Here is a 113,119-nt window from a genome sequence, read left to right as displayed (position 1 = left end):
CCGCGGGCATCGACGTCCGTCCCCTCAAGGAGATCACCGGGGACTCCCTCTTCAACGAGGTGTACTTCGACGACGTCTTCCTGCCCGACGAAGCGGTCGTCGGGGAGATCGACAACGGCTGGCGGGTCGCCCGCGACACCCTCGGCAACGAACGCGTCCACATGGCCGACCAGTTGACCTTCGACACCGGCCTGGAGGCGCTCATCGCGCGCGCCGCCGAACTCGACGGCGCCCACCGCGCCCGCATCGGGGCACTCGCCGCCGAGGCGCACGCCCTCGCCTGCATCGGGCTGCGCACGACCATCCGGCAGGTGGCGGGCGCGGAGCCGGGCGCGGGCGCCTCCGTACGCAAACTCGTCCAGACCCCGCACCAGCAGAAGGTCGCCGAGCTCGCCCTCGAACTCCTCGGCACGGCGGGCGCGGTCCGCGAGGGCCCGGGGGAGCGGGCGCTGCACGGCTTCCTGATGTCGCGCTGCCTGACGATCGCGGGCGGCACCACCCAGGTCCAGCTCAATGTCGTCGCCGAGCGGATCCTCGGCCTGCCCAGGGACTGAAGGAGTACGAGCGTCATGAAGAGCTACATCGTCGGCGTCGGGATGACCAGGTTCGAGAAGCCCGAGACGCGTGACTGGCAGTACTGGGACATGGTGAAGGAGGCGGGCACCAAGGCACTCGACGACGCCGGGATCTCCTACGAGGACGTGGAACAGGTCCCCGTCGGCTACTGCTTCCAGGCCTCGACGGCAGGCCAGCGCGCCGCCTACGAGCTCGGCCTGACGGGCGTCCCCGTCTACAACGTCAACAACAACTGCGCGACCGGGTCGACCGCCCTGATGATGGCGCGCCAGTTCGTTGAGGGCGGCCTGAACGACTGCGTGCTCGCGCTCGGCTTCGAGAAGATGGCGCGCGGGGCGCTGGGCGGCGGCAGCGGCGGCAGCGACGGGGGCGACTTCAAGACGTCACCCGTGGCGCGGCACTACGGGATCATGGCGGCGCGCCACGGCTTCGAGATGACCCCGCCCACCGCGCAGATCTTCGGCAACGCGGCCCGCGAGCACATGGAGAAGCACGGCACGACCGAGGCACAGCTCGCCGCGGTCGGCGCCAAGAACCACCGGCACTCCACGAACAACCCCTACGCGCAGTTCCAGGACGCGTACACCGTCGACGAGATCCTCGCCGCCAAGACGATCCACCGCCCGCTCACCAAGCTCCAGTGCTCCCCGACGTCGGACGGCTCGGCGGCCGCGGTCGTCGTCTCCGAACGCTTCGTGGAGCGGCACGGCCTCCAGGACCGCGCGGTGGAGATCGCCGCCCAGGCCATGACCACCGACACGGGGGAGTCCTTCGCCTCCGGGTCGTGCGTCGACGCCGTCGGACAGCCGATGTCGCGGGAGGCGGCCCGCCGGGTGTACGAGACGTCGGGGCTCGGCATCGAGGACGTGGACGTCGTCGAGCTGCACGACTGCTTCTCCATCAACGAACTCCTGACGTACGAGGCGCTCGGCATGTGCGCGCCCGGCGAGTCGGGAAAGCTGGTCGAGAGCGGCGCGACGACGTACGGCGGCCGGTGGGTGGTGAACCCCTCCGGCGGCCTCATCTCCAAGGGCCACCCGCTCGGCGCGACGGGCATCGCGCAGGTCGCCGAGTTGACCTGGCAGCTGCGCGGCGAGGCGGCGGCCCGGCAGGTCGAGGGGGCGCGGGTGGGTCTCGCGCACAACATCGGGCTCGGCGGGGCGGCGGTGGTGACGGTGCTGCGGAGGTGAGGGGGGCGCGGGGCGGGGAGAGGAGGGGGGGTGGTCCTAGGCCTGTCGGCCGAGGTCTCGTCCAGCGAATTTCCGATGCGTCGCTCGAGTTTCGCTTGAGAGGATGGCTGTCATGGTCCAGACGCCCTCCACCACTTACTCAGCCCCGTCAGCCTCCTCCTCTCCGTCCGCCCCCTCTTCCTCGGCCTCCCCGGGGGCCGCGCCGAAGAGGTCCGTCCCGGTGTGGGCCGTACTGCTCACCGCCTGCGCGGGCCAGTTCCTCGTCGTGCTCGACGTCTCCGTGGTGAACACCGCGCTGCCGTCGATGCGCTCCGACCTCGGCATGAGCGCCGTCGGACTGCAATGGGTCGTCAACGCGTACTCCATAGCCTTCGCCGGGTTCATGCTGCTCGGCGGGCGGGCCGGTGACCTCTTCGGGCGCAAGAGGATGTTCCTCGTCGGGCTCGGCCTCTTCACCGCAGCCTCGCTCGGCGGCGGCCTCGCGCAGGCCGAGTGGCAGCTCCTCGTGGCGCGCGCCGTGCAGGGGCTCGGCGCGGCGGTCCTCGCCCCCTCGACCCTGACGATCCTCACGTCGGCGGTGCCCGAGGGCCCGGCGCGGGCGCGGGCGATCGGCGTCTGGTCGGCGGTCGGCGCGGGCGGCGGCGCGGCGGGCGGGCTGGTCGGCGGGGTCCTGACCGACCTGCTCTCCTGGCGCTGGGTGCTCCTGATCAACGTGCCGGTCGGCGCCCTGGTGATCGTCGCGGGCCTGGCCTGGCTCACCGAGAGCAGGGCCGACCGGACGCGGCGCCTGGACGTGCCGGGCGCGGTGCTCGTGACGGCCGGTCTCGCCACCCTCGCGTACGGCATCGTGCAGACGGAGGAGAAGGGCTGGACGGCGACGGCGACCCTGGCACCCCTCGCGGCGGGCCTCGCCCTGCTCGCGGCGTTCCTCCTGGTGGAGTCGCGCACGAAGGCGCCGCTGATGCCGCTCAAGCTGTTCAAGGTGCGGACGGTGTCGGCCGCGAACGCCGCGATGTTCGTGTGCGGCGGCGGCATGTTCGCCATGTGGATGTTCATGACGCTCTACACCCAGAACGTCCTCGGGTACTCGCCGATGAAGGCGGGCCTCGCCCTCATGCCGTCCTCGCTCACCGTCGTCCTCGGCTCGATGCTCGCGCCGCGCCTGATGCCGGTGCTCGGCCCGAAGAACGTCTCCGTGCTCGGCATCCTCGTGGCGTCCGCGGGCTTCGGGTGGCAGTCGACGATGACGGTCGACGGCGCGTACGCCACCTCGATCCTGCTGCCCGGCATCGTGATGATGTTCGGCGCGGGCCTCGCCACGACCCCGCTCGCCTCGCTCGCCACGTCGGGCGCAAAGGCGGGCGACGCCGGACTCGTCTCCGGCCTGGTCAACACCTCCCGCACGATGGGCGGCGCGCTCGGCCTCGCGGTGCTCTCCACGGTGGCGGCCGCGCAGACGCACGGCTCGACATCGCCGCAGGCGCTCACCGACGGCTACGCGATGGCGTTCCGGACCAGCGGATTCATCCTGCTGGCGGGAGTGGTGGTGCTGCTCCTGTGGATGCCGGGACGGAAGGGGTCGGCCGCGGCCTGAGGCAACGGTTCGTGGCCCTCGACGCGGAAGTGGTCCAGGAGGACTGACGCCCCCGCCTGCTCCGCCCGCTCACAGCCAGCCCTGCTGCCGGGCCTCGCGCACCGCCTCCATCCGGTTCCGCGTGCCCGTCTTGCCGATCGCCGCGGAGAGGTAGTTCCGCACGGTCGACTCGGACAGATGCAGCGCGCCCGCGATGTCGGAGACCGTGGCGCCGTCCACGGAGGCCTTGAGGACGTCCGCCTCGCGGCCGGTCAGCGGGCTGGGCCCGGCGCTCAGCGCGGCCGCGGCGAGCGCCGGGTCGATCACCGTCTCGCCCCGCAGCGCCCGCCGGACCGCCTCGGCGAGCTCCTCGACAGGACCGTCCTTGACCAGGAAGCCGACCGCGCCCGCCTCCATGGCCCGGCGCAGATAGCCGGGCCTGCCGAAGGTCGTCAGGATGAGGACCCGGCAGTCGGGGCACTCCTCGCGGAGATCGGCGGCGGCGTCCAGGCCGCTGCGGCCCGGCAGTTCGATGTCGAGCAGCGCGACGTCGGGGCGGGCGTTCAGCGCCGCGTCGACGATCTCGTCGCCCCGGCCGACCTGGGCGACGACCTCGATGTCCGCCTCCAGACCGAGCAGCAGGGCGAGCGCGCCCCGCATCATGCCCTGGTCCTCGGCGAGGAGGACTCTGACGGATTTCGCTGGGCGGTGGTCTTGGGGCATCTCGTCCATGGGGCTCAGAGTACGGCGAGGACCCCACCGCGTAGCAGCAAAAGGCCCCGGTCAGAGCCCCAGAATCCGGGGAACACCGGCCGGGGCAGCCCAAGGGTCTCAGTCGTCGTCGGCAGGCGGGAAGACGAACCCCCGCGTCGGGCCTTGCCGCCGCTTCTCCGTCGGCTCGGGGCTGGACTCGCGGAACTTCGCCACGACGGATGCCAGCGCGTCAGCGGTCGTGTCCTCGCGGGTCGCCGGATCCGCGCTGTCGTACACGCGCCACGCCCCCGCCGGGTTCTCCGGATCTACCGGCGCGACCACACCAGGGATGCCCAGACGCCTCAACGTGGCGTCCACCTGCCGGGCCTGTTCCGCGTCCATGCCCTCACCTCTCAGCCGTACGTGCGGGCAGGTCGGGGTTGTTGTCGCGCACTGTTGCGACGACACCCCCAAACCCGTCAGGGGTGAGCAAGTCGCGTACATGGTTCATGTGCGTGTCTCCCTGATGTGTGGCCCGTTGCCCGGTTGGGGTTGGGAGGCTCATTCGGTTCGTCGTCCGCGAGCAGGTAGCCGCACGGCGCGTAGGTGAGCAGGGTTGCGCCGATGGGGAACGCCCGCGGCGCCCAACGGCCTACGCGGCTCATGGGGTGCCGTGCCGTCGACAACCGGGCAGGTGGCACGGGGGTTTGGGGTTTCCCTGGGGGATGTGGACCACCCCTGAGCGCACGTCGAGCGCTCCGCCGTACTCATCCCACCAGCCGGGCGGAGAGTCCGCGTACGGGCCCGTGGGGTCGTCTATGAGGCTCACTAGCCTCGGGGGCGGTAGCGGCCGTGAGGGGCGTCTCTGGAGCCTCGCGGGGGCGCTCATCGGGGCCGTACCTGCCGGAAGCAGAAGTTGTGCCAATAGACGACCTCGGAGTCCCCGCCTCCCTGCCGCTCGATCTTGCGGGCCGGATCCAGAGGCTTGACGAGCTTGCCGCACTTCTCGCAATCAGGTCTGTCCTCAGTGAACGTGACGTACCCAGCTTCCCCGTTGATCGGGTCGGTTGCGGGCGCATCGGTCTCCGCTGCCATGGGCGCTGTCCCCTCGCGTGGTCCGTTCTTCACCACGCTAGGAACGCCGGGCCTTCAATTCACAGCAGGTTGCACGGTGTTGCACGCCAATTAGAGCAGGGGGGCCAGGGCTTTGGCGATCAGCGCGCGGGCCTTCGCGCCGTAGACCGCCGTATCGGTCAGTTCCGCGAACGTGTCGGCGTAAGCCTTGACCTCGCTGGGCTGCGTGATCGTGAGGTACCCGCTGACCAACTCGACGTTAACTTGAGCCTTGTCGTAGAGCCAGAATCCTTCGACAGGCATACGCGAGCGGGTCAGCCGCGAAGGGATCACGCCTAGGCTCACGTGTGCCAACTCGCCGTCAGCGAGGGAGCACAGGCGCTCTAGTTGCTCGGCCTGTGTCTCCTCGTCGCCGTAGCCGTTGTGTAACACGGACTCCTCGACCAGGAACGCGAAGCGTCGCCGTCCCTCGTAGAGCACGCGCTGGCGGTCCATGCGGGCGGCCACGGCATCGGCCACGTCGTCGACCGGTACCCGCCTTCGCTGAACAGCGCGCAAGACCGCTTCGGTGTACCCGTACGTCTGGATCAGTCCGGGCACCAGCCAGGACGAGTAAGAGCGGAACCAGCGGGTGCGCTCATACAGCGGCAAACGAGCTTCCTGCGCCCGTCGCAGCCCTGTGCGCTCCATACGGCGCCAGTCCACCCACATGCCCTCGGCGGCCCGCAGCGAGGCGATCAGGTCCTCTGCGTGTTCCTCCGCGCCGGTCGCCCGGCACCAGGCCCGAATGTCGTCAGCGCTGGGGGGCGTACGGCCGTTCATGATCCGTGACGACTTGGACCGGCTCCACTCGCAGCGCTCGGCGAGATCAGAGCCAGTCAGGCCAGCATCCCGGCACAGCCCAGCGAGACGATCCGCCAGAGCCTGCCGGGCTTGCTGCGCGCTGGAATACGGAGAGACAGCCATGGTGCGTCAGGCGGGCCGGTACTCCTCGTGCGGGACGGCACGTTTCCACGCTGCCTCGTACGCGCTGACGTACAGCTCGGCTAGCGCGGCGTCGTGCACGACTTCCATGCGGGGCTCGGTCCACTGACCCTCGCCGCTGAAGTGGTGCAGGATCACGGTCTGTTCGTCCATGACCCAGCCGTCCAGCGCGGGGAGCAGCAGACCGCGCGTCAGTGAGCGAGGCAGCCAACGTACGTCCTCGCCCGCTGCGACGTTCGTGAACGTGCCGTCGTACTCGTACCGGACGTAGTCGCTCAGCGGCTCCGAGACGACGCGCAGACGGCGCATGTGGACCCCTCGGCCGGTTGTCCCGGCCACCACGTCCAGCCACGACCGCCACCACGACTCGCGGTCGGCCGGGTCGTACCGGTGTCCCTCCTGCCAGCGGATGAACTCCGGGTCGTCCCGCATGTAGCTGTCCCGCATCTCAAGGTGCAGGGCTGAACGCTGCGCCTTGGCGAGTGCTTCACGTACCGCTGTTGCCACCGTCGTTGACCTCACTGTCCGGGCGGGGGATGAACTGGAGCATGTTCGCGGGCAGACGGATCACGCTCTCATGGTCCGGTACGTCCGTGGAGTGACCAGGGATCGATCCAACCTCCCGAGCCTGACGGACCGTTGCCTCGTCCGCTGTCCATGACTGAATGATCAGGTCGCCGGTCGAGTCGTCCAGCCAGATCGTGGGCGAACCATCGTCGGGGGTGTTGGGCCAGATGCCGAGGAACCTCAGGGCCATGACGTGCTCCTCCACCGAGTGTGTTGCACGGGTGTGCACGACCATCACGCCTACGGGCGAACGCGTCAAGACCACCTCAGAACCGAACGCTCCCAACTCCCGAGCTGGGCAAGGCGATCATCCGAGTCGACGGGGGGCCGAGGTTTTCTCAGCCTTCGGATCGAAGGCGTCCCAGGAACGCCGTAAACCCCCGCCAGCCACCTCGGCGAGAGGGTGACCGACGGGGGCAGGTCAGCGATCGGCTTTCGGTGAGCCCGGACACATCGGGCGTGACCTGGGTGTTCAGCGCTTCGCGTCGCAGTACCGGGCCTACGGCTCACTAACCGAACAGCGAGAGTCCAACCGCTGACCGGAAGCAGTGACACGCCGTGGCCACCGAGTACGGATGCACCCCGTGCGGCAAGCGGTGGTCCTGCGGCATTTCTTCCACGGGATGAGTATGACCGGGAGTCAGGAGTGAGGGAGCGGAGCCGCGTCGCCCGGGGTGGCGGGGGCCGCGGGATCCGGGGCCGGGTCGCCTTCGGTGGCCGGGAGGACCGCCGTGACGCGGAATCCGGTGCGGGGGGCCGGTCCTGAGGTGAGGGAGCCGCCTGCCGAGGCGAGGCGTTCGGCCAGGCCCTTCAGGCCGCTGCCGGGCGGCCCCGAGCCCTCGCCGCGGCCGTCGTCCGTGATCACCAGGCGGGTCTCGTCGGACGTGCCCGTGACCTCGATCTCGCAGTGGTCGGCGCCGGAGTGGCGTACGACGTTGGTGGCGGACTCACGGACCACCCAGCCGAGGAGTGCCGCCGTCTGCGGGGCGAGGGGAGGGCCGGACTGGCGGACGACCGTGCCGATCCCGGCGGCTTCGAGGAGGTCGCGGGCCCGGTCGAGTTCGGTGGCGAGGCTGCCCTCGCGGTAGCCGGTGACGGCCTCGCGGATCTCGGTGAGCGCCTGTCGGCCGACGGACTCGATGTCGGCGACCTGGCCGAGCGCCGCGTCCAGGTCGCGGGGGGCCAGCCGCCGGGTGGCCTCCGCCTTCACCACGATCACGGAGAGCGTGTGGCCGAGCAGGTCGTGCAGGTCGCGGGAGAAGCGGAGGCGTTCCTTCTCGACGGCGGTGCGGGCCAGCTCCTCGCGGGTTTCGCGCAGTTCGCGGACCGCCTCGGAGAGGGAGAGGATCGCGGCGGTCACCATGGTGGAGAGGAAGGTTCCGTAGGCGACGTTCAACCCGGTCCAGCCCTCCCAGGACCCGCCGATGACACCCGCGAGCACGCTCAGGACCAGGCTGATGGGGCCGAGGCCGCGCCCGCGCACGATGGCCCCGACGGCCAGGCCGAGCAGCGGGAAGAAGAGCAGCCAGCCGCCGCCGTATCCGGCGGCGAGCGCGACGGTCAGCAGGCCGAGGACGACCAGCGCGATCCTGGTGGCGAGCGCCTCGCGGGCGCATTTGTCGAAGGCGCGGAAGGCAAGGAAGACGTAGAGGGAGTTGAAGAGGAGGACCCCGACGGCGCCGATCCAGGGGTTGGGGGTGTCGCCCTGGAGGAGGTGGGAGATCGCGCCGAGGCCCATGAGGAGCCAGGGCAGGAGCGCGAAGCCGTTGGGCGGCGGGCCGAGGTGCTCGATGTTCGTGCCGGACCTGCGCCCCTCCCGCCATTCCTGCTTGACGCGCCGATGCTCGGCCTTCCACTCGTCGCGGGAGCTCTTCCACTCGGCGCGGGCGTCCTGCCACTCACGCATCCGGCAGCTGACCCTGTTCTTCCGGGACATGTCCTCGTTCCTCGCCCTCTGGCTCACGCGGTCCGCGCGGCGCGCCGGTACGAGACCACAGCGTACGAACCGAACGCCAGCAGCCAGCAGAGCAGGACCGCCACCGTGACGAGGCCGGGTGCATCGTGCTCGGTCACCGAGACCCCGAGGTCCGCGAACCGGTGGGTGGGCGTGTAGTCCGCGAGGGTACGCAGCCAGTGGGGGAACAGCGCGATCGGGAACCACAGGCCGCCGAGCACGGAGAGCCCGAGGTTGCAGGCGACGTTGATGACGCCGGTCGACTGGGCGGTGAGGCGGTAGCCGTTGCCGAGTCCGAGCAGCGTGAAGGGGAGCGAGCCGAGCCACAGCAGCAGCGCGGCCGCGGCCCACTGCCATACGTCCAGCCGGACGCCGTTGACCAGCCCGCCCGCGACGAACACCGCGACGATCGAGGGGAGCACGGTGACCGAACCGTTCAGGGCGCGGCCGACGACGACCTCGCGCGGTGTCATCGGCGTGATCCTGAGCTGTCGCAGCCAGCCGATGGTCTTGTCCTCGGCGACACCGGTGCCGGTGCTCATGGCCGCCCCCAGCGCGCCGTACGCGGCCATGCCGATCATCGACTGGGTCCGCCAGGCGCTTTCGTTCTCACCGAGGTTGGTGAAGAGGAGGTACATCAGGACCGGCACCGCGACCGCAGAGATCACATAGCCGGGGTCGCGCAGCGTCCTGCGGATCTCCAGTCGGAGGTAGGCGAACATCAGAACGTCTCCAGAGCGGTCGTGGCGGCGGGGAGGGGAGAGGTGAGGGCGAGGAACGCGTCGTCCAGGGAGGCCGGGGCGACCTCCAGGCCGCGGACCGCACCGAGCGAGGCCAGCGCGAGGACCGTCGCGTCCGAGTCGTCGGTGCGCAGCCGGGCCCGGTCGCCGCGCACCTCCAGGGAGAGCACGCCGGGCAGTTCGGCGAGCCCGTGCGTGCCGCCGCCCGCCAGGTCGAAGGAGACGAGGCTGCCGCCCGCCGCGCGCCGCAGCTGTTCGCCGGTGCCGTCGGCGACGATCCGGCCGTGGTCGATGACGACGATCCGGTCGGCGTGCAGGTCGGCCTCCTCCAGGTAGTGGGTGGAGAAGAGGACGGTGTGGCCGCGCCGGGCGTAGGTGCGCATCGAGGTCCAGAAGGCTTGGCGGGCCTCGACGTCGAGGGCGGCGGTCGGCTCGTCGAGCACGAGCAGCGCGGGGTCACCGGCGAGCGCGACGGCGAACCGCACGCGCTGTGTCTGGCCGCCGGAGAGCCGGTCCACGCGCCGGTCGGCGAGTCCGGTGATGCCCGCGAGGTCGAGGGCGCGGGCGACGGACATCGGCGCGGGGTAGGTCTGGGCGACGAAGGCGACCAGTTCGCGGACGGTGACGCGCGGCACCTGGCGGCCCTCCTGCAGCATCGCGCCGACCTGCCCGGCGGCCACGGCCCGCCCGGGGGTGCGCCCGAAGAGCCGCACGGTGCCGGTGTCGGGGTCGTTCAGGCCGAGCAGCAGGGAGAGGGTGGTGGACTTGCCGGCGCCGTTGCGGCCGAGCAGCGCGACGGTCTCGCCCCGTCGGATCTCCAGGTCGACGCCGTCCACGGCGCGGACGGTGCCGAAGGTCTTCACGGCGCCGTCGAAGGCCACCGCGGGCCCGTCCTCTGATGTCTTCGTCATGGCTATGACGCTACGAATCCGGGGCGGGGCGGCGGCAGAGGCAGCTGTACGGACCCGGCCGGTACAAATGTCACCGCTCCCCGATGCCGCCCATGATCTGACGTTGCGTCAGGAGTCTTCACAAGTGCTGGGGCCTCGGCTATACATGGGATCGCCGGACTGGAACGCGTTCTAGAACGGGGCGGTCCGCGGGCCACCCCTCCGGCCCTGTTGCGACCTCGGTGCGGCCGACGGTGCGGACGGTCGCACCGAGGTCTTCTCCCACCGGCCCAAGGAGCTGCCACCCGATGCCCATCGACGCCGTGAAGGCCGTGGCCGCCGAGCCCCGGTCCGCCGAGATCGCCTGGGACCACAAGGACATCCAGCTCTACCACCTGGGCCTCGGCGCCGGATTGCCCGCCACGGACCCGGCCGAGCTGCGCTACACACTGGAGTCCCGGCTGCACGTCCTGCCCAGCTTCGCCACCGTCGCGGGCGCGGGCATGGGCGTCGTCGGCGGACTCTCCGCGCCCGGCATCGAGGTCGACCTCGCCGCCGTCCTGCACGGCGGCCAGAGCATCACGCTGCACCGCCCGATCCCGGTCAGGGGCAAGGCCGTCACGACGTCCAGGGTCGCCGCGGTGTACGACAAGGGGAAGGCGGCGATCCTCGTGCTGCGCTCCGAAGTCGCCGACGACGAAGGACCGTTGTGGACGAGCGACGCCCAGATCTTCGTGCGCGGCGAGGGCGGCTTCGGCGGTGACCGCGGCCCCTCCACCCGCCTCCCCGACCCCGAGGGCGACCCCGACCTGGAGGTCGAACGCCCCGTCCGCGAGGACCAGGCGCTCCTCTACCGCCTCTCCGGCGACTGGAACCCCCTGCACGCCGACCCCGAGTTCGCCGCCCTCGCCGGGTTCGACAAGCCGATCCTGCACGGCCTGTGCACCTACGGAATGACGCTCAAGGCCGTCGTCGACACCCAGCTCGACGGTGACGTGTCCCGGGTGCGCGGCTACAGCACCCGCTTCACGGGCGTCGTCTTCCCCGGCGAGACGCTGCGGATCCGCATGTGGCGCACCGAGGGCCGCGTGCAGGCCACCGTCACGGCGGTCGAGCGGGACGACGCGCCGGTGCTCGCCGACACCGTCGTCGAACACGCCTGAGTCAGCCCGGGCCCCGACCGGCTCGGGCCCGCCCGGATCTTCGTACGAGAGGAGCCGCGCCATGCGCGCAGCCGTACTGCACGAGATAGGCCAGGAGAAGCTCGAAGTCCTCGACGACATCGAGACGGTGGGCTTTGGCCCCGGCAAGGTGAAGATCCGGGTCCGGGCCACCGGACTGTGCCACTCCGACATCTCGGCGATGAACGGCGTGCTGCCGCAGCCCGCCCCCTTCATCCCCGGCCACGAGGGCGCGGGCGAGATCGTCGACGTCGGCGACGGCGTGAGCGGCCTCTCCCAGGGCGACCGGGTCCTCCTCTGCTGGCTCCCCGCCTGCGGTGCCTGTCCCGCCTGCAAGCGCGGCCAGACCCAGCTCTGTCTCGCCGGGTTCATGAACGCGGGCACCCCCAACTTCCAGCGCCCCGGCGGTGACGTCTTCGGCTTCGCGGGCACCGGCACCTTCACCGAGGAGGTCGTCGTCGACGCCGGATGCGCCGTGCCGATCCCCGACGACGTGCCCTTCGACATCGCGGCGCTGATCGGCTGCGGCGTGACGACGGGGCTCGGCGCCGCCATCAACACGGCGGACGTGGCGGCCGGTTCGTCGGTCGCCGTCATCGGCTGCGGCGGCGTCGGCATCTCGGCCATCCAGGGCGCCCGCCTCAAGGGCGCGGCGGAGATCGTCGCGGTCGACCCGGTCGCCTCGCGCAGGGAGGCGGCGCTCCGGTTCGGCGCCACGGAGGCGGTGTCGCCCGACGAACTGGCCGACGCCAAGCAGCGGATCACCGCGGGTGAGGGCTTCGACTACGTCTTCGAGGTCGTCGGCAAGTCGGTCACGGCCCGCACGGCGTACGAGACGACGCGCCGCGGCGGCACGCTGTGCGTCGTCGGGGCCGGGGCCATGGACGACCATCTGCAGCTCAACATGTTCGAGCTGTTCTTCGACGAGAAGCGCATCCTGCCCTCCATGTACGGCGGGGGCGACGTCCTCACGTCGTACGAGCGGGCCATCGCGCTCTGGCGGGCGGGCCGCATCGACCTCGCGAGCATGATCACGCACCGCGTGCAGCTCACCGAGATCAACGAGGCCCTCGACCAGATGCGCACCGGCACGTCCCTGCGCACCTGCATCGAGATCTGACCGCTCCCGGCACGCCCGTCACGCCCGAACCGTCCAGCTCCGTTCCGAAGGGACTTCGATGTCACTGCCACTTGAGGGCCTGTCCGCGATCGTCACCGGCGCGGGCCGTGGGCTCGGCCGCGCCGAGGCGCTGGAACTGGCCGGGCTCGGCGCGAGCGTCGTCGTCAACGACTTCGGGCAGCCGGGCCGCGACGGGTCGGGCGAGGCGTCGGCGGCACCCGCCGAGGAGGTCGCCGCCGAGATCAGGGCGGCGGGCGGGCAGGCCGTCGCCCACACCGGCGACGTCGCCGACCATGAACAGGCCCGCGAGCTCGTGCGGTTGGCGGTGGACACGTACGGAAAGCTCGACATCCTCGTCAACAACGCGGGCATCCTGCGGGACCGGATGATCTTCTCGATGAGCGAGTCCGAGTGGGACTCGGTCATCCACGTCCACCTCAAGGGCCACTTCAACACCACGCACTTCGCGGCGGCCCACTGGCGCGAGCGGTCCAAGGCGACGGGGGGCCCGGTGTACGGCCGGATCGTCAACACCTCGTCCGAAGCCTTCCTCGCGGGGTCGGCGGGCCAGCCCAACTACGCGGCGGCGAAGGGCGGCATCGTCGGCCTGACGACGTCGACGGCGCTGGCCCTCGCCAAGTACGGCGTGACCGCCAATGCCATCTGCCCCCGGGCCCGTACGCGGATGACCGAGGACGTCTTCGCGGGCTTCGCGGAGCCGTCGGAAGGGCGGCTCGACCCCTTGGCGCCCGAGCACGTCTCGCCGCTCGTGGGCTATTTGGCATCGCCTGCCGCGGCGCGGGTCAACGGGCAGCTGCTCGTGGTCCACGGCGGCATGGTCGCGGTCGTCGAGCGGCCCAGGGTGGCGGCGAAGTTCGACTCGGCGAAGGAGACGTTCACCTTCGACGAGCTGGACGAGGCGCTCTCCCCGTACTACGCGGACCGCCCGCCGAACGAGACGTTCGCGGCGGCGGAGGTGCTGGGGCTCAAGCGCGGGTAGCTGTGCGGGCAGACGCGCGGGCAGTGGTGCGGATGGCCGTGCGGATACGGAAAGGGCTCGCCCCCGCGCTGCTCTTGGCGGCGCGGGGGCGAGACGTTTCTGCAGTGCGGTTTCCGGAGAGTCGGGACTGGGTCGGAACCAGGTCAGGACTGCTGGTCCTGGCGGCGGTGCCGCCCCCGCGGCGCCGCCCCCTCGTCCTGCTCGGACACCGGGCCCCGGTGCTTCCCCGCGCCGACGTGCGCGCCGGTGGGCGCGGTCGTCGGCATCATTGGTGCGGTGTTCTGCTGTGTCTCCGTGACGGTCTCGGTCGTAGTCAAGCCATTCACCCCGTAAAGAAGATCGTTCGTACAGCCGGGCGGAGTCTAACTGCCCGCCGCCCGCCCGCCGAGGGGTGCCTGTTGCAGGGGGACGGGGCGTGTCGCGGCAGGCGCCGGGGGATCCGGCGGAGGGGGCTGCGAGGGGTGCGGGAGGTCGCCCGCGGCATCGCGTGAGGGGTCGCGGGGGCCGTCGTGCGAAGCGTCGCCCGTGACGTCGTGCGGCGCGTCTTCCGGCCGGGCTTCGGCGGCGGGTGCCGTCGGCACCGTCACCCGGGCCACCCCGCACGGCGCCGCGCCCGTCGCGTACGGCAGACAGAGCTCGCCGTCCCGCGTCCACCAGCCCGAACCGGTCAACCACCCGCTCGGCGCCGCCAGTTGCCGCACCTGCCGCGCGGCGGGCCGCCACAGGCCGAGCCAACTGCCGCCCCCGCCGCCCACCGGACCGTCGATCCGCAGCGCCACCCCGCAGGCCTCCGGCGTCAGGACCTGACCCGGCTGGATCGCGAAGGGCGTCACGGTGAGGTCGGGAAGGCGCAGGCTCTCCGGGAAGCGCACCGGCCGCGTACCGCCGAGGACCCCCCAGCCCAGGCGGTCGTCGCCCGGGGCGTCGGAGCGGATCAGCAGCAGGCCGCTGCCCGCGTCGGCGAGCAGCAGCCGGTCGTCGCTGTCCTCGGCGATCTGCAGCAGCGGCGAGACCTCGCCGTCGCGCTCCAGGTCCACCGCGACCGTCTTGGTGCGGCCTTCCAGCTCGCGGTCGAGCGCGAGCAGCCGGTCGGTGCCGTCCAGCCAGACCCCGCCCGAGCAGCGGCCGGGCACCGCGGCGAGATGTTCGGGACCGAAGGCCCCGCCCGCCACCAGCCAGACGTCCGAGGACCTCGCGCCGGGCGCGAGGGCATAGGCGCGGGTGCCGCCCGGCGCGGGCGGCAGCAGGGTCAACTCGCCGCACTCCACGGCCCCCAGCGGCACCTCGCCGGTGCCGGGACCCGTCGGGTACAGCAGGGTGAAGATGTGCCGCTCGCCCACCACGCGGTGGACGAGGACGCGGCCGTCGGCCATCGGGAGCACTTCCGTGGACGGCTCCTCGGGCTGGTTGCCGGGCAGTGGCACCGCGAACGGCTCGGCGGAGCCGAGGGTCCAGCGTTCGGGATACCAGGCGTCCGGTGCCCCGGCCGGGCGGGCGAGACGTGCGGCGTACGACCCGTCCGCCGTGATGGTGCAGCCCGCGGTGCGGGCGGGCGTCCGGACCCTGATGCGGGCCCGGACCGGTGGCGGCGCCGGTGGCGCCGGTTGTACTGGCGGCGCTGTCGGTGCTGGTGGCGCTGGTGGCGCTGTCATGGTGAGTGGTCACCTCCGGCCCCGAAGCTAGTTTTCGTCCGCACTGGCGTGGCAGCGACGGGCGTCCGCTTCACACAGAAGGGTGGCGATGTCCTGATTCGCCTGAGCGGGCAGGGGCGGTTGTGCTGTGACGGGGGCGACTGCTCCGAAAAGGAAAATTCCGCTTATGGTGAGGCGAACCTAAGCTCGGCCCGATCGCGGGCAGCGCACCCCCCTGGAGTCCCGATGCCCGTGTCCATCCGATCCGTACGGTCCGCCCGGTCAGTCCGGTCCGTACGGCGAAATCGCCGCGGCACCGCTGCAGTCGCCCTCGCCGTGACGGCCGCGCTCTCGCTCGCGGCCTGCGGGTCGGGCGACGACGGCTCCGGCAAGTCCGACAACGGCAGCGGCAGCAAGGCCGTCGCCCAGGGCGGCGACGACTTCGCCAAGGCCGCCGAGCAGACCGCGAAGATGGGCACCACGGCCAAGCCCGGCGAGTTCCCGCGCACCCTCACCCACGCCCGCGGCAAGACCGAGCTGACGAAGCGGCCCCAGCGCGTGGTGGTCCTGGACGTCGGCGAGCTCGACAACGTCGTCTCGCTCGGCGTCAAGCCCGTCGGGTACGCCCCCACCGAGGGCGACGACGGCATCCCCGGCTACCTGAAGAAGGACGCGGGCAGCCCGAAGAACGTCGGCACGATCAACTCCCTCAACCTCGAAGCGATCGCGAACCTCAAGCCCGACCTGATCCTCGGCAGCGAGCTGCGCGCCGCCAAGCTCTACCCGCAGCTCTCCAAGATCGCCCCCACGGTCTTCTCGATCCGCCCCGGCTTCACGTGGAAGGAGAACTACCTCCTGAACGCGGCCGCGCTCGACAGGACGGCGAAGGCCAAGGAGGAGCTCTCCGCGTACGAGAAGAAGGCGAAGACCCTCGGCAAGGAGATCGGCGCCGCCCACGACGGCAAGCCGACGATCACGATGCTCCGCTACATGCCGGACCGCATCCGCCTCTACGCCAAGGCGTCCTTCATCGGCACCATCCTCGACGACGCGGGTCTGCCGCGGCCCAAGAACCAGCAGGTCAACGATCTCGCCACGGAGATCAGCCCGGAGAAGATCGACCAGGCCGACGCGGACTGGATCTTCACGGGGGTCTACGGCGACGCGGAGAAGACCGGCCGCTCCGGCGCCGAGAAGAACCCGCTGTGGAAGAAGCTCGACGCGGTGCGGAACGGCCAGGCGAAGGACGTGCCCGACGAGACCTGGTACCTGGGCCTGGGCGTGACCGCCGCGAACTCCGTTCTGGACGACCTGAGGGACACCCTCGCCTCGTAAGGGGCGCCCCGTCAGGGGCGCGGGGAACTGCGCGCTCAGCGCGCGACAAGCCGCAGTCGCGTCTGCGGCGTGCTCGGCAGCCGCGACTGCGGCTTTGTCCGTGGTCGCTCGCGCAGTTCCCCGCGCCCCTGGAGGGGCTATCCGTAGCGGCCCCGTAGCGGTACGTGACGCGCGACATGCCGAGCGCAGCGGGAAGGTAGCCTTTCTCCGTGCCCCGTCTGTCTGAAGTCATCGCCGCGCTCGACGCCCTGTGGCCCGCCGAACTGGCCGAGAGCTGGGACGCGGTCGGCACGGTCTGCGGAGACCCCGAAGCGGAGGTCTCCCGGGTCCTCTTCGCCGTCGACCCCGTCCAGGAGATCGCCGACGAGGCGGTCGCACTGGGAGCCCAGCTCCTGGTCACCCACCACCCCCTCTACCTGCGGGGTACGACGACGGTCGCGGCGTCCACCTTCAAGGGCCGGGTCGTCCACGACCTGATCAAGCACGACGTCGCGCTGCACGTCGCGCACACCAACGCCGACCGCGCCGACCCCGGCGTCTCCGACGCACTCGCGGGCGCCCTCGACCTCCGCGTCGAACGCCCGCTCGTGCCGGACCCCGCCGACCGGCAGGGCCGCCGCGGCCTCGGCAGGATCTGCGCACTCGACCACCCGCTGACCCTCGCCGAGCTGGCCGAGCGCGCCGCGAAGCGGCTGCCCGCCACCGCGCAGGGCATCCGCGTCGCGGGCGACCCCGACGCGCTGATCCGCACCGTCGCCGTCAGCGGCGGCTCGGGCGACAGCCTCTTCGACGACGTACGCGCCGCGGGCGTGGACGCCTTCCTCACCGCGGACCTGCGCCACCACCCGGTGTCGGAGGCCCGCGCGCAGACACCGCTCGCGCTGCTCGACGCCGCGCACTGGGCCACCGAGTGGCCGTGGTGCGAGCTGGCCGCGGCGCAGCTCGACGAGATCTCCGACCGTCACGGATGGGGACTGCGCGTCCACGTCTCGAAGACGGTCACCGACCCCTGGACCGCCCACGCGGCCTCACCTCACGAATCAACTGGAGCCCCCAACTGAACGCCGCGCCCGCCGATCAGATCCGACTGCTCGACGTCCAGGCCCTGGACGTACGCCTGCAGCAGCTCGCGCACAAGAAGAAGTCGCTGCCCGAGCACGCCGAGATCGAGTCGCTGACCAAGGACCTCACGCAGCTGCGCGACCTGCTCGTCGCCGCGACGACCGAGGAGAGCGACTGCGCCCGCGAGCAGACCAAGGCGGAGCAGGACGTGGACCAGGTCCGCCAGCGTGCGGTCCGCGACCAGCAGCGCCTGGACTCCGGTGCCGTCACCTCGCCCAAGGACCTGGAGAACCTCCAGCGGGAGATCGCCTCGCTGGCCAAGCGCCAGGGCGACCTGGAGGACGTCGTCCTCGAGGTCATGGAGCGCCGTGAGTCCGCGCAGGAGCGCGTCACCGAGCTCACCGGCCGGGTCTCCTCCGTCCAGTCGAAGATCGACGACGCGACGGGCCGCCGCGACGCCGCGTGCGAGGAGCTCGACGGCGAGACCGCCACGGTCGGCAAGGAGCGCGAGGTCGTGGCGGGTTCGATCCCGGACGACCTGCTCAAGCTCTACGACCGGCTGCGCGAGAAGCAGGGTGGCATCGGTGCCGCCAGGCTCCACCAGCGGCGTTGCGAGGGCTGCCGCCTCGAGCTCGACATCACCGAGGTCAACGAGGTGAAGGCGGCGTCCCCGGACAAGGTCGTGCGCTGCGAGAACTGCAGTCGCATCCTGGTCCGTACGTCCGAGTCCGGCCTGTAGGGACGTAAGGACCTCAAGGACCTCAAGGACCTCAAGGACGTAAGGACCTCCTGGAGATGCGCGAGTTCATCGTCGAGGCCGACGGCGGCTCCCGGGGCAACCCGGGGCCCGCGGGCTACGGCTCGGTCGTCATCGACGCGGCCACGGGGGAGACCCTGGTGGAGGCCGCGGAGTACATCGGCGTCGCGACGAACAACGTCGCCGAGTACAAGGGCCTGGTGGCCGGTCTCAAGGCCGCCCACCAGCTGGACCCGGCCGCCGTGGTGCACGTGCGCATGGACTCCAAGCTCGTCGTCGAGCAGATGTCGGGCCGCTGGAAGATCAAGCACCCGGACATGAAGCCGCTGGCGGCGGAGGCGGCCCGGGCCCATCCGGCGTCCCAGGTGACGTACGAGTGGATCCCCCGGGAGAAGAACAAGCACGCCGACCGGCTCGCGAACGAGGCGATGGACGCGGGCAAGCGGGGTGAGCAGTGGTCGCCGTCGGCGTCCACGGCGGAGTTCGACGCGCGGGCCGCGCGGTCGGCCGCGGAGGCTCCGGCGGGGCCGCCGGGGGACGCGGTGGCGGGTGCGGCGCGGGCGCGGGCTGCGCTGGCGGCGGGCGGTACGGGGGCTTCGGGGGCTACGGGAGTGGCTTCGGTGTCGCCCCTGGCGGTGCCTGACGCGGTGGCTTCGGCGGTGCCCGAGGCGGCTGCTCCGCCCGTCGGCTGGGCCGCGCCCGCCGACCTCGGCGCCCCTGCCACCTTCGTCCTGCTGCGGCACGGCGAGACCGCGCTGACGCCCGAGAAGCGGTTCTCCGGAAGCGGCGGGTCCGATCCGTCCCTGTCGGACGTCGGCCGTGCGCAGGCCGAGCGCGTCGCGGCCGCACTCGCCGCCCGCGGCACGGTCCAGGCGATCGTCTCCTCGCCGCTCAAGCGTTGCCAGGAGACCGCACACACCGTCGCCGCCCGCCTCGGGCTCGACGTCCACCTCGAAGACGGCCTGCGCGAGACGGACTTCGGGGCCTGGGAAGGGCTGACCTTCGGCGAGGTGCGCGAGCGCCACCCGGAGGAGCTGAACGCGTGGCTCGCCTCGCCGAAGGCCGCGCCGCCCGGCGGCGAGTCGTTCGCGGCGGTCTCCCGCCGTGTCTCGGCCGCCCGCGACCGGCTGACCTCGGCCTACGCGGGCCGCACGGTCCTGCTCGTCACGCACGTCACGCCCATCAAGACGCTGGTGCGGCTCGCGCTCGGCGCCCCGCCGGAGTCCCTGTTCCGCATGGAACTCTCGGCGGCGTCGGTGTCGGCCGTGGCGTACTACGCGGACGGCAACGCGTCCGTGCGCCTCCTCAACGACACGTCGCACCTGCGCTAGCGGGTGCGGGTGCGGGCGCGCCTCAGCGCAGGGACGCTGCCTCGCGGGCCAGCGACTCCACGCGGCCCCAGTCCTTGGCCTCGACGGCGTCGGCGGGCAGCATCCAACTGCCGCCCACGCAGCCGACGTTCTTCAGCGCGAGGTACGACGGGGCGGAGCCGGGCGTGATCCCGCCCGTCGGGCAGAAGCGCGCCTGCGGCAGCGGGGCGCCCAGCGACTTCAGGTAGGCGGTGCCGCCCGCGGCCTCCGCCGGGAAGAACTTCATCTCCCGTACGCCGCGTTCGAGCAGCGCCACGACCTCCGAGGTCGTCGAGACGCCCGGCAGGAACGGCACGCCGGAGCCCTGCATCGCCTCCAGCAGCGTGTCCGTCCAGCCCGGGCTGACCAGGAAACGGGCGCCCGCCTCCACGGAATCGGAGACGTTCCGCGCGGAGATGACGGTGCCCGCGCCGACCACCGCTTCCGGCACCTCGGCGGCGATCGCCGAGATCGCGTCCAGCGCGACGGGCGTCCGCAGCGTCACCTCGATCGCGGGCAGCCCGCCCGCGACGAGGGCGCGCGCCATCGGCACGGCGTCGTCGAGGTCCGAGACGACGACTACGGGGATGACGGGGGCGAGGTCCAGGACGGAGGTGGGCTCGGGGGAGGGGGATGAGGAGGGGGACGGGGACGGGGACGGGGACGGGGACGCGGAGGAGGTCATGGGAGCATCCTGCACCGGTGCATGCAGCATGCGCAAAGCCCGTTGCAAATAATGCAACGGGCTTGCGTGGTGACTGCCTGGTGACTGCCTGGTGGCTCCTCAGTGGATCTCGCGAACCACCACGTCGAGAGCCCACGGCTTGCCCGCCTTGGCCGGGGCCTCCGCCTCCACGACGTGCCCCAGGTCGTGCAGCGCCTCGACCAGCTCGGCCGGGTTCTTCGGGCTGGTCCCCGTCGTCAGCAGGGACCGGACGATCTTGCCCTTCGTCGCTTTGTTGAAGTGCGACACGACGGACCGCTTCTCGGTGCCGGTCTTCTCGTCGACCTGCGCGTGCAGCACCCGGACGGTCGCCGTCCGTCCCGCGACCTCGCCCTTCGGCTTCCACGCGGCGGTGTACGCGGACGACCGGAGGTCCAGGACGAGACCGTCGCCCGCGGCCTCGGGCATGACGGAAGCCATCGGCGTACGCCAGTACGCGCCGAGCGCGCCGAGGCCCGGCAGCTTCACGCCCATCGAGCAGCGGTACGAGGGGATCTTGTCGCCCACGCCGACGGCGCCCCACAGTCCGGAGAAGACGAGCAGCGAGCGGGTGGCGCGGCGCTTGGCGGCGGCGTCGAGCGAGGCGAGGCCGAGGGCGTCGTAGAGCACGCCCGTGTAGACCTCCCCGGCGGGGCGGGCGCCGGCGGTGCGCAGCTCGATGTTCTTCGCGACCTCACCGCGCAGGCCTTCGCTGAGGCCGAGCACGGTGCGGGCCTTCTCCTCGTCCGCGGCACACAACTCGACGAGCTCGTCGAGAACGGCCTGCCGTGCCTGGGTGAGCCCCGGCAGCGACAGACTCTCCGGCTTGAGCGGAGCACCACGGCCGGAGGGAGCCTTGCCTTCGGACGGCGGCAGCAGGACGAGCACGGTGGGACTCCTTCAGGGGTACGTGAGGGGGGTGCGGCCCCTGCGAAAGGGTACGGGGCGCGGTGGTCTGGCGGGGGCGCCTTGGGTGGGGGTCTGTGCTTGGGGTTCGTCGGTGGGTGCGCTTTGGGTGGGCGTCTGCGCCTGCTGTCTGCTTGTGGGTGCGGGGCCGCGGGGGTATGTACGTACTCGCTATCCCTACGCCGCGCCTGATGAGCTTCTGGCTGTCAGGTTCGGCTCGGTGCTCCGTGCGCACATACCCCCGCGTCCCCTCGCGTCTCGTACGCGGCTGCGGCCCGGCGGGGGCGGAGGGCCTCCCCGGCCGCTGGTCTTGCTGGCGGCTGCGGGGTGTCCCACCGACCCCCGCCCTGCCCACGGCGGGGCAGCCCCGGCCCCTACTCCCGCTGGACGTCGCGGGGTAAACGGGTGGGTGGGTGGGGGACATCCGCCGCGGAGCGGCGGGACTGTTTGGGGCTGCACGGGGTATCCGGGAGAGCCCACCCGCCGAGGCCCCCGGTATGGGGGGCCACAGGGCGCCGTCAAAGCCCGGCGTACGCCGCAGCGTGCCGTGGGGCGGTCGGGGCCATACGCTCGACGCATGCCCCGCCGCCACTTCCGCGTGACCGCCGCAGCCGAGGCTCCCCTGCGGGCCGCGCTGCGTGAGCTGCGTACGAGACTCGACGTACCGGAAGAGTTCGACGCCGACGTCCTCGCGGACGCGGACCGGGCCGCCGCGTCGCCCCGGCTTCCGGAGCGCGACGCCACGGACCTGCCCCTCTTCACCGTCGACCCGCCCACCTCCGTCGACCTCGACCAGGCCATGCACCTGGCACGGCGCGACGGCGGCGGGTTCCGGGTGACGTATGCGATCGCCGACGTCGCCGCGTATGTGACGGCTGGCGGGCCGCTCGATGGTGAGGCTCATCGCCGCGTCACCACCCTGTACTTCCCCGATGGGAGAGTTCCGCTGCATCCCACCTCGCTGAGCGAGGGCGCCGCCAGTCTGCTCCCCGGGCAGACCTGCCCGGCCGTGCTGTGGACCATCGACCTGGACGGGGAAGGCCGCACCGAGCGGACCGACGTGCGCCGCGCCCTCGTCAGGAGCCGCGCGAAACTCGACTACGCAGGGGTGCAGGCGGCCATCGACGACGGCACCGCGGAGGAGCCCGTCGCGCTGCTGCGGGACATCGGCCGACTGCGCGAGCAGTTGGAGGTCGAGCGCGGCGGCATCTCCCTCGACGTGCCCGAGCAGGAGATCGTCGAGCGCGACGGAGCGTACGAGCTCGGCTTCCGCGCCCCGCTCCCCGCCGACGGCTGGAACGCCCAGATCTCGCTCCTCACCGGCATGGCCGCCGCCGAGCTCATGATCGCCTCGGGGACGGGCGTGCTGCGGACGCTGCCCACCGCCCCCGACGGCGCCGTGAGCCGTCTGCGCCGCACCGCGGGGGCGCTGCACATCGACTGGCCGCACCACGTGTCGTACGCGCAGCTCGTACGCTCCCTCGACCCCCGCCGGCCGCACCACGCCGCCTTCCTCCAGGAGTGCACGACCCTGCTGCGCGGCGCGGGCTACACGACGTTCCGCGGCGGCGACGTCCCCGAGCTCACCACCCACGCCGCGGTCGCCGCCCCCTACACCCACTGCACCGCCCCCCTGCGCCGCCTCGTCGACCGCTACGCCGCCGAACTCTGCCTCGCGGCCTGCGCCGAAGAACCGCCCCCGGAGTGGGTGCTCGCCGCCCTGGACGAGCTGCCCAAGGAGATGGCGGACGGCACCCGGCGCGGCAACACCGTGGAGCGGGAGTGCGTGGACATCGTCGAGGCCGCACTGCTGGAGGGGCGGGTCGGCGAGATGTTCGACGCGGTGGTGGTGGATGTGAAGGAGAGCGAACCTGCCGTCGGAACCGTGCAGTTGGCGGAGCCCGCCATCGTGGCCCGGATCGAGGGCGGCTCGGCGAAGCTGCCCCTGGGAGAGCGGCTGCGGGTCCGGCTCACCCAGGCCGACCCGGGTACGGCGAAGGTTCAGTTCGCCCCCGCGTGACGGTGGTCCGTGGGAGACGCCGGGCGGGCGGGCAGCTGTTCCTTGAGGGCGGTGAGGAGCCGCGTCGGGTCGTCCGCGTGCAGGCGGATCGTCTTCACCTCGCGCCGTTTCCCCAGGAAGCCGACGGCCGTCACGGGTTCGGTCAGCTCCAGGGTGAGTGACGTCGTCGAGGCGACCGGCAGGTCCAGCACGCCGTCGGCTGCCTCGTGCGTGAAGAGTCGCTCCGCGCGCCCTGCGTTCACGGATCGCGGCCTCCTGTCGGGCGAGGTCCGCGTCCAGTTCGCCTAGAACCTCGGCGAGCTCGCGGCCTGCGTCGTCCGCCAGTACGTCCCGTACCTCGGCGAGGCCCAGGCCGAGCTCGGTCAGCCGCCGGACGCGGGCCAGGACGACGGCGTGCCGCAGCCCGTACTCGCGGTAGCCGTTGGGGCGCCGCTCGGGCTCCGGCAACAGGCCCTGGTGGTGGTAGTGCCTGATGGCGCGCGTGGTGACGCCGACCAGGGCGGCGAGTTCTCCGATCCGCATGAGCTCAGTAGAAACGTTGACGCTGCGGCAAGGTCAAGCGCGCGGTCCGGTGGGTGTGTCAGGGAATCTTGCGGTGACCCCTTGACGGCTAACAGTGTTAGCCGTAGGTTCTGGCTAACGATGTTAACCCGCGAGGTTCCGTACTTCGGAGGAGGACTCCATGAGCGCCCTGACCCCGACTACCGTGACCGCCACCCCGGCCCCGGCCACCACCGTCCCCACGTCCCCCGTGCAGCGCGCCCTCGCCGTGACCCGGCGTACGGCCTGGTTCGCCAACGCGCTCTTCTGGACCGCCTTCGCCGTGCTCGAAGCCGTCAATCACGGCTGGCTCGCGGGACTGCTCGCCGGTGCCTTCTTCATCGCCCCGGACCTGACGTTCCTGGCGGGCCTGCGGGACGCGCCCCACATGGCGAAGGGGCAGCTGCCGCCCCGCGCCGTCCCGTACTACAACACCGCGCACCGCGCGCTGCTCCCCGTCGCGCTCATCGCGCTCTACACCTTCACGCCCGTCGTCTGGGCCCCCGCCTTCGCCGCCCTGTGCGGCTGGCTCGCCCACATCTCGTACGATCGCGCCTTCGGCTATGGACTGCGTACGAAGGACGGCTTCCAGCGTGGCTGACCAGCAAGAGCCTCAAGAGCACGAGCGCCAGCAGCAGGCAGGTGGTCTTCCTGTGTGGGGTCAGCACCTCACACCCCGCGCCAGGGAGATCGTCGCCGCCGCCCGCGCGCTCCTCGAGGAGTCCGGTGCCGAGAAGCTCACGATGCGCTCGCTCGCCGACCGGCTCGGCATCAAGGCCCCCTCCCTCTACAAGCACTTCCCCGACAAGTCCGCGGTGGAGGTGGAGCTGATCGCGCAGATGCTCGACGAGTCCGCGGTCGCCTGCGAGGCGGCCGAGACCGCCGCCCCCGGCTCCCTCGACGCCCTGACCGAGGCCTACCGCGCCTACGCCCTGCGCCATCCCCACCTCTACCGCCTGGCCACCGAACGCCCCCTCCCGCGCCACGCCCTGCCGCAGGGCCTGGAGGAGCGGGCCGCCGCACCCCTGATGCGGGCCTGCGGCGGGGACACCGATCTGGCCCGCGCCGCCTGGGCGTTCGCGCACGGCATGGTCATCCTGGAGATCCACGGACGGTTTCCCGACGGCGCGGACCTCGGGGCGGCGTGGAAGAGGGGCTCGCGGGCGTTGGACCGGTGAGACGGCCGGGCGGTGCATCACTGGGGGAGCGGGCAGCCGATGAACGGTGGGGGTGCGGAGACGGGGTGGGCCCGCGAGCAGGCGGTGTGGGCCCGTGCCCCGCTCGGGCCGTGCGGCAGGTGGCGGCGGGCGTCACCTTCCTCTCCGAGCCGCTGACGGGGGACGTCGTGGCGGCCTTCGCGCTGATCCTCGCCGGATCGTTCCTGGCGACGGCGGCCGCGGGACCGGGCCGGGGGGACCGGCGGGTACCATGGTCGGCACGGCAGACGAGCCGGGCGGGCGGCCGCGTGAAGACCCCTTCGGGGGCCCTTCCCGAGGAACGTCCGGGCTCCACAGGGCAAGGTGGTGGCTAACGGCCACCCGGGGTGACCCGCGGGACAGTGCCACAGAGAACAGACCGCCGGGGACCGCAAGGCCCTCGGTAAGGGTGAAACGGTGGTGTAAGAGACCACCAGCGCCTGAGGTGACTCAGGCGGCTAGGTAAACCCCACCTGGAGCAAGGTCAAGAGGAAGCGCCTCTTCTCAGGAAAAGGCGCTTCTGCGCGGACGATCGAGGGCTGCCCGCCCGAGTCCGCGGGTAGACCGCACGAGGCCGGCAGCAATGCCGGTCCTAGATGGATGGCCGTCACCGCGACGTCCGCGAGGACCCGCGGTACAGAACCCGGCGTACAGCCCGGCTCGTCTGCCCCACCCGCTCCGGCCCGGCCGGAGCGGCGCTCCACTCCGGCCCGCGCCCGCTGGGCCGAAGCCTGCCGGGCCTTCCTCGGTACGCGTACGCTCCCGATGCGGAAGGCTGCTCGCCATGAACCCCCAGGACCGCCCCGGCACCCCGGCCGCCGCAGACTCTCCCGATTCCGGTACTCCTGATTCCGCTGCCTCCGCTTCCGCCTCCGCTTCGGCTTCCGCTTTCGCGGACCTGGGGCTGCCGGGCGCGCTGCTGCGCAAGCTCGACGAACTCGGCGTCACCGAGCCCTTCCCGATCCAGGCCGCCACCCTGCCCAGCGCCCTCGCGGGCCGGGACGTCCTGGGGCGCGGGCGCACCGGCTCGGGCAAGACGCTCGCCTTCGGTCTGCCGCTGCTCGCACGGATCGCCGGGCGGCGCGCCGAGTCCAAGCAGCCCCTCGGGCTGGTCCTGGTGCCCACCCGTGAGCTCGCCCAGCAGGTCACCGAGGCGCTCATGCCGTACGCGGAGGCGCTGCGGCTGCGGCTGGCCACGGTCGTCGGCGGCATCTCGATCGGTCGGCAGGCCGCCGCGCTGCGGGACGGGGCCGAGGTCGTCGTGGCCACCCCCGGACGTCTGCACGACCTCATCGACCGCAAGGGCTGCAGACTGGGCCAGGTCCGGATCACCGTCCTCGACGAGGCCGACCAGATGTGCGACATGGGCTTCCTGCCGCAGGTCACGGAGGCCCTCGACCAGGTGCGCCCGGGCGGGCAGCGGATGCTGTTCTCGGCCACCCTGGACCGCGACGTCGACCAGCTGGTCAGCGGCTACCTCAACGACCCCGTCGTCCACTCCGTCGACCCGTCCGCGGGCGCGGTCACGACGATGGACCACCACGTCCTGGTCGTCCACGGCCCCGACCGGTACGCCGTCGTCACGGAGATCGCCGCCCGGGACGGCCGCGTCCTCCTCTTCCTGGACACCAAGCACGCCGTCGACCGGCTCACCCGGCACCTGCGGGACAGCGGCGTCCACGCGGCGGCCTTGCACAGCGGCAAGTCCCAGCCGCAGCGCTCCCGGACCCTCGCGCAGTTCAAGGGCGGCCAGATCACCGTCCTGGTGGCGACCAACGTCGCGGCCCGCGGCCTGCACGTCGACGACCTCGACCTCGTTGTCAACGTCGACCCGCCGACCGACCCCAAGGACTATCTGCACCGCGCGGGCCGCACCGCCCGGGCCGGTGAGTCCGGCCGCGTCGTCACCCTCGTGCTGTCCGCCCAGCGGCGCGAGATGACCCGCGTGGCCGCCGAGGCAGGCATCGAGCCGACGGTCACCAAGGTGCGCTCGGGCGAGGCGCAGCTGACTCGGATCACCGGGGCGAAGGCGCCCTCGGGCACCCCGCTCGACGGCGGCCCCGGCACGGGCCGCAAGAACACCAACGCCCCCTTCCGCGGCCTCGGCACCACCAAGGACTCCTCCGGCGGCACGGGCGGCAAGCCGTCCCGCAAGTCCGGCGAGGCCCGCAAGCTCGCGGAGGCCCGCAGGGCGGCACGGGTGCGGCGCGGCGGCTGAACTGCACCAACCGGAGCCGCCGCCGCGGTACTTCCCGCTCTCCCCCGACGGGCGGGAAGCTCCCCCCGAGCGGCGGCGGCCCCGGTCGTGCCTCATTGATTTCATCGGTCGGCGCGTTGTCTCACAGCCCCTGTTCGTGCCCGTGGACAAAAAACAGGGCCGTCAGCAGTCCTCCGTGTGGCTGAGGTGGATCAGATGGGCCACCGTGGGCGCGGTGCGCTTGCTGCGGATGCGGCGCAGGTACGTGCTCACGGTGTGCACGCTGATGCCCAGACGCCTGGCGATCTGCTTGTGGGAGAGGCCTGCCGCGATATGGGCCAGCACCTGACGCTCCCTGTGGGACAACGCCGGCGGGTTCGGGGGGCGGCTGCTTACTGGCATCTTCCCTCCGGGAGGGACTGTCAACAGGTACGACGGCTGTGGCCGCAACGTGATCTAACCATGGTCGTGAAGAAACAGAAAGGAAACCCCGCGCACTCAGGGGAGACGTGGCGCTACTGAGCGCGACGGATGGTGTCAAGTCCCCAATTCGAGGGACTGTGTGCGCGCTTCGGGGCGGGTGAGTGTGAAGACGGCCTCGGCTGAGCGCAGCCGTGCACGTTCTCAATGGCAGCCCGGCGCGTGGACCAGGGGGGAAGCTTGCGGCACTTTCGTCTGCTCGTCGTGGGCAACGGCATATCGGCGTACGGCAGTTACCTGAACATGGTCGCCCTCAACGTCTTCATCTATGAGGTGACCGACAGCGCCCTGGCCGCGGGGATCTTCATGGCCGTACGCCTGTTGACCAGTGTCGTCTCCGGCTTTGTGAGCGGACGGCTGGTCTCGGCGTACGACCGGAAGAGGTTGATGGTCGGCGCCGATCTCACGCAGTGCGCCGCCATGATAGCGCTGCTGCTCGCTCCCGACGGGGGACGTGCGGGGCTGTTGTACGTGCTGGCCGTCGTGACCGGCTTCTGCTCGACCCTCTCCGGCGTCGCGCTGCGCAGCAGCATCCCCGAGATCGTCGGCGGCGAGCTGCGCCTTCGGGCCAACTCGCTCCTCGCGACCGGGCGTTCGCTGGCCATGATCGCCGGTTTCGCCTCCGCGGGTGTCGTGGTCGCGCAACTGGGCTACGTCGCCGCCATCTCCCTGGACGCCGCCACCTTCGCGGTCTCCGCTTGCGTGCTGCTCTCCCTTCCGATTCGTACGAGGGCGGAGCGGGAGAAGGAGGCCGGGGCAGGTGGGGAGGTCGTTCAGGAGAAGGCGGTGAAGGGGGCCCTCGGAGGGGGCGGCGGTGCTCTGCTCCTGCTGCGTGCCGCACCCGTTCTCGCCCTCATGATCGCGCTCAGGGCCGCGGACGGCCTCGGCTCCTCGTCCCACAACGTGGCGCTGCCGGTCTACTCCAGCGACCTCGACCCGTCCCATCCGGCCACGTTCGTCAGCCAGTTCTGGGCCACGTGGGCCATCGGCAACATCGTCATGCAGCAGCTGTGCGGGCGGTGGGCGGGGCGTGGCGGGCGGCAGGGGCCGGGGGAGCGGGCGTTCGCGGTCGGGGCCTGTGTGATGTCGGCGGCGTTCATCGTGGTCTTCGCCGGGCTGCCCACGTACGTGGCGGTCGCGGCCGCCCTCGTCGCGGGCATGGCCGACGGGCTCACCGAGATCGCCTACGTCACCCGTCTCCAGGCGGCCCCCGACGAGCAGCGCGGTCGGCTGTTCGGGCTCTCCGCGTCGGTCGAGAACACCGGATTCGGCCTCGGCATGCTGGTCAGCGGCGCGCTCCTGGACCGCTTCTCGCCGTTCCAAGTGGTGGGCCTGCTGCACGGGTTGGCGATCGTGCTGTGCGTCGGGATGTTCGTCGCCCTGGTGCGCCAAGGGCGAAGGACGGAACCACCACCGGCGGCGCAGGATCCGCCGGACCGGACGAGCAGCGACCCCGTGGAGCGCGAGAGCGAGCGCGAGAGTGAGAGCGAGGCCAGATGACCACCGCCACCGCCACTTCCGCCCGTGATGCCGTGGCCGTCGTCGGCATGTCTTTCCGGCTGCCCGGCGCCGACACCCCGGAGGAGTTCTGGCGCACGATCCGCGACGGCGCCGACCGCATCCGCCGCTTCACCGACGCCGAACTCGCGGCCGCTGGGGTGCCCGAGGAGGAGTACCGGGCCGAGGAGTTCGTCGGGGCGAGCGGCGTGCTCGACGGCATCGCGGGGTTCGACGCGGGGTTCTTCGGGATGAGCGCGCACGAGGCGCGGATCACCGACCCGCAGCAACGGCTGTTCCTGGAGTGCGTCCACCATGCGCTGGAGAACGCGGGGTATGCGGGGGACCCGGGGGGTACGAAGGGCTCGGGCGGCGGTCGCCATGACGTCGGGGTGTACGCCAGTACCGGCTACCACCTCTACTCCCTCCAGACCTACCTCCAGAACAACGTCCTCCAGGGCGGCATCGCGGACTGGGTCGCCGGACTGCAGGTCACCATCGGCAACTTCACCGACTTCACCGCCAACCGCGCCGCCTACCGGCTCGGCCTGACGGGCCCCGCCGTCAACATCCAGACGGCGTGCTCCAGTTCGCTCACCGCCGCCTACCTCGCCGCGCAGTCTGTGGTCGCGGGGGAGTGTGACATCGCTGTCGCCGGTGCCACCGCCCTCCATGTGCCGCAGGTGCTCGGCTACCAGTACGTCAAGGGTTCCATCCTCTCCAAGAGCGGCTTCCTGCGGCCCTTCGACGCCGACGCGGACGGGACCGTCGGCGGCACGGGCGTGGTGGCGGTGGTACTCAAGCGCCTCGACCGGGCCGTCGCGGACGGCGACCACATCCACGGCGTCATCCGGGGCTGGGGGGTGAACAACGACGGCGCGGACAAGAGGGCGTTCAGCGCGCCCAGCGCGGACGGCCAGCGGGGAGCGATCCGCCGCGCCCTGCGGCGGGCGGGCGTCGACGCGGCCACCGTCGGCTATCTGGAGACGCACGGCACCGGCACGTTCAAGGGCGACCCCATCGAGTTCGAGGGAGCCACGGCCGCGTTCCGCGCCGACACCGACCGCACGGGGTACTGCGCGCTCGGCTCGGTCAAGGCCAACATCGGTCACCTCGACGTGTGTTCGGGCCTGGCGAGCCTGGTCAAGGCGCTGCTGGTGCTGCGGCACCGCGTCATCCCGCCGATGGCCAACTTCCGCCGCCCCAACCCGGCCCTGGACCTCGCGGCGAGCCCGTTCTACATCCCGGAGTCCGCCCGCCCGTGGCCCGCGGACGACGGGCCGCGCAGGGCCTGCGTCAGCTCGTTCGGGGTCGGCGGCACCAACGTCCACGTAGTCCTGGAAGAGGCCCCCGAGCCCGCGCCCCGCCCGGCCGCCGACGAGCCGGAATTACGGGCACCGGGCGTCCTGGTGGTCGCGGGACACACGGAGAAGGCGCTCACCGACAACGCCGAGGCCCTCCGCGACCACCTGCGCGCGCACCCCGCGACGCACCACGCCGACCTCGTGACCACGCTGGCCGTCGGCCGCTCCCACCGCAGACACCGGCTCGCGCTGCGGGGCGACACGGTGGCCGCGCTGACCGGTGCGCTGGACGACTGGCTCGCGCAGCGGCAGTCGAAGTCGTCCGCAGCGCCGGTCGTGGGGGGTGCCGAGGTCGGGTTCCTCTTCACGGGGCAGGGCAGTCTCCACCGGGGCGCGGCCCGCGACCTCCACGAGCGCTTTCCCGTCGTACGCGAGGTCCTGGACGCCTGCGAGCGGCAGTTCGCCGGGCTCACCGGCGGGGACAGCCTCCTCGGTCCGCTGCTCGGCGCCGCGGGCGAGGGCCCGGGGGAGCCGGTCCTGGCGACCGAAGTGGCGCAGCCCGCCCTCTTCGCGCTGCAGTGCGCCCTGGTCCGGCTGTGGCGGGAGGCCGGGATCGAGCCGGGCGTGGTGGCCGGGCACAGCGTGGGGGAGTACGGCGCGCTGTACGCGGCGGGCGTGCTGAGCATGGCGGACGGGCTGCGGCTGACCGCAAGGCGGGGCAGGCTCATGCGGGAGCGGTGCGCGCCGGGCGCGATGGTCGCGGTCCCGACGGACCTGCGGACGGCGGAGAAGCTGGCCGCGGAGGTGCCCGGCGTGGAGCTCACCGTCACGAACGGCGAGCAGAGCCAGGTGCTCGCGGGCCCGGCGGCCGCCATGGCACGCCTGACGGAACTCCTCGCCGGGCGCGGCATCCACGCACGCGAACTCCCCGTGCGGCAGGCCTTCCACACCGCCCTCATGGACCCGGTCCTCGACGGGCTGCGCGAGCTGGTGGGCGGGGTGCGGCTGAGGCCGGGGCGCGTGCCGTTCGTGAGCGGACTCGACGGGCGCACCCGGCCTGCCGGGTGGGTTCCGGACGCCGACTATTTCGTACGTCAGGCGCGCGAACCGGTCCGATTCCTCGACGTACTGCGGGAGTTGGACGCCTCGTACGACGGCGTGGGCGCGCTGATGGAGATCGGCCCGCACACGACACTCAGCGGCCTGGCCCGTCGGGAGCTCCGGGGGCTACCCGGCCGGACGGCGCATCCTTCGCTGCGGCGCGGCGCGGGGCTCGAACCGCTGTGGGACGCGGCCGCCGGGCTGTACCGGGCCGGGGCGCCGGTCGACTGGCGGACCTTCATGGGCGGGGCGGGACGCAGGATTCCGCTGCCCGGATACCGGTTCCAGCACAAGGACTACTGGACAGGGCCGGAGAACCACCTTCCCCGGCCCGTACAACCCGTACGACCCGAACGAGAACGTGTACGAGCGACAAGGGATGGGGCGGAAGTGGCACAGGACGAGGCAGCCGTCGAGCGGGTGCTCCAGCACATCATCAAGGTCACCGCGAAGCACCTCAGCTACGACACCAGCGAGATAGCCGAGGACGCGTCCTTCTTCGACCTCGGCGCGGACTCGCTGCAGATGATCGGGGTGCTCCGGGAGCTGGAGGAGGAGCACCAGGTCAAGGTGTCGATGCGGGAGCTCTTCGAGGAGGCGGGGACGGCCAGGGGGCTCGCGGTGATCATTGCGGGGAAGTCCGCGGGGGCGGATGGTCCGTCGCTTGCGACGGCTCCCTCGGTTTCGCTGGCTCCTTCGGCTCCTTCGGCTCCTTCGGTTCCTTCGCCCGTGATGCCTGCCCCGGCTCCTGTGGCTCCGGTAGAAACGGTTGTGTCGCCGCCCTCCGCCGAGTACGCCACCCGGCGCGAAGTGGACGACCTCGTCCGGCAGGTCCACCAGTTGGCGCAGATGCAGCTGCAACTGATGGGACAGCTCTCGCAGTTGCTGGCCGCGCAGACGTCGCACGTCGCCGCCGACGGGAAGGCGGGACGGTGACCGGGACCGAGTACGCCGACCGTTCGGCCGCCGCCGCCGCGGTCGACCAGGATCTCGCCGCGATGGCCGAGCTCTCGCAGCGCATCGCCCGGCAGATGGGCGCCCAAGAGGAGCCCGAGCCGGATGCGGGGCCGGATGCGGGGCCGGAGGCGGCGGAGCCCCCGGCGTCCAGACCGGCCCAGCACGGGCCGCGCCCGGAGGTCGCCCGCGGCTCGGGGATGATCCGCACCAACGCCTCCGACAGCCAGCGGGCCCACCTCGACGACCTGGTGCGCCGCTACACCGCGAAGACGCCCACGTCGAAGAGCATCGCCCAGCGCTACCGCCGCGTGCTCGCCGACAGCAGGGCGGCGGTCGGCTTCCGCAGCAGTACGAAGGAGATGCTGTACCCGATCGCGGGGCGGCGGGCGCGGGGGTCGTGGCTGGAGGACATCGACGGCAACCGGTACGTCGACATCACGATGGGGTTCGGCGTCCTGCTCTTCGGCCACGAGCCCGCCTTCGTCACCGATGCGGTCCGCGAGCACCTCTCGCGCGGCATCCAGCTCGGCCCGCGCAACGTGGAGACCGGCGAGGCCGCCGAGCTGCTCGCCGAGCTGACCGGCATGGAGCGCGTCGCCTTCGCCAACTCCGGTACGGAGGCGAACTCCGCGGCCATCAGGCTCGCCCGCGCCGCCACCGGGCGCTCCCGCATCATCACCTTCGAGGGCGCGTACCACGGCCACAACGACAATGTGCTCGGCCGCTCCCCGCGCACCGGTGGCGAAGGCCTCACGACCGTCCCGATGTCCGCGGGCGTCCCGCACAACGCCGTCGCCGACCTGCTCGTCCTGCCGTACGGCAGCGAGGAGAGCCTCGCCGTCATCGAGCAGCAGGCCGCCGACATCGCCGCGGTCGTCGTGGAGCCCGTCCAGAGCCGCCACCCCTCCCTGCGGCCCGCCGACTTCGTGCGTCGGCTTCGCGAACTGACCCGGCGATACGGCATCGTGCTGCTCTTCGACGAGATGCTGACCGGCTTCCGCCCCGCGCCGCGCGGCGCCCAGGAGCTCTACGGGGTCACGCCCGACCTGGCCACGTACGGAAAACTGCTGGGCGGAGGCTTCCCCATCGGGGCCATCGCGGGCCGTGCCGACATCATGGACGGCATCGACGGCGGCCACTGGAGCTACGGGGACGCCAGCTACCCGGCCGCCGACACCACCTTCTTCGGCGGCACCTACATCCAGCACCCGGTGTCGATGGTCGCCACCCGTGCCGTGCTCGCCCACCTCAAGGAGCACAGCCCGCGGCTCCAGGAGCGGCTGAACGCCCGCACGGACGAACTGGCCGCCACCCTCAACGCCTTCTTCGAGGCCGAGGGGTTCGCCCTGAGCATGAGCCACTTCGGCTCGATGTTCCGCTTCGAGCACCGCGCGGACATGGAGCTGCTCTACCACCACCTCATGCTGCGCGGCGTGCACGTGTGGGAGTGGCGCAACTTCTTCCTGTCCACCGAACACTCCGACGGCGACGTCGAGTTCATCGTGGACGCGGTGAAGGACTCGCTGCGGGAGCTGCGCGGTGCGGGGTTCTCCCTCGGCAGCCCGGGTGGCGCCCGCGCGGGGGCCACGCGACGGTCTCCCCAACCTGTCCCCGTACCCGCTCCGGCTCCCGCACCCGCGCCCGCTCCCGTGGCCAAGCCACAGGCCATGGCCTGGAACAGCGCGGCGGCGACCGTGCAGCCGAAGCAGCAGCAGCCCGCCCGCCCTCTCGACTTCGGCGTCTACTTCTTCGGGGACTACCCGCAGGACGAGGCGGGCCCTCGGCACGGCAAGTACGACCACCTCCTGGAGACCGCCCGGTTCGCCGACCGCCACGGCTTCCACTCCCTGTGGATCCCCGAGCGGCACTTCCACTCCTTCGGCGGGCTCTTCCCGAACCCCGTCGTGCTCGCCGCCGCGCTCGCCCGCGAGACCGGGCGCATCCGCATCAACGCGGGGTCCGTCGTGCTGCCGCTGCACGACCCGATCCGCGTCGCCGAGGAGTGGTCGATGGTCGACAACCTCTCCGGCGGCCGGATCGGCATCGGCTGCGCCAGCGGCTGGCACGCCAACGACTTCGTCTTCTTCCCGGAGCGCTTCGGCTCCCACAAGGAGAAGATGTACGAACAGGTCGCGGAGGTACGGCAGTTGTGGCGGGGCGAGCCGGTGCGCCGCACCACCGGGAACGGCGAGAGCGATCTGCGCCTGTTCCCCCGCCCGGTCCAGGACGCCCCGCCGATGTACACGGCGGTCGTCGGCAACCCGGCCTCGTACGAGCTGGCGGCGCGCAACGACGTCGGCATCGTCACCAACCTCATGACGCAGAGCGTCGAGCAACTCCGCGACAACGTCGCGCTCTACCGCCGTACGCGCGCCGAGTGCGGCCTGGACCCGGACGCCGGGCACGTGGCCGTACTGCTGCACACCTACCTCGCCGAGGACCACGCGACGGCCCGCGCCGTGGCGCGCGATCCGCTGTCGCGGTACATGCGCTCGTCCCTCTCCCTGTTCGGCAACGTCGCCAACAGCCTGGACCAGCGGATCGACATGTCGGCGATGACCGAGGACGACCTGGACGTGGTCTTCCGCCGTGCCTACGACCGCTACTGCGACCAGCGCGCCCTCATCGGCAGCCCCGAGAGCGTGCGGCCCGTCGTGGACGCGGTGCGCGCGGCGGGCGCCGACGAGGTCGTCGGCCTCGTGGACTTCGGGGTCGAGCCGGACGCGCTGCGGGACGGCCTGACGCACTTCGACGGACTGCGTCGCGCGTACGTGACGCCTGCGGAGGCCGCACCGGAGCCGGTGCCGGTGCCGGAATCAGTGCCGACTTCAGTGCCGGTTCAGGCGGGTGATCAAGGGGCAGCCCTTTCCCCCGGTCAGCAGCGCGTCTGGTTCCTGGAGCGGATGCTTCCCGGCCGCACCGCGTACAACGAGACCAAGGCCATCGAGCTCGAAGGCCCGCTGGACGTCCCAGCGCTGCGGGCCGCGCTGGGCGAGCTGGCCGCGCGACACGGCCAGCTCCGCACGGTCTTCCGCGAAGTGGCGGGCGAGCCGCGCCAGTTCACGCGTCCGCCGGGCGAGGTGGACTTCGAGGTCGTCGACGGCACGGCGGGCGGCGACCCGGTCGCCGACGTGCTGAAGGCGGAGAGCGGGCGCCGCTTCGATCTGGCGGAAGGGCCGCTGTTCGTCACGCGCCTCGTCCGGCTCGGCGAGCGGCGGCACGTCCTCGTCCTGTCCCTGCACCACATCGTGATGGACGCGGCCTCGGCCGCCGTCCTCGCCCGTGACGTGTCCGCCCTCTACCGCGCGCAGCTCCCGGGCGCCCCGGCCGCGGACCTCCCCGCCCTCACCCGCACCTACGCCGACCACGCCCGCGGCCAGCTCGACGCGCTCGGAGGCCCGAAGGCGGCCGAGGACCTGGCGTACTGGAAGAAGGCGCTCGACGGCGACCTGCCCGTCCTCGCCCTGCCGACCGACCGGCCGAGGCCCACCGTGATGACGTCCAACGGCCGCGCCCTGTTCCGCACGCTGGACCCCGAACTATCGTGCAGAGTAAGGGAGTTCGGGCGTAAGCGCCGCAGTACCCTCTTCATGACCCTGCTCGCGGGCTACGCGGCCGCGCTGCACCGCGTCACCGGCCAGGACGACCTCGTCATCGGCACCCCGATGTCCGACCGCACGCCCGAGTACGAGGACGTGGTCGGCTTCTTCGTCAACACCCTGGCACTCCGCCTCGACCTCTCAGGAGCCCCCGACTTCGGCACGCTCCTCGACCGGGTGCGCGGGGTGGCCCTGGACGCGTACGACCACGCCGACGTGCCCTTCGAGGCGGTCGTACGGGAGCTGGCGCCGCCGCGCGCCCTCGACCGGACGCCCGTGTTCCAGACGCTCGCCGAGTTCGAGACCGGCGACCCCTTCCGCTTCGACCTGCCGGGGGTGCGGGCGACGCCGCTCGACTCGGGTCCTGACAAGGCGCTGACCGACCTCAGCGTCTACTTCACCGACCTGCCCGACGGCATCCGCTGCCACCTGGAGTACCACACCGACCTCTTCGACGAGGCGACGGTCGACGCGCTCTTCACGACGTTCCGGGACGTCCTCGCCGAAGCGGTGGGGATGGGGGGCGGCACGGACGCGGTGCCGAGGGAGTGGCGGCACGGGCCCGTCCGGCAGCGGACGAGCAGCACCGTCGACTCGCTGACGTCGCGGTGGGCCCAGGTGGCCCCCGGCCGCACCGCGGTGATCAGTGGCGAAGACACCCTGACGTACGGGGAGTTGGAGGAGCGTGCCGAGCGGCTCGCGGCGGTGCTGCGGACCGTGGCGGGAGGCGACGCGCCGGTCGCCCTGTGGCTGCCGCGCGGCGCCGATCTGATCGTCGCGATGCTCGCGGCCCTCAAGTCGGGGCGCGGCTATGTGCCGCTTGACCCCGGTCAGGGCCGGGCGCGGGCCGAGGCGATCCTCGCGGAGAGCGGTGCGCGGATCCTGGTGACGCACGGTGGTGCGGACACGGACACGGACACGGACACGGACACGGGCACGGACACGGACGCGGAGGTGCGGCAGCCGGAGGTGCCGGACGGGACGACGGTGATCGACGTCGCCGCGACCGGCACCCTCTCCGCCGCCCCTTCGGTGACGGCACCGCCCACCTCCGAGTCCCTCTGCTTCGCCATCTACACCTCGGGCAGCACCGGCACACCCAAGGGCGTCGCCATCCCGCACCGGGCCGTCGTCGACGTCTGCCAGTGGCACCACGAGCGCTTCGGGTTCACCGCGGACGACCGCAGCGCCGCGGTCTGCAGCCAGGGCTTCGACGCCGCGGCGCTGGAGATCTGGCCCGCGCTGACCGCGGGCGCCACGGTCGTCGTGGCCGACGAGGCGGTCCGCAAGGATCCGGCCGCGCTGGCCCGCTGGTATGCGGACCGGCGCGTCACCTTCTCGATCCTGCCGACGGCCCTCGGCGAGGCGGTCCTCGCGCTCCCCGAGTCCCAACAGCCGCCGCTGCGGCACCTGTTGCTCGGCGGCGACGTGATGCGCACCCGCCCGCGCCCCGGCGCTCCGTACGAGACGGTGAACGTGTACGGGCCGACCGAGGTGACCGTGCTGTGCACGGCCGCGACGGTCGGGCCGCGCCACGCGGAGCCGCGCACCTCGGACGGCCCCGGCCAGCCGATCCCGATCGGTCGGCCCGTGCACAACGTCACGCTCCGGGTGCTCGACGCGGACGGCCGTGAGGTGCCCGCCGGAGAGGTGGGGGAGCTGTACGTCGGCGGTCCCGGCGTGGCCGCCGGGTACCTGGGCCGTCCCGGCCTGACGGCGGAGCGCTTCGTCCTTGATCCGCGGGGCGCCGAGGGGCGGATGTACCGCACCGGCGACCTGGTGTGCTGGCGCGGCGAGGGCGCGCTGGAGTTCCGTGGCCGGACGGACGACCAGGTGAAGATACGCGGCTACCGCGTCGAGCCCGAAGAGGTCTCCCGCGCGCTCAACGCCCTGGCCGGAGTCCGCGAAGCGGTCGTCCTGGCCCGCCGCGACCGGCACGGCGACGCGCGACTCGGGGCCTACGTCATACCGGAAGGCCCCCATGACCACCAAGGCCGTCATGAGCGGGCATCGGCGCAGGAGCTCAGCGACCGGCTGACGGCGGAGCTGGCCGACCTGCTGCCCGACCACCTGGTGCCCCGCGCCTGGGCCGTCCTGCCCGAGCTGCCCCTGTCCGGCAACGGCAAGCTGGACCGGGCCGCGCTGCCCGAGCCCGGCATCGTGACGAATCCGACCGGCCCTGCGAAGCCGACCCCGACCCCGAGCGCGACCCCGGTGCCCGTCGAGGCCAGGCTGAAGCGGCTCTGGGCCCGGGAGTTCGACCTCGACGCGTCGGCGATCGCGCCGGACGCCTCCTTCTTCGAGCTGGGCGGCCACTCCATCACGGCGATCCGGCTGGCCAACGGCGTGCGGGAGGAGTTCGGCGTCGAGTACCCCGTCGCGCGCTTCTACGAGGAGCCCACGCTCCGGGCGATGGCGGCGTACCTGGCGGGAGCCGTCGACGAAACCGGAGACGGCGACGCGGCGGGAGACGCGGTGGGGGACGCGGTGGGGGACGGCGACATCCCGGCCCGCGCCCCCGTCACCGCCCAGCAGGCCGCCTTCATCACCCGCCACAGCACGCACCCCCGCCCGCAGATCTACAACGTGGCGATGCGGCTCACCTTGACGGGAGTGCTGGACGTACCGGCCCTGCGCACCGCCCTCACCGAACTCGTCGCCCGGCACGAGGCGTTGCGGACACGCTTCGTGGAAGACGGCGGCGAATGGTGGCAGGAAGTGCTGCGGCCGCGGCCGGTGGAGTTGCCGGAGGAGGACCTGTTCGCGCGGCACGGCTCGGCGGCCGCCGCGGCCGAGGAGGCGGAGCGCCTGGCGGGGGACACGGCAGCCGTCCCCTTCGACATCAGGGCCGAACTCGGCCCGGTCCTGCGCCTGTTGCGCGTGGACCGCGACCGGTGGGTGCTGCTCTTCGTCCTGCACCACGCGGCCTGCGACGGCTGGTCGGTCAGTCTTCTGCTGCGCGAGCTGGCGGCTCTCTACCGCACGGAGGTCACCGGGGCGCCGCACGGCCTCGCGGATTCCGGCAGCCTCCCGCAGCCGGGTGAGTACGCGCGCTGGCAGCGTGAGCAGAGCCGTACGCAGGACAAGGGCCGGTTGGTCGACTACTGGGCGCGGCAGCTGGAAGGCGCCCCCTTCGGGATGCCGCTGCCGCTGGACCGGCCTCGCCCCGCGGAGCTGAGCGGGGCCGGTGACGTGGTCCTGTTCACGGTGGACCGGGCCGCGCGGGCCGATGTGGAGGCGCTGGCCCGACGGCACCGGACGACCCCCTTCGTGGTGACGGCGGCCGCGATGGCCCGCCTGGTCGCGGAGGTGGGGGAGGGGCCGGACGTCGTGCTCGGCATCTCCTACGCCAACCGTGAGCGGCGGGAGTTCGAGGCGCTCGCGGCCTGCACGGTGTCGTCCTTCACGCTGCGGATACGGGGCGGCGCGGCCGCGTCGTTCGGGGCGCTGGTGGACCAGGTGGCGCGCAGCGCGGTCGGCGCCATCGACCATGCCGCGCCGATCCGTGCGGTGGCGGCGGACGTGAGCGCCGTGCTGGGCACCGAGGTGCCGGACCGGCTGCCGGTCGGCTTCCAGTACCAGAGCTCTCTGGAGACGGAGGTCGAGCTGCCGGGCCTGACGACGGCGGTCGAGGACCTCGCGGTCCCGGGCGCGCGCTCGGAGTTCAACTTCGGACTGATCCCGACGGGCGACGTGCTCTCCGGATACCTGGAGTACTCGACCGACCTGTGGGACCGGGCCACGGTCGAGGCCTGGACCGAGCGGTACGTCGGGCTCCTGGCGAGGGAGGCGGGGGAGGCGCTGCGGGAAGAGGGGTGAGCCGGAGGGGGTGCGCCTGAGGGGGTGCGCCTGAGGGGGGCGCATGGCGGAGTGTGCCGTGCGGCCGAAATTGGTCGTGACATGTCAAGAATCATGAGACTTGGCCTTGTCACTCCTGGCCCCCCGTGCCTCAATGGGCAGCGATCCGGGCTGCTGACTACCCGTCAGGAGTCCCGGCGCTGCGCAGGCGCATCCCCCCACGCTCCCCCACCCCATGAAGGCAGGCCCCCATGCGGAACGGCAGACTCGGCAGACTCGGCGGAGGAATCGGAACGGCACTCGGCGTCGGCGCGCTCGCCGTCGGCGCGCTGGCGATGGCGCCCGCGGCAGGCGCCGTGGAACCGCAGAGCGCCACGCTCTCGTTCGACTGCGGAACGTACGGCTCCGGGACGGCGACGCTCACCGCCGCCCAGGACGGCACCAGCGCGACCATAGAGGTCTCGACCTCGGCGATCACGGCCCCGATCGACATCGGCGCGGGCGCCGTCAACTCGACGCTCACCCTCACGAAGAACGGCTCGGGGACGACCGACTTCACCGGCAACTCCAACCCGGCCATCCCGGCGGGCGGCGCGGTCTCCACCGGACCGCTCACCGGGACCGTCGCCGCGGGCGACAGCCTGGAGGGCAAGTCCCTGAAGATCGTGGTCCTCGGCCTCACCGTGACCTGCAACGCGACGTCGGCGCAGTCACCGGGCCCGTTCGTGTTCTGACCCGCCCCGCACCTGTCCCACACGCGTCCCTGACGCGGGAAGGAAGGCGGCGCCCCGCCGGTGCGGGGCGCCGCCTTTCTCAGGCCCCGGCCAACGGCCGCCAGTACTGCTCCGTCCCCTCGTCGCGTACGACGTAACCGAGCCCCCGCACCGCCTCGACCAGGTCACCGGCGTCCCGCGGGGTCTTCCGTTCCTGCGCGGCCCTGCGTGCCGCGAGGAGCGCGTGGACCTCGGCGGGCAGGTCCGGGGTGCCGGGGATCCAGCGACGGAACAGCGAGGCGTGCGGGTCGGCGTCCCGGAACGGGTAACCGTGCGCGCGGAACGCCTCGGCCAGCGCCGCGGCGCGCGGTGCGTGCACGCCGCGCACGAGCTCGCCGGAGTCCGCGCCGAGCAGTACGAGCTGCCTGCCGTCGAGGAACACCGCCGAGACGTCGGCGCGTTCGAAGGTCCGCGACCGGCCGTCCTGCTCGACGTGCACCCGCTCGTCGGCCAGCTTCAGCCGCATGTCCTCCGAGACCGCCATCAGGACGAGGAGGACACCGGCCACCAGCCCGGCCGCCACGAAGAGCCCGATCTGCCAGGGCGCGTCGAGCCTGCCGAGGAACTCGACGCCGTCCCGCCACGGCAGCACCGGCGACCCGGACGCCCAGCGGGCGAGCCGCGGCACCGCGAGCCCGAGCAGCAGCCCGACGAGCGGCGTGCCGACGAGCAGCAGAAGCAGATCGCTCCGCGGGTGACCGAGCTCCGTGGTCCGGCCCCGCACCTTGCCGTGCTGCTCGTCCCGTACCTCGCTGCGTTCTTTGCCCGGCATCTCGTGGACTCCGTTCCGCCCCGTGACGGCGGCCGGCCCGGCCGCCGTCGATCGTCTTCACCTCAGACGCTAGGAGGGGGAGGGGCGCCGTACAGCCGCCGAAAGTCGATCGACGCCCTACTTCAGTAGGCATCGGCAGTCATTCGAGCGGGACACCGCCCCCGGAAACCCGGTGGCGGCCGTGTTCCGCTCGCCCTACCGTGCCGATCATGCTGCCCGAAGTGAACACGGACGAAGAGTGGGATCGCGTCGTCCCCGACGACGCGATCGTGCGGCCAGGCGCCGAGGACCTGTGCGCACGCCTCGGGTTCGCAGGAGCGCGTCTCACCCGCTACCCGGCAGGCTCCCAGCCGGTCTACGCGGTCGGTGACGCGCACGTGCTGAAGCTGTTCCCCGGCATGGACGCGCGGGACGCCGTCACGGAGGCCCGCGTCCTGAGCCATGTGGCGGGCCGCCTCCCCGTCCCCACGCCCCGCGTGCACGACTCGGGAACGTACGAGAACGGCTGGCGCTACGTCCTGATGTCCCGCCTGCCCGGCGAGGACCTCGCCGTCGCCTGGCCGCGCATCCCGCGCGCCGACCGCGAGCGCATCGTCACCGACGCCGCCGAGGCGCTCGCCGCACTCCACGCGCTCGACCACGCACCGCTCGCCGATGTCCTCGGACCCGGCGACTGGGGCGCGTTCCTCGCCGGGCAGCGGGCCGGAGCGGTCGAGCGACAGCGCGGGTGCGGGCTGCCGGAGAGCTGGCTGCGGCAGATTCCCGGATTCCTGGACTCGGTGCCGCTGCCCGACGCGCGGAGCGTACAACCGGCGCTGCTGCACACCGAGTTCATGCGCCAGCACCTGACCGTCGACCCGGACGACGGCTGGCGGCTCACCGGGCTCCTCGACTTCGAGCCCGCCATGATCGGCGATCCCGCGTACGACTTCGTGGGCGTCGGCCTCTTCGTCACGCGCGCCGAGCCGGGGCTGCTCACCCGCTTCACGAAGGCGTACGGCCGGGCGTTCGATCCGCGCCAACTCCTCGCGTACACACTGCTCCACGTGTACAGCAACCTGCCCTGGTACCTGCGGGAACTGCCCGCCCCGCCCGAGCAGACGCCGGACGCGCTGGCGGAGGCGTGGTTCGGGCAGTAGCGATTGGTCCGGCGCCGTGCCGTCGCGGTCAGCGGACCGGCACCAAGGTCAGATAGGCGATGCCGAGCACCCCGCGGTAGCCGCGCAGCCAGGACGAACGCTGGGCGTCGACGCGGGCGCGGGTCTCCGCGGCCTCGGGGTGGTCCGGGTGCGCGGCCAGCCACTCCTCGACGTCGGAGCGGTAGCCCGACTCGAACTCCTCCCACTCCTCCGGGCTCGCCGTCTCCACCCACAGCGGGCGGAACCCCGCATCGACCGCCGCGTCCACCAGGTCGCCCAGATACAGATGCTCCCCGGCGTCGGCGTCCGGCCACATACCGGCCAGTTCCGCCGCGGTGGGCTCGCGCTGCCAGAAGCCCTCGCCGAGCACGACGCGGCCGCCCGGACCGACCAGGCGGCGCAGCGCGTGCAGCGCCTCGACCATCGCCTGTGCGGGCGCGGCGGAGCTGAGGGCCTGGCTCGCGCCGAGGCACAGCACGACGTCGGCGGGGCCGCGGGAGGTGTCCGTCGCCGTCTCCTCGGCGAACAGGACACGCTCGGCGAGCCCGCGCTCCTTCGCGGCGGCGCGGCCGCGGTCCAGGTCCTCGCCCTTGAGGTCGACGCCGATGCCGGTGGCCTCTGGGGCGGCTTCGAGTACGCGGAGCATCAACTCGCCCCATCCGCAGCCCAGATCGAGCACGGTGCGCGGGCCGGACGCCACGAGGCGTTCGACGAGCCGCCCTGCGCGGGCTTCGGAGAGCGGGCCGTGGAAGGTGAGGCGGGTGAGCCGCGGGGGGTGCTCGGCGTCAGAAGTCCCGGTCGCCTCAGTGCTCTTGGCGTTCTTGGCGTTCTTGGTGTCCTCGGTGGTCATGGACGGGGACGCTAGCCTGCCGTCGGGCGGGCGGAACATTGGTTTTGGCGTCGCCGACCTCCGCGGAACGCTCGTCCACGCGGCGGAGATGGGCGGCCAGGACCGCCCCCGCGTCCGGGGTGAGCGTGCGCAGGGCGACCATCGCGGTGACGATGACGTCGCAGAGTTCGCCCTGCACGTCGTCCCAGCTGTGGGTGGTGCCCTTGCGCGGGTTCTGCCCGGTGGCGCCGATGACCGCCTGCGCGACCTCGCCGACCTCCTCCGACAGCTTCAGCATCCGCAGCAGCAGGGCCTCTTGGGGCGGCTGCCGGTTGTGGGAATCGAGCCATTCGTAGAGGCGGCCGACGGTCTCCCACGGGTCGTCGTGGTCCTCGGGTGCGCCCTGCTGATCGTCGTCCATGGCCCGCAGCCTGCCATGGTGATCACGCGTCGGGGGAGGCGCTCTCGTCGTCGTCCGCGCCCTCCGCCGCCGCGCGGACGTTCTTGTTGCGTGCGCCGAGCGTCGCGAGCACCCCGACCGCCGTGCCCGCGAGCGCGGCGGGCACCATCCAGCCGCGGTTGAGGGAGTGGCCGAGCGCGTGGTCGGCGGAGTAGCGGCCGGGTCCTGTGACGGCGAGGGCCGCGGAGACCATGCCGAGGAACGCCGGGTACTCATAGCCGCCGCCCTGGCTGAAGAAGCCGTTCGGCGCGTGCAGGGCGACGGCGCCCGCCATCGCGCCCGCCGCGGCCGAGCCCGCCGCGGGGGTGCCGAGGCCGAGGGCGAGGAGCGCGCCGCCGCCCGCCTCGCAGAGGCCCGCGACGACGGCGTTCAGCTTGCCCGGCGCGTAGCCGACGGACTCCATGAAGGCGCCGGTGCCCGCGACGCCGCCCCCGCCGAACCAGCCGAAGAGTTTCTGGGCGCCGTGTGCGGCGAGCACCCCTCCGGTGCCCGCGCGGAGCAGCAGCAGCCCGAGGTCACGGCGGTCCAGGCAGGTGCAGGTGGTCATGGGAACTCCCGGTTCGGCCCCTCGGCGGGGTGGCGGATGCGTCCGCCTCCACCGTCCACCGGACCCGGCCGGGCCACCCGGCCCACGGGGCCGTACGGGTGACGCCCGTCCGGCGGGGCAGGGGTGGCGCCGGGCGCGGACCGGTGTGACCGTGGGCCCATGAGCATCCAGGTGAACCGGCTCGCTGACCCGACAGTCAGCGCCTTCGTGGCCGCGGTGAACTCCCATGACAAGGCCGCCTTCGACGCCCTGCTCGCGCCCGGCGCGACCATGGCGGACGACGGCACCGACCGGGATGTCGCGGACTGGACGGACCGCGAGATCTTCTCGTCCAACGGCCACATGGACGTCGAGTCGGAGTCGGACGGCGGCCGCTCGCTGACCGTCTCGTACCGCAACGACACGTGGGGCGAGATGCGCACGAAGTGGCAGTTCACCGTCGACGGCGACCGGATCTCCCGCTTCGAGACGGGTCAGGCCTGACCGGACGGGCCAGGCCTGACCGCTCGGCAAGTCCTCACGGGGTGCCCTTCGCGGGGTGTCTTTCGCAGGGCGACCGTTCCGCGGCGCGGCTCGTTCCCGCGGCCCCAACCGCGGGACCCCGCCGCGGAGCGGTCGCCCTCCCCCTACCCCCTGATGTTGGTCAGTGGCAGCTGGTGGAGCCGGAACCGGTCCGCGCCCACGAGCAGGAGTCGAGCTGCGAGCCGCTCGGCTTGATGAGGCGCGCCTTGTCGCCGGTGTTGTTCCAGACGTAGTTGCTGCGGCCCCAGTAGCGCACGCCCGAGGCGTTGGAGCCCTTGCCGGTGCGGACCTTGACGGTCTTGCCGGCGCCGATCTTGTAGCTGCCGAAGGTGTACGTGTAGCCGGTGTTGTCCTTCAGCTTGTAGCCCTTGAGCTGGACCGCGGAGCGGCTGTTGTTGTGGATGTTCACCCACTCCGCGTTCAGCGAGGAGTTCGAGCGGGTGTCCCGGCCCGGGCTGTCGTACTGGATGGTGCCGAGGTGCAGCCCGCCCTGGTGGCGTGCCGTCGCCGCCGACGCGGGGGACGCGGGGATCGCGGCAAGCACGGACACCGACAGGGCGGTGGCGGCGAGGACGGCGGGGGCCGCGGTACGTATGCGCAAGGAGTGCTCCAAGTGTGAAGTTCTCGTGGAGAGAAGCTGAGCATAAGGGGAGCACTGACCTGGATTGATGCGGTACTTCCTATTCCACTTGTGGAGATCTCAAAGCCGCTTCCGCGTCATCCCCGCCCGACGTAGGGCATGGTGGTCGCGAGGACCGTCGCGAACTGGACATTTGCGTCAAGTGGCAGCTCCGCCATGTGCCGCACCGTGCGCGCCACGTCCGCCACGTCCATCACCGGCTCGGCCGCCAACTGGCCGTTGGCCTGGAGGATTCCGGACTGCATGCGCTCGGTCATGTCGGTCGCCGCGTTGCCGATGTCGATCTGCCCGACCGCGATCCGGTACGGCCTGCCGTCCAGCGAGAGCGACTTCGTCAGGCCCGTCAGGGCGTGCTTCGTCGCCGTGTACGCCACCGAGTTGGGGCGCGGGGCGTGCGCCGAGATGGACCCGTTGTTGATGATCCGCCCGCCCTGCGGGTCCTGCTCCTTCATCTGGCGGAAGGCCGCCTGCGCGCACAGGAACGCGCCGTTCAGGTTGGTGTCGACGACGTGGCGCCACGCGTCGTAGGGGAGCTCCTCGACCGGGACGCCGCCGGGGCCGAAGGTGCCCGCGTTGTTGAAGAGGAGGTCCAGGCGCCCGAAGCGCTCGCCCGCGCGGGAGAAGAGGGCGCTCACGTCCTCGGGGCGGGACACGTCCGTACGGACGCAGACGACGGCCTCGTCCCGCGCGCCCGACTCGGCCGCCGCGAGGGCTGCCGTCTCCTCCAGCGTCTCGGTACGGCGGCCCGCGAGCGCCACCGACCAGCCCGCCGCGAACAGTTCGAGGGCGACGGAGCGGCCGATTCCGGAGCCCGCTCCGGTCACCACGGCGATCTTGGGCGAGGCCCCTGAAGGGGCGGTGTCCGGCACGTTCGATGCGGCAGTTCGCTCAGCGTTCATGGCCCCGCAGCGTACGGGAGGGCAGTCCACGCGGACATCATCCGCCCGCCATACGGGTGTTGTGTACGCGACAGTCGCGCGTCGTCCCCCGCTACTTCCATGCCCATGACACCAATCGTCAGGGGAGGGCCACATGACACCCGCAGGCCAGCAGCACGCACCCGAGATCCGGGCCGCAGCCCGTCACTTGGGCCGCCGTCGTTTCCTCACCGTCACGGGCGCCGCCGCCGCGCTCGCCTTCGCGACCAACCTGCCCACCGCGGGCGTCGCGGGCGCCGCCGAGCTCGACGCCCGCCGCATCGCGGAAGACCCCTTCACCCTCGGCGTCGCGTCGGGAGACCCGCAGCCCACCTCGGTCCTGCTCTGGACCCGCCTCGCCCCCGCCCCCTACGAGCCCGGCGGCGGCCTCCCCCAGGAGCGCGTCACCGTCCAGTGGGAGATCGCCCACGACTCCCGCTTCCGGCGCGTCGCCAGAAGGGGCACGGTCACCGCGCACCCCGAGTTCAGCCACACCGTGCACGTCGAGGTGGACCACCTGCTCGCGGGCCGCACCTACTACTTCCGCTTCAGGACGGGACGCTGGGTGAGCGAGACGGGCCGCACCCGCACCGCGCCCCCCGTAGGCACTCGCCCCGGCGCCCTCACCCTCGCCGCCGTCTCCTGCCAGGCGTACCACGACGGCTACTTCACCGCGTACAAGCACCTGGCGCAGGACGACGTCGACGTCGTCTTCCACCTCGGCGACTACCTCTACGAGTACGCGGTCAACTCGGTCGGCGGCGCCCGCAACTACACCGACCGCACGCTGCCCGCGCACTTCAACAAGGAGACCCAGACCCTGGAGGACTACCGCCTGCGGTACGCCCTCTACAAGCACGACCCCGACCTGCGCGCCGCACACGCCGCGCACCCCTTCGTCGTCACCTGGGACGACCACGAGGCCGAGAACAACTACGCCGACGACATCTCCGAGAACGACGACCCGCCCGCCGAGTTCCTGCTCCGCCGGGCCGCCGCCTACCGCGCCTACTGGGAGAACCAGCCGCTGCGCCGCCCGCAGCTGCCGAGCGGCCCCGACGCACAGCTCTACCGTCGGCTGACCTGGGGGCGGCTCGCCCAGTTCGACATCCTCGACACCCGCCAGTACCGCTCCGACCAGGCCTACGGCGACACCGCCCACGTCCCGGGGGCCGAGTCGGACGACCCGGCGCGCACCATCACGGGGGCCAGCCAGGAGCGCTGGCTCATCGACGGCTGGCGCCGCTCGCGCGCCCTGTGGAACGTCGTCCCGCAGCAGGTCACCTTCTCCGAGCGCAGGCTCGACCTCAACGCGCAGGCGAAGCTCTCCATGGACGCCTGGGACGGCTACCGCGCCTCCCGCAAGCGGGTCCTGGCGGGCGCCAGGGCCACGGGCCTGGACAACCTCATGGTCCTCACCGGTGACGTGCACGTCGGCTACGCCTTCGACATCAAGGCCGACTTCGACGACCCGTCCTCGAAGACCGTCGGCACGGAGATCGTCGCCACGTCCATCGCGAGCGGCAAGGACGGCGCGGACAAGCCTGCCAACTGGGACACGTACATGAAGGCCAACCCGCACCTGAAGTTCTACAACGGCCGCCGCGGCTACGTGACGGTCGCCCTCGGCGAGGAGTCCGCGCGGGCCGACTTCAAGACGGTCCCGATGATCTCGAAGCCGGGCGCCCCCATCAGCACGGCGGCATCCTTCGTCACGGAGGCGGGAAACCCGGGCCTGCGCCCGGCGTAACGGAAACCGGTCCGTACCACCCGCCCGCAGCTGCGACGATAGACGACGGTAAAGGGGATACGCAGCGACTGGGAGGGGCACGATGCCTGAGCTCGGGCAGGCCACCGAAGACCATCCGATAACGAAGGCGGCGGAGCCGACGACCGGCCCCGCCGCCCTCCGTCGTACCGGAGCCCTGGTCACCCTCGTGCTCGGCGGCCTCACCGCCGTCCCCGCGCTCTCCATGGACATGTACCTCCCGGCCCTGCCGGAGGTCACCGACGCCCTGAGCTCCCCGGCGGCGACCGTCCAGCTGACCCTGACCGCCTGCCTCATGGGCATGGCACTCGGCCAGCTCGTCGTCGGCCCGATGAGCGACAAGTGGGGCCGCCGCCGCCCGCTCCTCATCGGCCTGCTCGTCTATGTGGTCGCCACCGCGACCTGCGCCTTCGCCCCCACCGCCGAGCTCCTCATCGGCTTCCGCCTCCTCCAGGGCCTGGCGGGCGCCGCGGGCATCGTCATCGCCCGCGCGATCGTCCGCGACCTGTACGACGGCGTGGCGATGGCCCGTTTCTTCTCCACCCTGATGCTGATCTCCGGCGTCGCCCCCGTCGCCGCGCCCCTCATCGGCGGCCAGGTGCTCCGCTTCACCGACTGGCGCGGCATCTTCGTCGTCCTCACGGTCGTCGGCACCGCCCTGACCCTGCTGGTCTGGCGCCGCCTCCCCGAGACCCTCGCCCCAGAGAAGCGGCACAGCGGCGGCACCATCGAGGCGCTGCGCACCATGAAGTCGCTCCTCGCCGACCGCGTCTTCGCCGGGTACATGATCGCGGGCGGCTTCGCGTTCGCCGCGCTCTTCGCGTACATCTCCGCCTCGCCCTTCGTGATCCAGGAGATCTACGGCGCGTCCCCGCAGACCTTCAGCCTCCTCTTCGGCGTCAACTCTGTCGGGCTGATCGCCGCGGGCCAGATCAACGGCAAGATCCTCGTCGGCAGGACCAGCCTGAACAAGGTCCTCGGCGTCGGCCTCGCCATGATCACCACCGCCGCGACGGCGCTGCTGCTCATGACGACCGGCGTCTTCGGCGACGTCGGCCTGTTCCCCGTCGCGGCCGGGCTCTTCGTCCTCATGTCGTCGATGGGCCTCACCCTGCCCAACACCCAGTCCCTGGCCCTGATCCGCACCCCGCACGCGGCAGGCTCCGCCTCCGCGCTGCTCGGCACCTCCTCCTTCCTCATCGGCGCCGTCGCCTCGCCGCTCGTCGGCATCGCGGGCGAGGACACGGCCGTCCCGATGGCCGTCGTCCAACTGGCCTGCGCCCTGGCAGCCATCGCATGCTTCGTAGGACTGTGCCGCCCCTGGCAGCACGGCGCTACGACGCCCGCGACGGAGGCGGACCACTGAGCACACCCAGACTCCTGCGCCCCGGCACCCCGGACCGCGCGGGCCTCGACCCCGACGAGATCGGTCACCTCGTCGCCGAGGTGGCCGACCTGACGCGCGGGCCGCGGCCGTGGTGCGCGGGCGCCGTCGTCCTCGTGGGCCGCGGCCCCGTGATCGCGGCCGAGGCGGCGGCGGGCTGGGCGGTGCGCTACGCCTCGTACGACCCGGCGACCGACACGGGCGTCGAGCTGCCCCGCGAATGGCGGGTGCCGATGCGCACCACCACCCCCTTCGACCTGGCCTCGCTCACCAAGCTCTTCACGACGGTGGCCGCCGTGCAGCAGCTGGAGCGCGGCACGCTCGGCATCGACGCGCTCGTCGGGGCGTACGTCCCCGAGTTCACGGCCGCCGCCCGGCACCGCATCACCGTCCGCCAGCTGCTCACCCACACCTCGGGGCTGCGGCCCGAGCTGCCGCTGTACGCCTGCCCGGACGCCGACGCACGCCTCGCGGCCCTGCGCGCCGAGGCCCCGGTCACCGAGCCGGGTGACTACGTCTACTCGGACCTGAACATGCTGCTGCTCCAGCAGATCCTGGAGCGCCTCACCGGCCGCCCCCTCGACGTCCTCGTCCGCGAGGGCATCACCCGGCCGCTCGGCATGACCGCCACCGGCTTCGGGCCGCACCCCGACGCCGCCGCGACGGAGGACCAGCGCAGGCCCTGGGCGAAGGCCGACCGGGGGATGCTGCGCGGCACCGTCCACGACGAGAACGCCTGGGCGCTCGGCGGCGTCGCCGGGCACGCCGGGCTCTTCTCCACCGCCCGGGACCTCGCGGTGCTCTGCCGCACGCTGCTGTGCGGCGGCTCTTACGGCAGGGCCCGCATCCTCGGCCCCGACTTCGTCGAGCTGATGCTGGCGGGGTCCGGGCTCGGCTTCGGCATCGACCAGCCGTGGTTCATGGGGGAGCTCGCGGGGCGCGGCGCGGCGGGGCACACGGGCTTCACCGGCACGTCCCTGGTCCTTGATCCGGCCACGGACACGTTCCTGGTGTTGCTGGCCAACACGGTGCATCCGCGGCGCCGGACCGCGGGCAGCGAGCCGCGTGCGGCGGCGGGCACGCGGCTCGCCCGCGCCGCGCGGGGGCGTTAGCGCGGCAGCGTCTGCCCCAGCGGGATTTCGGCGGCTGCGGGCTCGTTTCGGCTGGTCGCGCAGTTCCCCGCGCCCCTTCGGGAGCGCCCCTTCGGGCGCTGCCCTAGGGGCTGCGGCCCTATAGGTCGCGGTGGAAGCAGACCCTGTGCTGGCCCGGGCCGTCGTAGTCGGTGTGCACGGGCAGTCCGTCGACCTCGCGGTCGCCCGGTTCGAGGCCGAAGCCCATGGCCCGGTGGAAGGCGATGGAGCGGGTGTTGCGCGGCGAGGTGATCGACCGTACGTCCTTGCACCCGGCCGCCGCGGCCCGCCGGAAGAACTCCTCGTAGAGCGTGCGGCCCACGCCCTGCCCGCGCAGTGCCGGGGCGACCCCGACGAAGTGGATGTACGCGCCGCGGCCGTCGGCGGAGATCTCGGGGGAGGCCTCGGGCGAGTGCAGCCCGATGAGGAACGCCTCGATGTCCCCGTCCCGCTCCAGGATCAGGCTGGTCCCCGAGAAGAACTGCAGGAACAGCCGCGGCAGCAGCATCGACAGCTCGCGGGACTGCTCGGGGGAGTGCGTGTCGCCCCACCAGGTCTGCACCCGGTCGATGATCGCGGGGTGGTCGGACACCCGGGCCTGTCGTGTCGCTGTGGTCATTGCGCTCCCTCGGTCGGCTCTTGCGTCCCTCCTACCCCCGTAGAATCACGGGGTGAACGTCCCGATCCCCCCGGCCACGGCGGCTTCCCCGGCCGAGACCCTCCGCACCGCCCTCGCGGGCCTCCTGGACGGCCTCCCGCCCAAGCAGGCGACCCAGGCCGTCGACCGGCTGATCGCGAACTACCGGGGCCGCACCCCGACCGACGCCCCGATCCTGCGCGACCGCGCGGACGTCGTCGCGTACGCCGCGTACCGCATGCCCGCGACCTTCGAGGCGGTCCGCGGCGCGCTGGCCGCCCTCGCGGACGCGGCGCCCGATGGCTGGGCGCCCGGCAGCCACGTGGACGTGGGCGGCGGGACCGGCGCGGCGACCTGGGCGGTCGCGGCGACCTGGGCGGGGAAGCGGCCCGTGACGGTCCTCGACTGGGCCGAGCCCGCGCTGGCGCTGGGCCGGGAACTGGCGGGTGCGGCGCCGCAGTTGAGCGCCGCCCAGTGGCAGCGCTCTCGTATCGGAGCATCGCTCGCCATCGAGAGCACTGATCTCGTCACGGTGTCGTACGTCCTCGGGGAGCTGACCGAGGCCGACCGCCGGTCGGTCGTCGACGCCGCGGCCGACGCGGCGGAGCAGGCCGTCGTCATCATCGAGCCCGGCACCCCCGACGGCTACGCGCGCATCATGGAGGCCCGCGACCGGCTGATCGCGGCGGGCTACCGGATCGCCGCGCCCTGCCCGCACAGCTCGGCGTGCCCCATCGAGCCCGGCACGGACTGGTGCCACTTCTCCGCGCGGGTCAGCAGGTCGTCCCTGCACCGCCAGGTCAAGGGCGGCTCCCTGGCGTACGAGGACGAGAAGTTCAGCTACGTCGCCGCGGTCCGCTTCGACCCCGAGCCCGCGCCCTCGCGCGTGGTGCGCCGCCCGCAGATCCGCAAGGGGCAGGTGCTCCTCGACCTGTGCGGGGCCGAGGAGTCCCTGCGCAGGGAGACCGTGACCAAGCGCCACGGCCCCCTCTACCGCGCGGCGCGCGACGCGGACTGGGGCGACGCCTGGCCGCCCCAGTCCGCGGACTGAACTACCTGGGGCCCCAGGTCCCCTGGTTGACCGCGCAGTTCCAGCCGGAACCGCGCAGCGTGAACTTCACACCGAACGAACGGGTGTTGAGCAGGCGCGTCTGCACCTTGAAGCCGAGCTTCGCCTTGCCCTTGAAGGTCTTGTCGTAGACCGAGACGGTCTTCGTCGTGCGGCGGGTGATCTTGCCGCCCGTCGGCGTCGCCTTCTTGAAGCGGACGTTCTTGGTGTTGGTCACCGTGAAGGTGACCTTCTTGATGCTCTTCGTGGTCTTGCTCTTGATGCCGAAGTACAGGCCGCCGTTCGTCACGTTGCCGTTCGCGTCGTAAGAGAAACGCTTCGGGTAGACGATGTCGATCGGGCAGCCGCTGACGGCCCGCGGCGAGGCCTTCGTCGCGGTCGGGCCGGACGCCGCGGAGGCGGACCCGGCAAGGCCGAGCTGAGCGGCGGTGAGTGCCCCGGCGGTGGCCAGGACGGCGACGGACGTGCGCATGCGGTTCACTGCGCTGATACCTCTTCTTCCCCCTGGGCCCCTGTGGACCCAACTGTTTGGTTGTGGTGTTGCGTTCACACAGGACGGTCTGTGCACCTGTGTACCTGTGCGCACGTATTGTTAGCACGTTGTCGGCCAGGTGGCTGAACCGCCCCTCTTCTTAAAAGGTTCTTAGAGGCGGCGACTATCCAGATCCCCATGCCGAACAAGAGCAGTTCTCCCGGCCACGCCCGCAGGCGGTCGGAGACCCGATTCCTCGCCCTGTCCCTCGCCCTGGCGGTCACCGCCGTCGGAGCGACCACCTACGCCTTCACCGCCGGGGCCGAGCAGCCGCACGGCCGTGACGTCGAACTCGCCGTCGACGGCGGCACCGCGGTCGTCGACACCGCCACGCTCGCCGTCCGCGCCCGCACCGGCGCGGGCCACGACCTCACCCTCTCCGGCGCCGCGGCCACCGACCTCGGCAAGCCGGGCCCGGTGACCCGCACCGGCACGGCTCAGGCCCGCTGGAGCTACCCCGAGCGCGGCATCGACGTCACCGCGCGCACCGACCACGGCCGCCTCTCCCTCAGCATGAAGGCGCACCGCGACACCTCCCTCAGCTGGCCCGTCACCGGCACCGACGCCACCGCGAGCGCCCTCCAGCTCCCGCGGGGCGAAGGCCTGGACATCCCCGTCAAGGACGCGTTCTGGACCAAGGGCAAGGGCCAACTCGCGGGCAGCACGGTCGACATGAGCGAAGGCCTGACGCTGCCGCTGTGGGGCTACTCCCTCGGCAGGCGGATCGGCGTCAGTTACCTCACCCCCACCGACATCGGCACGAGCCTCGGCTTCACCGCGGCCGACGGGCGGCTGCGCACCACCGCAGAGCACGCCTTCGACCGCGGCGAGGGCACCAGGGACTACACCGTCACCTTCGCCCTGACCGACGGCAACGCGGTCGAGCCCGCCGCCGACTACCGCTCCTACCTCGCCGAGCGCGGCCGCCTCGGCAGCCTGAAGCGGAAGATCGCGCAGAACCCCGCCACGGAGAAGCTCCTCGGCGCCTTCCACGCCTACACCTGGGGCACGGCCCGCAAGGCGGCGGGCGTCGAACAGCTCCGCAAGCTCGGCGTCGACCGGATGTGGCTCGGCTACGACGCGGGCCCCGGCCCCATGGACAAGGCCGCGGTGAGCGCCGCCAAGAAGGCGGGCTACCTCGTCGGCCCCTACGACTCGTTCGCCAACGGCCAGGACCCGAAGAAGGCCGACAGCCCCACCTCCGCATGGCCGGGCACCGTCTACCCCGACTTCTGCGTGCGCGACGCGAAGGGCAAGCCCGAGACCGGCTTCGGCGGCCGCGGCTGCTACCTCAGCTCCCGCGCCTTCGAGCAGGCGGAGCCGCGCAAGCACTACCTCGCCGAGCGCACCCGCTCCATGGTCGCGAACGGCGCCGACAGCTACTTCCTCGACGTGGACGCCACCGGTGAACTCTTCCGCGACCACGGCAAGGGCCACCGCATGACCAAGGCGGGGGACCGCGCGAACCGGCTGGCGCGGATGAAGCGCATCGAGGAGCACGGGAAGGACGGCCTGGTCCTCGGCTCGGAGTCCGCGGGGGCCTGGGCGAACAAGGCGCTCTCCTTCGACCACGGCGCGGGCACCCCGGTCGCCGACGGCCTGTGGGCGCTCCAGAAGGACCGCGAGAAGTGGGGCGGCTACTACCCGGAGAACGCGCCCGCCATCTTCTTCAAGCCGGTCGACCTGCCCGCCGACCTCGCCAAGGCGATGTACGACCCCCGCTACCGCGTGCCGCTCTACGAGACCGCGCTGCACGGCTCGCTCGTCAACGCCGAGCGCTGGGAGCTCTCGTACGAGAAGCTGCCGCGCCAGAAGAAGGACCGCGCGCTGCTCGCGATGCTCTACAACACGCCCCTCAACTACGTCCTCGACGGCGCGTCGCTGAAGAAGCACGGGAAGGAACTGGCGGCGCTCCAGAAGTACTTCGCGCCGCTGCACAAGGCCGCGGGCACCGAGCCCCTCACCTCCTACCGGCGGCTTACCGCCGACAACGCCGTCCAGCGCACGGTGTTCGGCAGGGGCACGCTGACCGTCACGGCCAACTTCGGCACCAAGGCGTACGACGGGCTGCCCGGCGGCTGCGTCGACGCCCGCCTCAAGGGCGACGACGCACCGCGCAGGCTCTGCCCCGCGGAACTCGGCTAGCTCCGCAGCTCCTGCGTGCAGCACTTCACGCTGCCGCCGCCCTTGAGCAGTTCGCTCAGGTCCATCCCGACGGGTTCGAAGCCGCGTTCGCGCAGCGGCTGGAAGAGCCCCTGTGCGGCCTGTGGCAGCAGCACGTGGAGTCCGTCGGACACGGCGTTGAGCCCGAGCGCCACGGCGTCGGGCTCCTCGGCGATCACCGCGTCGGGGAAGAGCCGCCGCAGGACCGCGCGGCTGCCGGGCGAGAAGGCGGGCGGGTAGTACATGACCTCGTCCGCCGCGTCGTCCAGGACGGCGAGCGCGGTGTCCAGGTGGTAGTAGCGGGGGTCGATCAGGTCGAGCCCGATCACCGGGCGGCCGAAGCACTCCTGTGCCTCGCCGTGGGAGAGCGGGCTGGCGCGGAAGCCGCGTCCCGCCAGGACGTAGGAGGCGGTGACGGCGAAGTCGCCCTCGCCCTCGTTGATGTGGGTGGGTTCGTGGATCTCGGTGAAGCCGTGGGTGCGGAACCACTCCAGGTGGGCCTCGGCCTCCGGTTCGCGCTCCCGGTAGGCGAAGCGGGCGCCGAGCACCCGGCCCCCCACGACGGTCGCGCCGTTCGCCGCGAAGACCATGTCCGGCAGTCCGGGCCGGGGGGTGAGCTCCTCGACGGTGTGGCCGAGCGAGCGGTAGCGGTCGCGCAGGTCCTCCCACTGGGCGATGGCGAGGGGGACGTCGACCGGTTTGGCGGGGTCCATCCATGGGTTGATGGAGTAGGTGACCTTGAAGTGTGCCGGTGAGCACATCAGGTAGCGCCGGGGTGTGGCGCACCGAGGAGAGCGAGGATTACGGGACAAAGAAGGCTCCTCACGTACCGCAGGGTCATGTTCTGCCCATGGTGGGGCAGTTGATGCCCATAGTGCGGTGTGAGGAGCTTTCGCGCTGTGAACCGAACGGGTGGTTACAGAGATGGTCATCCGCTACGAGACGGTGCGTCTTGTCTAGACGGAACGTCTCGGTTCGGTCGCTGCTACATTCGACGGCATGGCCCAGAAGACCGTCCCTGACTCCACGCGCCGCAGCGAACGCTCGCGCCGCGCGATCTACGACGCAGCCCTCGCCCTCGTCAGCGAGCTCGGCTACGGAAAGCTCACGATCGAGGCCATCGCCGCCCGCGCGGGCGTCGGCAAGCAGACCATCTACCGATGGTGGTCGTCCAAGGGCGCCGTGCTGCTCGACGCCTTCCTCGACCTCGGTGAGCAGGCGTCCCGGGCCGCGAGCGAGAACGCGGGCCAGGAGGAGATCCAGACCGAGATCCCGAACTCGGGCGATCTGGAGGCCGACCTCAAGTACGTGATGCGGGCCACCGTCGACGAGTTCAACGACCCCAAGTACGACGCCCCCTACCGCGCGCTCGCCGCCGAGGGGCTGCTCGACCCCGAGCTGGGCGCCGAATTCGTCGAGAAGCTCCTGGAGCCGCAGCTCCAGCTCTTCGTGAAGCGGGTGGAGCAGGCCCGCGACGCGGGCCAGGTCGTGCCCGACGTCGACCCCCGCATCGCCCTCGAACTCTGGTCGAGCCCGCTCGCCCAGCGCTGGATGATGCGCTCGGGCCCGCTCACCCACGCCTACGCCGACACGCTCGTCGAGTACGCCCTGTACGGCATCGCCCCGCGCCCCCGGACGTCCTGACCGGCTTCACCGCCGGAGGGGCCCGCCCGCCTTCACCGTCCGGTACTTCTTGATCGGCGTGCGCGAGAGCAGGCCCGGGGCGTCCGTGATCACGCCGTTGCAGCCCAGCCACAGCACCCGGTCGCGCTGCTTCGAGGTGGTCACCGTGTGTGCCCACACCCGAGGGATGCCCGAGTTCACCGCGCGCAGCAGATCGCCGTCGCGTGCCTTGTAGTCCACGTCCAGGACGTCCACGAACGGCGCCCAGCCCGCCGGACGGTCCGTGAGCATCTGCGCCTTGGAGCGCCACAGCTGGGCCAGCAGCCCCATGTGGTGGGCGCGCCTGGCGACCCCCGGGTTGTTGGTGTTCACGAACACCGAGCGGGTCAGGCCGCGCGAGCGGATCAGCCCGGCGAGCGACTTGAGGCTCTTGGGGTCCTTGGCCTCCAGCATCAGCATGATCTTGCCGCCGAACCGGTCGAGGACCTCCGCGACCGTCGGCGGCCGCTCCGGGCGCCAGTGGTCGGGCAGCGTGGTCCCGGGGCGCAGCCGCACGCCCAGCCAGCCCCACCGGTCCATGTCGCGGACCGGGCCCGACGCGTACGTGGTGCGGTCCAGGGTGTCGTCGTGCATGACCACCAGCGTGCCGTCGCGCAGTATCCGCGTATCGAAGTCGATGACCTGGGCGGTGCCGCGCTCGAAGGCCGCCAGCAGGCCCGACATGCTGTTCTCCGGTACCTCCAGGGCTCCGCCGCGGTGCGCCGTGTAGACGACGCGGGGGAGCGCCTCCACGGTCAGGGGCCCGCCGCCCCACTCGATCGGGGCGAGGAAGCCGTTCGGTGCCGTGAGGGTCAGCGCCGTGAGGCCCGTCAGCACAGTCCTAATGACCATGGCGCCCACGGTAGGCAGGTAAATCCCCACATCGCATGGAATGACGCGCTATGTCACCCACCGGTCGGCATCACCCCCGACCACCCCGGATGTGGGCTCCGGCCCCCCGAGGCGCAGGATGGTGGGACCATGGGTCATGCTTTCGGCACAACGGCGAGGTGAGGGGCTAGATGGGCGCGGAGTTCGGCAGCCGGTCCGGCGGACAGGGCAGGATTTCCCAGTGGCTGCGTCGGCGCCCCAAGGACACATCGGCGGATGACCGGGCCCGCGAGGAGCTGCTCCTCGCCGCCGCGGCGGCCGGGCTGCCGCTCGCGCCCGCCGCGTATCCGTCGGGATACCGATGTTCGTGCGACCGCATCGGCTGTCCCACCCCGGCCCGGCACCCCGTCTCCTTCGCCTGGCAGACGCAGTCCACGACCGACCGCGGCCAGATCGAGCGGTGGGCCCGCCACCAGCCCCAGGCCAACTTCATCACCGCGACCGGCATGGTCCACGACGTCCTCGACGTGCCGCTCGACGCGGGCCTCGAAGCTCTTGAGCGGCTCCTCGCGGCCGGGATCGACGTCGGCCCCGTCGCCGAGTCGGACGGCAGCAACGGACACGGCAGGCTGCTCTTCTTCACCGCGACCCGCGGCACCCCCGAGGACGAGGACGAGTGGTGGCCCTGCGAGCTGGACTGCCACCCCGAGACGATGGACGAGCACCCGGGCCTGCGCTGGCACTGCCGCGGTTCCTACGTCCTGGTGCCGCCCGCCCGGCTCCCCGGTGACCTGGAGGTGCGCTGGCTGCGCGGCCCCGAGCACCCGCTGCCCGACCCGCTGACGCTCCTGGCGACGCTCACCGACGAGTGCGCCCGGGTCGCGGGCGAGCCCCAACAGGACATCGCCGCCTGGCCGATGCGGGGCTGAGCGGCCCCCGGCGGCTACTCGCCCTTCGCGCCCGTCAGGCCCTGGATGCGGCCCAGGAACGCCACCTTGCCGCCGTCCGCCTTCTTCGGGTCGACGACCACCTGGTTGGAGACCCTGTCCAGCATGAGGGACTGCCGCACCTCGCCCTTGAGCAGGGCTTTCGCGTCCGCGTCGACCTTGGGGCTCAGGCCCTTGAACGCGGTCTGCTTCTCGTAGTGGTGCGTGGAGAAGAACACCAGCGCGCCGCCGTCCGCGGTGCGCAGGCCAAGCGGTGCGAAGGCGCCGCCGTTCTGCGGCTCGTCGATGTACTGCACGGCGAGGCCCGCCCGCTGGCCGTTCCGGTCGCGGTAGGCCTTCCAGCGCGTCGTGTGGTCGCCCGGCTCGAATCCGTCACCGCCCGACTTCAGGTACGACGTGTACTCCTCGCCGAGGTCGGAGGGGCGCATCGCGAGGCTCTTCGTGCCCTGTGCCACCGGCACGGCCGAGCCGTCCGCGTCCTTCTTCAGCTCCGGCATCTTCTGCGGCGACACCAGGTTCAGATAGGTGGCCCGCCACAGCTGGTCGGGGCCGCTCTTGGTGAACACCCACAGCCAGCGCAGGTCCGAGCGGCGGTTGGCCTTCGTGTCGGCCATGAACCAGCGGGGCCAGCCGGCCTTCTTCGGGATCGAGTACGTCACGTCCGTGAGCTCGAGCGGCACGTGGCCCGTGTTGCCGTCGGGGTGCTGCACGCGCCGCGACTTCAGGCCGCCCTGGTTGATGGCACCCAGCGGGCCCGTGATGCGGGCGGCGTCCAGGGCGGGGTCGTAGGCCTTGTCCGCCGCGTTGTACGCCTTGAGGAAGTCCTCGAGCGCGCGCTTCGCCTCGGGCTTGGTGGCCGAGGGAACGATTTCCCGCTCGCCGTGCACGGTCACGCATCCGCTCGCCGTGAGCGCGAGTGCCGTCACCGCCGCCGACGCCATGACGGGCCTGCCGAGACGGCGGAACCTGCGAACGTTGCTCATCGGAATTCCTTCACCTACCCCTTCCCGGGCCCGAACCTTATCGGGCCCGGGAGGAGGCGTGTGGTGCGGGTCAGATCTCCTGGAGGAGCATCCCGTCGACCCAGCCGCGCTTGCTGGTGCCCGGCAGGTCGCCGTAGTACCACTGGGTGCCGCGCTTGACCGTGTAGCAGCGGACGTAGACCTGGTCGAACCATTCCAGGTGCTTGCGCTTGCTGTAGCCGTTGCCGGGGCCGGAGCGGGCGGTGGCGCCGACGTTGATGACCATCATCTTGTGGTTCTTGACGTTCTTGGTGCAGGCGCTGCCGCCGACCGCGGAAGCCGTGGGGGCGGTCATGAGCGAGGCGCCGAGTGCCACGGCGGTGGCCGCCGTCAGCGTGGCGATGCTCTTCCCGAAACGGGAGTTACGCATGGGGGGATCCTCATATGTCGAACAACTGGTGAACGGCGATCATAGGCACGGGAGTTCGGGCCGTGACCTGTGGGGTCAGCCCTGTTCCGGAACTGTTGCCTTCGCCGGTGCAGGGGCCTTGTCGCGGGGCGCCCGCCGCCCCGGCGCGAAGAAGAACGCCAGTGTCGGGACCAGATACAGCAGCCACACCACGACCTGCAGCACCGTCGGGTCGGGCTGGAAGTTGAAGACGCCCTTCAGGAGCGTGCCGTACCAGCTGTCCGGCGGGATCGTCGCGCTGATGTCGAACGCCTTGTCCCGCAGACCGCCGACGAACTGCGCCTCCTGAAGGTCGTGCACGCCGTACGCGAGGACGCCCGCGGCCACCACGACCAGCATCGCGCCGGTCCAGGTGAAGAACTTCGCGAGGTTGATGCGGACCGTGCCCTTGTAGAACAGCCAGCCCAGCGCGACCGCGGTGAGCAGCCCGAGGATCACGCCGATCAGCGGCGCGTGCGAGCCGTCGCTGGACGCCCGTACCGACGCCCACACGAACAGCGCCGTCTCCAGGCCCTCCCGGCCCACCGCGAGGAACGCGGTCGCCACCAGCGCGGCCGTGCCCATCTGCAGGGCCGCGTCCAGCTTGCCGTGCAGCTCGGCCTTCAAGTGCCGTGCCGTGCGCCGCATCCAGAAGACCATCCACGTCACCAGGCCCACCGCGACGATCGACAGGGAGCCGCCGAGCGCCTCCTGCGCCTCGAACGTCAGCTCGGAGGAGCCGAAGGTGAGCGCGCAGCCGAAGCCGAGCGCCAGCGCCACCGCGACGCCGATCCCGGCCCAGATGGGGGCCAGCGCGTCGCGCCGCCCGGTCTTCACCAGGTACGCGATGAGGATGCAGACGACCAGGCTGGCCTCAAGCCCTTCGCGCAGCCCGATCAGATAGTTGCCGAAGCTGAACATCTGTTCACGCCTCCCCGGTGAACAGGCCCTTGCCCCACCAGTCGTCCTTGCCGCGGACGCCCGGCGGGACCGCGAAGACCGCGGAGCCCACGTGCTGGATGTACTCGTTGAGCGCGTCGGAACGCGACAGGCTGCGCTGCACCGGGATGAAGCCCTTGCGGACGTCCCGCTGGTACGCGAGGAAGAACAGGCCCGCGTCCAGGCGGCCGAGACCGTCGGTGCCGTCCGTGAAGGAGTAGCCGCGGCGCAGGATCGTGGCCCCGTCGTTGGTGTCCGGGTGGGCGAGCCGGACGTGCGCGTCCGGCTTCATCGCCTTCAGGAACGGCTCGTCGCGCTCCTTGGCCTTGCCGACCGGGGCGCCCCGGCCCTTGTCGCGGCCGAAGACGTCCTCCTGCTCCTGCAGCGAGGTCCGGTCCCACGTCTCGATGTTCATCCGGATCCGGCGGGCCACCAGATAGGAGCCGCCCGCCATCCAGCCGGGCCCGTCCTTCTCGCCGACCCACACGTGCTTGGCGAGCGCGTCGGCGTCGGTGCCGGAGACGTTCCTCGTGCCGTCCTTGAAGCCCATCATGTTGCGCGGCGTCTGGGCCTCGGGCGTCGTCGACGACGTCTTGCCGAAGCCCAGCTGGGACCAGCGCACGGCGACCTTGCCGAAGCCGATGCGGGCGAGGTTGCGGATGGCGTGCACCGCGACCTGCGGGTCGTCCGCGCAGGCCTGCACGCACAGGTCACCGCCGCTGCGGGACTTGTCGAGGTTGTCGCCGGGGAACTTGGGGAGGTCGACCAGGGCCTCGGGCCGCTTGTCGTCCAGCCCGAACTTCCCGAACAGGGAGGGCCCGAAGCCGATCGTGAGCGTCAGCCGGGACGGCCTGAGGCCGAGCGCCTCGCCGGTGTCGTCCGGCGGCGCCTCGGCGAGCCCGCCGTACGCGCCCTCGCCGACCGCGTGCCCCGCGGTCATCCGCGCCGCGGCCTCGGTCCAGTCCTTGAGGAGCTGCACGAACTCCTCGCGGTCGGCCGTCTTCACGTCGAACGCCGCGAAGTGCAGCCGGTCCTGGACGGCGGTCGCGATACCGGCCTGGTGCGCGCCGTGGAAGGCGACAGCCGCCCCCGACTCGGCGGCGGGCGCCACCTCGTCGCCGGAGCGGGTCATCGCCACGGCGCCGCCGGCCGCGACCGCGCCGAGCGCGAGCCCGGCACCGCCCCAGCCGAGCACGGAACGCCGCGACGCCGTACGGGAGGTGCCCTCGTCGAGGGTCGCCTCGGGCGCGGTGTCCGCGTCGCCCGTGGTGGTGGTCTCAGCCATCGTTCCCCCTTGCCGCTACTTCTTGGACCCGGCGACGGCCGCGGCGAGCTTCGACAGCGGCTCGGCCAGTGCGTTGACGCCGTCGTGCAGCTCCTTGCGGTCCGCCTTGCCGACCTTTTCGTACGACGTGAACGCGTACGAGTCGGCGCCGCCCTCGCGGTGCTTCTCCAGGAGCTTGTTCAGGGCCGCGAACTGCTTGTCGAGCTCCTTGGCGAGCTTCGGGTCCTTCTCCGCGGCGACGGGCTTGAGCAGCTCGTACGACTTCTCGGCGCCCTCGACGTTGGCCTTGAAGTCGACCAGGTCGGTGTGCGAGTAGCGCTCCTCCTCGCCGGTGACCTTGCCGGTGGCGACCTCGTCCAGGAGCTCCTTGGCGCCGTTGGCCATCGAGGTCGGCGTGATCACGGCCTTGCCGACGCGCTTCTGCCAGTCCAGGAGGTCCTTGTCGAGCTGCGTGGCGAGCGTCTTCTCACGCGCGCCGATCTTCTTGTCCTTCCACAGCGCGCGCTCCAGACGGTGCCAGCCCGTCCAGTCCTTCGCCAGGTCCTGGCCCTCTTCGAGGCCGTCCTCGCGGACGTCGACCTTCGGGTCGATGTCGCCGAAGGACTCCGCGACCGGCTCGGTGCGCTCCCAGCCGACGCGGGAGGTGGCGTACGCCTTCTTCGCCGCGTCCAGGTCGCCCTTGCGCACGGCGTCGGTGAAGGTCTTCGTCTTCGGCAGCGTCTCGTCGGCCTGCGCCTGCGCGTAGGCGCGGTAGTCGGCGACGGCCTTGTCCAGGCGCGGGTCGCGCTTCGCGGTCTTGCCGCCGCCCGTGACGGTGACCTTCTGCCGGATGCCGTCGCCCTTCATGCCGGGCTTGCAGGCGATCTCGTACGAACCGGCCTTCACCTCGGCGGTGAGCTTCTGCTTGGTGCCGGGGCCGATGTTCTCGCGCTCGCTGACGATGCGGTCGTCGGGGAAGAGGATGTAGACCTCGGTGACCTTGGAGCCCTTGTTCTCGATGGCCAGCTCGACGTGTCCGGCGGTGAGCTCCTTCTTGGAGACCTCGCACTTCTTGTCGGTGGCGGTCACGCTGACGTTGTTCGCCCCGCCGTTCTTGGCGTCGCTCTTCTCCGTGCAGCCGGTGACGGCGGTCAGGGCGGCCACGGCGGCGACGGCGGTGACGACGGGGACACGGGCGGGTCGCACGGGTCGCATAGAGGGCTCCAAGGCGGTTCACGGGCAGGTGCCGTCCCCACCGCAGGCCGGTGAGGCGGACCTAACTTAACTGAGCCTTACCTCGGTGATACCCGCTCGTTCCGTGATTCACCTCTCACGCTTCACCCGCCCTCACAAACCGATCACAGTGGCCTGATGGATGGCCCATGACCAGGCAAAGCAGGGGTCAAGCGGGGCTGTCCGCGCCCCGCAGCGGAGCGACCACGGGGGCGCCGGTGCGCGGGTGCGGGAAGACCTCGACCGGCTGCCGGTACACCTCCGAGAGCAGCTTCTCCTCGAACACGTCGGCGGGCGCACCCTCCGCGGCGACGCTCCCGCCGCGCAGCACCGCGACCCGGTCCGCGTACGCCGCCGCGAGGCCCAGGTCGTGCAGCACCACCACGACCGCGTCGCCCGCGGCCGCCCGGTCCCGGCAGATTCGCAGGACCAGCTCCTGGTGGCGCAGGTCGAGCGCGGCGGTCGGCTCGTCGAGCAGCAGCAGCGGGGCGCGCTGGGCGAGGACGCGGGCGAGCGCGACCCTGGCCCGCTCGCCGCCGCTGAGCGCGACGAAGGGCCGTGCGGCGAACCCGGCCACCTCGGTGGCGGCCATGGACTCGCGCACGATCCGGTCGTCGTCGTCCGCCGGGCGGGTCCCCGCCCAGGGCGCACGGCCCATGCGCACGACGTCCTCGACGGGGAAGGGGAAGGAGAGCGCGGCGGACTGCGGCAGCACGGCGCGGCGCAGCGCCAGGTCACCGGGCGGCCAGTCGGCGGCGGGCCTGCCGCAGATGCGTACGGTCCCTTCGGCGGCCGACAGGTCGGCGGCCAGCGCCGCCAACAGGGTGGACTTCCCCGCCCCGTTGGGGCCGACCAGGGCCAGCACCTCGCCCGCGCGGGCGGCCAGCGAGACCCCGCCGAGCACCTCGCGCCCGCCGAGCCGCACCCGCAGCCCCACGGCCTCGGCGAGCACGTCGCCCGGGGCGGTCGGCGCGGGCAGCGCCCGGTCGCGGCCCGCGAAGAGCCTCCTGCCCAACTGCCCGATCATGCCCAACCACCCTGCTTGCGACGGGTCCTGCGCAGCAGCCAGAAGAAGAACGGGCTGCCGAAGAGCGCGGTCAGCACACCGAGCGGCAGCTCGGCGGGCGCGGCCACCGTGCGCGCGGCCAGATCGGCCGCGACGAGGACCAGCGCTCCGCCGAGCGCGCTCCCGGGCACGAGGAAGCGGTGCCCGGGGCCTGCGGCCATCCTCAGCAGATGGGGGACGAGGAGGCCTACGAAGGTGATGATCCCGGCAACGGCCACGGCGGCCGCGGTCAGCAGGGCCACCACGAGGACGAGCACGAGCCGCAGCCGCTCCACGTCCACGCCCAGGTGCCGGGCGGGCCGTTCGCCGAGTGCGAGCAGGTCCAGCTTCCGTGCGTACAAGGGGGCGACGGCGAGTCCGATGAGCGCGCACGGCAGCACCGCGAGCACCTTGGGCCAGGTCGCCTGGGCGAGGGAGCCGAGCTGCCAGAACGTGATCTGGCTGATCTGCGCGTTGTCCGCGAAGAAGATGCACAGGCCGATGAGCGCGCCCGCGAAGGCGTTCACGGCGATGCCGGTGAGGATCAGCGTGACGACTTCGGTGCGGCCGCCCTCGCGCGCCATGGCGTACACGAGCAGCACGGTCGCGAGCCCGGCGACGAACGCGCAGACGGTGACGGTCCAGTTGCCGAGGAAGCCGAGGCCGAGCGCGATGGAGGCGACCGCGCCGACCGCCGCGCCCGAGGAGATCCCGATGACGCCGGGTTCGGCGAGCGGGTTGCCGAACACGCCCTGCATCAGCGCGCCCGCGCAGCCGAGCGAGGCGCCGACGAGCAGGGCGAGGACGACGCGCGGCAGCCGCACGTTCCACAGCACGCTCTCGCTGACCCGGTCGAGCGCGGCCCCGCCGAGCCCCATGCGGTGCTGCACGGAGGAGACGACGTCGCCGAGCGGGATGTCGTACGCGCCGACACCGGCGGAGAGCAGACAGAGCAGGACGAGGGCGGCGGCGAGGCCCACGGTCAGGGGGAGGGCGGCGCCGCGGCGGGGGGACGCGTCGGGCGGCGCGGGGGCCTCGGCGTCCGCGGCTTTAGTCAGGACGCTCACTCGGCGTCCCCGTAGAGCTGCTGCACCAGGGACTTCAGGACCTGGTCGGTGCGCGGCCCGTAGTTGAGGAGCACTCCGTCGTCGATGGAGACGATGCGCCGGTCCAGGCCCGCGGGGGTCTCGGCGACGCCGGGGACCTTGAGGAGCCCGTCCACGCCGTCCACCGATTCGAGCCCCTTGCGCATCACCAGGATGGCGTCCGGCGCGGCCTTCGCGAGCGCCTCGCTGGTGATCGCCGTGAAGTCCTTCTTCAGCCCGGACTCCTTGCCCGCGTCGACCGCGCCCGCCGCCTCCAGGAGCGAACTCGCCCCGGACTCGCGGCCGCCGAGCAGATAGACGGACGCCGAGCCGCGCAGATAGAGAAAGGCGACCCGCGGCTTCTTCTTCCGGGTTCCCGCGGGGATGTCGTCACGGACCGCCGTGATCCGCCGCTCCGTACGCTTCGTCAGCTCGGCGCCCGACTTCTCGACGCCGAGGGTCTTCGCCACGGCCTCGATGCGCGGGCTCACGTCGTCGAGGCCCTTCGCGGGGTCGAACACGACGAGGGGAATGCCCGCGTCGCGGATCTGGTCGATGGCCTCGGCGGGTCCTGTGGTGGTGTCCGCGAGGACGACGGTCGGTTCGAGCGAGAGGACGCTCTCCGCCGAGACGTCGTGCGCACGCGTCACCACCGGCAGCTTCTCGGCCTGCTCGAAGGTGGCGGTGATGTCGCGGGCGACGACGTTCTTGCCGAGCCCCAGGGTGAAGACGATCTCGCTCAGGCTGCCGGTGAGCGGCACGATGCGGCTGGTGTCCTTCACCGTGACCCGGTGCCCGTCGGCGGAGGTGACGGTGGCGGGGAGTCCGGGCTTCGGGCGGGTCCCGAGCGGTTCGACCCGGTCGGGCGCCGCGGCCGCCGCTTTCGCACCCGCCTCGGGGTGCTGCCCGCCACCGTCGTCCGCCGTCCCGCACCCGGTGAGGCCGAGGGCGAGCACGGCGGCCCATGCGCCTGCGATGCGGAGTGAGCGCGGCATACGCACCGAAGTCCACCGTCCTGTCGCGTAGTTGGTACCCGTCCGGTCCGGGTTCCGGTCGGGGGCTTCCAGACCGAAGTGATCGTAGTTTAGGTTAGCCTTACCTAATTGGCTAGCCCAGTCAGACCTGGAGGAGTCCCCCCATGCCCTCGTCCGGACAGGCGCGCGCCATCGGCCGCGTCTCAGTCGTGGCCGCGCTCACCGCACTGGCCGGAGCCCTGCTCCCGGCGGCCGCCGCGCACGCCGAGGACCGCACGGTCCAGGGCGGCCGCCTCGACTGGGGCATCAAGTCCTCCTTCCAGAGCTACGTCACGGGGCCGATCGCCCAGGGCGGTTCCACGCTGCAAGGGGGCGCCGCCACGGTCGGCGGCAGCCAGTTCCGCTTCCACTCGGCGAAGGGCTCGTACGACCCGGACAGCGGGGCGTTCAGTGCCGGGTTCTCGGGCGGGGTGCGCTTCACCGGGCACAAGAAGGGCGGCTCGTACGCGCTCGACCTGACGATCAGCCGCCCCACCGTGCAGGTCTCCGACGGCTCCGGCACGCTCTACGCCGACATGGTCAGCAAGGAGAAGGGCACCGGCAAGGTCACCTCGACCCCGCGGGTGCCGCTCGCCTCGCTCAACGTCTCCGGCATCGACATGAAGGGCGGCACCGGCCCGATCGCCCTCAACAACCTCCCCGCGACGCTCACTTCGCAGGGCGCCAAGGCCTTCGCCGGGTACTACACGGCGGGCACCGCGCTCGATCCGGTGAGCCTGTCGACGGACCTCGTGGCGAACAAGCCCGCCGAGAAGAAGCCGTCCGACGACAAGGCGAAGGCGAAGGAGAAGGAGAAGGAGAAGGGGAAGGCGAAGGCCAAGGCGGGCCGCATCGAGGACGCCGCCGTCGACTGGGGCGTGCGCCGCACCTTCCGCGAGTACGTCACCGGCTCCATCGCCAAGGGCGAGTGGAAGCTCTCCGCGGGCGCCCAGGACGGAGGAGCGCTCTTCCGCTTCCCCCGGGGCAAGGGCACGTACGACGAGAAGAAGCAGACCCTCGCGGCGGACTTCGCCGGATCGGTCCGCTTCACCGGCGAACACGGCCTCGACCTGACGCTCTCCGAGGTCGCCGTCACCGTACGGGACGGCAAGGGCACGCTCTCGGCGGACGTCGACAGCAAGGGCGACCGCGGCGCCACCCTGAAGCACGCCCCGCTGATCACCTTCCCCGCGGCGGAGAAGGAGTTGACGCCGAAGGACGGCCTGGTCTCCCTCGCCGAGGTGTCGTCGAAGCTCACCGCCGAAGGCGCCAAGGCGTTCGGCGGCATGTACAAGGCGGGCTCCGCGATGGATCCGCTGTCGCTCGCCGTCGCCCTCGACGCCGGGGCGGAGCTGCCCGCGCTGCCCGACCTCGGCTCGTCCGCGCGGCCGGACGCCGCGCCGGAGAAGCCCGCGCGGCCGAAGACCGAGAACGCCGCGCAGTCCGCCGACTCCTCGTCGAACGCCGTGCCCATCAGCATCGGCGCGGGCGTCGCGGTGCTGCTGGCCGCGGCGGTGGCTTTCGGAGTCGTACGCAAGAGGCGCACGGAGGCGGCCACTTCCGACTCGGCCTCAGCCTCCACCGACGCCCCCACCTCCACCTCTACCCCTACCCCTACCTCCACCTCCGACGAATCCTGACCGGCCGCCCTTACCGGTCACCGTCACCCCCCTCACCCCCTCTCTCCCAAGGAGAAGCCTGATCATGGCCGCCACCCGTCGCCCCCTGACCCTCGCGGCAGCCGTCGCGACCGCCGTCGCGCTCGGCGCGAGCGTTCTCACCCTGCCCGCGCTCGCCGCCGAGGGCGCTGGCAACAGCAAGGCCGCCCCGCCGAAACTGGAGCTCAAGGACGGCACGCTGCAGTGGGGCCTGAAGGAGTCCTTCCGCAAGTACGTCACGGGCATGGCCCACGGCAAGATCGAGGCCAAGGGCGGCGCCTCGCAGGCCGCGGGCAACGGGGTGTTCACGTTCTCCGACGGCAAGGGGACGTACGACACCGGCACCCACGCCACCGACACCGCCTTCAAGGGCAGCGTCCGCTTCACGTCCACGCTCCACAAATTCGACATCAGCATCGCCGACGTCAAGGTCCGCACCAAGGGGAAGACCGGCGCCATCAGAGCCGACGTGACGCTCAACGGTGCCGTGCAGAACGACATCGACCTGGCCAAGCTCGACCTGAGCGCGGTCCGCCCCGGCCAGGGCGGGGGAGAGGGCGGCGCGATGGTCTTCGAGGACATCCCGGCGACGCTGACCGCGAAGGGCGCCAAGGCGTTCAACGGCATGTACGCGGAGGGCGAGAAGCTCGACCCGGCCACGCTCACGGTGACGCCGGGCGGCCCCGTGCCCGGAGAGCCCACGGACAAGCCGACCACCCCGCCCAAGCCCACCGAACCCAGCAAGCCCTCCAAGCCTGCCAAGCCCTCCAAGCCCGCGGTGAATCCAAAGCCCAGCGCGTCGCAGAAGGCCACGGGCGGCGTCGTCGACGGCAGCCTGTCCTGGGGGCTGAAGGAGTCCTTCCGCAAGTACATCTCCACCGGCGGCAAGGCGACCGTCGCGGGCGGCGCGAAGAAGATCTCCAGCGGCTACCGGTTCCCGTACACCAAGGCGGAGCTGGACTCCGGCGCCAAGAAGGCCGACGCCTCCTTCGGCGGCAGCGTCCGCTTCACGTACCCGGCGCACGGCATCGACATGAAGTTCAGCGACCTCAAGGTGCGGGCGAAGGGCGCCAAGGGCACCCTGCTCGTCGACGTCACCACGCCCAAGGGCACCAACAACGACGTCAAGTTCGCCACGCTCGACCTCTCCAAGGCCTCGTACGAGCCCAAGGGCGACGTCGTGCTGTTCGACAAGGTGCCCGCGACCCTGACGGCGGCGGGCGCGAAGCAGTTCGCCAACGACACGACGGGCTCCCCGTACCCGGCGGGCGAGAAGCTCGACCCGGTGACGGTCGCGCTGTCCGCCAAGGCGGGCGCCGGGCTTCCGGCCGACGGCGGGACCGGTGGCGGCACTGGCGGCGGGGAAGCGGGCGGCACCGGCACGACGGGCTCGGGCTCGGTGGGCGGCGGCTCGGTCGGCGGCACGGACGAGCTCGCGGCCACCGGCTCCTCCGTCCCCTCGACCGCGCTGCTCGGCGCGGCGGGCGTGGCGCTGGCGGCGGGTGCGGGCGCGGTCGTCGTGGCGCGACGGCGACGGGGCGCCGAAGCGGTGTGATGCTTCAATGCCCGGGTGACGGAACCACTCGACATAAGCGACGCACTTGAAACGCTCGACGTAGTACGCGTCTTCTGCGGGCCCGACGGTCGGCACGGCAACGAACTCGGTGTCGTGCGCGACGGGGCCCGCATCTGCGTCCGCGCGGACCGCCAGGCGCTGGCCGCGAAGCTCGGCTACAGCGAGACGGTCTTCGTCGACGACCCCGAGCGCGGCGTCATCGACATCTACACGCCCACCCTGCGGCTGCCCTTCGCGGGCCACCCCTGCGTCGGCACGTCCTGGCTCCTCGACGTGCCCGAACTGGTCACGCCCGCGGGGGTGGTGGAGGCCCGCCAGGACGGCGAGTTCACCTGGATCGCGGCGCGGGCCGAGTGGGCGCCGCCGAGGACGCTGCGGCGGTACGGGACGGTGGCGGAGGTCGAGGCGCTCGACGTGCCGCCGTCCGGCGAGTGGATCTATGCCTGGGCGTGGGACGACGAGGCGGCGGGGCGCGTGCGCGCCAGGGGCTTTCCCGGGCGGGACGACGGCATCGACGAGGACGAGGCGACGGGCGCGGCGGCGCTCCTGCTCACGCACGCACTGGGCCGCGCCCTCAACATCAGGCAAGGGCGCGGCTCGCAGATCCTGACGGCACCGGGGCCTGCCGGGGTGATCGAGGTGGGCGGCCGAGCAAGGCTCGCGGAATGCGGCCCCTGGGGGTCCCCCCGGGCGGAGTCCGGGGGAGTTTGAGGAGCGGGGGTCCGGGGGGCGAAGGAGGCGGCACCCCCGAGTCGGCACCCCGTCAGGCGGTCAGCGGGAACTCTTCCCCGAGCTCACGGAACACCGCCGTGTTCAGAGCGAAAGCGCGCTTGCACTCGTCGACGATCCGCTTCTTCTCCAGGTCGTCGGTGACCACCGAGTCGATCCCGTCGAGCAGCTCGCGGTAACTCCGCTTGAACGCGGCCGGGTTGGTGATGCCCTCGAAGACGTAGAACCGCACGCCGTCGCCCTTGCGGGCGAAGCCCCAGGTCTGCTCGGCCTTGCCGCGGATGATCTGGCCGCCGGAGAGGTCGCCGAGATAGCGCGTGTAGTGGTGGGCGACGTAACCACCGGGCCAGGTGCGGGCGCATTCCTCGACCCGGGCCGCGTACGCCGCCGTGGCGGGCAGCGGGGTGACGTCCTCGCGCCAGTCCGCGCCGCGCAGGTGCGTGAGGTCGCGCTCAAGCTCGCCCACGCGGGCCAGCTCGGGCTGTATGAACGGCCCGGCGACGGGGTCGTCGCGCAGGGCCTGGGCGCCGTCCTCCAGGGCGCGGTACACGAACCAGAGCTGTTCCGTGTACCGCGTGTACGCGTCGACGCCGAGCCTGCCGCCGAGGAGGTCGCTCATGAACGTCGAGGTCTCCGCCTCCGTGTGCTGTTCGTGCGACGCGGTGCGGATGACCGTCGAGAAAGGCGTGAGCGGCGTGACCATGCGGTGCCTCCAGGGGAGCCGAGGGCTGACGGAATGGCGGGAACCAGTGCGACCCCTGCAGATCATGCAAGTTAGGCTTACCTAAGTCAACCAGTTCCCGACACCCTGTCGGTAAAAGAGTTACCCGCCCACGCCCCTCGGAACCTCCCGATCCTGATCTTCCTCAGGGCAGCGTGAGGATCTCCGTCCCCGTGTCCGTCACCACCAGCGTGTGCTCGAACTGGGCGGTCCGCTTCCTGTCCTTGGTGACGACGGTCCAGCCGTCCTCCCACATGTCGTACTCGTGCGTGCCGAGCGTCAGCATCGGCTCGATCGTGAACGTCATGCCGGGCTGGATGACGGTCGTGGCGTGCGGGCTGTCGTAGTGCGGCACGATCAGGCCGGAGTGGAAGGACGTGTTGATGCCGTGGCCGGTGAAGTCGCGCACCACGCCGTAGCCGAAGCGCTTGGCGTACGACTCGATGACCCGGCCGATGATGTTGATCTGGCGGCCGGGCTTGACGGCCTTGATGGCGCGGTCGAGGGACTCGCGGGTCCGCTCGACGAGCAGCTTCGACTCCTCGTCGACGTCGCCGACGAGGTAGGTGGCGTTGTTGTCGCCGTGCACGCCGCCGAGGTAGGCCGTCACGTCGAGGTTGACGATGTCGCCGTCGTTCAGGACGGTCGAGTCCGGGATCCCGTGACAGATGACCTCGTTGACCGAGCTGCACAGTGACTTCGGGAAGCCGCGGTAGCCCAGCGTCGAGGGGTAGGCGCCGTGGTCGCACATGTACTCGTGCGCGACGCGGTCCAGCTCATCGGTGGTCACGCCCGGCGCGATGTGCTTCGCGGCCTCTTCCATGGCGCGGGCGGCGATGCGGCCCGCGGTACGCATCAGCTCGATGGTCTCGGGGGTCTGCACCTCGGGTCCCGAGTACGGGGTCGGCGCGGGTTTCCCCACGTACTCCGGGCGCCGGATGTTGCCGGGGACGGAACGGTGGGGAGAGAGCTCCCCCGGAACGAGCAGTGACTGGCCAGACATGCCAGCGAGTCTAGCCAGCCGTCGTGGGGCAGCATGGCCTCAAGAGCGGTACCCGATCGGGGACGGAAGGAGCGGGGCATGGCGCTGTTCAAGAAGCGGACGGTCGGCAGGCCGGGCGAGTGGTTCTACTGCCTGGAGCACCACAAGGTCGAGGAGGGCCCGGACTGCCCCGGCAAGGACCGCATGGGCCCTTACGGCTCGCGCGAGGAGGCGCAGCACGCGATGCAGACCGCCGCGGAGCGCAACCTGGAGTGGGAGACCGACCCCAAGTGGCACGACAAGGGCGCCCGGGGCGAGGACGAGTAGGCGAGGCGAGGAGCGGCCCGGGTCAGAGCGCGGCCGCCCGCTCCGCGGTCCGCTCCCGGCGCAGCTTCGCGTCCGGGTCGGTCGTCGCGTCGTACGAGATGAGCCGCGGCAGCACCGCCGCCAGGATGCCGACCGAGGCCACGCAGGCCAGGCCGCCCGACCAGATGGCGGGCCGGGTGCCGGTCCAGCCCGCCGCCGCGCCCGCGCGGACCTGGCCGAGCTGCGGGCCGACGCTGTACGAGAGGACCTCGATCCCGGCGAGCCGCCCCCGCAGCTCGTCCGGGATGGTCTGGTTCCAGATCGTGGAGCGGCCGAGCCCGCTCGCCATGTCCCCGGCGCCCGCGACCGCGAGGCAGCCGAGCACCACCCAGATGTTCGAGAGCCAGCCCGCCGCGGTGATCGCGAGACCCCAGCCCGCCGCCCCGAACACCACGAGCAGCCCGTGCCGCCGCACCCGCGAGGTCCACCCGCTGGTGAGGCTGAACAGCAGCGAGCCGACCGCGCCCGCCGCGTACATCAGGCCGAGCGCCCACTCCGCGTCCAGGTCGTCCGCGAGGAACGGGAAGATCGTGTTCGGGAAGGCGAAGAACATCGCCGCCATGTCGATCGCGTACGTGCCGAGCAGCACCGGCCGCGACCACGCGTACCGCGCGCCCTCCGCGAGGCCCTTCAGCGACGGCTTCTCCGCGTCGTGCGCGGCGGGCGCGGGGGAGAGGCGGGTGCACAGGAGCACGGACACCGCGAAGCAGGCGATCGTGACCCCGTACGCGGACGCGTGCCCGGCGTACGCGACGACCAGGCCCGCGAGCGAGGGGCCCGCGATGGCCCCCACGTTCCACCGCAGCGAGTTCAGCGCGGCGGCCGCCGTCAGCTGGTCGTGCGGCACGATCCGCGCCATCAGTGAGTCCAGGGCGGGGCGTTGCAGCCCGGCCAGTGCGGAGACGCCCGCCGCGACGACGTACAGCGGCCACAGCAGCGGCTCGGGCAGCAGCGCGTTCACGAGCAGGATGACGGCGAGCAGCCCCAGTGCCGCCTCGGTCAGGAGGATCACCTTGCGCCGGTCCACGGCATCGGCGAGCGCGCCGCCGTAGAGCCCGAAGACGATCAGCGGCACCAGCTCGACCGCGCCCATCGCGCCGACCGCGACCGGCGAGTCCGTCAGCTCCTTGATCTGCAGCGGCAGCGCGACCATCGCCATGAAACTGCCGAAGTACGTGACGAGGCCCTGGACCCACAGCAACCGGAAGTCGCGGGTGGATCGCCAGGGGGAGAGATCGGGCAGTATCGCGGAGAGAGGCACGAAACGTCATGCTCAGCTCAGACCGGTGCGGTGGGCAACTGAATTTCGGCTCACCAGCGTGCCACCGCCGTCTCACCACCGCGTCGGCGGCGGTGACGTCAGCTGGTCGGCGAGCCGCGACAGCCGGTCGCGCAGCCGTCTGCGGCCCCGCGCCTCGGGCAGCGCGTTCTCCCCGGCCGCCGCGCTCACCAGGTGCTGGACCGTGTCCAGGTCCAGGTCGGGGGTCTCGGGCACGGCGAGCGCCTCGTGCGAGAGGGAGGCCAGGTCCCGGTCGCCCGAGTCGAGCGCGAGCACCGTCGCACCGGCCCGCCGCGCGTCGTGCACCCGCGTGAGCAGCTCCGCGTCCGGCGCGTCCGGCGCCACGACGAGCAGCGTCTCGCCGCGCCGCGCCGCCTCGATCCGGCCGAGGCCCGTCGACAGGTGCGCCGGGTCCGTGGCGAGAACCCGGTGCCGCACGAGCGTCGGGGTCAGCTCCGGCGTGCCCGACCAGGCCGCCTCGTCGACGAGGTGCGCGGCCAGGTGCCACGGCTCGTAGGCCGCCGTGCCCACGAGCAGCAGCCCGCCGCCGTGCGGCACGACGGAGGTCCTCAGCGTCCCCGCGAAACGGCGGGTGGCTCCCAGCCACTCCGTTCCGGCGAGCACTTCGCGCAGCAGCGCGACCCGTACGGCATCCATGGCGTCGCATCCTCCAGCAACAGGACACTCGTCACCGGGCGTTCACGGGGATTTCCCTCGCGCAGGGGAAGGGCGGGGGATGACTGCTGAGACATCTGTTCCCTTCCGCGCGGGCCGCGAGGGATATGCGAGCTTCCGCATCCCCGCCGTCGTCATCAGCGCCGCCGGTACCGTCCTCGCCTTCTGCGAGGGCCGCGTCGGTTCCCAGGACGACTTCGGCAACATCGACATCGTCCTCAAGCGGTCCGCCGACGGCGGCCGCACCTGGGGCCCGCTCCAGATCGTCGGCAAGAACGGCGCCGACCTCGCGGGCAACCCCGCCCCCGTCGTCCTCGACACCGGACGCCTCCTCCTCGTCCAGGTCAGGAACGCCGCCGCGGCCACCGAGGAGGCCATCCGCCGCGGCCAGGTCTCCGCGGCGGCAGGACGCCGCGTCTGGGTGCAGCGCAGCGACGACGACGGCCTCACCTGGACCGCGCCGCGCGAGATCACCGGCCAGGTGAAGAGGGCGAACTGGCGGTGGTACGCCACGACACCCGGGCACGCCCTGCAGCTGACCACGGGGCGGGTGCTGGTCCCCGCCAACCACTCCCTGCCGCCCGCAGGGACGGACAACGGCACCGAGGGGAAGTACAACGGCGGGCACTGCCTGCTCAGCGACGACGCGGGCGCGACCTGGCGCATCGGCTACATCGACGACAACACCAACGGCTACATCAACGTGAACGAGACCGCCGCCGCCGAACTCCCCGACGGCCGCGTCTACTTCAACACCCGCAACGACTCCCCGGCCCCCGGCACCCGCGGCGACGCCCACTCGCACGACGGCGGCCGCAGCCTGGCCAAACCCTTCCGCCCGCAGGCCGGGCTCACCGGCCCCGTGGTGGAGGGCAGCGTCCTGCAGCTGCGCGACCCCGACGTGCTGCTCTTCTCCGGCCCCGCCGACCCCGGCTTCCGCGCCCTGATGACCGTGCGCCGCTCCACCGACGGCGGCACGACCTGGCAGGCCGCCCACACCGTCGACGGGCTCCCGGCCGCGTACTCCGACCTCGTGCGCCTCGACGCGGACACCGTCGGACTGCTCTACGAGACCGGGGACTTCAGCGCGTACGAGACGATTTCCTTCCGGCGGATACCGGTGGCGGAACTGGCATGACGCACGGATGTCCGAACATCCCGTACGGCTGAGTAAGGTCGCCGTATGACCTCTACCGACAGTGTGCAGAAGGCCCCCGCCAAGGACCCCTGGGAGCTGCCCGACGTGTCCGGGCTCGTCGTCGGCGTGCTCGGCGGCACCGGCGACCAGGGGCGGGGGCTCGCCTACCGCCTGGCCCGCGCGGGCCAGAAGGTGATCATCGGCTCCCGCGCCGCCGAGCGCGCGCAGACCGCCGCCGACGAGCTCGGCCTCGGCGTCGAGGGCGCGGACAACGCGGAGTGCGCGCGGCGCAGCGACATCGTGATCGTCGCCGTGCCGTGGGACGGCCACGCCAAGACCCTCGAATCGCTGCGCGAAGAGCTGAGCGGCAAGCTCGTCGTCGACTGCGTGAACCCGCTCGGCTTTGACAAGAAGGGCGCGTACGCCCTCAAGCCCGAAGAGGGCAGCGCCGCCGAGCAGGCCGCCGCGCTGCTCCCCGACTCCCGCGTCACCGCCGCCTTCCACCACCTGTCGGCCGTGCTGCTCCAGGACCCGGCCATCGAGGAGATCGACACCGATGTGATGGTGCTCGGCGAGAGCCGCGCCGACACCGACGTGATCCAGGCCCTCGCCGCCCGCATCCCCGGCATGCGCGGCGTCTTCGCGGGCCGGCTGCGCAACGCCCACCAGGTCGAGTCACTGGTCGCCAACCTGATCTCCGTGAACCGGCGCTACAAGGCGCACGCGGGGCTGCGGGTCACCGACGTGTAGGGCGGGCGGGGGCGGGGGTGGGTATGAGGGACACTGGATGCGTACGTCCGCACGCTTCAGTCGACAGGAGCCGACCCCCATGCCCCGCCTCGCCGTGTACGCCCTCGTCGTCTGCGCCCTCGCCGTCGCCGCGGCCGTGATCTCCTTCATGCAGGGCAGCTGGCTCGGCATCGTGTGGGTGCTGCTCGCCGGGCTCTCGTCGAACATGGCCTGGTTCTACCTGCGGCGGGCCAAGGTGCAGCGGGACGCGCAGCGGGCCGCGGGCCGCCCCGAGGCGTCCGCTTCGTAACCCGTCCGCCCCCGTCGGCCCCGGTCAGCTGCCGGGGATCTCCTGGGACCCCTCCCAGAAGCGGTACAGCTCGTGGCCCCAGTAGGTGTCCCATTCGGTGACGCCGAGGGCGCGCAGGATCGCGTCGATCGCGTCGAAGAAGGCGCGGTTGACCTCCGGGATCCACAAGATGACGAAGACGGCGATCAGTCCGAACGGCGCGAACGGCTCCACCTGGCGGCGGATCTTGTGCGAAAGCCAGGGTTCGATGACGCCGTACCCGTCCAGGCCCGGGATGGGCAGGAAGTTCAGGATCGCGGCGGTCACCTGGAGCAGGGCGAGGAAACCGAGCGCGTACCGGAACGTGTCGGGGACGCCGTCCAGGGCGTCCAGCCAGAACGGCGCCGTGCAGACGACGGCGAAGAGCACGTTGGTCAGCGGGCCCGCCGCCGAGATCAGGCTGTGCCGCCAGCGGCCCCGGATGCGGCCCCGCTCGATGAAGACGGCGCCGCCGGGCAGGCCGATGCCGCCCATGATCACGAACAGCACGGGCAGCACGATGCTGAGCAGCGCATGCGTGTACTTCAGCGGGTTGAGGGTCAGATAGCCCTTCGCGCCGATGGAGATGTCGCCGCTGTGCAGGGCGGTGCGCGCGTGCGCGTACTCGTGCAGACAGAGGGAGACGATCCAGGCGGCCGTCACGAAGAGGAAGACGGCGAGCCCCGGGTTGTCGGCGAAACCGGTCCAGGCGGCCCAGCCGGAGACCGCCGTGACGGCGGCGATCCCCAGGAAGACGGGGCTGATCCGCCGGTCGCTGCGGCGGATGGGGGTGCTGGTCATGGGGCGGGGCTCTCCTGGGATCTGGCGGCGGCGGTCGGCCGTGCGGCGGCCGGGCGTGCCGACCGTACCCCGCGCTTGAGGGCTCGAAGCGAAAACGTCTCGCACGCGCCACCGAGTTCCGGGGAGGGTGGAGACATGACGCTGTGGAACGTGATGTACCAGGACTGGCAGATGGAGTGCTGCGGAAAGCCGTTCCGCGTGGGCGAGGAGATGACGTGGCAGCTCCTGGTCGACCCGGCCGTGCGGGGGCCCGAGTGGGCGGCGGAACTCAGCGACATCGAGGGGCCGGTGGAGTCGGCGGGGGGCGGGCCCGTGGTGTGCTCGGGCGGGGTGACGGTGCCGTGGCAGGGGGACGGGGGGTGGCCCCCGCGGGCGCTGTTGACGGGGCTGCTCTCGGTGGAGCGGCACGGGGGGAAGTGGCCGCCGACGGTGGGGGTGGTGCGGGGCATCCAGGTGGTCGGCCAGGGCTTCGTTGCGGACGGCGCGGTGCCGGGGAAGCGGCGGCTGCGGGCGGTGGACGCGTGCCCGAAGTGGTTCGAGCGGGTGGGGAGGGCGGCGGCGGGGGCGGCGCTCCGGTGGGAGGAGACGGGGGTGCTGGTGTCGCTGGAGGTGCGGTGAGATGGGCGACGATGGCGTCCCGGGCGGTGTGCGCCCGGCGTTCGTCGGTGGGTGCGGGGCCGTCGGGCGTGTGCTGAGCGGGGGAGAATGAGACAGTGCGATATTGCGTTCTGGGGGCGGCCCGAGCCGCTCGCCCCGATGGAAGTCCCGTTGCCGTCGGCGGCGCACGTCTGCGTGCCCTCCTGACGGCGCTCGCCTTGCACCCCGGCCGCCCGGTCCCCGCCCAGGCACTGGTCGACGACGTGTGGGCGGGCGAGCCGCCCGCGGACGCGAGCGGTGCGCTGCAGGCACTGGTGGGGCGCCTGCGCCGGGTCATCGGCGCGGACGCCGTCGCCTCGGCGGACGGGGGATACCGGCTCCGGGCGCACCCCGACGAGGTGGACGTGTTCCTCTTCGACCGACTGGTGGGCGAGGGCACCCGCGCCCTCGCGGCCGGCGACCCGGTGAAGGCGGCCGAGGCCCTGGACGACGCGCTCGCCCTGTGGACCGGCGAGCCCCTCGCCGACCTCCCGGAACGCACCGCGGACGCCGCCCGCTGGCGGGCCCGCCACCTCGACGCCCGGCGCGCCGGGATGGCCGCGGCCCTCGCCCTGGGGGACGGCGAGCGGGTGCTGCCCGAGCTCGCCGAGCTGTGCGCCGCCCACCCCCTGGACGAACCGCTGCAGGCCCTGCGGCTGCGCGCGCTGCGCGCCACGGGCCGCGCCGCGGAGGCCCTCGCCACGTACGAAGGGGTGCGGCGCGGCATCGCGGACCGGCTCGGCGCCGACCCGGGGCCCGAACTCCGCGCCCTGCACGAGGAGTTGCTGCGGGAGCCGCCCGCCGCCCCCGCGCGGGAGCGCGCGCCGGGAAACCTCCGTGCCCGGCTCACCTCCTTCGTCGGGCGCGAGGCCGACATCGACGCGCTGCGGGACGACCTGGCGAAGGCGCGCCTGGTGACGCTGCTCGGACCCGGCGGCGCCGGGAAGACGCGGCTCTCGCAGGAGGCCGCAGAGGCCGTCGCCGGGGGCCTCCCGGACGGCGTGTGGCTGGCCGAGCTCGCGCCGGTCGAGGACCCCGCGGACGTCCCCGCCGCCGTCCTCACCGCACTCGGCGCCCGCGAGACCGTGCTGCGCGGCGCGGGCGCCGAGGAGATGCGGGCCATGTCGGAGCGGCACGGTGAGGACCCGGCGGCCCGGCTCGTCGAGCACTGCGGCGCGCGCCGCATGCTGATCGTCCTCGACAACTGCGAGCACGTCGTCGAGGCCGCCGCCCACCTCGCCGACGAGCTCCTCGCCCGCTGCCCGGGGGTGACGGTGCTCGCCACGAGCCGCGAACCCCTCGGCGTACCGGGCGAGTTGCTGCGACCCGTCGAGCCGCTGCCCGAGCCGGTCGCGCTGCGTCTTTTCGCCGAGCGCGGCGCCGCCGCACAGCCGGGGTTCACCGTCGAGGGGGACCCGGCCGCCGCCGCCGAGATCTGCCGCCGCCTCGACGGCCTGCCGCTCGCCATCGAACTCGCCGCGGCCCGCCTGCGGATGCTCACCCCGCGCCAGATCGCCGACCGCCTCGACGACCGCTTCCGGCTGCTCACCAGCGGCGCCCGCACGGTCCTGCCCCGCCAGCAGACCCTGCGGGCCGTCGTCGACTGGTCCTGGGACCTCCTGGACGAGGCCGAGCGGGCGGTCCTGCGCCGGCTCTCCGTCTTCGCGGGCGGCTGTGATCTGACCGCGGCGGAGGAGGTGTGCGCGGAAGTGGGCGGCCTGCACGACGTCGCGGACCTGCTCGGGTCGCTCGTCGACAAGTCCCTCGTCGTCGCCGCACCTTCGCCGCTGTCCGACGGCGGCATGCGCTACCGGCTCCTGGAGACCGTCGCGGAGTACGCGGGCGAGCGGCTCGACGAGACGGGCGGCCGGGCCGCCGCCGAGCGGGCGCACCTCGTGCACTACCGCGAGCTCGCCAGGACCACCGACCCCCAGCTGCGCGGCCACGGGCAGCACGCCGCCGTGGAGCGGCTGGAGACCGAGTACGAGAACCTGCGCACCGCCCTGCGGCACGCGGTCGCCGCACAGGACGAGCAGGAGGCGCTCTGCCTCGTCCTGTCCCTCTCCTGGTACTGGCAGATCCGCGGTCTGCGCGTGGAGACCCGCAACTGGTCCCGCGACATCACGGCCCTCGGCCCCGACCCCTTCGCCCCGCCCGTCGCTCCCGCACCCCCGCTGTACGAGTCGTGCACGGACGCGCCCCCGCCGATGAGCCCCGAGATGCTCGTGGAGGCCCGCCGCGAGGTGCATCTGCTCCTCCTCTCCTGCATGGAGATGGACATGGTGGACTGGCAGTCGCCCGCGTCGGCGACGAAGTTGGAGGGCATCAGGCGTGCGTACCGCCCCGGCCTCCCGCAGACCTGCCGGACCCCCGGCAACCTCTGGTTCTTCGCCGTGCTGCTCGGCGGCGGCATGGAGGAGCTGCGGACCACCCTCGCCGAGACGGTCGACACCTGCCGCGCCCTCGGGTACGACTGGGAGCTCGCCGCCGCCCTCCAGACCCGGGCCAACATCCTCGCCAACCGCACCGACTGGGCGGGCGACGCCATCCGCGACGCGGACGAGGCGCTGCAGGGGTTCCGGCGGCTCGGTGACGTCTGGGGCATCGCCGAGGCGCTTGCCGCACGGGGCGAATCGCACGAGCGGCGCGGCGAGTTCGCGGCGGCCATGGAGGACTACGAGGCCGCGGTTGGGTACGCCGAAAAGCTCGGCGCCCAGAGCCAGGTGGCCCTGCTCAAGGCCCGGCTCGGCTCGATCCTGACGGACTCCCCGGCGCAGCGGGACCTCTTCGACAGGGGGGAAGCGCTGCTGCGGGAGGTCCTCGAGAACCCCGGACGGCACGGTGCGGGCGACGCGATGCCCGCCGCCCGGCTCTTCCTCGCCCTGGCGCTGGGCCGCATCCGCCGCCTCGACGAGGCGCGCGAGCAACTGCGGCGGTTGCGCGAGGAGTTCAACGGCATCGGATACGCGATCTTCGACAGCTCCGTGCTCGGCATCACCGCCTGGCTGGACGCGCTGGACGGGCGGCACGCCGAGAGCCTCGTGGGGGCGTGCGGGGCCTTCGAGAAGGCCCTCGACCCGTTGTCGCGGATCGTCGCCCCGCAGATGGCCTCCGTCCATCTGTCCGTCGTCGCCATGGCGGCGGCCGGGTACGGCGAGGGGGATCGCGCGTACGACGCCGCGCGGCTGCTCGCGCTCTCGGACCGGGAACTGCCACCCGGGCACTTCGCGAACACGATGGAGCGGGAGATCCGCGCGGCGGCGGAGCTGCGGTCCCGCGCCGTGCTCGGGGACGACGCGTACGAAGCGGCGTACGCGAAGGGCGGCGGCCTCACTCTGGAGGAGGCCACCGCCCTGTGCACCGCGTGGGCCGAAGCGGCCCGGTGATCAGTTCTTCGTGCGGAACTTGTGGATCGCGATCGGCGCCATCACCAGCGTGAGCGCCACCGACCAGCCGACCGTCACCCACAGGTCGTGGGCGACGGGCCCGCCGACCATCAGACCGCGCGCGGAGTCCGCGAGGGCGGAGAGCGGGTTGTAGTCGGTGAAGCCCTGCAGCCAGCCCGGCATCGACTTGGTCGGCGCGAAGATCGACGAGCCGAACTGCAACGGCATCAGGACCAGGAAGCCCATCGCCTGCACGGACTGGGCGCTCTTCATCGAGACGCCGAGGACCAGGAAGATCCACATGATGGACGTGCCGAACAGGGCGGAGAGGCCCACGGCGGCGAACATGCCGCCCCAGTTCGTGATGTCGAAGCCCACCAGGACGCCGACGATCATCATGATCGTCGTCGCGATGAGCAGCCGCATCAGCTCCACCACGATCTTGGCGAAGAGGACCGAGCCCTGGCCGATCGGCAGGGTCCTGAACCGGTCCATGATGCCGTTCTGGAAGTCCTGGTTGAAGCCGGTGCCGACGGCCATGGCGATGTTCATGCTCAGCATCGCCATCATGCCCGGCACCACGTACTGCACGTACTGGTCCTGACCGCCGCCGAGCGCCTGCCCGATGGAGCCGCCGAAGACGTACACGAACAGGAGCGTGAAGACGATCGGCATCAGGACCGCGTCGAACATCGACTCCGGGTCCTGCCGGATCCACAGCAGATTGCGGCGGACCAGCGCGCCGGTGTGCCGGACGTGGGCGCGCAGACCGATGTGGGCGTCCGCCTCGCTCTTCTTGAGGGGGACCGTGAGTGTGGTGGCGCTCATACGGCGACCTCCTCGAGTTCTGCGGGGCGGGCGTCCTGGGGGGCGCTGGCCTTCTGGCCGGTGATGGACAGGAACACCTCGTCCAGGCTGGGGAGTTCGGTGCCTATCGAGCCGATCGTGATGCCGCGCGCGGTGACCGCGCCGACGACGGCGGTCAGCTGCTCGTCGCTGAGGATCGGGACGAGGACCGTGCCGGTCTCGACGTCGACCGACGAGGTGGCGAGGCCGGTCAGGCCCAGGTCGTCGAGGGCGTTCGCCAGCGGGCTCAGCTCCAGCGGGTCGGCCGGGCGGATGCGCAGGGTGCGGCCGCCGACCTTCGCCTTCAGCTCGTCGATGCCGCCGTTGGCGATGACCTTGCCGCGGTCGATGACCGTCAGCTCGGAGGCCAACTGCTCGGCCTCCTCCATGTACTGGGTGGTGAGCAGCACCGTCACGCCCTCGGTGACCATGCGCTTGACCTCGCTCCACACCTCGTTGCGGGTGCGGGGGTCGAGGCCGGTCGTCGGCTCGTCCAGGTAGAGGACGGACGGGCTGCCGATCATCGACGCGGCGAGGTCGAGGCGGCGGCGCATGCCGCCGGAGTACGTGCTCGCGGGGCGCTTGGCCGCCTCGGTGAGCGAGAACCGCTCAAGGAGACCGTCGGCGCGGGACCTGGCCTCCTTGCGGGACAGGTCGAGCAGCCGCCCGATCATGTAGAGGTTCTCGCGGCCCGAGAGCTTCTCGTCCACCGCTGCGTACTGACCGGTGAGGCCGATCACGCGGCGGAGCTGGCGGGGCTGGCGGACCACGTCGTACCCGGCGACGAGGGCCGAGCCCGCGTCCGGGGTGATGAGGGTGGAGAGGCAGCGCACCAGGGTGGTCTTGCCCGCGCCGTTGGGCCCGAGGACGCCGAGGACGGTGCCCTCGCGCACGTCGAGGTCCACGCCGTCCAGTGCTTTGGTCTCGCCGTAGTGCTTGACCAGTCCCCTTACGGTGACCGCGCTCCCTGCGCCGCCGGGGTTCACGTCGATTCGCTTCATGACCTCAAGATGTCAGAGGCCACCGACAAACCACCGACATCCCACCGACAGGCGCCCCGACATCCGGTGGACGGCCGCCCGCGGAAAGAGCGGCAGCCCGTCGACGGGGGAAGATCGACGGGCTGCCGTGGTGCCGCGGTGGACTCAGGCGGTCATCAGTGGACCGCGTGCTCGGGTGCCGGGAACGCGCCGCCCACGACATCCTCGGCGAACGCCTTCGCCGCGCCCGCCATGACGCCCCGCAGCTCCGCGTACTGCTTCACGAAGCGCGGCATCTTCCCGCCGGTCAGGCCCATCATGTCCGTCCAGACCAGCACTTGCGCGTCGCAGTCGGAGCCCGCGCCGATCCCGACGGTCGGGATGTGCAGGGAGCGGGTGACCTCGGCGGCGAGCTCCGCGGGGACCAGCTCCAGGACGACCGCGAACGCGCCCGCGTCCTGCGCGGCCTTGGCGTCGTTGAGGAGCCGGTGGGCGGCCTCGTCGCCGCGGCCCTGCACGCGGTAGCCCATGGTGTTCACGGACTGCGGGGTCAGGCCGAGGTGGGACATGACGGGGATGCCCGACTGGACCAGCAACTCGGTCTGGGCGAGGGAGCGTTCGCCGCCCTCCAGCTTCACAGCGCCGACGCCCGCCTCCTTCACCAGGCGGGTCGCCGACCGGAGCGCCTGTACGGGGCCCTCCTGGTACGAGCCGAACGGCAGGTCGCCGACGATCAGGGCACGGCTCGTGCCCCGTACGACCGCGGCGGACAGCATGGCCATCTCGTCGAGGGTGACGGGCACGGTGGTCTCGTACCCGAGGTGGCAGTTGCCCGCCGAGTCGCCGACGAGCATGACGGGGATGCCCGCCTCGTCGAAGACGGACGCGGTCATCGCGTCGTAGGCGGTCAGCATGGGCCACTTCTCGCCGCGCTCCTTGGCGGCGGTGATGTCGCGCACGGTGATGCGCCGGGTGCCCTTGCCGCCGTACAGCGCTTTGCTGCTGTCGGGGCTCTGCGGGGCGTCGGCGCTCTTCTGGGCAGCCGAGAGCTGCGTCATCGCAACGGCTCCTTCTGTCATCTCGAGGCGCCCTGACGGCGTCCCCGGATCACCTCCATGGTGGCACCACGTGCCGGTCCGGGGCTAGTGCCTGTCCGGCGGATCAGGGCGCATGAGGGTGGCGGCCACCTTCCGGTGCAGGCGAGCGGGGTCTGGTGCGTCCAGCTGCAAGGCGGAGGAGGGCGGCAACGCAGTGGGGTCTCCCCTGCTCGAGCGAAGCCGAGAGCTCGGGGAAGTTGGCAACCGACGACAACGCGGCAGATGGGCGTGCCAGGCCCCGCGGCCCGCGCCCTGATCCGCCGGACAGGCACTGGTGCGGCGGCCTGTGATGCCGATCCGGGTAAAGCGCGGCTATACCGTTCGGCAAGGATTTCCAATACGAGACGGTATCGTATCGAAATGGATTTACGCTGTTCGCATGTCTTCCCCTGCCATGCCCGCCCCGCCCCGCATACCGGAAGCCGTCCACCGGCGCCGGTGGGCGATCCTCGGGGTGCTGATGCTCAGCCTGCTGATCGTCGTACTCGACAACTCGATCCTGAACGTCGCCATCAAGACGATCTCCACCCCCGAACCGACCGGTCTCGGAGCCACCCAGAGCGAGCTGGAATGGGCGATCAACGCCTACACGCTCGTCTTCGCGGGCCTCCTCTTCACCGCGGGCCTGCTCGGCGACCGGCTCGGCCGCAAGAAGGTCCTGCTCGGCGGCCTCGTCGTCTTCGGCATCGGATCGGCGCTCGCCGCGATGTCGGGCTCGCCCGTCCAGCTCATCGCCTTCCGCGCGGTGATGGGCCTCGGCGCGGCCTTCGTGATGCCCGCCACCCTCGCCGTCCTCATGAACGTCTTCGAGCGCGAGGAACAGCCCAAGGCCATCGGCATCTGGGCGGGCGGCGTCGGCCTCGCCATCGCCATCGGACCCATCACGGGCGGCGTGCTGCTCGACCACTTCTGGTGGGGCTCGGTCTTCCTCATCAACGTACCGATCGTGATCGTCGCCCTGGCCCTGATGGCCTGGCTGGTGCCCGACTCCCGCGACCCCGCGCCCGGCCGCATCGACCTCTTCGGCGTCGCGCTCTCCGTCGTCGGCCTGGTGCTCCTCGTCTACGGCATCATCAAGGGCGGCCAGCTCGCCGACTTCACCGACCCGGCCGTGCTCGGCACCGTCATCGCGGGCCTCGCCGTGCTGATCGCCTTCGTGCTGTACGAGAAGCGCAGCGACCATCCCTCCATCGACATCACGTACTTCAAGAACCGGGTGTTCTCCGCGGCGATCGCCGCCATAGCGCTGGTCTTCTTCGCGCTGATGGGCGTCACCTTCTTCTCGGTCTTCTACACCCAGAGCGTGCGGGGCTACTCGCCGCTGCAGACCGGCCTGCTGATGCTGCCGCTGGCCGTCGCCCAGCTCATCTTCGCGCCGCGCGCCCGCCTGGTCGTCGACCGCTTCGGCGTCCGGGCCGTGTGCACCGGCGGACTGCTCCTGCTCACGGCGACCCTGGCGGCCTTCACGCTGCTCGACGCCGACACCCCGATCTGGCTCCTGGAAGTCGTCTTCTTCCTGATGGGCACCGGCATGGCGCACGTCATGACGCCCACCAGCGTCGTGATCATGCAGGCGCTGCCGCGCGAGAAGGCCGGTTCCGCGTCCGCGCTGAGCAACACCTTCCGGCAGGTCGGCGGCGCCCTCGGCATCGCGGTCCTCGGCTCCGTGCTCTCCACGGCGTACCGCAACGGGATCGAGGACAAGCTGACCGCGCTGCCCGAAGGGGCGCGGCACACCGCGGGCGAGTCCATCGAGGCGACCCTCGGCGTCGCGGCGAAGCTCGGCCCCAGGGGTGAACCCCTGGTCTCCGCCGCCAACGACTCCTTCCTGCACGCCATGCACGTCACGGCGCTGTGCGGCGCGGGCGTCGCCGTGCTCGGCGCGCTGGTCGTCTTCCTCTTCCTGCCGGGACGGACGCCGCCGGACGCGGGACCGCGGCAGGAAACGGACGAGGCGGTGGGCGCCGCCGGGCGCTGAGGCCCTGAGGCAGAATCGGCCCGGCGGTCGGCCGGGGGGCCGGCGCGGAGAGAGGGAGAGACGACGTGATCCACAAGGGCGTGCGTGTCGCGGACGACGATGACGCAGCGAAGGCGACGCCCCTCGCCAGGAACGGCCGGGGACGGCCCAGGAGCGAGGCCGTGGAGCAGGCGATCATCGAGGGCGTCGTGCGGCTCCTGGAGGACGGCGTCTCCCTCACCGAGCTGTCCATAGAGCGGATCGCCCGCACCGCCGGTGTCGGCAAGGCCACCATCTACCGCCGCTGGGACGGCAAGGAGGCCCTCTTCGTCGACGTCATGCGCGCCTTCGAGGAGCCCGACCCCGAGCGGCCCGGCACCTCGATGCGCGACGACCTCGTCTGCATCCTGGAGAGCCTGCGCCGCCGCGGCCTGACCATGCGCTCATCGGCCCTGCTGCACAACGTCTTCGCACAGATGAAGGCCCTGCCCAAGCTGGCGGAGGCGTATCAGGAGACGGTCGTCGCGCCCCGCCGCCGCATCATCCTCGACGTGCTGCGGCAGGGCGTCGCCGACGGCGAACTGCGCCCGGACATCGACCTGGAGATGGCCAACGACCTGTTCGTGGGACCCATGCTGCTGCGCACGATCCTGCGGCCCGGCGCACCGCTCGACGACCACCTCGCGGAGCGGATCGTCGACACCGCACTCGAAGGTCTGCGGCCCGCCGCGCGCTGACTCGCGGTTATGCGCATTTCGTCACAGAGGAAGCTCTCCGCCGCTGATCAGGAACCCGTCGCGGCGCCCCGTTCGTCCTGGTGCCTGTACGGCCGTCGTGGACGGCAGGGACGACACCGGATCATCGCCTAGGGTTTCAGGGGCGGGACAGACGGTGGGCACGGCAGGCAGTGAGGCGACGAGAGCATGGCGCAGGCGTATATGACGGAGACGGGCGACGGCGGCTCGGGCCCCGAGCGTCCGGGATCCCGGTTCCGCCGCCTGCTGGAAGGCTGGCGGGGCGACCCGGACATCTGGCGGCGCGGGCTGGTCACGGCGGGGATCGCGATCTTCCTCGCGCTGGTGATGCTCTTCCACGCGCAGATCCCGAACAACGTGGGCAACCTCGGCTCGCTGACCGAGACCTTCCTGCCCTGGCTCGGCCTCTTCATCCCGGTGCTGCTGGTCGTCGCGGTGGTCCGCAAGTCCGCCACCGCGCTCATCGCCCTGCTGCTGCCGGTGATCATCTGGACCAACTCCTTCGGCGGGCTGATCACCGGCAAGTCGGGCACCGGCGGCGACCTCACCGTCGCCACGCACAACGTGAACGCGGACAACCCCGACCCGACGGGCACCGCCCAGGACGTCGCGGCCTCCGGCGCCGACGTGGTCGCCCTGGAGGAGCTCACGCCGGACGCCGTGCCCGTGTACGAGAAGGCGCTCGCGGGCGAGTACAAGTACCACGCGGTCAAGGGCACCGTCGGCCTCTGGAGCAAGTACCCGCTGTCCGACACCCGGCCCGTCGACATCAAGCTCGGCTGGGTCCGCGCGCTGCGCACGACCGTGACCACCCCCAAGGGCGAGGTCGCCGTCCACGTCGCACACCTGCCTTCGGTGCGCGTGAAGCTCGACGCGGGCTTCACCGCAAGCCAGCGCGACGACAGCGCCGACGCCCTCGGCGAGGCCATCGCCGACGAGAAGATCGGCAAGGTCATCCTGCTCGGCGACCTGAACGGCACGATGAACGACCGCGCATTGAACGCGGTCACCTCGCAGCTGCGGTCCACCCAGGGCGCGGCGGGCGACGGCTTCGGCTTCAGCTGGCCCGCGTCGTTCCCGATGGCGCGCATCGACCAGATCATGGTCAAGGGCGTCGAGCCGGTCTCCTCCTGGACGCTGCCGGAGACGGGCAGCGACCACCTGCCGATCGCGGCGCGGGTCGACCTCTCGTAAAGAGCCTGTGTCGTCCGTACGTGACCTCGCCGATCCCTGACTGATCCACCCGCACGGAATACTCGGTGCGCGGGACTTTGTTCCGCAAGTAAACTTACGGGTTCTCTGTCACTCCGCACCGCTCCTGTTTCCGTGGAAGGTACTTCTTCATGCCCCTGGCCCTGCTCGCCCTCGCCGTGGGCGCCTTCGGCATCGGCACCACCGAGTTCGTGATGATGGGCCTGCTGCCCAACGTCGCCGACGACCTGGACATCTCCCTCCCCGTCGCCGGACACCTGGTCTCCGCGTACGCGCTCGGCGTCGTCATCGGCGCCCCGCTGCTCGCCGCCGTCACCGCGAAGCTCCCGCGCCGCCGCGTCCTCATCGGCCTCATGGTGCTCTTCGTGGTCGGCAACGCGCTCTCGGCGGCCGCCCCCGACTACCACCTCCTGATGGCCGCGCGCTTCCTCAGCGGACTGCCGCACGGCGCGTTCTTCGGCGTCGGCGCGGTCGTCGCCACCGGGCTCGTCGGCCCCGAGCGCAAGGCCCGCTCGGTGTCCCTGATGTTCCTCGGCCTGACCGTCGCCAACATCGTGGGCGTGCCGGTCGGCACGGCGATGGGACAGCAGCTCGGCTGGCGCGCCACGTTCCTCGCGGTGAGCGCCATCGGGCTCGCGGCCATCGCCGCGCTCGCCCTCCTGGTCCCCGCCGACCACGGCCACGGCGACGCCACCGGCCTGCGCGGCGAGCTCCGGGCGCTGCGCAGCGTCCCCGTCTGGCTGGCGCTCGGCACGACCGTCGCCGGATTCGGCGCGCTGTTCTCGGCGTACAGCTACATCACGCCGATGCTGACGGACTCGGCGGGCTACGCGGAGTCCAGCGTCACGCTCCTCCTGGCGCTGTTCGGCGTGGGCGCGACCGTGGGCAACCTCCTGGGCGGCCGCCTCGCCGACCACTCCCTGCGCGGCACGCTCTTCGGCGGGCTCACGGCCCTCGCCGTGGTCCTCGCCCTCTTCCCGCTGCTCATGAGCGCCGGGTGGAGCGCGGCGCTCGCCGTCTTCCTGCTCGGCATGGCGGCCTTCACGACGGGCTCGCCGCTGCAGCTCATGGTCATGGAGAAGGCGGCCGCGGCCCCGTCCCTGGCCTCCTCCGCCAACCAGGGTGCGTTCAACCTCGCCAACGCGGGCGGCGCCTGGATCGGTGGCCTCGCCCTCGCGGCGAACCTCGGCGTGACGTCCCCCGCGGTGACGGGCGCCCTCCTCGCGGTCCTCGGCCTCGCGGTGGCCGGGGTGGCGTACGTGGTGGATCTGCGGCGGGGGCCCGTGGCGGGCGTGGAGCGGGTGGTGGCGACGGGCACGCCGTCGCGGGAGCCGTCGCACCACTGAGCGACGTCGCCTCGCTGAGGCGGTCTTTCCCTGAGCCCTCCCTGAACCGATCTGCCCCCTGCCGCCGTGTGGCGACAGGGGGCAGATCGCGTCCGGGCGTACCGGTCAGCCGGTCCGGGCGTACCGGTCAGCCGGTCGCGGACTCACGCCAGCGGTTGGTGATGGGCAGGCGGCGGTCCTTGCCGAAGCCCTTCGCGGAGATCTTCGTGCCCGGCGGGTACTGGCGCCGCTTGTACTCGGCGGTGTCCACCATCCGCAGCGTCTTCGTGACCAGCTCCCGGTCGTAGCCCGCGGCCACGATCGTGTCGGCGCCCTGGTCCCGGTCGACATAGAGCTCCAGGATCGCGTCCAGGACCGGGTAGTCGGGGAGCGAGTCCGTGTCGACCTGGTCCGGGCGCAGCTCGGCGCTCGGCGGCTTGCTGATGGAGTTCTCCGGGATCGGCGGCGTCTGCCCCCGCTCCTGCGCCGCGCGGTTGCGCCACTGGGCGAGCCGGAAGATCGCCGTCTTGTAGACGTCCTTGATGGGGCCGTACGCGCCGACGGAGTCGCCGTAGAGCGTCGAATAGCCGACCGCGAGCTCGGACTTGTTGCCCGGCGCGAGCACGATGTGCCCCTCCTGGTTGGAGAGGGCCATCAGCATCGTGCCGCGCAGCCGCGACTGCAGGTTCTCCTCGGCGAGACCGGTGAGGCCGAGCGAGCCCATGTAGGCGTCGAACATCGGCGCGATCGGCACGGTCCGGAAGTTCAGCCCGGTGCGCCGCGCCAGCTCCTCCGCGTCGCCGATGGAGTGGTCCGACGAGTAGCGGGACGGCATGGCGACGCCGTACACGTTCTGCGCGCCGAGCGCGTCGCAGGCGATGGCGGCGGTGATCGCGGAGTCGATGCCGCCGGAGAGCCCGATCAGGACGCTGCTGAAACCGTTCTTCGCGGCGTACGCACGCAGCCCCACGACCAGCGCCGAGTACACCTCCTCGTCGTCGTCGAGCCGCTCGGCGTACCCGCCGGTGAGCTCGCCCTCGTACGCGGGAAGGGGCTCCTCCGACAGCGTGACGTGCTCGATGCGCAGCCCGTCGTCCACGACGCCGGACGGCGGCACGGGCGCGGCGGCCGGCAGCTCCAGGTCCAGCACGATGCAGCCCTCGGCGAACTGCGGGGCGCGCGCGATGACGTCGCCGTCCTTGTCGACCACGATCGAGTCGCCGTCGAAGACCAGCTCGTCCTGCCCGCCGATCATGGCGAGGTAGGCGGTGGTGCAACCGGCCTCCTGCGCGCGCTTGCGCACGAGCTCCAGGCGCTGGTCGTCCTTGTTCTGCTCGTACGGCGACGCGTTGATGGAGAGCAGCAGCCCCGCCCCCGCGCTGCGGGTCGCCGGTACGCGGCCGCCGTCCTGCCAGAGGTCCTCGCAGATGGCGAGCGCGACATCGACGCCGTGCACGCGCACGACCGGCAGCGTCTCGCCCGGCACGAAGTAGCGGAACTCGTCGAAGACGCCGTAGTTGGGGAGGTGGTGCTTGGAGTAGGTCAGGACGGCCTCGCCGCGGTACAGCACGGCGCCCGCGTTGCGCGGGGCCCCGGCGGGCTGGCCGAACTTCGGCTTGGCCTCCTCGGTGCGGTCGAGATACCCGACGACGACCGGCAGCTCCCCGAACCCCTCGTCCCGCAGCCGCCCGGCGAGCGCATGCAGCGCGTCCCGAGAGGCCTGGACGAAGGACGAACGCAGGGCGAGGTCCTCGACGGGGTACCCGGTCAGCGCCATCTCGGGGAACGCGACGAGATGCGCCCCCTGCTCGGCGGAGTGCCGGGTCCAGTGGACGACCGCCTCGGCGTTCCCGGCGAGATCGCCGACGGTCGAGTCGATCTGATTCAGAGCGAGGCGTAGTTGAGGCACGAATTCAGTGTAATCGTCAGAGCGACGCGATGGCCTGTCGGGCGGGTCACCTCAGGGGGCCCGACCAGCTCTCGCTGTCGTACGTGAATGCGCCGGGCTCGACCTGGACCTCCAAGGCCGATGCCGCGTCGGGGGGAAGGCTCACCGCGTACGTGGCGCTGGCCTGCTCCCCGGGCTGCAGTTCGCCAGCAAGCTTCCTCGGCATGTCGCCAGCGAAGATCATCTCTCCCTGTGCGCCGTCGGCGTCCTTGAACGTCACCGTGGACAGATCCAGGTCGATGGCGCTTCCCGAGCCGTTGGCCACGGTGATCTTGACGGTCAGAGCCTTGTTGCCCTGGGTGTGGCCCAGGGCGTAGGGGCCCGGCTGGTAGGGAGAGGGGCGGGACACGGTCACCTTCACGCCGTCGTCGTACGCGAACGCCTCCCCGAACCGCAGAGCCTCGGAGCCGCTCTCCGTGCGATGTCCGGACGGCTCGTCGGTCGTGACCGACGGCTCCTTCTTGCCGCCCGTGCTGTGCAGCTCGTCCACCGCGTCGTTGACGGCCGAGACGGTGATGGCGAGCCCGATGACCGCGAGGATCGCGGCGACCGCCCCGAGCGACGTGCCCCAGATCGCCACGCTCTTGTTGTCGGCCTGGCCTTTGCGGGCGCGCCCGATCCCGACGCAGCCGAAGACCAGCGCCAGGACGGCGAGGGCCCCCGCGGCCCAGAAGAGCAGTGGAATCAGCCCGCACAGCACGCCGATGATGCCGAGCACCAGGGACGCGACACCGAGGCCGTTGCGGAGCGGCTGCGGCTGCGGCGGTGGTGACGGTTGGGGCGGCCGTTGCCCCCATTGGGGTGGTGGGGGAGAGGCGCCGGGCGTGGTCATGGCAGGGCCCCTTCGGGAAGGGGCAGGTCAGGTGACGGCCTGCGGGGGTTATGCGGACATTATCCCTCTTTCTGTCGAGAGTGCCCACTTTCACGGGGAGCCCGGGCGGTGCTCCCGGACGGGTGTCCGGGAGCACCACCCACGCGCTCCGGCCTGCGGAACTACCCGTCAGGCGCGGTAACCGAGCACCGTCATCATTCCCGCCTCCGCGTGGTACACGTTGTGGCAGTGGAGCATCCACAGGCCCGGGTTGTCCGCCTCGAAGTCCACCGACAGGCTGCCGTTCGGCAGGATGATCGCCGTGTCCTTGCGGGGGCCTCCGCGCACGCCCGCCAGGGCGAAGGTGTGGCCGTGCAGGTGGACGGGGTGCCACATCGTGGTCGCGTTGGCGAAGGTCAGGCGGACCCGCTCGCCCGCGCGGACGGGGTGGCGCTGCCCAGGGGAGTAGGGCTTCTTGTCGAAGGCCCAGTCGTACTTCGCCATGCCGCCCGTCAGGCGGATCCTGATCGTGCGGTCCGGCCTGCGGGAGGGCAGGGCCACGGATTCGTGCGACCGCAGCTTGTCCGCCGTCAGGAGGCGGCCCGTCAGCTCGCCGGGCCGGGTCGACGCCGTCGGCGGGGCCCCGCCGCCCGTGCGCAGCACCGCGAGCGCCGCCGCCTTCTTGCCCTCGGCCAGCGCGGTCAGTGGGAAGACGCCGTCCTTGGCGGTGACCACCACGTCGTACCGCTCGCCCATGCCGAGGAGCAGCGCGTCGGTCTTCGCGTGCCGCACGGGGAAGCCGTCCGTGTGCGTCACCGTCATCTCGTGGCCGCCGAGCGCCACCCGGAACGCCGTGTCACCGCCCGCGTTGATGATGCGCAGGCGGATGCGGTCGCCGGGGCGGGCGCGGAACTGCGAAGGTGCCTTGGCCGTGCGCCCGTTGATCAGGTAGTGCGGGTAGGCGACGTCGCCCGCGTCGCCGCCGAGCAGATCGCTCTTGGCGCCCATCATCATTCGGGAGGGGCCGGTCGGCGTGCTGGACATGTTCGACATGTCGTGGCCGCCGTGGCCCCCGGAGTCGTCGCCTCCCATGTCGTGGTCGGCCATGCCCCTGCTCAGCTCCGCGAGCACGCCGTCCGGGGTCGATCCGTCCACTCCGTCGACCCAGTCGTCGAGGACGATCACCCACTCCTTGTCGTACTTCAGGGGCTCCCTGGGGTCCTCGACGATCAGTGGCGCGTACAGACCGCGGTCCTGCTGGGTGCCGGAGTGGGGGTGGAACCAGTACGTCCCCGGGTGCGGCACCGCGAAGCGGTAGGTGAAGTCGGAACCCGGCTGCACGTCCTGCTGGGTGAGGCCGGGGACGCCGTCCATGTCGTTGCGCAGGGCGATGCCGTGCCAGTGCAGGGACGTGGCCTGCGGGAGGTGGTTGGCGAGGGTGAGGGCGAGGGTGTCGCCCGCGGTGACGCGGACCTCCTTGCCGGGGAGCCGGTCCCCGTACGCCCACGTCCTGACCGTGGGGCCGCCCAGGTCGAGCTTGGCCTCCACGGCCGTCAGCTTCACCTCGCGGGTCCTGCCGCCCCGGCCGCGCTTCTTCTCGGCGGCCGCGACCTCCTTGCCCGCCGGGTCCACATAGCCCTCGGGTCCTTCGGAGCCGGACGCCCCGCCCCGGCCGCCCCGGCCGCCGTGACCGCCGTGGCCGCCCGGGTCCGCGTCGGAACAGGCCGTCAGGATTCCCGTCCCCGCGACCGCGGCCGCGGCGCCGAGCACGGAGCGCCGCGAAGGGACGCGCGGAGAAGCATTTTCACGCATGACTGTTTTACGCATGACTGAGTGACACCTCGTCGTGTGGTGCGTGCAGATGGGCGCATCCGCTGCTTCTGGTACACCGCTCGACGCCCGCAGGTTCCCACCAGGACCCCACGAGCTCCGCGGGCAGCACGAAGCAGCCGGTGCGCAGGCCTAAATGCGCAGCACCGACAGATGGGCGAGGAGTATCCGAGGCGGCGGCGGGTTGGGCCGCAGGGTGTGCAGGAGCCGTCCCGGCGCGGGCAGCTGGGCGAGCGTCCCACCCGGCCGCAGCAGTCCGGCCCGCACGAGCGCGAGGAGCGTGAACGCGCCCAGTACCGCCAGGCACACGGACAGCGGATCCATCGCCATCCCGCCGTGCGAGTCGGGAGAGGGGGCGGGAGCGGAGGCGGAGGTGGGGGTGGAGGTAGGGGAGGAGGCGGGCGCGGCAACGTGTCCGGGCGAGGTCGTATCGAGCTCGGACGAGGTCGCATCGCGCTCGTGCGGCGCTGCGCCCCGCTCGTCCAGGGCCCGCGCCCCGCCCATGCCATGCCCCATCGCGGACGACACGGTGCCGGACCCGGCGGACCGGGCCGCCCCACCCTCATGCCCGCCCGAGGGATGCCCCAACGTATGCATCGTCACGATCCCGAGCAGCAGCGCGGCGAGCAGCAGCAGCCGCCCGTGACCCGTGCCGTTCCTCGTCCTCGCCATGCGGCGAACCCTACCCCCGCCGGGTATCCGGCGACATGCGGACCCCCACCGCTCCGACGATCATGAGCGCATGACGAACACGGACGAACCCGTACAGACCGGTACGGGGAGCCTGCCGGAGCCGGACCCTGCCATTCCGCGGCAGTTCATCTCCTGGGTGACGCTCGCCCTGATGACCACCGCGTCCGTCGCCAGCCTGCGCCCCTCGCCGTCGATGGCCATCTACGGCCTGGCCGCGGTCTTCCTCTACCTCCTGCCCGCCGTGGTCTTCCTGCTCCCCACCGCCCTGGTCGGCGCCGAGCTCGCCTCCGGGTGGTCCGGCGGCATCTACAGGTGGGTGAGCGAGGGGCTGGGCAAGCCGCTGGGGTTCGTGGCGGTGTGGTGCCAGTTCGCGATGACCATCGCGTACTACCCGAGCCTGCTCGCCTACGTGGCCTCGACGTTCGCGTACGTCATCCATCCGAGCCTCGCCGAGAACGGCCCCTACGTAGCGATCGTCATCGTCGTCATCTACTGGACGGGCGTCTGGATCACGTGCCGGGGGACCAAGACGGTCGCCGGGCTCTCCTCCCTGGGGCTGATCATCGGCACCCTCATCCCCGGTGTCGTCCTCGTCGTCCTCGGCATCGTCTTCCTGGGGCAGGGCAACGCGTCCGCCGCGCCCATGAGCCCCGACCACTGGCTGCCCCCGTGGACCGGCCTCGCCAGCCTGGTGCTCATCGTCAACAACTTCCTCTCCTACGCGGGCATGGAGATGAACGGCGTCCACGTCTCGTCGCTGCGCCATCCCCGCGCCGAGTACCCGCGCTCGATCTTCCTCGCCACCGGCCTCGTCCTGCTGATCTTCATCCTTCCGGCCCTGGCCATCAGCTGGGTCATGCCGTCGCGGGAGCTCAGTCTCACCGCCGGTCTGATGCAGGCCTTCCAGGCCTTCTTCGACCACTTCCACGTCGGCTGGATGACGAAGGTCGTCGGGATCATGCTCGTGATGGCGGCGCTCGGCGGCATGCTCACCTGGCTCGCGGGGCCCGCGAAGGGGCTGGTGACGCTCGCCCGGCAGGAGGGCTATCTGCCGCCGTTCCTGCAGAAGTTCAACAAGGCGGGCGTCCCGCGCAACATCATGATCGCGCAGGGTGTGGTCACCACGCTGATCGGTGTCCTCTACGCCTTCAGCGACGACGTCTCCAGCGCGTACTGGATGTTCTCCGTCATCACCGTGCAGATCTACCTCATCGCGTACCTGCTGATGTTCGTGACCGTCGTGCGGCTGCGGGCGTCGCAGCCGCAGGTGCCGCGCGGCTTCGTGGTCCCCGCGGTGAAGGTCGTCGCGGCCGTCGGCTTCGTCGCGTCGCTCGCCGCGCTCGCCATCGGCTTCGTGCCGCCCGACCAGTTCGGCAAGGGCCCGCTGTGGCGCTATCTGCTGATCGTCGGCGGCGGACTGCTCGCGCTCGGCGTCCTGGCGCCCGCGGCCTTCCTCAAGTACCGCAAACCCGGCTGGATCCACCCCGAACACAGGGCGACACATGCGACGAAATAGCGTGTACCCACCGATGTCATCACCCATGTCATCTCCGACGTCATCCCCTACGACGGCAGCCGTCCCCATGGCGAAACAGCAGCCCCGCACCGGGGGGCCCGTCCGGACCTCGCGATCAACCGCCGCACGCGTCCTCGCGGGCCTCCTGCTGGCGGGCGCCCTCGCGTACAGCACCTGGGCGGTCGAGGTGTTCCTGCCGACCGGGCTCTCGCCCCGCACGTCCTACGTCAGTGAACTCGCCGCAGAGGACCAGCCGTACGGAACGTTCTTCCGCACCGTGGACCTCTTCGCGGGCCTCCTCGTCCTTGCGGGTGCCCTGTGGGCTCTGCCGCGGCGGTCGCCACAGGGGCGGTGGGTCACCGTGGGCTGGGCGGGGCTCGCGCTGTTCGGGGCCGCCACCGCGGCCGACTCGCGGCTGCCGCTGAGCTGCGCGGCGACCGCCGACCCCGGCTGCGTCGCGCGGGAGCGGGCGGGCGAGGTCCCCTGGACGCACTCGGCGCATGCGGTCAGCAGCAGCGTCGCCGTCACCGGGGCGCTGGTCGCCATGGTGCTGCTCACGGTCGCCGCCCGCCGCCACGCCGACGCGTGGCCCGCGCTCGCGCGCACCGGGCCGGTTCTCGTCGTCCTCGAACTGGCCGCCACCGGCTGGACCCTGGTGTCCGTCGCCGCGTTCGACGCCGGTCGCGGGACGTGGGGCCTCGGGATCGGCCAGCGGCTGCAGGTGCTGTTCATCGCGGTGTGGCTGGTGGTGCTCGCGTGGTCGGTGGTGGCTCGCGCATCCGCGGAGGCACGGCAGGAGTGACGTTCGTACGGGTCGGGGGAGTGCCGCACCACGTCGAGGTGACGGGGAGCGGGCCGGTGTGCGTGCTCGGCGCCGGGCTCGGGCTCGGCTGGTTCGACTGGGACCCGGTGGTGCCGCTGCTGGCCCCGCACCGGACCGTGGTCCGCTTCGACCGGCCCGGACTCGGGCTCAGCGGCCCCGCGCGCGTAGCGCCCGCCGTGCGGGACGAGGCGGAGCGGATCCTGCGGGTCCTGGCGGCGGTGGGGCTCGGCGGGGCGCGGGTGACGGTGGTCGGGCACTCGCTCGCCGGGTTCCACGCGGAGGCGTTCGCGCGGCTGTACCCGGAGCGTACGGAGGGGCTCGTCCTCGTCGACTCCAGCGTGGAGGAGCGGCCGCGCACGTTCCTGCCGCGCGGGGCGCGGGTGGCGGCCACGCGCGCGTGGGGGACGTTGTTGTGCGCGGCGGGGCTGCCGAGGGCGACGGGACCGACCCTGCGACGCCTCGCGGCGCCGACGCCCTGGGCGTGGCTGTACGGGAGCAGCAGGGTGTGGCGTGCGGCGCTCATGGAGTACGCGACGTACGGCGACGCGGCACGTGAAATCGCCGCCCTCCGGCGCCGCCTGCCGCTGCCGGAAGGGGTCCCGGTGACGGTGCTCGCCGCATACGGGGGTGGCTCACGGCGGTGGCTGGAACGCCAGCGACGACTGGCCCACGGCCTCGGCGGGGCCTTCCACGTGGCAGAGCCCTCGGGACACCTCGTGATGCGGGACCGTCCCGCGGACGTGGCGGATGCGGTGCTCGCGGGGCGGCAGGGCATCACCTGACACCGGCGCCCGACGCGGCGCGGCGCGCGGGGATCGCCGCGTCACGGTGGCTGTCCCACGCGCCGGTCCGGCGCCCACGGCGCGCGTTGATCGCTGCGTCAGGGTGGTTGTCTCACCCCGCCGGTGCGGCGCCCGCGGTGCACCGGGGCCGCTGCCGCACGGCGGCCGTCCCGTCCATCGGTGCGGCGCCCGCGGCACACCGGGACCGCAGCCACTTGGCGGCCGCCTCACCCGCCGGTCCGGCGCCGGGGCGGGAGCGGGAGCGACGGTGCGGCCTGTCGGTCCCCGGCAACCCCCTGTCCGCCCCCCAGGCGTGCGCGGCCCCCCCGTCCGCCCCGCCCCACTCACACGCACCCCCTACCCCCCGGCCCCCCGAACCGTCCGCACACTGTCCCTGATCACGATGTGCGTGCCCAGGACGTGGCGTTCCTGGCCCGTGCGGGAGGAGCCGGAGAGGGCGCGGCGGACGGCCGTGCGGCCCATTTCCTCGGCGGGGATGTGGACGGTCGTCAGGCCGGGGGTGATGTCCCCGGCCACCGGGTCGTCGTTGTAGCCGACCACCGACATGTCCTCGGGGACCCGAAGGCCGTGCTCCCGCAGTGCGATGATCGCCGCCGCCGCGGCCCGGTCGTCGCCCGCGAAGACGGCCGTGAAGCGGGGCTTCCCGTCCGCCCGGTCGAGCAGCTCGCGCATCGCCTGGTAGCCGTGGTTCTGCCCGAAGCCCGTCCCGTGCACGACGGCCTCGCCGCGCGGCACCCCGTGGTCGTCCAGCGCCCGCAGGTAGCCCGCGAGACGGTCCTCGCCGGTCGTGTTGCCCGGCTCGTAGCCGAGCAGGGCGATCCGGCGGTGTCCGGCGCCGAGCAGATGGCTGGTCACGGCGTGGGCGCCCGCTTCGTTGTCGTACTCGACGACCAGCGCGGGCACGTCGGGCGTCGGCGCGGGGCGCCCGCACAGCACGAGGCGGGACCCGGCCGCCGCGAGCGCCTCGGCGTAGCGCGCCATCCGCTGCCGGTACTCGTCGTCCTGGATGACGCCGCCCACCAGCACCACGGCCTCCGCGGCCTGTTCGCGCATCATCTGGACCAGGGCCAGCTCACGGGCCGGATCGCTGCCCGTGGACGCGACCAGGGTGAGGCGGCCGCGCTGGGCGGCCTCCATCTCGACGCCCTGTGCGACCTGTGCGTAGAACGCCCCGACCACGTCGAACATCAGGACCGCGATCGTCTTGCGGCCCGCGCCCGCCAACGCGCGCGCGTGCGCGTTGGCGACGTAGTCCAGGTCCTTGACCGCCCGCAGCACCTTGGCGCGCGACGCCGTGGACGTCGGGTAGTTGCCCGCGAGGACCCGCGAGACGGTCGCTACCGAGACGCCCGCGCGCGCGGCCACCTCGCGGATGGTGACCCGCTCACCCACTGTGTCTCCCTCACCCGGCCATCGACCGGCTCTCGTCCGGCGGCCAACCCGCAGGATCCGGGGCGGAGTTGCCCCCACGGCAGTCCGCCCCGGACCATCATCCCGTGCCCCGCTCCCGGGTCAGTGCGCGGCCTCGTACTCCTTGAGGAACTCCTCCGCGGCCCGCTTGCCGCCCTGGGACTGCCACTTCTGATGGATGCCGTCCCACTCGGAGAGCCCCTTGCGGCCGGAGACGATCGCCGTGACGCCGTCCTCGATGATCTGCTGCATCGTGGCGCCCTGCCGGTTGAACGTCTCCGACATCAGGCCCCAGTGGTCGTCGGGCACGAGGAGCGGGACGACCTTCTTCTCCCAGGCGTGCAGCCGCTCGGTGAGGTCGGGGAAGCCGGGGAAGTACAGCGGCTGCGGGGCGTCCATGAGGTAGGGAAAGGGCAGATTGGTCTTGGAGTCGATCAGGCCGGTCTCCGTGGCGACCGGGTCGCCGTCCTTGTTGTACTTGAAGTGGGTGCCCTCGACGCCGTAGTGCATCAGCTCGTACTCCTTCGAACCGAACGGCGACGCGAGCCAGTTGAGCACCCGCAGCATCAACTCGATGCGGCCCTTGGAGGCCTTCTTGATGACGGTGTAGCCGAAACAGCCGCGGTTCTGCTGGTAGACGGGCGTGACGCCGTCGACCTTGTACGGCTCGGCGACGTCGAGGGTGAACTCGTCCTTGATCCCCTGGGCGTTGGAGATGACGGCACCCCAGCCGTCGGTCATCGAGCGGACGGTCCCGTTGTAGAACTGGGTCTTCAGGTCGACCTGGGAGATCGAGGTGGCATCCGGGTTGTACGAACCCGCCTTGCGCATCTTCGCCATGTACTCAAGGGCCGCCTTGAACGCGTCGGTCCCGTACATGTCGGTGGCCTTGCCGCCCTTGATCTGCCACTGGTTGGGCGCGCCGTGCCACATCGCGTGGTACAGGTACCCGTAGAAGCCCACGGTGGAGGCGCCGAGCGCGGACTTCCTGCCCTGCGAGGCCTCCGCGGCCATCGCCTGGAAGTCGGGCGCGGACATGCCGGGACGGTACCCGGCCGCGTCGAACGCCTCGCGGTTGATGAACATCGCGCCCTGCACCTTGGCCCGCTCGATCGGCAGTCCGTAGATGCGCCCGGCGATGCGCCCCATGCCCTCCCAGGCGTACGTGGGGATGTTGGCGAGGTTGGGGTAGTCCTTGACGGCGGCACCGGATAGGTAGTCGCTGAGGTCGGCGCAGCGCGACTTCACGAACTGCGACTCCCTCGGGAGCACGTATCCGCCACCGAAGTTGATCATGTCGGGCAGGTCGTCGCCCGACATGAGCGTGGACATCTTGGCGCGGAAGTCCGCGTCGGGCACGACGGTGAACTCGACCTCGACGCCCAGCGCTTCGTTGACGGCCTGCCAGTACTTGTTCTGCCCGACCGGCTTCGGCGGGGTGCCGTAAGTGATCGTCATGACCTTGATCTTCTGCTTGCCGGTGCCGGGCTTCTCGGCCACCGCCCGGACCAGCTTCTCCGGGTACTTCGTGTACCCGGGCTGCACGCCCTCGGCGGTCGGCGCGAGGTCGGGGGTGGGGCCCTTCGCCGGGCTGTACTTCGGCCAGGGCACGATCTTCTTGCCCGCGTTGGAGACGTTGCCGCCGCCGCTCGAATCGGTCGAGCAGGCGGTGAGGACGGCCGGGGCGGCAAGGGCGGCGCCGCCGACGGCTATGGAGCGGAGCAGGGTGCGGCGCGACATCGAGGAACCGGACACGTGAAGGAGCCCTTCTGGACGACGAGTTGAGGTATCAGCTCTTGATGGCGCCGGTGAGCACGCCCTTGGTGAAGTACTTCTGGAGGAAGGGGTAGACGATCAGGATCGGCACGGTGGCGATCACCAGGACGGCCATCTGGGTCGTCTGCGGGGCGGAGACCATGCCCGCCTCGCTCAGGCCGGTGTCGGCGATCTGCGAGCCGCCGATGACGTACGTACGCAGCACCTGCGACAGCGGCCAGTGGCCGGACTCCATGTAGATGGAGGCATGGAACCAGGCGTTCCAGTAGCTCACCGCGTAGAACAGGGAGACCACGGCGAGCGCCGCCTTGGACAGCGGGAGCACGATCCGCCACAGGATCTGCCAGTCACCGGCGCCGTCGAGCCTGGCCGCCTCGTGCAACTCCTCGGGTATCCCCTGGAAGAAGCCGCGCAGCACGATCAGATTGAAGACGTTGATGAGGACGGGCGCGACGAGCGCGGCATACGTATCCATCATCCCCATGCCCTTGACCAGCAGGAACGCGGGGATCATGCCGGGCGGGAAGAGGAAGGTGAAGAGGATGAGCAGCAGCACGGGCTTGCCGCCGAAGACGCCGGGGCGGGCCAGGGCGTACGCGAGGAAGGTGGTGCACGCGAGGGAGAAGAGCGTGCCCACGACGGTGAGGCCGATGCTCACGCCGAGCGCCTTGGTGACGATGCCGCCTTCGAGGATGGTCCGGTAGGCGCGCAGCGTCGGATCGCTCGGCCACAGGACCCAGCCGCCGTTGTCGACGACCTCGCGGTTGGAGGCGAGCGAGGTCGAGACGATGACGAGGAACGGGATCAGCACGAGCCCGAGGACGACCGTCACCGCCACCGCCTTGGCGGCCTTCGTCGCGAACCGCGGCTTCTCCATCCAGGCGGGCCTGGTGACGTGACCGGTACTCACTTGTAGACCCCCTGCTCGCCGAGTCGGTGGGCGATCCGGTTGGCGGTGAAGACGAGCGCCGCGCCGACGACGCCCTTGAACAGGCCCGCGGCCGCGGCATAGCCGGTGTCGCCGCCGACGATGCCCTGCCAGAAGACGAAGGTGTCGAGCACCTCGCCGACCTCGGGCCCCACGGACTGCCGCTGCAGCAGCATCTGTTCGAAGCCGACGGAGAGGATGTCGCCGAGCCGCATGATCAGCAGCAGGATGACGATGGGCCGGATGCTGGGCAGCGTGACGTGCCAGAAGCGCCGCCAGGGCCCGGCCCCGTCGATCGCCGATGCCTCGTACAGCTGCTCGTCGACCTGCATCAGCGCGGCGAGGAAGATGATCGTCCCCCACCCGGCGTCCTTCCAGATCACCTCGATGACGACGAGCGGCTTGTACGCGTCCGGGTTGCCGATGATGTCGACGGTGTGCAGCCCGGAGTCGCTCAGGAAGGTGTTCAACAGGCCTGTGTCACTGAGCACTTGCTGGAAGAGCGCCACGACGACGACCCACGAGAGGAAGTGCGGCAGATAGATCACGGACTGGGTGAAACGGCGCAGCAGGTCCGAGGTCAGGCTGTGCAGGAGCAGAGCGAGGGCGAGCGGTGCCGGGAAGAAGAAGACGAGCTGCAGCACGGCGATGAACAGGGTGTTCCACGTCGCGTGCCAGAAGTCCGGATCACCGAACATCCGCGAGAAGTTCTCCGTGCCCACCCAGGGGCTGGCCCACAGGCCGTCGAACGGGACGTACTCCTTGAAGGCCACCGCGTTGGCGACGAAGGCGCCGTAGTGGAAGACCAGGAAGTACACGAGCCCCGGCACCATGAGCAGCACCAGGACACGCGTGCGCTGAAACCGTTTCCACAGTTCACCACGCCCTGATTTTCCACCACTTGTCCTGCTTCTGCGGCTGCCGGGCGGCTTCACCGCCTCGGTTTCCGCCCGTTCCTTCGTCACCGTCGGCACGGCAACCCCTCCGTCGTCGGAATAAGGTGCCCGGAATCTAAAGCGGTTACTTCGCCCGGTCAACCCCCCTCGCCCCGCGCTCTCTTGACCACGCTCCCGGATTGGTCCTAGCCTCCAGGCGCTGGTTGGTAACCGGTTACTACGAGGGACGGTCACGCGTGGCAGATCAGGCAGAGCGGGCGGATCGGCGAGAGCGGAGCGGTGGCGGCCCGCCGATCGCGGCCCTGGCCATGGGCGTCGAGGTCGCGGACCGCGTGTTCGCACCGGACCTGCGCGAACGGCTCGCCCGCAGCGTGGAGTTGGCGCCGCTGCTGCTGTCGGGACCGCTCACGGCGCCCGAGGCGCGAGCGGTCCTTGCCGAGACGGAAATCCTGGTCACGGGCTGGGAGTGCCCGCCCCTGACCCCGGAGATCCTGGCCTGCGCGCCCCGGCTGCGCGCGGTCGTCCACGCGGCGGGCTCCGTCAAGCCGATGGTCACCGACGCGGTCTGGGACCGGGGCGTCGTCGTCTCCTCGGCGGCGGACGCCAACGCGGACCCGGTGGTGGCCTTCACCCTGGCGGCGATCACGTTCGCGGCGAAGGGAGCGCTGTCCACCGCGGCCGGATACGCGGCCGGATGGCCCCCCTTCACCGGGCGCACCGGAGCGGACGCGCGCACGGTCGGCGTCGTCGGCGCGTCACGGATCGGACGGCGGGTGATCGCGGCGCTGCGGGCCTCGGACGCGGGCTGCCGGATCCTCCTCACGGACCCCTACGTGGCCCCCGCGGAGGCGGCCTCGCTGGGTGTGGAACTCGTGGAGCTGCCGGAACTCTGCGGACGCAGCAGCATCGTCACGATCCATGCGCCACAACTACCGGAAACACGCGGCCTCTTGAGCGCCGACATGCTGAAATTGATTCCTGACGGCGGGGTCGTCATCAACACGGCCCGCGGGTCACTGGTCGACACGGACGCGCTGGCACGGGAGTGCGGGGAGGGGCGTCTGGACGCGTTCCTCGACGTCACGGATCCCGAGCCGCTGCCGCCGGACCACGTGCTGCTCCGCCTGCGCAATGTGCTGGTGACCCCACACATCGCAGGGGCGCAGGGGAGCGAGGTGCGCAGGCTCGGGGAGTACGCGGTCGGGGAGGTCGAGCGCTACGTCTCCGGGGCACCGCTCCGGGGGCACCTCCTGCGCGAGGACCTGCCCCGTCTGGCCTGAGCGTCACACAGCGGCACTGCCGGGCGGATTATTCACCAGTCGGAAGGAAGATGTCCGAGGTACGGAGAATCACGGTCGGTAGTCATATGCCCTCGGTAACGTGGTCGCCACCTGCCTTCGAGTAGATGGGTGGTGCGGACCCGCGCCAGTGGGTTCCCTTCGATGGCTTCGTTGCCCGAGCAGACGAGCTCCCGTGGTGTAGGCACCGCCGCGCAGCACGGCGCCCCGTATGCGGCGCTGGGAGTGGACGCGGCGGGCACCGTGCTGTTCCACAACGAGCAGGCTGCCGTGCTGCTGGCGCAGCTCGGTGTCGGCGTCCCGTTGGGCGACGTCGCGCCCGCATGGCTGGTCGAGGCGCACCTGCGGCGTGTCGGCGCCGCGGGGGAGGAGTCACCGGCGTGGGCGGACGGCCGGATCGGCGGGCAGCCGGTGAAGGCGCTCGCCGGTCCGGGTGCGGACGGCGCGATGGTCTGGTGGCTCGTCGCCGATGGCGCCCCGGCCGGTGCCGCGAAGGAGTTGGCGCGCGAGCGGTCGAGAGCAGGTCTGCTGCAGGAGTTCTCCTCGGAGCTGCTCGCCTCGCTGAACGTCGAGCGCTGCATGGAAGTCGTCGGGCGGCAGGCGGCCCGGCACCTGGCGGACGCGGCCGTCGTCGTCGGGACGGGCGACCGAAGCGGCTTTCCCGTGACGCGCTGCGTCACCGACGGGCCGGTGGCGCAGGAGCGGATCGCCCTGGACCCGGAGCAACTGCCGGGCCTGGCCGAGGCGTTGCAGGGGCTTCCCGCGGTGTCATCCCGCTGGATCGACCCCCAGGAGATGCCGTCGTGGGTCATGCCCGAGGAGTTCTCGGGCGGCGCCACCACCATCGGTTCGGTCGTGGTGGTGCCGTTGCCGGGGCACGGCGCGCCCGCCGGGTGCCTCATCCTGCTGCGCGACTGCCGCGAGGCGAAGTTCACTCCCGCCGAGGAGTCCTTCGCCCGGCTCTTCGCCGCGCGTGCGGGCGCCGCCCTCTCCGTGGCCCGCAGCCACGCCTGCCAGGCGTACGGCACCGAAGTGCTGACGCGTGGCCTGCTGCCACCCGTACTCGGCCGGGTGCACGGCATCTGCTTCTCCGGCCGCTACCGGGCCTCGGCGCCCGGCGAGCGCATCGGCGGCGACTTCTACGACCTGCACCCCGCAGGCGCCCCCGGGGCCGAGACCGTCGCGGTGCTGGGCGACGTGTGCGGCAAGGGTCTCGAGGCCGCCGTCACGGCGGGCCGGATCCGCAACGCACTGCAGGCGCTGGTCCCGTTCGCCGCCGACCACACCCGCCTGCTGACCCTCCTCAACCGGGCGCAGCTGGCCTCGGACCAGACCCCCTTCGTGACGCTGGTCCTGGTCACCGCCGTACGCCAGGGCGCACAGGTGCGGCTGCGCCTGTCCAGCGCGGGCCATCCCGCCCCGCTCATCGTGCGCGCCGACGGCCGGGTGGAGGAGGCAGCCACCGGCGGCACGCTGATCGGCGCGTTCGCCGACGTCGAGTTCAGGACCGCCGAGGTCGTCCTGGAACCGGGCGAGACCTGCCTGCTGTACTCCGACGGGATCACCGAGGCGCGCGGGGGACCGCTGGGTGACGTGATGTTCGGCGAGGACAGGCTGCGCTCCGTGCTGGCCCAGTGCACCGGGATGCCCGTGGAAGCAGTCACCGAACGCGTGCAGATGATCAGCGCCCAGTGGGTGGGGCAGGGCCTGCACGACGACATGGCCGTGCTGGCGATCGGCGCGCCCCGCGACAGCCGTCCGACAACGATGGCGGAACCAACCCGAGAAAGGCAGAACGGGTGAACAGTGGCAAAGAGGATCTTTTCTTGGCCGAGCCGCGTGAGCAGTTGTGGCAGGCGCTCTGCGAGGGCGAAGAGGCCCGCGCGGTCGCCCTGGTGCGCCGCGCACTCGCCACGGCGGGGGCGGAGCAAGGGATTTCCGGCGGGGCTTGCGGCGGGACTTCCGCCGAGGCTTCGGCCCATGAACGTACGCGGGCCGCGGGCGAACGGGTCCTGCTCGACCTGATCGCACCGTCCCAGGAGCGGCTGGGCACCGCCTGGGCGGCCGACGACATCACGGTGGCGCAGGAGCACGCCGCCACGGTGATCAGCGAGCGGTGCGTCGCGGCCGTCGCCGACAGCACCGCGCCCGCTCTCGCCGGTCCGTGCCGGGGACGGGTCCTGGTGTCGTGCGTCGGCGGCGAGTGGCATGCCCTGCCCGCGCGGCTGGTCAGCGAAGTGCTGCGGCTGCGGGGCTGGCGGGTCGACCATCTCGGGGCGCAGGTCCCCACCGAGCACGTGGTCGCACACGTGCGCCGCACGCGTGCGCAGGCGGTGCTGCTCTCCTCGTCCATCCCGTCGCTGCTGCCCGGCGCCCACAACGCGATCAGCTCCTGCCAGGGCGCCGGTGTCCGGGTGATCGCCGGAGGCGCCGCCTTCGGTCCGCAGGGCCGCTACGCCCGGCTGATGCGCGCCGAATGGGCCGAGGACGCGCGCGGCGCGGCCGCCCTCCTCGCCCGGAATCCGGCACCGCCGGTCCAGGCGGCCCGCCCGCCCGACCTGGACCTGCCCCACCTGGCCGACCAGGAATACACCATGGTCTGCCGGACCAAACTCCAGTTGGTCAAGCAGGCCCTCGCCGACGTCGAGAAGGGCTTCCCCGAAATGCGCGGCTACAGCGAGTACCAGCGGGAGCGCACCGTCGAGGACATCGACCACATCGTCAGCTATCTGGCCACGGCCCTGTACGTGAACGACCCCGACCTGTTCACGAGGTTCATCGTGTGGACCGCGGGCATCCTGGCGGCCCGTGACGTACCGCCGCGGTGCCTGCTCCCCGCCCTGGACTCGCTGCTGAACCGGCTCAAGGACTTCCCCCGCGGGGCGGCCGTCCTGACCGCCGCCCGCCGCCTCCTCGAACCTCCACGGCCCGCCTGACCTACGGCTTCGCGCCCCGCGCCTTCAGCATCGTCGACATCAGCGCGATCTCCGACTCCTGCGACTCCACCATGCCCCGCGCCAGCCGCCGCTCCGCGGACACCTCGCACCGCTCCACGCAGCCCTGCGCCATGTGCACCCCGCCCCGGTGGTGCCGGGTCATCAGCTGCAGGTACAGCACCTCGGCCTTCTTGCCGTCGAGCTTCCCCAGCTTCTTCAGCTCCGCCCCCGTGGCCATCCCCGGCATCAGCGCGCCGTCCTCGCCCGGCGGCATGTCGCCCATGCCCATCCAGTCCATGGGCGACCCGTCCGGCACCTTCGGGAGCTCCCACAGGTCCAGCCAACCGAGCAGCATCCCGCGCTGGTTGGCCTGGGTCTGGGCGATGTCGTACGCGAGACGCCGTACGTCCTCGTCCTTGGTCCGATCCCGCACGATGTACGACATCTCCACCGCCTGCTGGTGGTGGACGGCCATGTCGCGGGCGAACCCCGCGTCGGCCGACGAACTCGCGGGCGAGCCGCCCGAGTCGGAGTCCGTGGAAGCCACCGCCGCCGTGATGCCGCCCCCGGCGACGACCGCCGCCACGGCACAGCCGACGATCCAGTTGGTGCGCCGCCTCATGCTGATCCCCACTCCACTCACTGTGCCAGCCCGTTGGTGCACGCAGCCCCGGGCTCCGGAGTCTGCTTGCCCTGGACGTACTTGGAGAAGAACTCCTTGACCTTCGGGTCGTCCGCGCCCTTGACCGTCCGCTGGTGTGCCCACGCGGTCAGCATCACGGGGTCCTTCTGGTCCTTCACCGGGCTCATCAACGAGTAAGGCGTGGCCTTGACCTTGGCTTCCAGCTTCTTCAGGTCCGCGGGCTTCGCCTTGTCGTTGTACGTGACCCAGACCGCGCCGTGCTCCAGGGAGTGCACGGCGTTCATCTCCGGCAGCTCCTTCTTGTAGACGTCGCCGTTGCAGTTCATCCACACCTGATTGTGGTCCCCGCCGACGGGTGGCGTCATGGGGTAGTTCACGGTCTTCGTGACGTGCGTACGGCCGAGTTTGCCCCAGACCTTCTCGCCGTCCGCCGAGACCTTGTACTTCGGCCAGCCCTTTCCGTCGCTCTTCGCGTCGGAGTCGTCGGAGGCCTTGTCGAAGAGGAAGAAGCCGCCCACGCCGAGCGCCGCGACGACGACCGCGCTGACCGTGATCGTCAGGGCCCGGCCCCGGCGGTCACGCGCGCGCTCGGCCCGGCGCATCTCCTCTATCCGGGCCTTGCGGGAAGCGTTGCTCGTGTTCTTGGCGGAACCCATGGTGTGTCCTTCTGCGGAAAGGGACGGACGGGACGACGAACGAGTCCGCTGATCGTAAGGGGAGGGAGGGCCCCTTCCACAGGGCGTCCTCGAATCGATCCGTGGCGGGACCAGAAGAATTTGAGCCACAGATGCGCATTACCTACGCTCGAAGGCATGCGGCTGATGCGATCCACCGACCTGGCACTGCGCACGCTCATGCGCCTGGCCGTGGTGGGCCGGGAGGCCTCGGCGCCCACGACGCGCGAGGTGGCCGCCGACATGGCGGTGCCCTACACCCATGAGGCGAAGGTCGTCGCCGAGCTCCAGAAGATGGGCCTGCTGGAGGCCCGCAGGGGCCGGGGCGGCGGGCTCGCGCTGACCGAGGCGGGACGCGGGGCTTCGGTCGGCGCGCTGGTGCGGGCCTTCGAGGGGACGGGGGACGTGGTGGACTGCGAGGGCGGCGCACCGTGTCCGCTGAACGCGGCATGCCGCCTGCGTGACGCCCTGCGCAGGGCGCAGGAGGCCTTCTACGCCTCGCTGGACCCGCTGACGGTGGCGGACATCGTCGCGAGCCCGACGGGCCCGCTGCTGCTGGGCATCACGACCCGCACCGACGACTGACCCGCCCCGCCCCCTGTCCCGCTATCCCTGCGCCAGCCAGAGGTCGGGGCCGAACACCTCGTAGTGGATGTCGGCGGCGGCGACCCCGCGCCCGATCAGCTGGGAACGTACCGCCCGCATGAAGGGCAGCGGCCCGCACAGGTACGCGCGCGTGCCCGCCGCGACCGCCGTCGGCAGGGCCGCGAGGTCGACGCGCCCGGTGAGCTCCGCGGGGTGGCCCGCGTCCGGCCGCTCGTAGAAGAAGTGCGCGGCGCCGTCCGGGAGTTTGCCGGTGTACGTCTCGTGGTCGGCGCGCAGCGCGTGCTCGGCGGGGGAGCGGTCGGCGTGCACGACGGTGACGGGCGCCCGGTGCCCCGACACGGCGAGCTGCTCCAGCATGGCGATCATCGGGGTCACGCCGATGCCCGCGGAGGCGAGCAGCAGCGGAACGTCCGCGTCCGTGTCGTCCAGGACGAGATCCCCGTACGGCGCGGAGACGCGGAGGACGTCGCCGTCGTGCACGCGCGCGTGCAGGTGGTTGGAGACCTCGCCCTCGGGCGTCCCCGCGGCGCCCCGCACCCGCTTCACACTGATCTGCCGCACCTCGGAGCCGGGCCCTCCGGAGAGGCTGTACTGCCGTATCTGCCACGCCCCGTCGTCGAGTCGGACCTGCACGGACACGTACTGCCCCGCCCGGAAGCCCGGCGCGGGCGCCCCGTCGACGGGGCGCAGGCGGAAGGTGGCGACGTCCTCGGTCTCCTCGACGCGCTCGACGACCTGCCACCCGCGCCACGTGTCCTCGCCCGCGGCGACGCCCTGCCCGGCGTAGAGGCGGGCCTCGATGGCGATGAGGGCGTTGGCCATCAGCCAGTAGACGTCGTCCCAGGCGGCCGCGACCTCGGGCGTGACCGCGTCGCCGAGCACCTCGCCGATGGCGGCGAACAGATGGCGGTGCACCGTCCCGTACTGGTCGGGGGCCACGCCGAGCGAGGCGTGCTTGTGCGCGATGCGGTTCAGCATCGCGTCGGGCCGCTCGTCGGGGTGCTCCACCAGGTGCGTCGCGAAGGCGGCGATGGAACCTGCCAGGGCCTGTCGCTGGGTGCCCGCCGCCTGGTTGCCGCGGTTGAAGAGGTCCCTGAGCAGCTCGGGGTGGGCGGTGAAGAGCCGGTCGTAGAAGCGCTCGGTGATCTCGCCGATCGCCGCTCCGACGACGGGAAGCGTGGCGCGGACGGTCGCGGCTGACTGTGGTGACAGCAACGTGGGCTCCTCAGTGCCTGGAGACGATGAGCAGGGCTCGGTAAGGGAGGGTTGCGCCCCGCTTGTCTGTTTCGGCACTCAAATTAGCATCTCAGATGCAAGTTATAGCGGCCGGGGTCCGGTGCGGGGCGGGCGACGGTCGGGTGGGGAGCCGGGGCCCGCCGCCGTTACGGCCGGACGGTGCAGCAGGCACTATGGGCACAGAGCGGCAAGAGAAACGGCTCGCACGCCGCGGCACGGGGCCCGCAACGCGCACGAAACCAAGGAGTGGGATGCTCGTGTGCCCGGTGTGTCCCGGGGCTCGGGTGCAGGTGGCCTGACCAGCAAGGATGGGTGGAAGCGGAAGATGAACAAGCAGCAGGAATTCGTGCTCCGTACGTTGGAGGAGCGCGACATCCGGTTCGTGCGCCTGTGGTTCACGGACGTCCTCGGCTTCCTGAAGTCGGTGGCCGTGGCCCCGGCCGAGCTGGAGCAGGCCTTCGACGAGGGCATCGGCTTCGACGGCTCGGCCATCGAGGGCTTCGCCCGGGTGTACGAGTCGGACATGATCGCCAAGCCGGACCCCTCCACCTTCCAGGTGCTGCCCTGGCGCGCGGAGGCCCCCGGCACGGCCCGCATGTTCTGCGACATCCTGATGCCGGACGGCTCCCCGTCCTTCGCGGACCCGCGCTACGTACTGAAGCGCGCCCTCGCCAAGACCTCAGACCTGGGCTTCACCTTCTACACCCACCCCGAGATCGAGTTCTTCCTGCTGAAGGACAAGCCGCTGGACGGCTCGCGGCCCACCCCCGCCGACAACTCCGGCTACTTCGACCACACCCCGCAGAACGTGGGCATGGACTTCCGCCGCCAGGCCATCACGATGCTGGAGTCCATGGGCATCTCGGTGGAGTTCAGCCACCACGAGGGCGCCCCCGGCCAGCAGGAGATCGACCTCCGCTACGCCGACGCGCTCTCCACGGCCGACAACATCATGACCTTCCGCCTGGTCATGAAGCAGGTCGCCCTGGAGCAGGGGGTGCAGGCCACCTTCATGCCGAAGCCGTTCTCCGAGCACCCCGGCTCGGGCATGCACACCCACCTCTCCCTCTTCGAGGGCGACCGCAACGCGTTCTACGAGTCGGGCGCCGAGTACCAGCTCTCCAAGGTCGGCCGCTCCTTCATCGCGGGCCTGCTGCGGCACGCCGCGGAGATCTCCGCGGTCACCAACCAGTGGGTGAACTCCTACAAGCGCATCTGGGGCGGCTCCGAGCGCACCGCGGGCGCGGGCGGCGAGGCCCCCTCGTACATCTGCTGGGGCCACAACAACCGCTCGGCCCTGATCCGCGTCCCGATGTACAAGCCCGGCAAGACGGGCTCCGCACGCGTCGAGGTCCGCTCGATCGACTCGGGCGCCAACCCCTACCTGACGTACGCGGTGCTGCTCGCCGCCGGACTCAAGGGCATCGAGGAGGGGTACGAGCTCCCGCCGGGCGCCGACGACGACGTGTGGGCGCTGCGCGACGCCGAGCGACGCGCGCTGGGCATCGAGCCGCTCCCGCAGAACCTGGGCGAGGCCATCGCGCTCATGGAGAAGTCCGAACTGGTCGCCGAGACCCTCGGCGAGCACGTCTACGACTTCTTCCTCAGGAACAAGAAGCAGGAGTGGGAGGAGTACAGGTCGGAAGTCACGGCCTTCGAGCTCCGGAAGAACCTGCCGGTGCTGTAGCGGCGCCGTCCGGTGAAGGCCCGGTCCCGTGCGGGACCGGGCCCTATGCGTCAGCCCTGCGGCACGATCGCCTCGCGCAGCGGCGTCGTCGCCCGCACCCGGTACTCCTGGATCGCCCAGCCGTTGCCGTCCGGGTCCGTGAAGTACATGAACGTGCCGCCGTCCTGCGGCGCGTGCTGCACCGGTTCGGAGACGTCCAGGCCACGCGCTACCAGCTCGGCGTGTGCGGCCTTGGCGTCGGCGACGCACAGCTGGAGGCCCTGGTAGGAGCCGGGGGCCGGGGTCGGCCCGTCCATCGTCTCCCAGAGCGTGTCGGCCAGCGCGATGGAACAGCCCGAACCCGGCGGGGTCAGCTGCACGATGCGCATCCCCGGCATCACCTCCGTGTCGATGTCGACGTGGAAGCCCAGCTTGTCGCTGTAGAACTCCTTCGCCCGGTCGATGTCACTGACCGGCAGCGGGATCACTTCGAGTGTGTATTCCATGGTCCGCAGTACACCAGGGAGTTGAGTCCCTGTCAGCGGCCGTGCGCAGGGTGTCGCGGGGCGGCCGGGCGCCGGTTCGCCGGGGAGGCCGTAGGCTCGGGCCGAGGGGTGATCGAACGGAGGCTCGCATGACGGTGCCGCAAGGGCGACGGAGCAGTACGTTCACGCGGCTGCTGCGGCACGGCTTCACCGACCCGTCCGCCGCGGAGCGGCTCCTCGACGACCCCGCGCTGAGCGCCGTGCGCGACGACCCGCTGCT

General features: G+C 71.9%; 101 protein-coding genes, 1 other RNA gene and 2 pseudogenes (2 of these 104 running past the window's edge). 50 read left to right on the top strand and 54 right to left on the bottom strand.

Annotated features, from left to right (window positions below; translation table 11 throughout):
- The 3 genes from AC068B_RS01785 to AC068B_RS01775 form a co-directional block, all read left to right on the top strand.
- On the top strand, positions 1–554 hold the end of the coding sequence (locus tag AC068B_RS01785; RefSeq protein WP_478668325.1) for an acyl-CoA dehydrogenase. The gene continues 1,618 nt to the left of window position 1, outside the view; 554 of the gene's 2,172 nt are visible here — the last part of the coding sequence; the start codon falls outside the window, past its left edge; it ends in the stop codon at positions 552–554.
- A 15-nt stretch (positions 555–569) separates the two neighbouring features.
- Positions 570–1,766 carry a lipid-transfer protein gene (locus tag AC068B_RS01780; RefSeq protein ID WP_478668324.1) on the top strand — a complete coding sequence of 399 codons (1,197 nt, stop codon included), beginning with the start codon at positions 570–572 and terminating at the stop codon, positions 1,764–1,766.
- A gap of 112 nt (positions 1,767–1,878) precedes the next feature.
- Entirely contained in the window at positions 1,879–3,360 is a 1,482-nt protein-coding gene (locus AC068B_RS01775; protein WP_478668322.1) for an MFS transporter, read from the top strand.
- A gap of 69 nt (positions 3,361–3,429) precedes the next feature.
- Here the strand turns inward: AC068B_RS01775 and AC068B_RS01770 are convergent, their stop codons facing one another.
- The 9 genes from AC068B_RS01770 to AC068B_RS01730 form a co-directional block, all read right to left on the bottom strand.
- The gene (locus AC068B_RS01770; protein WP_478668321.1) at positions 3,430–4,071 is read right to left on the bottom strand and encodes a response regulator; all 642 of its coding nucleotides are present in this window, start codon (positions 4,069–4,071) and stop codon (positions 3,430–3,432) included.
- A 99-nt stretch (positions 4,072–4,170) separates the two neighbouring features.
- On the bottom strand, positions 4,171–4,434 hold the full coding sequence (locus tag AC068B_RS01765) for a hypothetical protein (protein ID WP_478668319.1): 264 nt from the start codon (positions 4,432–4,434) through the stop codon (positions 4,171–4,173).
- Between the two features lie 483 nt (positions 4,435–4,917).
- On the bottom strand, positions 4,918–5,127 hold the full coding sequence (locus AC068B_RS01760) for an LIM domain-containing protein (RefSeq protein ID WP_478668318.1): 210 nt from the start codon (positions 5,125–5,127) through the stop codon (positions 4,918–4,920).
- 90 nt (positions 5,128–5,217) lie between these two features.
- The gene (locus tag AC068B_RS01755) at positions 5,218–6,072 is read right to left on the bottom strand and encodes a helix-turn-helix domain-containing protein (protein ID WP_478668317.1); all 855 of its coding nucleotides are present in this window, start codon (positions 6,070–6,072) and stop codon (positions 5,218–5,220) included.
- 6 nt (positions 6,073–6,078) lie between these two features.
- Positions 6,079–6,597, bottom strand: coding sequence for a DUF6879 family protein (locus tag AC068B_RS01750; RefSeq protein WP_478668315.1), 519 nt, complete (start codon positions 6,595–6,597; stop codon positions 6,079–6,081).
- Entirely contained in the window at positions 6,578–6,847 is a 270-nt protein-coding gene (locus AC068B_RS01745; protein WP_478668314.1) for a hypothetical protein, read from the bottom strand. Before AC068B_RS01745 ends, AC068B_RS01750 begins: the two co-directional genes overlap by 20 nt.
- 450 nt (positions 6,848–7,297) lie before the next feature.
- A complete protein-coding gene (locus AC068B_RS01740; RefSeq protein WP_478668313.1) occupies positions 7,298–8,593 on the bottom strand; it encodes a sensor histidine kinase in 1,296 nt (431 codons plus the stop codon).
- A 23-nt stretch (positions 8,594–8,616) separates the two neighbouring features.
- Positions 8,617–9,333, bottom strand: coding sequence for an ABC transporter permease (locus tag AC068B_RS01735; RefSeq protein ID WP_478668311.1), 717 nt, complete (start codon positions 9,331–9,333; stop codon positions 8,617–8,619).
- The gene (locus tag AC068B_RS01730) at positions 9,333–10,262 is read right to left on the bottom strand and encodes an ABC transporter ATP-binding protein (protein WP_478668310.1); all 930 of its coding nucleotides are present in this window, start codon (positions 10,260–10,262) and stop codon (positions 9,333–9,335) included. The genes AC068B_RS01735 and AC068B_RS01730 overlap by 1 nt, the downstream gene beginning before the upstream one ends.
- Before the next feature lie 287 nt (positions 10,263–10,549).
- On the opposite strand from AC068B_RS01730, the gene AC068B_RS01725 reads away from it, so the two are divergent.
- The 3 genes from AC068B_RS01725 to AC068B_RS01715 all read left to right on the top strand — a co-directional run bounded on the left by AC068B_RS01725 (position 10,550) and on the right by AC068B_RS01715 (position 13,542).
- Complete coding sequence (locus tag AC068B_RS01725) at positions 10,550–11,404, top strand: MaoC/PaaZ C-terminal domain-containing protein (protein ID WP_478668309.1); 855 nt, start codon at positions 10,550–10,552, stop codon at positions 11,402–11,404.
- A gap of 61 nt (positions 11,405–11,465) precedes the next feature.
- The gene (locus AC068B_RS01720; RefSeq protein WP_478668307.1) at positions 11,466–12,542 is read left to right on the top strand and encodes a Zn-dependent alcohol dehydrogenase; all 1,077 of its coding nucleotides are present in this window, start codon (positions 11,466–11,468) and stop codon (positions 12,540–12,542) included.
- A gap of 58 nt (positions 12,543–12,600) precedes the next feature.
- On the top strand, positions 12,601–13,542 hold the full coding sequence (locus tag AC068B_RS01715; RefSeq protein WP_478668306.1) for a 3-oxoacyl-ACP reductase: 942 nt from the start codon (positions 12,601–12,603) through the stop codon (positions 13,540–13,542).
- Between the two features lie 143 nt (positions 13,543–13,685).
- On the opposite strand, the gene AC068B_RS01710 is transcribed toward AC068B_RS01715, so the two are convergent.
- Together AC068B_RS01710 and AC068B_RS01705 are read right to left on the bottom strand one after the other, a co-directional pair.
- On the bottom strand, positions 13,686–13,859 hold the full coding sequence (locus tag AC068B_RS01710) for a hypothetical protein (RefSeq protein ID WP_478668304.1): 174 nt from the start codon (positions 13,857–13,859) through the stop codon (positions 13,686–13,688).
- A gap of 45 nt (positions 13,860–13,904) precedes the next feature.
- Positions 13,905–15,194, bottom strand: coding sequence for a hypothetical protein (locus AC068B_RS01705; protein ID WP_478668302.1), 1,290 nt, complete (start codon positions 15,192–15,194; stop codon positions 13,905–13,907).
- A 225-nt stretch (positions 15,195–15,419) separates the two neighbouring features.
- Here AC068B_RS01705 and AC068B_RS01700 point away from each other — a divergent pair, with 225 nt between their 5' ends.
- From AC068B_RS01700 to AC068B_RS01685, 4 genes are all read left to right on the top strand, one after another.
- Entirely contained in the window at positions 15,420–16,508 is a 1,089-nt protein-coding gene (locus tag AC068B_RS01700) for an ABC transporter substrate-binding protein (RefSeq protein WP_478668301.1), read from the top strand.
- 209 nt (positions 16,509–16,717) lie between these two features.
- Positions 16,718–17,569 (top strand): Nif3-like dinuclear metal center hexameric protein, encoded by an 852-nt coding sequence (locus AC068B_RS01695; protein WP_356261664.1) that lies wholly within the window; start codon positions 16,718–16,720, stop codon positions 17,567–17,569.
- On the top strand, positions 17,566–18,309 hold the full coding sequence (locus tag AC068B_RS01690) for a zinc ribbon domain-containing protein (RefSeq protein WP_356262675.1): 744 nt from the start codon (positions 17,566–17,568) through the stop codon (positions 18,307–18,309). The genes AC068B_RS01695 and AC068B_RS01690 overlap by 4 nt, the downstream gene beginning before the upstream one ends.
- Positions 18,310–18,365: 56 nt before the next feature.
- Positions 18,366–19,658: a bifunctional RNase H/acid phosphatase gene (locus AC068B_RS01685; protein ID WP_478668299.1), complete on the top strand. Its 1,293-nt coding sequence runs from the start codon at positions 18,366–18,368 to the stop codon at positions 19,656–19,658.
- A gap of 22 nt (positions 19,659–19,680) precedes the next feature.
- Here AC068B_RS01685 and AC068B_RS01680 read toward each other — a convergent pair whose 3' ends face one another.
- Positions 19,681–20,361, bottom strand: coding sequence for a bifunctional 4-hydroxy-2-oxoglutarate aldolase/2-dehydro-3-deoxy-phosphogluconate aldolase (locus AC068B_RS01680; RefSeq protein WP_478668298.1), 681 nt, complete (start codon positions 20,359–20,361; stop codon positions 19,681–19,683).
- 99 nt (positions 20,362–20,460) lie between these two features.
- Positions 20,461–21,267: a peroxide stress protein YaaA gene (gene yaaA, locus AC068B_RS01675; protein ID WP_478668297.1), complete on the bottom strand. Its 807-nt coding sequence runs from the start codon at positions 21,265–21,267 to the stop codon at positions 20,461–20,463.
- Between the two features lie 595 nt (positions 21,268–21,862).
- Between yaaA and AC068B_RS01670 the strand changes: the two genes are divergently transcribed.
- Positions 21,863–23,305 (top strand): RNB domain-containing ribonuclease, encoded by a 1,443-nt coding sequence (locus AC068B_RS01670; RefSeq protein WP_478668295.1) that lies wholly within the window; start codon positions 21,863–21,865, stop codon positions 23,303–23,305.
- Here AC068B_RS01670 and AC068B_RS01665 read toward each other — a convergent pair.
- The gene (locus AC068B_RS01665; RefSeq protein ID WP_478668294.1) at positions 23,287–23,547 is read right to left on the bottom strand and encodes a hypothetical protein; all 261 of its coding nucleotides are present in this window, start codon (positions 23,545–23,547) and stop codon (positions 23,287–23,289) included. The genes AC068B_RS01670 and AC068B_RS01665 overlap by 19 nt on opposite strands.
- Positions 23,513–23,827: pseudogene (locus tag AC068B_RS01660) on the bottom strand (MerR family transcriptional regulator); the annotation flags it as partial. The pseudogene AC068B_RS01660 and the gene AC068B_RS01665, both read right to left, overlap by 35 nt.
- Before the next feature lie 160 nt (positions 23,828–23,987).
- On the opposite strand from AC068B_RS01660, the gene AC068B_RS01655 reads away from it, so the two are divergent.
- The 4 genes from AC068B_RS01655 (at position 23,988) to AC068B_RS01640 (ending at position 27,259) form a co-directional block, all read left to right on the top strand.
- The gene (locus tag AC068B_RS01655) at positions 23,988–24,446 is read left to right on the top strand and encodes a DUF4260 family protein (RefSeq protein ID WP_478668293.1); all 459 of its coding nucleotides are present in this window, start codon (positions 23,988–23,990) and stop codon (positions 24,444–24,446) included.
- A gap of 52 nt (positions 24,447–24,498) precedes the next feature.
- Positions 24,499–25,023: a TetR/AcrR family transcriptional regulator gene (locus tag AC068B_RS01650; protein WP_478669207.1), complete on the top strand. Its 525-nt coding sequence runs from the start codon at positions 24,499–24,501 to the stop codon at positions 25,021–25,023.
- Between the two features lie 267 nt (positions 25,024–25,290).
- An RNA gene (gene rnpB / locus AC068B_RS01645) (RNase P RNA component class A) lies at positions 25,291–25,708 on the top strand.
- A gap of 117 nt (positions 25,709–25,825) precedes the next feature.
- Positions 25,826–27,259, top strand: coding sequence for a DEAD/DEAH box helicase (locus AC068B_RS01640; RefSeq protein ID WP_478668291.1), 1,434 nt, complete (start codon positions 25,826–25,828; stop codon positions 27,257–27,259).
- Between the two features lie 162 nt (positions 27,260–27,421).
- Here the strand turns inward: AC068B_RS01640 and AC068B_RS01635 are convergent, their stop codons facing one another.
- Positions 27,422–27,640 carry a response regulator transcription factor gene (locus AC068B_RS01635; protein WP_150183830.1) on the bottom strand — a complete coding sequence of 73 codons (219 nt, stop codon included), beginning with the start codon at positions 27,638–27,640 and terminating at the stop codon, positions 27,422–27,424.
- Between the two features lie 258 nt (positions 27,641–27,898).
- Between AC068B_RS01635 and AC068B_RS01630 the strand changes: the two genes are divergently transcribed.
- The 4 genes from AC068B_RS01630 to AC068B_RS01615 all read left to right on the top strand — a co-directional run bounded on the left by AC068B_RS01630 (position 27,899) and on the right by AC068B_RS01615 (position 40,708).
- Positions 27,899–29,218 carry an MFS transporter gene (locus AC068B_RS01630; protein WP_478668289.1) on the top strand — a complete coding sequence of 440 codons (1,320 nt, stop codon included), beginning with the start codon at positions 27,899–27,901 and terminating at the stop codon, positions 29,216–29,218.
- Entirely contained in the window at positions 29,215–32,556 is a 3,342-nt protein-coding gene (locus AC068B_RS01625) for a type I polyketide synthase (RefSeq protein ID WP_478668288.1), read from the top strand. Before AC068B_RS01630 ends, AC068B_RS01625 begins: the two co-directional genes overlap by 4 nt.
- Positions 32,553–39,995 carry a MupA/Atu3671 family FMN-dependent luciferase-like monooxygenase gene (locus AC068B_RS01620; protein WP_478668287.1) on the top strand — a complete coding sequence of 2,481 codons (7,443 nt, stop codon included), beginning with the start codon at positions 32,553–32,555 and terminating at the stop codon, positions 39,993–39,995. Before AC068B_RS01625 ends, AC068B_RS01620 begins: the two co-directional genes overlap by 4 nt.
- A gap of 230 nt (positions 39,996–40,225) precedes the next feature.
- Positions 40,226–40,708, top strand: coding sequence for a hypothetical protein (locus AC068B_RS01615; RefSeq protein WP_356266386.1), 483 nt, complete (start codon positions 40,226–40,228; stop codon positions 40,706–40,708).
- A 79-nt stretch (positions 40,709–40,787) separates the two neighbouring features.
- Here AC068B_RS01615 and AC068B_RS01610 read toward each other — a convergent pair whose 3' ends face one another.
- A complete protein-coding gene (locus AC068B_RS01610) occupies positions 40,788–41,519 on the bottom strand; it encodes a YqeB family protein (RefSeq protein ID WP_478668285.1) in 732 nt (243 codons plus the stop codon).
- 209 nt (positions 41,520–41,728) lie between these two features.
- On the opposite strand from AC068B_RS01610, the gene AC068B_RS01605 reads away from it, so the two are divergent.
- Complete coding sequence (locus AC068B_RS01605; RefSeq protein WP_478668284.1) at positions 41,729–42,658, top strand: aminoglycoside phosphotransferase family protein; 930 nt, start codon at positions 41,729–41,731, stop codon at positions 42,656–42,658.
- 28 nt (positions 42,659–42,686) lie between these two features.
- Here AC068B_RS01605 and AC068B_RS01600 read toward each other — a convergent pair whose 3' ends face one another.
- The 3 genes from AC068B_RS01600 to AC068B_RS01590 are packed head-to-tail and all read right to left on the bottom strand — an operon-like array spanning position 42,687 to position 44,494.
- Positions 42,687–43,508 (bottom strand): SAM-dependent methyltransferase, encoded by an 822-nt coding sequence (locus AC068B_RS01600; protein ID WP_478668282.1) that lies wholly within the window; start codon positions 43,506–43,508, stop codon positions 42,687–42,689.
- Positions 43,462–43,908 (bottom strand): MazG-like family protein, encoded by a 447-nt coding sequence (locus AC068B_RS01595; protein WP_478668281.1) that lies wholly within the window; start codon positions 43,906–43,908, stop codon positions 43,462–43,464. The genes AC068B_RS01600 and AC068B_RS01595 overlap by 47 nt, the downstream gene beginning before the upstream one ends.
- Before the next feature lie 22 nt (positions 43,909–43,930).
- Positions 43,931–44,494: a DoxX family protein gene (locus tag AC068B_RS01590; RefSeq protein WP_478668279.1), complete on the bottom strand. Its 564-nt coding sequence runs from the start codon at positions 44,492–44,494 to the stop codon at positions 43,931–43,933.
- 159 nt (positions 44,495–44,653) lie between these two features.
- Between AC068B_RS01590 and AC068B_RS01585 the strand changes: the two genes are divergently transcribed.
- A complete protein-coding gene (locus AC068B_RS01585; RefSeq protein ID WP_478668277.1) occupies positions 44,654–44,977 on the top strand; it encodes a nuclear transport factor 2 family protein in 324 nt (107 codons plus the stop codon).
- Between the two features lie 160 nt (positions 44,978–45,137).
- On the opposite strand, the gene AC068B_RS01580 is transcribed toward AC068B_RS01585, so the two are convergent.
- A complete protein-coding gene (locus AC068B_RS01580; RefSeq protein WP_478668275.1) occupies positions 45,138–45,617 on the bottom strand; it encodes a lamin tail domain-containing protein in 480 nt (159 codons plus the stop codon).
- Positions 45,618–45,733: 116 nt separating this feature from the next.
- On the bottom strand, positions 45,734–46,555 hold the full coding sequence (locus AC068B_RS01575; protein WP_478668273.1) for an SDR family oxidoreductase: 822 nt from the start codon (positions 46,553–46,555) through the stop codon (positions 45,734–45,736).
- Between the two features lie 133 nt (positions 46,556–46,688).
- Between AC068B_RS01575 and AC068B_RS01570 the strand changes: the two genes are divergently transcribed.
- The 3 genes from AC068B_RS01570 (at position 46,689) to AC068B_RS01560 (ending at position 50,837) form a co-directional block, all read left to right on the top strand.
- Positions 46,689–48,323, top strand: coding sequence for an alkaline phosphatase D family protein (locus AC068B_RS01570; protein ID WP_478668271.1), 1,635 nt, complete (start codon positions 46,689–46,691; stop codon positions 48,321–48,323).
- Between the two features lie 82 nt (positions 48,324–48,405).
- Positions 48,406–49,707: a multidrug effflux MFS transporter gene (locus AC068B_RS01565; protein ID WP_478668269.1), complete on the top strand. Its 1,302-nt coding sequence runs from the start codon at positions 48,406–48,408 to the stop codon at positions 49,705–49,707.
- A complete protein-coding gene (locus AC068B_RS01560; protein WP_478668268.1) occupies positions 49,638–50,837 on the top strand; it encodes a serine hydrolase domain-containing protein in 1,200 nt (399 codons plus the stop codon). Before AC068B_RS01565 ends, AC068B_RS01560 begins: the two co-directional genes overlap by 70 nt.
- A 118-nt stretch (positions 50,838–50,955) precedes the next feature.
- Here AC068B_RS01560 and AC068B_RS01555 read toward each other — a convergent pair.
- Positions 50,956–51,495, bottom strand: a pseudogene (locus tag AC068B_RS01555) (N-acetyltransferase family protein); the annotation flags it as partial.
- A 31-nt stretch (positions 51,496–51,526) separates the two neighbouring features.
- Here AC068B_RS01555 and AC068B_RS01550 point away from each other — a divergent pair.
- Positions 51,527–52,543, top strand: coding sequence for a small ribosomal subunit Rsm22 family protein (locus AC068B_RS01550; protein WP_478668267.1), 1,017 nt, complete (start codon positions 51,527–51,529; stop codon positions 52,541–52,543).
- 1 nt (position 52,544) lies between these two features.
- Here AC068B_RS01550 and AC068B_RS01545 read toward each other — a convergent pair whose 3' ends face one another.
- Entirely contained in the window at positions 52,545–53,033 is a 489-nt protein-coding gene (locus AC068B_RS01545) for a hypothetical protein (RefSeq protein ID WP_478668265.1), read from the bottom strand.
- 198 nt (positions 53,034–53,231) lie between these two features.
- On the opposite strand from AC068B_RS01545, the gene AC068B_RS01540 reads away from it, so the two are divergent.
- Positions 53,232–55,238, top strand: coding sequence for a glycoside hydrolase (locus tag AC068B_RS01540; RefSeq protein WP_478668264.1), 2,007 nt, complete (start codon positions 53,232–53,234; stop codon positions 55,236–55,238).
- Here AC068B_RS01540 and ddaH read toward each other — a convergent pair.
- A complete protein-coding gene (gene ddaH, locus AC068B_RS01535; protein WP_478668262.1) occupies positions 55,235–56,068 on the bottom strand; it encodes a dimethylargininase in 834 nt (277 codons plus the stop codon). The genes AC068B_RS01540 and ddaH overlap by 4 nt on opposite strands.
- Before the next feature lie 187 nt (positions 56,069–56,255).
- Between ddaH and AC068B_RS01530 the strand changes: the two genes are divergently transcribed.
- Positions 56,256–56,900: a TetR/AcrR family transcriptional regulator gene (locus AC068B_RS01530; RefSeq protein WP_478668260.1), complete on the top strand. Its 645-nt coding sequence runs from the start codon at positions 56,256–56,258 to the stop codon at positions 56,898–56,900.
- A gap of 6 nt (positions 56,901–56,906) precedes the next feature.
- On the opposite strand, the gene AC068B_RS01525 is transcribed toward AC068B_RS01530, so the two are convergent.
- Positions 56,907–57,770 carry a glycerophosphodiester phosphodiesterase gene (locus AC068B_RS01525; protein ID WP_478668258.1) on the bottom strand — a complete coding sequence of 288 codons (864 nt, stop codon included), beginning with the start codon at positions 57,768–57,770 and terminating at the stop codon, positions 56,907–56,909.
- Between the two features lie 170 nt (positions 57,771–57,940).
- Between AC068B_RS01525 and AC068B_RS01520 the strand changes: the two genes are divergently transcribed.
- A complete protein-coding gene (locus AC068B_RS01520) occupies positions 57,941–58,678 on the top strand; it encodes a bifunctional DNA primase/polymerase (protein WP_468559789.1) in 738 nt (245 codons plus the stop codon).
- 14 nt (positions 58,679–58,692) lie between these two features.
- Here AC068B_RS01520 and AC068B_RS01515 read toward each other — a convergent pair whose 3' ends face one another.
- From AC068B_RS01515 to AC068B_RS01480, 8 genes are all read right to left on the bottom strand, one after another.
- Complete coding sequence (locus AC068B_RS01515) at positions 58,693–59,679, bottom strand: SCO2278 family lipoprotein (protein WP_356266424.1); 987 nt, start codon at positions 59,677–59,679, stop codon at positions 58,693–58,695.
- A gap of 70 nt (positions 59,680–59,749) precedes the next feature.
- Positions 59,750–60,088, bottom strand: coding sequence for a hypothetical protein (locus AC068B_RS01510; RefSeq protein WP_478668256.1), 339 nt, complete (start codon positions 60,086–60,088; stop codon positions 59,750–59,752).
- A 75-nt stretch (positions 60,089–60,163) separates the two neighbouring features.
- On the bottom strand, positions 60,164–61,027 hold the full coding sequence (gene efeU / locus AC068B_RS01505) for an iron uptake transporter permease EfeU (protein WP_478668255.1): 864 nt from the start codon (positions 61,025–61,027) through the stop codon (positions 60,164–60,166).
- A 4-nt stretch (positions 61,028–61,031) separates the two neighbouring features.
- Positions 61,032–62,330: an iron uptake transporter deferrochelatase/peroxidase subunit gene (gene efeB / locus AC068B_RS01500; protein ID WP_478668253.1), complete on the bottom strand. Its 1,299-nt coding sequence runs from the start codon at positions 62,328–62,330 to the stop codon at positions 61,032–61,034.
- A gap of 15 nt (positions 62,331–62,345) precedes the next feature.
- Positions 62,346–63,515, bottom strand: coding sequence for an iron uptake system protein EfeO (efeO, locus tag AC068B_RS01495; protein WP_478669206.1), 1,170 nt, complete (start codon positions 63,513–63,515; stop codon positions 62,346–62,348).
- Positions 63,516–63,711: 196 nt separating this feature from the next.
- Positions 63,712–64,569 carry a heme ABC transporter ATP-binding protein gene (locus tag AC068B_RS01490; RefSeq protein WP_478668251.1) on the bottom strand — a complete coding sequence of 286 codons (858 nt, stop codon included), beginning with the start codon at positions 64,567–64,569 and terminating at the stop codon, positions 63,712–63,714.
- Positions 64,566–65,654: a FecCD family ABC transporter permease gene (locus AC068B_RS01485; RefSeq protein ID WP_478668249.1), complete on the bottom strand. Its 1,089-nt coding sequence runs from the start codon at positions 65,652–65,654 to the stop codon at positions 64,566–64,568. Before AC068B_RS01485 ends, AC068B_RS01490 begins: the two co-directional genes overlap by 4 nt.
- Positions 65,651–66,667, bottom strand: a complete 1,017-nt coding sequence (locus tag AC068B_RS01480; RefSeq protein WP_478668248.1) for a heme/hemin ABC transporter substrate-binding protein — start codon at positions 66,665–66,667, stop codon at positions 65,651–65,653. The genes AC068B_RS01485 and AC068B_RS01480 overlap by 4 nt, the downstream gene beginning before the upstream one ends.
- A 143-nt stretch (positions 66,668–66,810) precedes the next feature.
- Here AC068B_RS01480 and AC068B_RS01475 point away from each other — a divergent pair, with 143 nt between their 5' ends.
- The 3 genes from AC068B_RS01475 to AC068B_RS01465 all read left to right on the top strand — a co-directional run bounded on the left by AC068B_RS01475 (position 66,811) and on the right by AC068B_RS01465 (position 70,630).
- Entirely contained in the window at positions 66,811–68,325 is a 1,515-nt protein-coding gene (locus AC068B_RS01475; RefSeq protein WP_478668246.1) for an HtaA domain-containing protein, read from the top strand.
- A 64-nt stretch (positions 68,326–68,389) separates the two neighbouring features.
- A complete protein-coding gene (locus tag AC068B_RS01470; RefSeq protein WP_478668245.1) occupies positions 68,390–69,898 on the top strand; it encodes an HtaA domain-containing protein in 1,509 nt (502 codons plus the stop codon).
- 15 nt (positions 69,899–69,913) lie between these two features.
- Entirely contained in the window at positions 69,914–70,630 is a 717-nt protein-coding gene (locus AC068B_RS01465) for a PhzF family phenazine biosynthesis protein (RefSeq protein WP_478668243.1), read from the top strand.
- A 52-nt stretch (positions 70,631–70,682) separates the two neighbouring features.
- On the opposite strand, the gene AC068B_RS01460 is transcribed toward AC068B_RS01465, so the two are convergent.
- Both AC068B_RS01460 and map read right to left on the bottom strand, forming a co-directional pair.
- Entirely contained in the window at positions 70,683–71,351 is a 669-nt protein-coding gene (locus tag AC068B_RS01460) for a biliverdin-producing heme oxygenase (RefSeq protein ID WP_478668241.1), read from the bottom strand.
- A 163-nt stretch (positions 71,352–71,514) separates the two neighbouring features.
- Positions 71,515–72,372, bottom strand: a complete 858-nt coding sequence (gene map / locus AC068B_RS01455) for a type I methionyl aminopeptidase (RefSeq protein WP_478668240.1) — start codon at positions 72,370–72,372, stop codon at positions 71,515–71,517.
- Between the two features lie 78 nt (positions 72,373–72,450).
- Between map and AC068B_RS01450 the strand changes: the two genes are divergently transcribed.
- Positions 72,451–72,678: a hypothetical protein gene (locus tag AC068B_RS01450; protein ID WP_478668238.1), complete on the top strand. Its 228-nt coding sequence runs from the start codon at positions 72,451–72,453 to the stop codon at positions 72,676–72,678.
- Between the two features lie 22 nt (positions 72,679–72,700).
- Here AC068B_RS01450 and AC068B_RS01445 read toward each other — a convergent pair whose 3' ends face one another.
- Together AC068B_RS01445 and AC068B_RS01440 are read right to left on the bottom strand one after the other, a co-directional pair.
- Positions 72,701–73,978: an MFS transporter gene (locus tag AC068B_RS01445; protein ID WP_478668236.1), complete on the bottom strand. Its 1,278-nt coding sequence runs from the start codon at positions 73,976–73,978 to the stop codon at positions 72,701–72,703.
- A 72-nt stretch (positions 73,979–74,050) separates the two neighbouring features.
- Positions 74,051–74,653, bottom strand: a complete 603-nt coding sequence (locus tag AC068B_RS01440; protein ID WP_359347467.1) for a hypothetical protein — start codon at positions 74,651–74,653, stop codon at positions 74,051–74,053.
- A 79-nt stretch (positions 74,654–74,732) separates the two neighbouring features.
- Between AC068B_RS01440 and AC068B_RS01435 the strand changes: the two genes are divergently transcribed.
- The 3 genes from AC068B_RS01435 (at position 74,733) to AC068B_RS01425 (ending at position 76,848) form a co-directional block, all read left to right on the top strand.
- Complete coding sequence (locus AC068B_RS01435) at positions 74,733–75,809, top strand: sialidase family protein (RefSeq protein WP_478668235.1); 1,077 nt, start codon at positions 74,733–74,735, stop codon at positions 75,807–75,809.
- Positions 75,810–75,854: 45 nt separating this feature from the next.
- A complete protein-coding gene (gene npdG / locus AC068B_RS01430) occupies positions 75,855–76,559 on the top strand; it encodes an NADPH-dependent F420 reductase (protein WP_356266454.1) in 705 nt (234 codons plus the stop codon).
- Positions 76,560–76,638: 79 nt separating this feature from the next.
- A complete protein-coding gene (locus AC068B_RS01425; RefSeq protein ID WP_468559821.1) occupies positions 76,639–76,848 on the top strand; it encodes a hypothetical protein in 210 nt (69 codons plus the stop codon).
- 24 nt (positions 76,849–76,872) lie between these two features.
- Here AC068B_RS01425 and AC068B_RS01420 read toward each other — a convergent pair whose 3' ends face one another.
- The gene (locus AC068B_RS01420; RefSeq protein ID WP_478668233.1) at positions 76,873–77,667 is read right to left on the bottom strand and encodes a site-2 protease family protein; all 795 of its coding nucleotides are present in this window, start codon (positions 77,665–77,667) and stop codon (positions 76,873–76,875) included.
- 135 nt (positions 77,668–77,802) lie between these two features.
- On the opposite strand from AC068B_RS01420, the gene AC068B_RS01415 reads away from it, so the two are divergent.
- Together AC068B_RS01415 and AC068B_RS01410 are read left to right on the top strand one after the other, a co-directional pair.
- Positions 77,803–78,285, top strand: coding sequence for a DUF6578 domain-containing protein (locus AC068B_RS01415; RefSeq protein WP_478668232.1), 483 nt, complete (start codon positions 77,803–77,805; stop codon positions 78,283–78,285).
- A gap of 95 nt (positions 78,286–78,380) precedes the next feature.
- A complete protein-coding gene (locus AC068B_RS01410; RefSeq protein ID WP_478668230.1) occupies positions 78,381–81,689 on the top strand; it encodes an AfsR/SARP family transcriptional regulator in 3,309 nt (1,102 codons plus the stop codon).
- Here AC068B_RS01410 and AC068B_RS01405 read toward each other — a convergent pair whose 3' ends face one another.
- The 3 genes from AC068B_RS01405 to panB form a co-directional block, all read right to left on the bottom strand.
- Complete coding sequence (locus AC068B_RS01405) at positions 81,690–82,517, bottom strand: ABC transporter permease (RefSeq protein ID WP_478668228.1); 828 nt, start codon at positions 82,515–82,517, stop codon at positions 81,690–81,692.
- Positions 82,514–83,536, bottom strand: a complete 1,023-nt coding sequence (locus AC068B_RS01400) for an ATP-binding cassette domain-containing protein (RefSeq protein WP_478668226.1) — start codon at positions 83,534–83,536, stop codon at positions 82,514–82,516. The genes AC068B_RS01405 and AC068B_RS01400 overlap by 4 nt, the downstream gene beginning before the upstream one ends.
- A gap of 155 nt (positions 83,537–83,691) precedes the next feature.
- Positions 83,692–84,573, bottom strand: coding sequence for a 3-methyl-2-oxobutanoate hydroxymethyltransferase (panB, locus tag AC068B_RS01395; protein ID WP_478668224.1), 882 nt, complete (start codon positions 84,571–84,573; stop codon positions 83,692–83,694).
- Between the two features lie 418 nt (positions 84,574–84,991).
- Here panB and AC068B_RS01390 point away from each other — a divergent pair, with 418 nt between their 5' ends.
- The 4 genes from AC068B_RS01390 to AC068B_RS01375 all read left to right on the top strand — a co-directional run bounded on the left by AC068B_RS01390 (position 84,992) and on the right by AC068B_RS01375 (position 89,882).
- A complete protein-coding gene (locus AC068B_RS01390; protein ID WP_478668223.1) occupies positions 84,992–86,590 on the top strand; it encodes an MFS transporter in 1,599 nt (532 codons plus the stop codon).
- Between the two features lie 80 nt (positions 86,591–86,670).
- Positions 86,671–87,306, top strand: a complete 636-nt coding sequence (locus AC068B_RS01385; RefSeq protein WP_478669204.1) for a TetR/AcrR family transcriptional regulator — start codon at positions 86,671–86,673, stop codon at positions 87,304–87,306.
- A gap of 186 nt (positions 87,307–87,492) precedes the next feature.
- Positions 87,493–88,518, top strand: a complete 1,026-nt coding sequence (locus AC068B_RS01380) for an endonuclease/exonuclease/phosphatase family protein (RefSeq protein ID WP_478668221.1) — start codon at positions 87,493–87,495, stop codon at positions 88,516–88,518.
- A gap of 149 nt (positions 88,519–88,667) precedes the next feature.
- On the top strand, positions 88,668–89,882 hold the full coding sequence (locus tag AC068B_RS01375) for an MFS transporter (protein ID WP_478668219.1): 1,215 nt from the start codon (positions 88,668–88,670) through the stop codon (positions 89,880–89,882).
- Positions 89,883–90,009: 127 nt separating this feature from the next.
- Here the strand turns inward: AC068B_RS01375 and AC068B_RS01370 are convergent, their stop codons facing one another.
- From AC068B_RS01370 to AC068B_RS01355, 4 genes are all read right to left on the bottom strand, one after another.
- The gene (locus AC068B_RS01370; protein ID WP_478668217.1) at positions 90,010–91,770 is read right to left on the bottom strand and encodes an NAD+ synthase; all 1,761 of its coding nucleotides are present in this window, start codon (positions 91,768–91,770) and stop codon (positions 90,010–90,012) included.
- A 46-nt stretch (positions 91,771–91,816) separates the two neighbouring features.
- Positions 91,817–92,641: a DUF4190 domain-containing protein gene (locus AC068B_RS01365; protein ID WP_478668215.1), complete on the bottom strand. Its 825-nt coding sequence runs from the start codon at positions 92,639–92,641 to the stop codon at positions 91,817–91,819.
- Positions 92,642–92,809: 168 nt separating this feature from the next.
- Positions 92,810–94,447, bottom strand: a complete 1,638-nt coding sequence (locus AC068B_RS01360) for a multicopper oxidase family protein (RefSeq protein ID WP_478668213.1) — start codon at positions 94,445–94,447, stop codon at positions 92,810–92,812.
- Between the two features lie 135 nt (positions 94,448–94,582).
- Complete coding sequence (locus tag AC068B_RS01355) at positions 94,583–95,122, bottom strand: hypothetical protein (protein WP_478668211.1); 540 nt, start codon at positions 95,120–95,122, stop codon at positions 94,583–94,585.
- A 70-nt stretch (positions 95,123–95,192) separates the two neighbouring features.
- On the opposite strand from AC068B_RS01355, the gene gadC reads away from it, so the two are divergent.
- The 3 genes from gadC to AC068B_RS01340 all read left to right on the top strand — a co-directional run bounded on the left by gadC (position 95,193) and on the right by AC068B_RS01340 (position 98,264).
- On the top strand, positions 95,193–96,659 hold the full coding sequence (gene gadC, locus AC068B_RS01350) for a glutamate/gamma-aminobutyrate antiporter GadC (protein ID WP_478668209.1): 1,467 nt from the start codon (positions 95,193–95,195) through the stop codon (positions 96,657–96,659).
- Positions 96,660–96,726: 67 nt separating this feature from the next.
- Complete coding sequence (locus tag AC068B_RS01345) at positions 96,727–97,461, top strand: DUF998 domain-containing protein (protein WP_478668208.1); 735 nt, start codon at positions 96,727–96,729, stop codon at positions 97,459–97,461.
- Positions 97,458–98,264, top strand: a complete 807-nt coding sequence (locus AC068B_RS01340; RefSeq protein WP_478668206.1) for an alpha/beta fold hydrolase — start codon at positions 97,458–97,460, stop codon at positions 98,262–98,264. Before AC068B_RS01345 ends, AC068B_RS01340 begins: the two co-directional genes overlap by 4 nt.
- 357 nt (positions 98,265–98,621) lie before the next feature.
- Here the strand turns inward: AC068B_RS01340 and AC068B_RS01335 are convergent, their stop codons facing one another.
- From AC068B_RS01335 to AC068B_RS01320, 4 genes are all read right to left on the bottom strand, one after another.
- Positions 98,622–99,677: a LacI family DNA-binding transcriptional regulator gene (locus AC068B_RS01335; RefSeq protein WP_478668205.1), complete on the bottom strand. Its 1,056-nt coding sequence runs from the start codon at positions 99,675–99,677 to the stop codon at positions 98,622–98,624.
- A gap of 120 nt (positions 99,678–99,797) precedes the next feature.
- The gene (locus tag AC068B_RS01330; protein ID WP_478668204.1) at positions 99,798–101,435 is read right to left on the bottom strand and encodes an extracellular solute-binding protein; all 1,638 of its coding nucleotides are present in this window, start codon (positions 101,433–101,435) and stop codon (positions 99,798–99,800) included.
- 49 nt (positions 101,436–101,484) lie between these two features.
- Entirely contained in the window at positions 101,485–102,348 is an 864-nt protein-coding gene (locus AC068B_RS01325) for a carbohydrate ABC transporter permease (RefSeq protein ID WP_478669203.1), read from the bottom strand.
- 29 nt (positions 102,349–102,377) lie between these two features.
- The gene (locus AC068B_RS01320; RefSeq protein WP_150167088.1) at positions 102,378–103,232 is read right to left on the bottom strand and encodes an ABC transporter permease; all 855 of its coding nucleotides are present in this window, start codon (positions 103,230–103,232) and stop codon (positions 102,378–102,380) included.
- Positions 103,233–103,603: 371 nt separating this feature from the next.
- Between AC068B_RS01320 and AC068B_RS01315 the strand changes: the two genes are divergently transcribed.
- The 3 genes from AC068B_RS01315 (at position 103,604) to AC068B_RS01305 (ending at position 107,529) form a co-directional block, all read left to right on the top strand.
- Positions 103,604–104,575: a hydroxyacid dehydrogenase gene (locus AC068B_RS01315; RefSeq protein ID WP_478669201.1), complete on the top strand. Its 972-nt coding sequence runs from the start codon at positions 103,604–103,606 to the stop codon at positions 104,573–104,575.
- 162 nt (positions 104,576–104,737) lie between these two features.
- The gene (locus AC068B_RS01310) at positions 104,738–106,396 is read left to right on the top strand and encodes a PP2C family protein-serine/threonine phosphatase (protein ID WP_478668202.1); all 1,659 of its coding nucleotides are present in this window, start codon (positions 104,738–104,740) and stop codon (positions 106,394–106,396) included.
- Positions 106,397–106,419: 23 nt separating this feature from the next.
- Positions 106,420–107,529: a cobalamin B12-binding domain-containing protein gene (locus AC068B_RS01305; RefSeq protein WP_478668200.1), complete on the top strand. Its 1,110-nt coding sequence runs from the start codon at positions 106,420–106,422 to the stop codon at positions 107,527–107,529.
- A 1-nt stretch (position 107,530) separates the two neighbouring features.
- Here AC068B_RS01305 and AC068B_RS01300 read toward each other — a convergent pair whose 3' ends face one another.
- Both AC068B_RS01300 and AC068B_RS01295 read right to left on the bottom strand, forming a co-directional pair.
- A complete protein-coding gene (locus tag AC068B_RS01300; protein ID WP_478669200.1) occupies positions 107,531–108,151 on the bottom strand; it encodes a DUF305 domain-containing protein in 621 nt (206 codons plus the stop codon).
- Positions 108,152–108,168: 17 nt separating this feature from the next.
- Positions 108,169–108,828: a DUF3105 domain-containing protein gene (locus AC068B_RS01295; RefSeq protein ID WP_478668199.1), complete on the bottom strand. Its 660-nt coding sequence runs from the start codon at positions 108,826–108,828 to the stop codon at positions 108,169–108,171.
- Positions 108,829–108,984: 156 nt separating this feature from the next.
- On the opposite strand from AC068B_RS01295, the gene AC068B_RS01290 reads away from it, so the two are divergent.
- Complete coding sequence (locus tag AC068B_RS01290) at positions 108,985–109,431, top strand: RrF2 family transcriptional regulator (protein WP_478668197.1); 447 nt, start codon at positions 108,985–108,987, stop codon at positions 109,429–109,431.
- A gap of 21 nt (positions 109,432–109,452) precedes the next feature.
- Here the strand turns inward: AC068B_RS01290 and AC068B_RS01285 are convergent, their stop codons facing one another.
- Positions 109,453–110,667 carry a globin domain-containing protein gene (locus AC068B_RS01285; RefSeq protein WP_478668196.1) on the bottom strand — a complete coding sequence of 405 codons (1,215 nt, stop codon included), beginning with the start codon at positions 110,665–110,667 and terminating at the stop codon, positions 109,453–109,455.
- Between the two features lie 346 nt (positions 110,668–111,013).
- Between AC068B_RS01285 and AC068B_RS01280 the strand changes: the two genes are divergently transcribed.
- Positions 111,014–112,375, top strand: coding sequence for a glutamine synthetase family protein (locus tag AC068B_RS01280; protein WP_055564891.1), 1,362 nt, complete (start codon positions 111,014–111,016; stop codon positions 112,373–112,375).
- A 50-nt stretch (positions 112,376–112,425) separates the two neighbouring features.
- Here the strand turns inward: AC068B_RS01280 and AC068B_RS01275 are convergent, their stop codons facing one another.
- Positions 112,426–112,860 (bottom strand): VOC family protein, encoded by a 435-nt coding sequence (locus AC068B_RS01275; protein ID WP_478668194.1) that lies wholly within the window; start codon positions 112,858–112,860, stop codon positions 112,426–112,428.
- Positions 112,861–112,988: 128 nt separating this feature from the next.
- Between AC068B_RS01275 and AC068B_RS01270 the strand changes: the two genes are divergently transcribed.
- A protein-coding gene (locus AC068B_RS01270) for a bifunctional [glutamine synthetase] adenylyltransferase/[glutamine synthetase]-adenylyl-L-tyrosine phosphorylase (protein WP_478668193.1) crosses the window boundary here: on the top strand, positions 112,989–113,119 show its 5' portion. It continues 2,863 nt past the right edge of the window; the window shows 131 of its 2,994 coding nt (coding positions 1–131); its start codon is at positions 112,989–112,991; its stop codon lies off the right edge, out of view.

It is taken from the genome of Streptomyces sp. NPDC042371 (assembly GCF_056437465.1).
Note: the sequence above shows the minus strand (reverse complement) of the source record. Positions and strands in the feature narration are given on the sequence as shown.

Excerpts from the sequence above, each read along its gene's own strand:
- AC068B_RS01780 (WP_478668324.1), top strand. The coding sequence starts at position 570 with ATGAAGAGCTACATCGTCGGCGTCGGGATGACCAGGTTCGAGAAGCCC.
- AC068B_RS01775 (WP_478668322.1), top strand. The coding sequence starts at position 1,879 with ATGGTCCAGACGCCCTCCACCACTTACTCAGCCCCGTCAGCCTCCTCC.
- AC068B_RS01770 (WP_478668321.1), bottom strand. The coding sequence starts at position 4,071 with ATGGACGAGATGCCCCAAGACCACCGCCCAGCGAAATCCGTCAGAGTC.
- AC068B_RS01765 (WP_478668319.1), bottom strand. The coding sequence starts at position 4,434 with ATGGACGCGGAACAGGCCCGGCAGGTGGACGCCACGTTGAGGCGTCTG.
- AC068B_RS01760 (WP_478668318.1), bottom strand. The coding sequence starts at position 5,127 with ATGGCAGCGGAGACCGATGCGCCCGCAACCGACCCGATCAACGGGGAA.
- AC068B_RS01755 (WP_478668317.1), bottom strand. The coding sequence starts at position 6,072 with ATGGCTGTCTCTCCGTATTCCAGCGCGCAGCAAGCCCGGCAGGCTCTG.
- AC068B_RS01745 (WP_478668314.1), bottom strand. The coding sequence starts at position 6,847 with ATGGCCCTGAGGTTCCTCGGCATCTGGCCCAACACCCCCGACGATGGT.
- AC068B_RS01740 (WP_478668313.1), bottom strand. The coding sequence starts at position 8,593 with ATGTCCCGGAAGAACAGGGTCAGCTGCCGGATGCGTGAGTGGCAGGAC.
- AC068B_RS01735 (WP_478668311.1), bottom strand. The coding sequence starts at position 9,333 with ATGTTCGCCTACCTCCGACTGGAGATCCGCAGGACGCTGCGCGACCCC.
- AC068B_RS01730 (WP_478668310.1), bottom strand. The coding sequence starts at position 10,262 with ATGACGAAGACATCAGAGGACGGGCCCGCGGTGGCCTTCGACGGCGCC.
- AC068B_RS01725 (WP_478668309.1), top strand. The coding sequence starts at position 10,550 with ATGCCCATCGACGCCGTGAAGGCCGTGGCCGCCGAGCCCCGGTCCGCC.
- AC068B_RS01720 (WP_478668307.1), top strand. The coding sequence starts at position 11,466 with ATGCGCGCAGCCGTACTGCACGAGATAGGCCAGGAGAAGCTCGAAGTC.
- AC068B_RS01715 (WP_478668306.1), top strand. The coding sequence starts at position 12,601 with ATGTCACTGCCACTTGAGGGCCTGTCCGCGATCGTCACCGGCGCGGGC.
- AC068B_RS01705 (WP_478668302.1), bottom strand. The coding sequence starts at position 15,194 with ATGACAGCGCCACCAGCGCCACCAGCACCGACAGCGCCGCCAGTACAA.
- AC068B_RS01700 (WP_478668301.1), top strand. The coding sequence starts at position 15,420 with ATGCCCGTGTCCATCCGATCCGTACGGTCCGCCCGGTCAGTCCGGTCC.
- AC068B_RS01685 (WP_478668299.1), top strand. The coding sequence starts at position 18,366 with ATGCGCGAGTTCATCGTCGAGGCCGACGGCGGCTCCCGGGGCAACCCG.
- AC068B_RS01680 (WP_478668298.1), bottom strand. The coding sequence starts at position 20,361 with ATGACCTCCTCCGCGTCCCCGTCCCCGTCCCCGTCCCCGTCCCCCTCC.
- AC068B_RS01670 (WP_478668295.1), top strand. The coding sequence starts at position 21,863 with ATGCCCCGCCGCCACTTCCGCGTGACCGCCGCAGCCGAGGCTCCCCTG.
- AC068B_RS01655 (WP_478668293.1), top strand. The coding sequence starts at position 23,988 with ATGAGCGCCCTGACCCCGACTACCGTGACCGCCACCCCGGCCCCGGCC.
- AC068B_RS01640 (WP_478668291.1), top strand. The coding sequence starts at position 25,826 with ATGAACCCCCAGGACCGCCCCGGCACCCCGGCCGCCGCAGACTCTCCC.
- AC068B_RS01635 (WP_150183830.1), bottom strand. The coding sequence starts at position 27,640 with ATGCCAGTAAGCAGCCGCCCCCCGAACCCGCCGGCGTTGTCCCACAGG.
- AC068B_RS01625 (WP_478668288.1), top strand. The coding sequence starts at position 29,215 with ATGACCACCGCCACCGCCACTTCCGCCCGTGATGCCGTGGCCGTCGTC.
- AC068B_RS01615 (WP_356266386.1), top strand. The coding sequence starts at position 40,226 with ATGCGGAACGGCAGACTCGGCAGACTCGGCGGAGGAATCGGAACGGCA.
- AC068B_RS01610 (WP_478668285.1), bottom strand. The coding sequence starts at position 41,519 with ATGCCGGGCAAAGAACGCAGCGAGGTACGGGACGAGCAGCACGGCAAG.
- AC068B_RS01605 (WP_478668284.1), top strand. The coding sequence starts at position 41,729 with ATGCTGCCCGAAGTGAACACGGACGAAGAGTGGGATCGCGTCGTCCCC.
- AC068B_RS01600 (WP_478668282.1), bottom strand. The coding sequence starts at position 43,508 with ATGACCACCGAGGACACCAAGAACGCCAAGAACGCCAAGAGCACTGAG.
- AC068B_RS01595 (WP_478668281.1), bottom strand. The coding sequence starts at position 43,908 with ATGGACGACGATCAGCAGGGCGCACCCGAGGACCACGACGACCCGTGG.
- AC068B_RS01590 (WP_478668279.1), bottom strand. The coding sequence starts at position 44,494 with ATGACCACCTGCACCTGCCTGGACCGCCGTGACCTCGGGCTGCTGCTG.
- AC068B_RS01585 (WP_478668277.1), top strand. The coding sequence starts at position 44,654 with ATGAGCATCCAGGTGAACCGGCTCGCTGACCCGACAGTCAGCGCCTTC.
- AC068B_RS01575 (WP_478668273.1), bottom strand. The coding sequence starts at position 46,555 with ATGAACGCTGAGCGAACTGCCGCATCGAACGTGCCGGACACCGCCCCT.
- AC068B_RS01570 (WP_478668271.1), top strand. The coding sequence starts at position 46,689 with ATGACACCCGCAGGCCAGCAGCACGCACCCGAGATCCGGGCCGCAGCC.
- AC068B_RS01565 (WP_478668269.1), top strand. The coding sequence starts at position 48,406 with ATGCCTGAGCTCGGGCAGGCCACCGAAGACCATCCGATAACGAAGGCG.
- AC068B_RS01560 (WP_478668268.1), top strand. The coding sequence starts at position 49,638 with ATGCTTCGTAGGACTGTGCCGCCCCTGGCAGCACGGCGCTACGACGCC.
- AC068B_RS01545 (WP_478668265.1), bottom strand. The coding sequence starts at position 53,033 with ATGCGCACGTCCGTCGCCGTCCTGGCCACCGCCGGGGCACTCACCGCC.
- AC068B_RS01540 (WP_478668264.1), top strand. The coding sequence starts at position 53,232 with ATGCCGAACAAGAGCAGTTCTCCCGGCCACGCCCGCAGGCGGTCGGAG.
- AC068B_RS01530 (WP_478668260.1), top strand. The coding sequence starts at position 56,256 with ATGGCCCAGAAGACCGTCCCTGACTCCACGCGCCGCAGCGAACGCTCG.
- AC068B_RS01525 (WP_478668258.1), bottom strand. The coding sequence starts at position 57,770 with ATGGTCATTAGGACTGTGCTGACGGGCCTCACGGCGCTGACCCTCACG.
- AC068B_RS01520 (WP_468559789.1), top strand. The coding sequence starts at position 57,941 with ATGGGCGCGGAGTTCGGCAGCCGGTCCGGCGGACAGGGCAGGATTTCC.
- AC068B_RS01515 (WP_356266424.1), bottom strand. The coding sequence starts at position 59,679 with ATGAGCAACGTTCGCAGGTTCCGCCGTCTCGGCAGGCCCGTCATGGCG.
- AC068B_RS01510 (WP_478668256.1), bottom strand. The coding sequence starts at position 60,088 with ATGCGTAACTCCCGTTTCGGGAAGAGCATCGCCACGCTGACGGCGGCC.
- efeU (WP_478668255.1), bottom strand. The coding sequence starts at position 61,027 with ATGTTCAGCTTCGGCAACTATCTGATCGGGCTGCGCGAAGGGCTTGAG.
- efeB (WP_478668253.1), bottom strand. The coding sequence starts at position 62,330 with ATGGCTGAGACCACCACCACGGGCGACGCGGACACCGCGCCCGAGGCG.
- AC068B_RS01490 (WP_478668251.1), bottom strand. The coding sequence starts at position 64,569 with ATGATCGGGCAGTTGGGCAGGAGGCTCTTCGCGGGCCGCGACCGGGCG.
- AC068B_RS01480 (WP_478668248.1), bottom strand. The coding sequence starts at position 66,667 with ATGCCGCGCTCACTCCGCATCGCAGGCGCATGGGCCGCCGTGCTCGCC.
- AC068B_RS01475 (WP_478668246.1), top strand. The coding sequence starts at position 66,811 with ATGCCCTCGTCCGGACAGGCGCGCGCCATCGGCCGCGTCTCAGTCGTG.
- AC068B_RS01470 (WP_478668245.1), top strand. The coding sequence starts at position 68,390 with ATGGCCGCCACCCGTCGCCCCCTGACCCTCGCGGCAGCCGTCGCGACC.
- AC068B_RS01460 (WP_478668241.1), bottom strand. The coding sequence starts at position 71,351 with ATGGTCACGCCGCTCACGCCTTTCTCGACGGTCATCCGCACCGCGTCG.
- map (WP_478668240.1), bottom strand. The coding sequence starts at position 72,372 with ATGTCTGGCCAGTCACTGCTCGTTCCGGGGGAGCTCTCTCCCCACCGT.
- AC068B_RS01450 (WP_478668238.1), top strand. The coding sequence starts at position 72,451 with ATGGCGCTGTTCAAGAAGCGGACGGTCGGCAGGCCGGGCGAGTGGTTC.
- AC068B_RS01440 (WP_359347467.1), bottom strand. The coding sequence starts at position 74,653 with ATGGATGCCGTACGGGTCGCGCTGCTGCGCGAAGTGCTCGCCGGAACG.
- AC068B_RS01435 (WP_478668235.1), top strand. The coding sequence starts at position 74,733 with ATGACTGCTGAGACATCTGTTCCCTTCCGCGCGGGCCGCGAGGGATAT.
- npdG (WP_356266454.1), top strand. The coding sequence starts at position 75,855 with ATGACCTCTACCGACAGTGTGCAGAAGGCCCCCGCCAAGGACCCCTGG.
- AC068B_RS01425 (WP_468559821.1), top strand. The coding sequence starts at position 76,639 with ATGCCCCGCCTCGCCGTGTACGCCCTCGTCGTCTGCGCCCTCGCCGTC.
- AC068B_RS01420 (WP_478668233.1), bottom strand. The coding sequence starts at position 77,667 with ATGACCAGCACCCCCATCCGCCGCAGCGACCGGCGGATCAGCCCCGTC.
- AC068B_RS01415 (WP_478668232.1), top strand. The coding sequence starts at position 77,803 with ATGACGCTGTGGAACGTGATGTACCAGGACTGGCAGATGGAGTGCTGC.
- AC068B_RS01405 (WP_478668228.1), bottom strand. The coding sequence starts at position 82,517 with ATGAGCGCCACCACACTCACGGTCCCCCTCAAGAAGAGCGAGGCGGAC.
- AC068B_RS01400 (WP_478668226.1), bottom strand. The coding sequence starts at position 83,536 with ATGAAGCGAATCGACGTGAACCCCGGCGGCGCAGGGAGCGCGGTCACC.
- panB (WP_478668224.1), bottom strand. The coding sequence starts at position 84,573 with ATGACGCAGCTCTCGGCTGCCCAGAAGAGCGCCGACGCCCCGCAGAGC.
- AC068B_RS01390 (WP_478668223.1), top strand. The coding sequence starts at position 84,992 with ATGTCTTCCCCTGCCATGCCCGCCCCGCCCCGCATACCGGAAGCCGTC.
- AC068B_RS01380 (WP_478668221.1), top strand. The coding sequence starts at position 87,493 with ATGGCGCAGGCGTATATGACGGAGACGGGCGACGGCGGCTCGGGCCCC.
- AC068B_RS01375 (WP_478668219.1), top strand. The coding sequence starts at position 88,668 with ATGCCCCTGGCCCTGCTCGCCCTCGCCGTGGGCGCCTTCGGCATCGGC.
- AC068B_RS01365 (WP_478668215.1), bottom strand. The coding sequence starts at position 92,641 with ATGACCACGCCCGGCGCCTCTCCCCCACCACCCCAATGGGGGCAACGG.
- AC068B_RS01360 (WP_478668213.1), bottom strand. The coding sequence starts at position 94,447 with ATGCGTAAAACAGTCATGCGTGAAAATGCTTCTCCGCGCGTCCCTTCG.
- AC068B_RS01355 (WP_478668211.1), bottom strand. The coding sequence starts at position 95,122 with ATGGCGAGGACGAGGAACGGCACGGGTCACGGGCGGCTGCTGCTGCTC.
- gadC (WP_478668209.1), top strand. The coding sequence starts at position 95,193 with ATGACGAACACGGACGAACCCGTACAGACCGGTACGGGGAGCCTGCCG.
- AC068B_RS01345 (WP_478668208.1), top strand. The coding sequence starts at position 96,727 with ATGGCGAAACAGCAGCCCCGCACCGGGGGGCCCGTCCGGACCTCGCGA.
- AC068B_RS01330 (WP_478668204.1), bottom strand. The coding sequence starts at position 101,435 with ATGTCGCGCCGCACCCTGCTCCGCTCCATAGCCGTCGGCGGCGCCGCC.
- AC068B_RS01325 (WP_478669203.1), bottom strand. The coding sequence starts at position 102,348 with ATGGAGAAGCCGCGGTTCGCGACGAAGGCCGCCAAGGCGGTGGCGGTG.
- AC068B_RS01320 (WP_150167088.1), bottom strand. The coding sequence starts at position 103,232 with ATGGTGCCGGGGCTCGTGTACTTCCTGGTCTTCCACTACGGCGCCTTC.
- AC068B_RS01315 (WP_478669201.1), top strand. The coding sequence starts at position 103,604 with ATGGGCGTCGAGGTCGCGGACCGCGTGTTCGCACCGGACCTGCGCGAA.
- AC068B_RS01310 (WP_478668202.1), top strand. The coding sequence starts at position 104,738 with ATGGCTTCGTTGCCCGAGCAGACGAGCTCCCGTGGTGTAGGCACCGCC.
- AC068B_RS01300 (WP_478669200.1), bottom strand. The coding sequence starts at position 108,151 with ATGAGGCGGCGCACCAACTGGATCGTCGGCTGTGCCGTGGCGGCGGTC.
- AC068B_RS01295 (WP_478668199.1), bottom strand. The coding sequence starts at position 108,828 with ATGGGTTCCGCCAAGAACACGAGCAACGCTTCCCGCAAGGCCCGGATA.
- AC068B_RS01290 (WP_478668197.1), top strand. The coding sequence starts at position 108,985 with ATGCGGCTGATGCGATCCACCGACCTGGCACTGCGCACGCTCATGCGC.
- AC068B_RS01280 (WP_055564891.1), top strand. The coding sequence starts at position 111,014 with ATGAACAAGCAGCAGGAATTCGTGCTCCGTACGTTGGAGGAGCGCGAC.
- AC068B_RS01275 (WP_478668194.1), bottom strand. The coding sequence starts at position 112,860 with ATGGAATACACACTCGAAGTGATCCCGCTGCCGGTCAGTGACATCGAC.